Annotated in this window: 86 protein-coding genes (2 of these 86 cut by a window edge); 35 read left to right on the top strand and 51 right to left on the bottom strand. The window is 64.5% G+C overall.

Annotated features, from left to right (window positions below; genetic code table 11):
* Nucleotides 1-340: the 3' end of an AraC family transcriptional regulator gene (locus THIMADRAFT_RS08510; protein ID WP_007192604.1), read on the top strand. The gene continues 743 nt to the left of window position 1, outside the view; only the last 340 of its 1,083 coding nucleotides appear in the window; the start codon falls outside the window, past its left edge; the stop codon is at nucleotides 338-340.
* A gap of 712 nt (nucleotides 341-1,052) precedes the next feature.
* On the opposite strand, the gene THIMADRAFT_RS08505 is transcribed toward THIMADRAFT_RS08510, so the two are convergent.
* On the bottom strand, nucleotides 1,053-1,313 hold the full coding sequence (locus THIMADRAFT_RS08505) for a hypothetical protein (RefSeq protein ID WP_007192603.1): 261 nt from the start codon (nucleotides 1,311-1,313) through the stop codon (nucleotides 1,053-1,055).
* Nucleotides 1,314-1,597: 284 nt separating this feature from the next.
* Between THIMADRAFT_RS08505 and THIMADRAFT_RS08500 the strand changes: the two genes are divergently transcribed.
* Nucleotides 1,598-2,443: a PA4780 family RIO1-like protein kinase gene (locus tag THIMADRAFT_RS08500; protein ID WP_007192602.1), complete on the top strand. Its 846-nt coding sequence runs from the start codon at nucleotides 1,598-1,600 to the stop codon at nucleotides 2,441-2,443.
* A 94-nt stretch (nucleotides 2,444-2,537) separates the two neighbouring features.
* Here the strand turns inward: THIMADRAFT_RS08500 and THIMADRAFT_RS08495 are convergent, their stop codons facing one another.
* The 5 genes from THIMADRAFT_RS08495 to THIMADRAFT_RS08475 all read right to left on the bottom strand — a co-directional run bounded on the left by THIMADRAFT_RS08495 (nucleotide 2,538) and on the right by THIMADRAFT_RS08475 (nucleotide 10,051).
* Nucleotides 2,538-5,687, bottom strand: a complete 3,150-nt coding sequence (locus THIMADRAFT_RS08495) for an efflux RND transporter permease subunit (protein WP_007192601.1) — start codon at nucleotides 5,685-5,687, stop codon at nucleotides 2,538-2,540.
* The gene (locus THIMADRAFT_RS08490) at nucleotides 5,684-6,916 is read right to left on the bottom strand and encodes an efflux RND transporter periplasmic adaptor subunit (RefSeq protein ID WP_040730443.1); all 1,233 of its coding nucleotides are present in this window, start codon (nucleotides 6,914-6,916) and stop codon (nucleotides 5,684-5,686) included. Before THIMADRAFT_RS08490 ends, THIMADRAFT_RS08495 begins: the two co-directional genes overlap by 4 nt.
* 92 nt (nucleotides 6,917-7,008) lie before the next feature.
* Complete coding sequence (locus THIMADRAFT_RS08485; protein ID WP_007192599.1) at nucleotides 7,009-7,344, bottom strand: SET domain-containing protein; 336 nt, start codon at nucleotides 7,342-7,344, stop codon at nucleotides 7,009-7,011.
* Nucleotides 7,345-7,375: 31 nt separating this feature from the next.
* A complete protein-coding gene (locus THIMADRAFT_RS08480; protein ID WP_007192598.1) occupies nucleotides 7,376-9,757 on the bottom strand; it encodes a Tex family protein in 2,382 nt (793 codons plus the stop codon).
* Nucleotides 9,758-9,835: 78 nt separating this feature from the next.
* Nucleotides 9,836-10,051 carry a hypothetical protein gene (locus THIMADRAFT_RS08475; protein WP_007192597.1) on the bottom strand — a complete coding sequence of 72 codons (216 nt, stop codon included), beginning with the start codon at nucleotides 10,049-10,051 and terminating at the stop codon, nucleotides 9,836-9,838.
* Nucleotides 10,052-10,191: 140 nt separating this feature from the next.
* Between THIMADRAFT_RS08475 and THIMADRAFT_RS08470 the strand changes: the two genes are divergently transcribed.
* The 3 genes from THIMADRAFT_RS08470 to THIMADRAFT_RS08460 all read left to right on the top strand — a co-directional run bounded on the left by THIMADRAFT_RS08470 (nucleotide 10,192) and on the right by THIMADRAFT_RS08460 (nucleotide 13,316).
* Nucleotides 10,192-10,923 carry a 4'-phosphopantetheinyl transferase family protein gene (locus THIMADRAFT_RS08470; RefSeq protein WP_007192596.1) on the top strand — a complete coding sequence of 244 codons (732 nt, stop codon included), beginning with the start codon at nucleotides 10,192-10,194 and terminating at the stop codon, nucleotides 10,921-10,923.
* A 307-nt stretch (nucleotides 10,924-11,230) separates the two neighbouring features.
* Nucleotides 11,231-12,043 (top strand): undecaprenyl-diphosphate phosphatase, encoded by an 813-nt coding sequence (locus THIMADRAFT_RS08465; protein ID WP_007192595.1) that lies wholly within the window; start codon nucleotides 11,231-11,233, stop codon nucleotides 12,041-12,043.
* 70 nt (nucleotides 12,044-12,113) lie between these two features.
* Complete coding sequence (locus THIMADRAFT_RS08460) at nucleotides 12,114-13,316, top strand: alkaline phosphatase family protein (protein ID WP_007192594.1); 1,203 nt, start codon at nucleotides 12,114-12,116, stop codon at nucleotides 13,314-13,316.
* A gap of 193 nt (nucleotides 13,317-13,509) precedes the next feature.
* Here THIMADRAFT_RS08460 and THIMADRAFT_RS08455 read toward each other — a convergent pair whose 3' ends face one another.
* From THIMADRAFT_RS08455 to sufB, 4 genes are all read right to left on the bottom strand, one after another.
* The gene (locus THIMADRAFT_RS08455) at nucleotides 13,510-13,914 is read right to left on the bottom strand and encodes an SUF system Fe-S cluster assembly protein (protein WP_007192593.1); all 405 of its coding nucleotides are present in this window, start codon (nucleotides 13,912-13,914) and stop codon (nucleotides 13,510-13,512) included.
* 137 nt (nucleotides 13,915-14,051) lie between these two features.
* Complete coding sequence (sufD, locus tag THIMADRAFT_RS08450) at nucleotides 14,052-15,377, bottom strand: Fe-S cluster assembly protein SufD (RefSeq protein WP_007192592.1); 1,326 nt, start codon at nucleotides 15,375-15,377, stop codon at nucleotides 14,052-14,054.
* A complete protein-coding gene (sufC, locus tag THIMADRAFT_RS08445) occupies nucleotides 15,374-16,129 on the bottom strand; it encodes a Fe-S cluster assembly ATPase SufC (protein WP_040730621.1) in 756 nt (251 codons plus the stop codon). Before sufC ends, sufD begins: the two co-directional genes overlap by 4 nt.
* Nucleotides 16,130-16,345: 216 nt before the next feature.
* Nucleotides 16,346-17,791 (bottom strand): Fe-S cluster assembly protein SufB, encoded by a 1,446-nt coding sequence (gene sufB, locus THIMADRAFT_RS08440; RefSeq protein WP_007192590.1) that lies wholly within the window; start codon nucleotides 17,789-17,791, stop codon nucleotides 16,346-16,348.
* Between the two features lie 320 nt (nucleotides 17,792-18,111).
* Between sufB and THIMADRAFT_RS08435 the strand changes: the two genes are divergently transcribed.
* From THIMADRAFT_RS08435 to cysC, 5 genes are all read left to right on the top strand, one after another.
* Entirely contained in the window at nucleotides 18,112-19,155 is a 1,044-nt protein-coding gene (locus tag THIMADRAFT_RS08435) for a Fe(3+) ABC transporter substrate-binding protein (RefSeq protein ID WP_007192589.1), read from the top strand.
* Nucleotides 19,156-19,253: 98 nt separating this feature from the next.
* Nucleotides 19,254-20,900, top strand: a complete 1,647-nt coding sequence (locus THIMADRAFT_RS08430; protein ID WP_007192588.1) for an ABC transporter permease — start codon at nucleotides 19,254-19,256, stop codon at nucleotides 20,898-20,900.
* Complete coding sequence (locus THIMADRAFT_RS08425) at nucleotides 20,884-21,987, top strand: ABC transporter ATP-binding protein (protein WP_007192587.1); 1,104 nt, start codon at nucleotides 20,884-20,886, stop codon at nucleotides 21,985-21,987. Before THIMADRAFT_RS08430 ends, THIMADRAFT_RS08425 begins: the two co-directional genes overlap by 17 nt.
* Before the next feature lie 302 nt (nucleotides 21,988-22,289).
* The gene (locus THIMADRAFT_RS08420) at nucleotides 22,290-22,595 is read left to right on the top strand and encodes an SCO4225 family membrane protein (protein ID WP_007192585.1); all 306 of its coding nucleotides are present in this window, start codon (nucleotides 22,290-22,292) and stop codon (nucleotides 22,593-22,595) included.
* Nucleotides 22,596-23,242: 647 nt separating this feature from the next.
* Complete coding sequence (gene cysC, locus THIMADRAFT_RS08410; protein ID WP_007192583.1) at nucleotides 23,243-23,902, top strand: adenylyl-sulfate kinase; 660 nt, start codon at nucleotides 23,243-23,245, stop codon at nucleotides 23,900-23,902.
* Nucleotides 23,903-23,955: 53 nt separating this feature from the next.
* Here the strand turns inward: cysC and THIMADRAFT_RS08405 are convergent, their stop codons facing one another.
* A complete protein-coding gene (locus THIMADRAFT_RS08405) occupies nucleotides 23,956-25,008 on the bottom strand; it encodes a DUF2333 family protein (RefSeq protein WP_007192582.1) in 1,053 nt (350 codons plus the stop codon).
* Nucleotides 25,009-25,166: 158 nt separating this feature from the next.
* Entirely contained in the window at nucleotides 25,167-26,669 is a 1,503-nt protein-coding gene (locus tag THIMADRAFT_RS27405; protein WP_007192581.1) for a hypothetical protein, read from the bottom strand.
* Between the two features lie 385 nt (nucleotides 26,670-27,054).
* Between THIMADRAFT_RS27405 and cysZ the strand changes: the two genes are divergently transcribed.
* The 3 genes from cysZ (at nucleotide 27,055) to THIMADRAFT_RS08385 (ending at nucleotide 32,573) form a co-directional block, all read left to right on the top strand.
* A complete protein-coding gene (cysZ, locus tag THIMADRAFT_RS08395; RefSeq protein ID WP_040730436.1) occupies nucleotides 27,055-28,236 on the top strand; it encodes a sulfate transporter CysZ in 1,182 nt (393 codons plus the stop codon).
* A gap of 99 nt (nucleotides 28,237-28,335) precedes the next feature.
* Nucleotides 28,336-29,502, top strand: coding sequence for an efflux RND transporter periplasmic adaptor subunit (locus THIMADRAFT_RS08390; protein ID WP_007192579.1), 1,167 nt, complete (start codon nucleotides 28,336-28,338; stop codon nucleotides 29,500-29,502).
* On the top strand, nucleotides 29,499-32,573 hold the full coding sequence (locus THIMADRAFT_RS08385) for an efflux RND transporter permease subunit (protein WP_007192578.1): 3,075 nt from the start codon (nucleotides 29,499-29,501) through the stop codon (nucleotides 32,571-32,573). The genes THIMADRAFT_RS08390 and THIMADRAFT_RS08385 overlap by 4 nt, the downstream gene beginning before the upstream one ends.
* Nucleotides 32,574-32,826: 253 nt before the next feature.
* On the opposite strand, the gene THIMADRAFT_RS08380 is transcribed toward THIMADRAFT_RS08385, so the two are convergent.
* From THIMADRAFT_RS08380 to THIMADRAFT_RS08335, 10 genes are all read right to left on the bottom strand, one after another.
* Nucleotides 32,827-33,147, bottom strand: coding sequence for a transposase (locus tag THIMADRAFT_RS08380; RefSeq protein WP_267878402.1), 321 nt, complete (start codon nucleotides 33,145-33,147; stop codon nucleotides 32,827-32,829).
* 126 nt (nucleotides 33,148-33,273) lie between these two features.
* On the bottom strand, nucleotides 33,274-35,643 hold the full coding sequence (locus tag THIMADRAFT_RS08375; RefSeq protein ID WP_233490211.1) for a diguanylate cyclase: 2,370 nt from the start codon (nucleotides 35,641-35,643) through the stop codon (nucleotides 33,274-33,276).
* A gap of 318 nt (nucleotides 35,644-35,961) precedes the next feature.
* A complete protein-coding gene (locus THIMADRAFT_RS24610; RefSeq protein WP_007192575.1) occupies nucleotides 35,962-39,828 on the bottom strand; it encodes a PAS domain-containing hybrid sensor histidine kinase/response regulator in 3,867 nt (1,288 codons plus the stop codon).
* Nucleotides 39,821-44,746, bottom strand: coding sequence for a PAS domain S-box protein (locus THIMADRAFT_RS24605; RefSeq protein WP_007192574.1), 4,926 nt, complete (start codon nucleotides 44,744-44,746; stop codon nucleotides 39,821-39,823). Before THIMADRAFT_RS24605 ends, THIMADRAFT_RS24610 begins: the two co-directional genes overlap by 8 nt.
* A 29-nt stretch (nucleotides 44,747-44,775) precedes the next feature.
* Nucleotides 44,776-45,972: a response regulator gene (locus THIMADRAFT_RS08360; protein WP_007192573.1), complete on the bottom strand. Its 1,197-nt coding sequence runs from the start codon at nucleotides 45,970-45,972 to the stop codon at nucleotides 44,776-44,778.
* A gap of 56 nt (nucleotides 45,973-46,028) precedes the next feature.
* Nucleotides 46,029-46,673 carry a protein-methionine-sulfoxide reductase heme-binding subunit MsrQ gene (locus tag THIMADRAFT_RS08355; RefSeq protein ID WP_007192572.1) on the bottom strand — a complete coding sequence of 215 codons (645 nt, stop codon included), beginning with the start codon at nucleotides 46,671-46,673 and terminating at the stop codon, nucleotides 46,029-46,031.
* Nucleotides 46,674-46,812: 139 nt separating this feature from the next.
* Entirely contained in the window at nucleotides 46,813-47,772 is a 960-nt protein-coding gene (gene msrP / locus THIMADRAFT_RS08350) for a protein-methionine-sulfoxide reductase catalytic subunit MsrP (protein WP_007192571.1), read from the bottom strand.
* 234 nt (nucleotides 47,773-48,006) lie between these two features.
* The gene (locus THIMADRAFT_RS08345; protein ID WP_007192570.1) at nucleotides 48,007-48,921 is read right to left on the bottom strand and encodes a restriction endonuclease; all 915 of its coding nucleotides are present in this window, start codon (nucleotides 48,919-48,921) and stop codon (nucleotides 48,007-48,009) included.
* Nucleotides 48,908-49,861, bottom strand: a complete 954-nt coding sequence (locus tag THIMADRAFT_RS08340) for a bile acid:sodium symporter family protein (protein ID WP_007192569.1) — start codon at nucleotides 49,859-49,861, stop codon at nucleotides 48,908-48,910. Before THIMADRAFT_RS08340 ends, THIMADRAFT_RS08345 begins: the two co-directional genes overlap by 14 nt.
* Before the next feature lie 189 nt (nucleotides 49,862-50,050).
* The gene (locus THIMADRAFT_RS08335) at nucleotides 50,051-51,328 is read right to left on the bottom strand and encodes a bifunctional O-acetylhomoserine aminocarboxypropyltransferase/cysteine synthase (protein ID WP_007192568.1); all 1,278 of its coding nucleotides are present in this window, start codon (nucleotides 51,326-51,328) and stop codon (nucleotides 50,051-50,053) included.
* A 315-nt stretch (nucleotides 51,329-51,643) separates the two neighbouring features.
* On the opposite strand from THIMADRAFT_RS08335, the gene THIMADRAFT_RS08330 reads away from it, so the two are divergent.
* On the top strand, nucleotides 51,644-52,498 hold the full coding sequence (locus THIMADRAFT_RS08330; protein WP_007192567.1) for a pentapeptide repeat-containing protein: 855 nt from the start codon (nucleotides 51,644-51,646) through the stop codon (nucleotides 52,496-52,498).
* 232 nt (nucleotides 52,499-52,730) lie between these two features.
* Here the strand turns inward: THIMADRAFT_RS08330 and THIMADRAFT_RS08325 are convergent, their stop codons facing one another.
* Nucleotides 52,731-54,455: a hypothetical protein gene (locus THIMADRAFT_RS08325; protein ID WP_007192566.1), complete on the bottom strand. Its 1,725-nt coding sequence runs from the start codon at nucleotides 54,453-54,455 to the stop codon at nucleotides 52,731-52,733.
* A gap of 156 nt (nucleotides 54,456-54,611) precedes the next feature.
* Nucleotides 54,612-55,799: a sulfate adenylyltransferase gene (gene sat, locus THIMADRAFT_RS08320; protein WP_007192565.1), complete on the bottom strand. Its 1,188-nt coding sequence runs from the start codon at nucleotides 55,797-55,799 to the stop codon at nucleotides 54,612-54,614.
* Between the two features lie 424 nt (nucleotides 55,800-56,223).
* Between sat and THIMADRAFT_RS08315 the strand changes: the two genes are divergently transcribed.
* Complete coding sequence (locus THIMADRAFT_RS08315) at nucleotides 56,224-56,442, top strand: hypothetical protein (RefSeq protein ID WP_040730417.1); 219 nt, start codon at nucleotides 56,224-56,226, stop codon at nucleotides 56,440-56,442.
* A gap of 50 nt (nucleotides 56,443-56,492) precedes the next feature.
* Here the strand turns inward: THIMADRAFT_RS08315 and THIMADRAFT_RS08310 are convergent, their stop codons facing one another.
* Nucleotides 56,493-57,176, bottom strand: a complete 684-nt coding sequence (locus THIMADRAFT_RS08310; protein ID WP_007192563.1) for a lytic transglycosylase domain-containing protein — start codon at nucleotides 57,174-57,176, stop codon at nucleotides 56,493-56,495.
* 603 nt (nucleotides 57,177-57,779) lie between these two features.
* Between THIMADRAFT_RS08310 and THIMADRAFT_RS08305 the strand changes: the two genes are divergently transcribed.
* On the top strand, nucleotides 57,780-58,307 hold the full coding sequence (locus tag THIMADRAFT_RS08305; RefSeq protein WP_040730606.1) for a YcbK family protein: 528 nt from the start codon (nucleotides 57,780-57,782) through the stop codon (nucleotides 58,305-58,307).
* Nucleotides 58,308-58,636: 329 nt separating this feature from the next.
* Here the strand turns inward: THIMADRAFT_RS08305 and THIMADRAFT_RS08300 are convergent, their stop codons facing one another.
* A complete protein-coding gene (locus THIMADRAFT_RS08300; RefSeq protein WP_007192561.1) occupies nucleotides 58,637-60,460 on the bottom strand; it encodes an RNB domain-containing ribonuclease in 1,824 nt (607 codons plus the stop codon).
* 158 nt (nucleotides 60,461-60,618) lie between these two features.
* On the opposite strand from THIMADRAFT_RS08300, the gene ygfZ reads away from it, so the two are divergent.
* Together ygfZ and THIMADRAFT_RS08290 are read left to right on the top strand one after the other, a co-directional pair.
* Nucleotides 60,619-61,656, top strand: a complete 1,038-nt coding sequence (gene ygfZ / locus THIMADRAFT_RS08295) for a CAF17-like 4Fe-4S cluster assembly/insertion protein YgfZ (protein WP_007192560.1) — start codon at nucleotides 60,619-60,621, stop codon at nucleotides 61,654-61,656.
* On the top strand, nucleotides 61,653-62,057 hold the full coding sequence (locus THIMADRAFT_RS08290) for a DUF1622 domain-containing protein (RefSeq protein ID WP_007192559.1): 405 nt from the start codon (nucleotides 61,653-61,655) through the stop codon (nucleotides 62,055-62,057). The genes ygfZ and THIMADRAFT_RS08290 overlap by 4 nt, the downstream gene beginning before the upstream one ends.
* A gap of 195 nt (nucleotides 62,058-62,252) precedes the next feature.
* On the opposite strand, the gene THIMADRAFT_RS08285 is transcribed toward THIMADRAFT_RS08290, so the two are convergent.
* The 6 genes from THIMADRAFT_RS08285 to THIMADRAFT_RS08260 form a co-directional block, all read right to left on the bottom strand.
* A complete protein-coding gene (locus THIMADRAFT_RS08285) occupies nucleotides 62,253-62,789 on the bottom strand; it encodes a hypothetical protein (protein WP_007192558.1) in 537 nt (178 codons plus the stop codon).
* A gap of 6 nt (nucleotides 62,790-62,795) precedes the next feature.
* Nucleotides 62,796-63,530: a YMGG-like glycine zipper-containing protein gene (locus tag THIMADRAFT_RS08280; protein WP_007192557.1), complete on the bottom strand. Its 735-nt coding sequence runs from the start codon at nucleotides 63,528-63,530 to the stop codon at nucleotides 62,796-62,798.
* A 104-nt stretch (nucleotides 63,531-63,634) separates the two neighbouring features.
* Entirely contained in the window at nucleotides 63,635-65,254 is a 1,620-nt protein-coding gene (locus tag THIMADRAFT_RS08275) for a formylglycine-generating enzyme family protein (protein WP_007192556.1), read from the bottom strand.
* 220 nt (nucleotides 65,255-65,474) lie between these two features.
* Nucleotides 65,475-66,791, bottom strand: a complete 1,317-nt coding sequence (locus THIMADRAFT_RS08270) for an ABC transporter permease (RefSeq protein ID WP_007192555.1) — start codon at nucleotides 66,789-66,791, stop codon at nucleotides 65,475-65,477.
* A 133-nt stretch (nucleotides 66,792-66,924) separates the two neighbouring features.
* Nucleotides 66,925-67,710, bottom strand: coding sequence for an ABC transporter ATP-binding protein (locus THIMADRAFT_RS08265; RefSeq protein WP_139052767.1), 786 nt, complete (start codon nucleotides 67,708-67,710; stop codon nucleotides 66,925-66,927).
* Between the two features lie 11 nt (nucleotides 67,711-67,721).
* A complete protein-coding gene (locus THIMADRAFT_RS08260) occupies nucleotides 67,722-69,749 on the bottom strand; it encodes a vWA domain-containing protein (protein WP_040730411.1) in 2,028 nt (675 codons plus the stop codon).
* 330 nt (nucleotides 69,750-70,079) lie between these two features.
* Here THIMADRAFT_RS08260 and THIMADRAFT_RS08255 point away from each other — a divergent pair, with 330 nt between their 5' ends.
* On the top strand, nucleotides 70,080-72,332 hold the full coding sequence (locus tag THIMADRAFT_RS08255; RefSeq protein WP_007192551.1) for a hypothetical protein: 2,253 nt from the start codon (nucleotides 70,080-70,082) through the stop codon (nucleotides 72,330-72,332).
* A gap of 136 nt (nucleotides 72,333-72,468) precedes the next feature.
* Here THIMADRAFT_RS08255 and THIMADRAFT_RS08250 read toward each other — a convergent pair whose 3' ends face one another.
* Nucleotides 72,469-74,856: an NADP-dependent malic enzyme gene (locus THIMADRAFT_RS08250; RefSeq protein WP_007192550.1), complete on the bottom strand. Its 2,388-nt coding sequence runs from the start codon at nucleotides 74,854-74,856 to the stop codon at nucleotides 72,469-72,471.
* Between the two features lie 35 nt (nucleotides 74,857-74,891).
* Nucleotides 74,892-75,326: a DUF29 domain-containing protein gene (locus THIMADRAFT_RS08245; protein WP_007192549.1), complete on the bottom strand. Its 435-nt coding sequence runs from the start codon at nucleotides 75,324-75,326 to the stop codon at nucleotides 74,892-74,894.
* A gap of 77 nt (nucleotides 75,327-75,403) precedes the next feature.
* On the opposite strand from THIMADRAFT_RS08245, the gene THIMADRAFT_RS24600 reads away from it, so the two are divergent.
* The 3 genes from THIMADRAFT_RS24600 to THIMADRAFT_RS08225 all read left to right on the top strand — a co-directional run bounded on the left by THIMADRAFT_RS24600 (nucleotide 75,404) and on the right by THIMADRAFT_RS08225 (nucleotide 78,451).
* Complete coding sequence (locus THIMADRAFT_RS24600; protein ID WP_007192548.1) at nucleotides 75,404-76,318, top strand: phosphate-starvation-inducible PsiE family protein; 915 nt, start codon at nucleotides 75,404-75,406, stop codon at nucleotides 76,316-76,318.
* Between the two features lie 301 nt (nucleotides 76,319-76,619).
* Nucleotides 76,620-78,041: a DUF6056 family protein gene (locus THIMADRAFT_RS08230; protein WP_007192546.1), complete on the top strand. Its 1,422-nt coding sequence runs from the start codon at nucleotides 76,620-76,622 to the stop codon at nucleotides 78,039-78,041.
* A gap of 173 nt (nucleotides 78,042-78,214) precedes the next feature.
* Entirely contained in the window at nucleotides 78,215-78,451 is a 237-nt protein-coding gene (locus THIMADRAFT_RS08225; RefSeq protein WP_007192545.1) for a hypothetical protein, read from the top strand.
* Here the strand turns inward: THIMADRAFT_RS08225 and THIMADRAFT_RS08220 are convergent.
* Both THIMADRAFT_RS08220 and cmoB read right to left on the bottom strand, forming a co-directional pair.
* A complete protein-coding gene (locus THIMADRAFT_RS08220; RefSeq protein ID WP_007192544.1) occupies nucleotides 78,399-79,040 on the bottom strand; it encodes a putative molybdenum carrier protein in 642 nt (213 codons plus the stop codon). The two genes, THIMADRAFT_RS08225 and THIMADRAFT_RS08220, sit on opposite strands and share 53 nt — an antisense overlap.
* A complete protein-coding gene (gene cmoB, locus THIMADRAFT_RS08215; protein WP_007192543.1) occupies nucleotides 79,037-80,029 on the bottom strand; it encodes a tRNA 5-methoxyuridine(34)/uridine 5-oxyacetic acid(34) synthase CmoB in 993 nt (330 codons plus the stop codon). Before cmoB ends, THIMADRAFT_RS08220 begins: the two co-directional genes overlap by 4 nt.
* A gap of 233 nt (nucleotides 80,030-80,262) precedes the next feature.
* On the opposite strand from cmoB, the gene ppk1 reads away from it, so the two are divergent.
* The 6 genes from ppk1 (at nucleotide 80,263) to THIMADRAFT_RS26280 (ending at nucleotide 84,743) form a co-directional block, all read left to right on the top strand.
* Nucleotides 80,263-82,503, top strand: coding sequence for a polyphosphate kinase 1 (ppk1, locus tag THIMADRAFT_RS08210; protein WP_083829256.1), 2,241 nt, complete (start codon nucleotides 80,263-80,265; stop codon nucleotides 82,501-82,503).
* A 116-nt stretch (nucleotides 82,504-82,619) separates the two neighbouring features.
* Nucleotides 82,620-83,435: a phosphodiester glycosidase family protein gene (locus THIMADRAFT_RS08205; RefSeq protein WP_007192541.1), complete on the top strand. Its 816-nt coding sequence runs from the start codon at nucleotides 82,620-82,622 to the stop codon at nucleotides 83,433-83,435.
* Between the two features lie 63 nt (nucleotides 83,436-83,498).
* Nucleotides 83,499-83,645 carry a DUF2237 family protein gene (locus THIMADRAFT_RS27400; RefSeq protein ID WP_007192540.1) on the top strand — a complete coding sequence of 49 codons (147 nt, stop codon included), beginning with the start codon at nucleotides 83,499-83,501 and terminating at the stop codon, nucleotides 83,643-83,645.
* Complete coding sequence (locus THIMADRAFT_RS08200) at nucleotides 83,645-84,037, top strand: VanZ family protein (RefSeq protein ID WP_007192539.1); 393 nt, start codon at nucleotides 83,645-83,647, stop codon at nucleotides 84,035-84,037. The genes THIMADRAFT_RS27400 and THIMADRAFT_RS08200 overlap by 1 nt, the downstream gene beginning before the upstream one ends.
* Nucleotides 84,037-84,264, top strand: coding sequence for a hypothetical protein (locus tag THIMADRAFT_RS28370; protein WP_007192538.1), 228 nt, complete (start codon nucleotides 84,037-84,039; stop codon nucleotides 84,262-84,264). Before THIMADRAFT_RS08200 ends, THIMADRAFT_RS28370 begins: the two co-directional genes overlap by 1 nt.
* A complete protein-coding gene (locus tag THIMADRAFT_RS26280; RefSeq protein ID WP_007192537.1) occupies nucleotides 84,261-84,743 on the top strand; it encodes a hypothetical protein in 483 nt (160 codons plus the stop codon). The genes THIMADRAFT_RS28370 and THIMADRAFT_RS26280 overlap by 4 nt, the downstream gene beginning before the upstream one ends.
* Here the strand turns inward: THIMADRAFT_RS26280 and THIMADRAFT_RS26555 are convergent.
* A complete protein-coding gene (locus THIMADRAFT_RS26555; protein ID WP_007192536.1) occupies nucleotides 84,727-84,855 on the bottom strand; it encodes a DUF427 domain-containing protein in 129 nt (42 codons plus the stop codon). The genes THIMADRAFT_RS26280 and THIMADRAFT_RS26555 overlap by 17 nt on opposite strands.
* A gap of 103 nt (nucleotides 84,856-84,958) precedes the next feature.
* Here THIMADRAFT_RS26555 and THIMADRAFT_RS25560 point away from each other — a divergent pair, with 103 nt between their 5' ends.
* Together THIMADRAFT_RS25560 and THIMADRAFT_RS08180 are read left to right on the top strand one after the other, a co-directional pair.
* Entirely contained in the window at nucleotides 84,959-86,563 is a 1,605-nt protein-coding gene (locus tag THIMADRAFT_RS25560) for a hybrid sensor histidine kinase/response regulator (RefSeq protein WP_007192535.1), read from the top strand.
* Between the two features lie 680 nt (nucleotides 86,564-87,243).
* On the top strand, nucleotides 87,244-88,680 hold the full coding sequence (locus THIMADRAFT_RS08180; protein ID WP_007192533.1) for a dihydrolipoyl dehydrogenase: 1,437 nt from the start codon (nucleotides 87,244-87,246) through the stop codon (nucleotides 88,678-88,680).
* A gap of 17 nt (nucleotides 88,681-88,697) precedes the next feature.
* Here the strand turns inward: THIMADRAFT_RS08180 and blaOXA are convergent, their stop codons facing one another.
* Together blaOXA and THIMADRAFT_RS08170 are read right to left on the bottom strand one after the other, a co-directional pair.
* A complete protein-coding gene (gene blaOXA / locus THIMADRAFT_RS08175; RefSeq protein WP_007192532.1) occupies nucleotides 88,698-89,528 on the bottom strand; it encodes a class D beta-lactamase in 831 nt (276 codons plus the stop codon).
* Nucleotides 89,529-89,847: 319 nt separating this feature from the next.
* On the bottom strand, nucleotides 89,848-90,444 hold the full coding sequence (locus THIMADRAFT_RS08170; protein ID WP_007192531.1) for an SAM-dependent methyltransferase: 597 nt from the start codon (nucleotides 90,442-90,444) through the stop codon (nucleotides 89,848-89,850).
* 706 nt (nucleotides 90,445-91,150) lie between these two features.
* Here THIMADRAFT_RS08170 and THIMADRAFT_RS08165 point away from each other — a divergent pair.
* Entirely contained in the window at nucleotides 91,151-92,479 is a 1,329-nt protein-coding gene (locus THIMADRAFT_RS08165) for a tyrosine-type recombinase/integrase (protein ID WP_007192530.1), read from the top strand.
* A gap of 9 nt (nucleotides 92,480-92,488) precedes the next feature.
* Here the strand turns inward: THIMADRAFT_RS08165 and THIMADRAFT_RS08160 are convergent, their stop codons facing one another.
* The 3 genes from THIMADRAFT_RS08160 to THIMADRAFT_RS08150 form a co-directional block, all read right to left on the bottom strand.
* A complete protein-coding gene (locus THIMADRAFT_RS08160; protein WP_007192529.1) occupies nucleotides 92,489-93,343 on the bottom strand; it encodes a hypothetical protein in 855 nt (284 codons plus the stop codon).
* The gene (locus THIMADRAFT_RS08155) at nucleotides 93,324-94,313 is read right to left on the bottom strand and encodes a type IV toxin-antitoxin system AbiEi family antitoxin (protein ID WP_050799519.1); all 990 of its coding nucleotides are present in this window, start codon (nucleotides 94,311-94,313) and stop codon (nucleotides 93,324-93,326) included. Before THIMADRAFT_RS08155 ends, THIMADRAFT_RS08160 begins: the two co-directional genes overlap by 20 nt.
* A gap of 197 nt (nucleotides 94,314-94,510) precedes the next feature.
* A complete protein-coding gene (locus tag THIMADRAFT_RS08150; RefSeq protein ID WP_007192527.1) occupies nucleotides 94,511-95,128 on the bottom strand; it encodes a hypothetical protein in 618 nt (205 codons plus the stop codon).
* Nucleotides 95,129-95,245: 117 nt separating this feature from the next.
* On the opposite strand from THIMADRAFT_RS08150, the gene THIMADRAFT_RS08145 reads away from it, so the two are divergent.
* From THIMADRAFT_RS08145 to THIMADRAFT_RS08135, 3 genes are all read left to right on the top strand, one after another.
* A complete protein-coding gene (locus THIMADRAFT_RS08145; protein WP_007192526.1) occupies nucleotides 95,246-95,455 on the top strand; it encodes a helix-turn-helix transcriptional regulator in 210 nt (69 codons plus the stop codon).
* Nucleotides 95,456-95,768: 313 nt separating this feature from the next.
* A complete protein-coding gene (locus tag THIMADRAFT_RS08140; protein ID WP_007192525.1) occupies nucleotides 95,769-98,882 on the top strand; it encodes a DUF927 domain-containing protein in 3,114 nt (1,037 codons plus the stop codon).
* Nucleotides 98,875-99,501, top strand: coding sequence for a hypothetical protein (locus THIMADRAFT_RS08135; RefSeq protein WP_007192524.1), 627 nt, complete (start codon nucleotides 98,875-98,877; stop codon nucleotides 99,499-99,501). The genes THIMADRAFT_RS08140 and THIMADRAFT_RS08135 overlap by 8 nt, the downstream gene beginning before the upstream one ends.
* Here THIMADRAFT_RS08135 and drmC read toward each other — a convergent pair.
* The 7 genes from drmC to THIMADRAFT_RS26550 all read right to left on the bottom strand — a co-directional run bounded on the left by drmC (nucleotide 99,480) and on the right by THIMADRAFT_RS26550 (nucleotide 110,000).
* Entirely contained in the window at nucleotides 99,480-100,268 is a 789-nt protein-coding gene (gene drmC / locus THIMADRAFT_RS08130) for a DISARM system phospholipase D-like protein DrmC (protein ID WP_233490208.1), read from the bottom strand. The genes THIMADRAFT_RS08135 and drmC overlap by 22 nt on opposite strands.
* A 5-nt stretch (nucleotides 100,269-100,273) precedes the next feature.
* The gene (drmB, locus tag THIMADRAFT_RS08125) at nucleotides 100,274-101,860 is read right to left on the bottom strand and encodes a DUF1998 domain-containing protein (RefSeq protein WP_233490207.1); all 1,587 of its coding nucleotides are present in this window, start codon (nucleotides 101,858-101,860) and stop codon (nucleotides 100,274-100,276) included.
* Nucleotides 101,782-102,120 (bottom strand): hypothetical protein, encoded by a 339-nt coding sequence (locus THIMADRAFT_RS25555; protein ID WP_007192521.1) that lies wholly within the window; start codon nucleotides 102,118-102,120, stop codon nucleotides 101,782-101,784. The genes drmB and THIMADRAFT_RS25555 overlap by 79 nt, the downstream gene beginning before the upstream one ends.
* A complete protein-coding gene (gene drmA, locus THIMADRAFT_RS08120) occupies nucleotides 102,113-105,622 on the bottom strand; it encodes a DISARM system helicase DrmA (protein ID WP_007192520.1) in 3,510 nt (1,169 codons plus the stop codon). The genes THIMADRAFT_RS25555 and drmA overlap by 8 nt, the downstream gene beginning before the upstream one ends.
* Complete coding sequence (locus THIMADRAFT_RS25550) at nucleotides 105,619-107,286, bottom strand: ArdC family protein (RefSeq protein WP_007192519.1); 1,668 nt, start codon at nucleotides 107,284-107,286, stop codon at nucleotides 105,619-105,621. The genes drmA and THIMADRAFT_RS25550 overlap by 4 nt, the downstream gene beginning before the upstream one ends.
* Nucleotides 107,287-107,508: 222 nt before the next feature.
* The gene (locus THIMADRAFT_RS08110) at nucleotides 107,509-108,594 is read right to left on the bottom strand and encodes a Fic family protein (protein WP_007192518.1); all 1,086 of its coding nucleotides are present in this window, start codon (nucleotides 108,592-108,594) and stop codon (nucleotides 107,509-107,511) included.
* Complete coding sequence (locus THIMADRAFT_RS26550; protein WP_139052757.1) at nucleotides 108,594-110,000, bottom strand: type IIL restriction-modification enzyme MmeI; 1,407 nt, start codon at nucleotides 109,998-110,000, stop codon at nucleotides 108,594-108,596. Before THIMADRAFT_RS26550 ends, THIMADRAFT_RS08110 begins: the two co-directional genes overlap by 1 nt.
* Nucleotides 110,001-110,182: 182 nt before the next feature.
* Here THIMADRAFT_RS26550 and THIMADRAFT_RS08100 point away from each other — a divergent pair, with 182 nt between their 5' ends.
* Entirely contained in the window at nucleotides 110,183-111,685 is a 1,503-nt protein-coding gene (locus THIMADRAFT_RS08100) for an ISNCY-like element ISThma1 family transposase (RefSeq protein ID WP_040729516.1), read from the top strand.
* Nucleotides 111,686-111,772: 87 nt separating this feature from the next.
* On the opposite strand, the gene THIMADRAFT_RS08095 is transcribed toward THIMADRAFT_RS08100, so the two are convergent.
* Complete coding sequence (locus tag THIMADRAFT_RS08095; protein WP_007192516.1) at nucleotides 111,773-114,571, bottom strand: Eco57I restriction-modification methylase domain-containing protein; 2,799 nt, start codon at nucleotides 114,569-114,571, stop codon at nucleotides 111,773-111,775.
* A protein-coding gene (gene drmD / locus THIMADRAFT_RS08090; protein ID WP_007192515.1) for a DISARM system SNF2-like helicase DrmD crosses the window boundary here: on the bottom strand, nucleotides 114,568-115,343 show its final stretch. It continues 2,428 nt past the right edge of the window; 776 of the gene's 3,204 nt are visible here — the last part of the coding sequence; its start codon lies off the right edge, out of view; it ends in the stop codon at nucleotides 114,568-114,570. The genes THIMADRAFT_RS08095 and drmD overlap by 4 nt, the downstream gene beginning before the upstream one ends.

Genomic DNA, 115,343 nt, shown 5'->3' with positions numbered 1-115,343 from the left:
TGGCGGTTTGTGCGCCGCGGCCGGGGTGAGCGCCCGCGCCCTGGAGTACGCCTTTCGCAAGAATCTGGGTGTCTCCCCGGGGGTCTTCATGCGGCAGCTGCGCGTCCATGCCCTGCGCCGAGCCCTGCTCGCCAGCGCCGCGGGGGAATCGACGGTCACCGATCTCGCCTATCATCTGGGGTTCACCCAGCTTGGTCGCCTGGCTGCTCACTACCGCAGTGTCTTTGGTGAACCACCCTCCAGCACCCTCGCCCGCCCCTTCCCGGGCGATCACCCGCCCTTCTGGACGGGGCACTCAGGCGGCGGGACAAGAGCGGCCGTGGGCAACACTTTCCCGTAGCGAGCGCTCCTTTCGGGCTTTTTGTCTCTTCCGCCACTGTCTCCCGGTACGCCTTGACCGCCCGCCGTATTGCTGGGAAGTGCCGGGCAATCGGGCAGCTCTGTGCCAGGCCCCTGGCTGGGCGCGCCTGGTCGGCCTCGGTGAGCCGACCGGCGAACACCAGCTCGGCGCCGCTGGTGGTCCCTCGCACGATCGGTCCGCTGTGAGCAACGTTACAACGGCGCATCGACAAAGCCGACTCCGAGATTGTGCCGACAGGGGCGCCACGCATCTTCGTCGCCGATCGCGCGGAAGCGATCTTGCTTCAGACCATGCATCGCCGGTGCGAGAGACGAGGGTTATGACTTTTGTCCCTGGACTAAAGCGAATTGAGCCGCCGCAGGAGCGCGTCGGCCGGGCGTCAGGTTCAGGTCGATTCCGGGCCGTCGCGATACTTGAGCCACGTGACCGCTGATCGGGCTCGAGGACCACTTCGTGTCATCGCGGGAGAACCTCTTGCTATCCCCAACCCAATCAGCGCGGTGCCGATGCACCGCCGCCGGCCTGCCATGTGCGTAGGTACGGCGCAGTTTTGGGTGCCTTCCGTCTCCGGAGTCCACGATGAGCCAGGCCGCCAAGAAAAACAGCCGCCTGAATATTCGCTACGACGAGCTCAGCCGACAGCTGCCGGACAAGGCGGCCGGCTAGGCACAGGCCAACGCAAGCTTCCCCGCTATCCACGATCAGCCACCCTGGGCAGGATGCCGTTTCGCACCAATACACGATGGATCTTGCGAGCGGTCTTGGCTAGACGCGATAGGTCTGCAAGACTTGGCCGGTCGCCCTCGGCGAGCCGCTGCTGCCAGGCCTCCAGCTCTCCCTCCAGATAGTCCAACAGCTTCTGCGAGCAACCGGCGCAATCACCGCTGCAGACGCGCGCATCATCCGCGTCGAACGGGATCGCTGCGCGCACCTCGTCGATAAGGTGTCGCATGGCGGTTCGGGAGTCCGGTTTCACGATGCTCTTGCGCTTCGAATGCGTAACCTGTCGTGGAGAGACGCCGGCACAGTCAGCCCGGGCCAACGTGTTAATCTTGGCCTTGGCCCTTCCGATCGAGCCCTCCGCCCGCGCCGTCGGGTCGAGCGTCCGTCGCAATTCCCGGTCATCAACTCAACGCGTATCGCTCGAACGCCATCGGCGGTCATTCGGGCGTCGAGAAACTGCTCTTGGGCGGCGCCGATTTCGCCCGGACTTTGCCATTTCACACCAGGATGTCTATGAAGATTCCAAAGCGTCTCGAACCCTTGGTCCGCGACGGTCTCATCGACGAGGTGATCCGTCCGCTCAAGAGCGGCAAGGAGGCCGCCGTCTATGTGGTGCATGCCGATGGCGCGGTGCGCTGCGCCAAGGTCTACAAGGAAGCAAATCAGCGGGGTTTTCACAAGCAGGTCTTATACAGCGAAGGCCGTAAGGTGCGAAACAGCCGGCAGGCGCGGGCGATGGCGAAAGGCTCGCGATACGGACGCCAACAGCAGGAGGACGTTTGGCAGAACACCGAGGTCGACGCACTCTACCGCTTGGCCGCTGCGGGTGTGCGTGTTCCAAAGCCTCACCTCTATGTCGAGGGCGTCTTGTTGATGGAGCTGGTCACCGACGACGAGGGCAATGCAGCGCCGCGGCTCAATGATCTGGACCTGACGGGCGAGGACGCGCTTCGGTACCACGGGATCCTACTCAAGGATGTGGTGCGCATGCTCTGCAGCGGGATCGTGCACGGCGATCTCTCGGAATTCAACATCCTGGTCGATCAGGATGGTCCCGTGATCATCGATCTCCCGCAAGCGGTCGACGCGGCGGCCAACAACAATGCCGCGCGAATGCTGGAGCGCGATGTCGGGAACCTGGCGGCCTACTTCGGTCAATTCGCCCCGGAGCTGCTCTCGACGAGCTACGCGAAGGAGATCTGGTACATCTACGAAACCGGCGCCTTGACGCCGGAGATCACGTTGACCGGGCACTTCAAGGGCGCCAACAAGGAAGCCGATATCGAAGGCATCATGCGTGAAATCAACGATGCACGCGAGGATGCGATCAGGCGTCGCCAAGGGCGCGAGGAGGCATGACCGGCGATTCGTACGGATCGACCTGAACCGGCGCATAGCGCCGGGAGAGGCACGACACCGCCGCAGCGGTGTCGCGTACGCCACCCGAGAAGGGTCACGCCGGTGCCGGGTCCGACCTGAACAACCGGCCCAGACGTCCATGAGCACTGTCGTGGATCGAGAGCAATGCCGGAATCACGAGCAGAACCAAGAGGGTCGCAAACCCGAGTCCGAAGGCGATCGAGGTCGCCATCGGGATCAGGAATTGGGCCTGAACGGATTTCTCGAACAGGAGCGGCGTCAGGCCGGCGATCGTGGTCAGCGAGGTCAAGAGTACGGCCCGCAGGCGCTGGCAGGCGGCCTCGACGAGGGCATCGCGGCTGGCGACCCCTTGGTCGAGCTGCTCCTGATAGAACTTGACCAGGATGATCGAGTCGTTGATGACGATCCCGGACAGACCGAACATCCCGAACAGCGAGAGGATGGTGACATCGATGCCGATCAGCCAATGCCCGAAGAGCGCACCGGTCAAACCAAACGGGATCGCGGCCATGACGACCAACGGCCAGCCGTAGGACGAGAAAACCCACGTCAGGATGATATAGATCAGAACCAAGCCGAGAACTAAACCTTTGCGCATGTCCCCCAGGGTCTCGCGCTGGTCGGCGGATCGCCCCTCGAAGGAGTAGCTGATCCCGTAGTTGGCCTCGAGCTCCGGCAGGGTCGAGGCGATCAGCCCTTCGATGATGGTCCCGGCATTGTTGACGTCGGAGTCGACGTCCGCCGAGACCTCGACCGCCAACTTGCCCTCGGCATGACGCAGGATCTCGAAGCCGCGTTGCGAGCGCCATTGCGCGACCGTCGTCAGCGGCACCGAGGTTCCGTCGGAAAGGCGGATATTCATGCGCTCGAGCGTGCCGAGGCGCTCGCGCTCGGCCCTCGGGAGCTTGACACGAACCTCGACCTCGTCGGCACCGTCTTGGAAGATCTGGACCAGCTGCCCCTCGAAGGCGGTCCGCAGCTGAGTTCCCAACTCGGCGACCGTGAGCCCGAGCGCCTGTCCGGCGGGGGTCAGCGAGTAGATGATCTGCTCGCGCCCGAAGGCCATGTCGTCCTCGACGGCCGTCACGCCCGAGATCCCTTTCAGAACCTCGGAGATGTCGAGCGCCGCGTCCTTGAGCGTCGTAGCATCCGCACCGAAGAGCCGTACCGTCAGGTCTCGTCCGGGCGGACCGGCGCGCCGCGAGGCGATGGTGAAGCCCTCGAGTCCGGCCGGCAGCTCGATACGCTCCTGCCAGGCCCGAATGAACTCCTCGTTGCGCACATCGCGCGCATCGGGCGCCACCAACTCCACCTGCAGGGCGCCGAGCTGATCCGCGGAGGAGCCGCTACTGTCGCCTTTGGAGCCGTGCAGCGCGATCGCCAGGTTGACCAGCTTGCCCTGATCGAAGGCCCGTTCGGTCTCCCACAAGGTCTCGTCGAGGTGCTCCAAGAGTGCATCGACCCGCGCGCGCGGTGTGCCGGCGACAAAGGTCGCGTTTGCCGTGACGATCTGACCTTCCGGCGTCGGGAAGAACACGAAACCCAAGCGCCCGCCGGCCAGGAGGCCGACAGCGATCATCAAGGCCGCTACGGCACCGGCAATGGTCGCGAAACGATGGTGGACGGCGACCGTCACCAGAGGCCGGAACAAGCGGTCGCGAAAGTATTCGAAGCCCCGGTCCAAGCGTGCACGCAGCGAGTCCGGCTTGACCTTGTGCGAGTGCACGAAGGCGCTGCGCAGATGCCCGGGCAGTACCAGCATGCTCTCCAAGAGCGAGGCAAGGATGACGGCGACGATCACCAAGGGAATCACGTTCAGGATGTTGCCGATGACGCCGCCGACCAACATCAGCGGGAGGAACGCCGCGATGGTCGTCAGCGAGGACGCAACCACCGGCGCGAGCATCCGGCGCACCCCGCCCTCGGCCGCGAGGAGCGGATCCTCGCCCATCTGATGATGGGCCATCGCATCCTCCCCGACCACGATGGCATCGTCCACGATGATGCCCAGCGCCATGATGAGCGCGAAGAGGCTCATCATGTTGATGCTGCCGCCGGCGAGATAGAGGATGAAGAGGGTCGCCATAAAGGACACCGGGATCCCCCAGGCGACCCAGAAAGCGACTCGACCGCTCAAGAAAAGAAAGAGGATCGCCACGACCAAGACGAGACCACCGGCCCCGTTGGTCACCAGCAACATGATGCGGTCGCGGATCAACTCCCAGGAGGCATCGTAGACGACCAGCTCGACCCCGGGCGGAAGCAACGGACGCGTCTCGGCGAGCCAGGTGTCGAGCGCCTTGGCCGCGGCGAGCGAGTTGCCCGTCTCGGCGCGCTGCAGGATCATCTCGACCGCGGGGCTTCCGTTCATCGAGAGCCGCAGGGTCGCGTCGCGCGGCACCCGTTCGATCTCGGCGATATCCCCGAGCTGCAGATTCAGGGTTTCCTCGGTCTTGATGGGGATCTGCGCGAACTCGAGCGCGTCACGACGCTTGTCCAGGCTGCGCAGCTCGCGCGTCGCCTCGCCCCGACCGATGGCGCCGGCAGGAAGATCGCGGCTGAATGCACCGACCCGCTCGCCGATCTGCGGCAGCCCCAGGCCCAGCTCTTCGAGCTGCGCCTGGTCGACCTGGATGCTGATCTCCTCCAGCGGCAACCCGCGGATCTCCACCTTGTCGATACCGTTTTCGAGCAGCTCGGACTCGAAGCGGCGTGCCAGATGGCGGAGCTCGTCCGGGCGTTCGAGCCCGGTCAGAACCAGCCGGGCGACCGACTCGTAGCGCGTGACCAACGCCACCTCGGGCTTCTCGGCGTCCTGAGGAAGGTTGCGGAAATCATCGACCAGGCGGCGGACCTGGTCCAGGGCCAGCAAGGGGTCCACTCCCTCGTTGAACTCGAGCGTGATCGACGAAATACCCTGCGTCGACGTGGAGGTCATCTTGCGCAGCTCGTCGACCGAGCGCAGACGCTGTTCGAGTGGATTGGTGATGCCGTCCTCGATGTCCTCCGCACTCGCACCCGTCCAGACCACTCGCACCGTCACCAGGTCCAGGTCGAAGTTCGGGAAGAACTGAACGTTCAGGCGATCCAGCGCGAAGATCCCGCTCAGGATCATGATCGCCATCAAGAGGTTGGCCGCGACCTTGTGGTGGGCAAAGAGGCCGACGATGTCGTTCTGATGCCCCTTGACCACCTTCTCCTTGGCGGGTTTGCTGTTCGTCACTGCACCGTCTCCACCCGCAGCCCGTCCACGGCATTGGGCATATGGGTCACGATGAGGCGATCTCCCGTCGCGAGATCCGGTGCCTGAACCAGAAGACGTTCCTCGCCGCCATCGGTAAACCAACTGCCCAGACTGCGCACGGGTACGCCCTTCATACGGCCGTCGACGAGCTTGTAGACGCGATCGCCGCCGTAGACGGCACCGAAGGGGGCCGGCACCACGTCCTCCTGCGGCGGACGGTCCAGACGCAACGAGATCATCTGCCCGGCGCGGAGAAGACCGGCTTCGTCCTCGACATCGAAGAGTCCGTCGATCCCGCTCGCGCTCGCCTCGCCGGCGAGGCGCTCCAGGGAGAGCTGCACGGGACGATCCCCGACGGTAGCTGTCGCGGGCAGTCGTCCCTCGGCCTGAAGCGAGGCGGCCAACTCCGCTTGGAAGGGCGCCGGGATCCGCGCGCGGACCTCCAGGCTATCGATCGCGTAGAGCGTGAGCAGGACATCGTCCTTGCGCACCTGATCGCCGGCCGTGACCGAGACGTCGGCGATGATCGCATCGTAGGGCGCGACCACCGGTGCGCGCTCGAGCTCCAACGCGACCTCCTCGAGCCGCGCCCTGGCGCTCGCCAGTCTCGCCTCGAGCGCGCGTTCGCGCGCCGCGAAATCCGCGATGCTCATCTCGCGGTTGCTCACGGCCAACATCTGGCGGGCCAATTCCTGCTCGGCGATATCCAGGTCGTTTTGGGAGCCGACCTTCTGCTTGGTCAGCTGCGAGGCCCGCTCGACCCCGTCTTGTGCGATCGCGAGCAGCTTGCGCTCCTGCTCGAGCGCGGCGAGATCGGTCTCGTGCTTGGTGCGCTCGCTCTCGACCTGGGCCTCGAGCTCGTCGATCTGGGCCTGAGCCTGTGCGAGACGGAAGCTGAAGTCACGGGGATCGAGCTCGACCAAGAGCTGTCCCGCCTCGACGCGATCGCCCTCGCGCACCAGCACTCGAGCCACCCGCGCCTGTGCCGAGGCCGCCGCACGCAGAAGGTCCGGCGTCTCGACGCTCCCGTAAAGCTCGAGCCCGGGCGAGAGCCGGCGCGGCTCGACCGTTTCGGCCTCGACTCGCCAAACGCGCTCGACGATCTCCGCGGGCGCACGCTCCGGGCGGGTCTGCTTGAGGTACTGAAAGACTCCGAAACCGACGGCGAGGATCAGGAGGGGCAACAAAAACTTGGTCAGGCGGTTCACGGCGACTCGCGGGGTGACTGCTAGGGTGCGTAGTGTCGGGGCGAGACCCGTCCAAAGCAACTCGATCCGAACAACTCGCCGAGACCGAATGGTCAGCCGCCGCCGTAGTCGAAGGTGATCTCTTCGTCGATCGCGATCGCACGACGGGCATAGAGATCGAATCCGTCGAACTCCGCGTTCGGATCGTCGCTGTGGTTCAGCCAGCGCAGAAGATTGCGACCCTCGCGAGCGGTCAGGACGTTGCCCTCGGTGTCGTAGGCCCACAGCACGTAGGTGCCGTCGCGGTCCACCTCCGTGCCTTCGTACCTCCCGATAAAGTCGCCGCTGCGCAACGCGATCTTGGCGAAGCACCCTTGGCCATGAATCGCGGAGGCCGCGCGGTAGACCCGCGTGCGCAACAGATCGTCGGCGGAGGAGGAGCGGCCCATCGTGGCCGTCGCCTTGTAGCGATGTGGCGACTCAGCTGCGCTTGGCCTTGGCGAAGGCATCCGCCATGGTCCCGCCGCCGGGGGCCGCCGCGGGCGCAGGCGCCTTGGCGCGCGTCGCAGCTCGCCCGCCGGGCGCCGGGCGTGCCTCGGCCGAGCGACCGGTCCGACCATGCGTGTCTTGCGGTCTCGGGCGCGGCTCTCGACCCTGCGAGCGGCTCTCGGATGTCTCGCCGGCCGCACGCTCGGACGCGACATCGCCCAGACGCATGCTGAGCGCGATGCGTTTTCGAGCAAGATCCACCTCCATCACCTTGACCTTGACCAAATCGCCGGACTTGACCACGGCATGTGGATCCTTCACGAAACGATCGGCCAGGGCGGAGATGTGCACCAAACCGTCCTGGTGGACCCCGATGTCCACGAAGGCGCCGAAGTTGGTCACGTTGGTGACGGTGCCCTCCAGGATCATGTCGGGCTTGAGATCCTTGAGTGTCTCCACTCCCTCTTTGAGTTGGGCGGTCTTGAACTCGGGCCGCGGATCGCGGCCGGGTTTTTCCAGCTCGGCGAGGATGTCTTTCACCGTCGGCAGACCGAAACGCTCGTCCGTGAAGCGGGCGGGATCCAGGCGGCGCAGGGTCGCACTGTCGCCGATCAGGGCGGTGATGGGCTTGCCGGTCTCCGCGAGGATGTTGCGCACCAACGGATAGGCCTCCGGGTGAACGGCAGAGGCATCCAGCGGTTCGTCGCCGTCGCGCACCCGCAGGAAGCCTGCACTCTGCTGGAATGCCTTCTCGCCGAAGCGCGGGACCGCCATCAGGCGCTTGCGGTTGGAAAAGGCCCCGTTGGTTTCGCGAAACTGGACGATATTCTCGGCCAGGGTGCGGTTGAGTCCGGAGACCTGCGTCAGGAGCGGCACGGAGGCGGTGTTCAGATCCACCCCGACGGCGTTCACGCAGTCCTCCACCACGGTATCCAGGGCGCGCGCAAGTCTGGGCTGGTTCACGTCGTGCTGGTACTGGCCCACACCGATCGCCTTGGGCTCGATCTTCACCAGCTCGGCAAGCGGATCCTGCAGTCGGCGTGCGATCGAGACCGCGCCGCGCAGCGAAACATCGAGCTCGGGCAGCTCCTTGGAGGCGAATTCGGAGGCCGAATAGACCGAGGCGCCCGCCTCGCTCACGACGAGCGAGCGCAGTCCGAGCTCCGGATGCCTCTGGATCAGCTCGCGCACCAGCCGGTCGGTCTCGCGCGAGCCGGTCCCGTTGCCGATGCTCACGAGCTTCACCCCGTGCTCCTTCGCCAACAGGGCAAGACGCGCGATCGAGGCATCCCATTGGTTCTTCGGCACATGGGGATAGATGGTGTCGGTCGCCGCCACACGCCCGGTGCCGTCGACGATGGCGACCTTCACCCCGGTACGCAATCCGGGATCCAGCCCGAGCGTCGGTAGCCGGCCCGCCGGGGCGGCCAGCAGGAGCGCCTTGAGGTTGAGCCCGAAGACGCGGATCGCCTCCTCTTCGGCCGCCTCGAGCATGCGCCCCTTGAGCTCCAAATCGAGACGCGTGAGCAGCTTGATCCGCCACGTCTTTCGCACCGTCTCGATCAGCCAGTCGTCGGCCGGGCGCCCGGCCTGACGGACCCCGAAGCGCGAGGCGATCAGACCGCGACAGACGGCATCCGGATCATCGCCCTCCCCGGCCAACAGCTCCAGGTGCAGGACGCCTTGGTTGCGCCCGCGAAACAAGGCCAGCGCGCGATGCGACGGAATGCGTGCGAGGGGCTCGCGATAGTCGAAATAATCCGAGAACTTATTGCCCTCTTCTTCCTTGCCCGCCATGACCTTGGAGACCAGGATGCCCTTCTCCCAGAGGTGATCGCGCAGACGTCCGGTCAGCTCGGGATCCTCGGCGAAACGCTCCATCAAGATCTGACGCGCGCCTTCCAGGGCGGCTGCGATATCCTCCACGCCCTTGGCGGAGTCCACATAGGAGGCCGCGTACGAATCGGGCGACAGGCTCGGATCCGCAAGCAACGCGTCGGCCAAGGGCTCGAGCCCCGCCTCGCGCGCGATCTGGGCCTTGGTGCGCCGCTTGGGCTTGAAGGGCAGATAGAGGTCTTCGAGACGCTGCTTGGTCTCGGCGCCGACGATCTCGGCTTGGAGCTCGGGCGTGAGCTTCCCCTGCTCCTCGATGCTCTTGAGCACGGTCGCGCGACGCTCGTTCAAATCGCGCAGATAGACCAGGCGCTCTTCGAGCAAGCGCAGCTGGATATCGTCCAGCCCTCCGGTGGCCTCCTTGCGGTAACGCGCGATGAAGGGCACGGTCGCACCCTCGTCGAGCAGTCGGATGGCGGCCTCGACCTGCTCGGGTCGAGCGGCTAGCTCCTGGCTGAGGGTCCGGGTGATGTCGGTCATGCGCGATGGGTTCCGATGCGGCGGATCAGGATGGATGGCGGCGGGAGCATACACCCCCGGCGCGAAGGGTGCAGACTCTCACGGCGGCGGCAGCCGGCAGGCATCGCCGTAGACGGCCATGATCTGCTTGAGCTCGCGCAGAAGGATGTTTCGCTCCTCTTCAGTCAGATCACGCGTCTCGGGCAATTCTGCCCCGGCCTCCAAGGCGGCGATATCTTGCCTGACCTGCCTGCAACCCTTGCTGCACACGGCCTCGATACGCGCATCGACACGACATTGCTCGAGAGTCTGCAAGACCCTAGCCTCCAGCGGTGAGCGAGTTGATCCGACACGCGCGCCTCGACTCGATCGCCGGCGTCCCGACCGAGATCGACGCACCCTGTTTGCCGGGATTTCGTCGATTATAGGAAGATTGAGGATAGAGGTCACAACGCATGTCGATGCAAAGACTGGATGACGAGGGTGCGATGACGCCCCCCCCGACGCTCGAGTGGACCGACGGGACGATCCGATACGAGATCGGATCGGGTGAGCTGCATCTGTGGCGGATCCGCACCGATGCAGACGGGACCGACCTCTCGTACGGGCTGAGCCTGCTCGGGGATGGTCAGCGCGAACGCGCATCGAGGATCCGTCATGCACCCTATCGCGAACGCTATATCCGCGCCCATGCCGGACTGCGTGAGATCCTCTCGCGCTATCTCGACGCATCGCCGAGGTCGCTCCGGTTCGCCTACGGCCCGGCCGGCAAGCCCGCACTCGCCGACGCAACCGTGCCGATCTCGTTCAACTTGACGACGACCGGCGATCTGGCCTTGGTTGCCATCTGCGCCGGGGCCGGACGGAGCGCCGATGTCGGTGTGGACTGCGAGTGGATCCGCCCGCGTCACAGTATCGAAGCCGTGGCGCAACGCATGTTTGCCCCCGAGGTGTTGCAGACCCTTGCATCGGCTCCGCAGGACGAGCGTCTCGCTTGCTTCTACCGCGCCTGGACCGCACTCGAGGCGGATGCCAAGGCCGACGGTCGAGGACTCTTTCGACCCCGACCCGCCGGCGCGCAACCGCCGGCGGTTTTGCATTGCATCCCGGAGACGGGCTATATCGCCGCGGTCGCGCGCGAGACCCTGCCGCCGGTGAAGGACTGGTCGACATTCGATCTGCTCTAAACCGCACCCGGAGCGATAGGCGTCGTTTGTTGGATTGGCTTGGCCGCGCCGGCTCCGACACGTGTTGGAGCCGGCGCGGTTTAGGCCGGTAGGGTGGACGAGCAAGAGCGAAGTCCACCGAGTCTTGCGTCGGCGCCGGCACTTGGTGGACTGCGCTGCGCTTGTCCACCCTACGGTGCTTGTCCTCCGTGCGCTGCGCTCCGCGCCGTGGCCGGATTGATCAGCAAGCCCGACGTCGTCGATCGGCAGCGAAAGGGCCGGGCCGCCGCGTATAATCCGGGCCTTCAATCCCGAGGAGCGCCGTTCGTTGGAAACCATTCAGATCGTCTTACTTGCGTTCGTTCAGGGCATTACCGAGTTCTTGCCGATCTCGAGCTCGGGACATCTGATTCTGACACCGCTGCTGTTCGGCTACGAGCTGCAGAGTCTCGCCTTCGATGTCGCGTTGCATTTGGGTACACTCGCCGCGGTGATGCTCTATTTCAGGCGCGAGATCGTGACCATGACGATCGCCGTGCTGCAGTCGTTGCGCACACGCCGATTCGACGCACCCGATGCCCGCCTCGGCTGGATGATCATCCTCGCCACCCTGCCTGTGGTCCTGCTTGGCCTGCCGCTGAAGTCCGTGCTCGAGGTCTTGCGCGACGACCCGACCCTCGTCGCCCTGGTGGTTGCGGCCACCAGTATCGGCTTCGGATTGCTGCTGTGGTGGGCGGACTTCAGCGGAAAACGTGCGCGCGACGAGTACAGCCTCGGCTGGAAGGCGGCCCTGTTCGTCGGCGTCATGCAGGCGATCGCGATCATTCCGGGGACCTCGCGCTCGGGCATCACCATCACGGCGGCGCTCATGCTCGGACTGACCCGCAAGGCGGCCTCGCGCTTTTCGTTCCTGCTCGCGATCCCGACCATCATCATGGCGGGCGGGCTGGAAACGCTCGACCTGCTGCAGGCCGGCGAGCCGGTCGACTGGATGTCGTTGTTGCTCGGAGCGGCCCTGTCCTTCGTCTTCGCCTACCTGACCATTCACTACTTCCTAAAATTCATCGAACGCATCAGCATGCTGCCCTTCGTGATCTACCGGATCCTGCTGGGCGCCGTCATCCTGATGCTGGTGTGGTGATCCGCGACGAGGCTCGAAGCCGAGATCGCAACGGCCTTGACCGACCAACACGCAACGGGGGGGTGGAATCATGGTCAATCCCCGGCCAGCGGAAGCGACCGCGACGGCACGACCGGACTACGACGGCGGCGGCATCGTCAATCTGATGAGCAGCATCATCCAGGCCCGCGGCGGGCGATCCGACGCCCCGAGCCTGCGCGATCTGCCGACGGATGAGCTGGCGCAAGCCACCAACCTCATTCTGCTGGTGATCGACGGCCTCGGCGCCGATTGGCTCGCCAGGCAATCACCGGACGGGATCCTGAGCCGAGCCCGACGCGCGATCCTCACCTCGGTCTTTCCCTCGACGACGGCGGCGGCGATCCCGACCTTTCTGACCGGCGAGGCGCCGCTCGCACACGGGCTCACCGGCTGGCATACCTATCTCGGCGAGCTCGGATGCGTGATGACGGTGCTGCCGGGCACGCCACGCTTCGGCGGTGTCCCGTATCGAAAGGCCGGGATCGATCCGGTCAAGCTCTTCGCAAACACACCGATCACCGACCGGATTGCCACCCGCAGCATCCTGGTCTCGCCGGCGCATATCGCCCGGTCGGACTTCAACCGCGCGCACCTCGGACGCGGCGAGCTGGCGACCTTCAAGGGATTGCGCGACATGTTCGTGCGAACCGCGGGGGTTCTCCGCGGCTGGGGGCGGCGTCGACGTGAACCCAAGTACCTCTATCTTTATTGGCCGCGATTGGACGCCATCGGTCACGAGCAGGGCATGGAGAGTCCGGCCGCATTGGCCCATCTTCGCGAGATCGAGCAGGAGATTGCGTCCTTCATGCACGAGATCGCCGGTACGGACACCGTGCTGCTGATCAGCGCGGATCACGGGCAGTTGGATACGCGGCCCGCGGACACGATCGATCTCGCCGATCATCCCGAGCTTGAAACCCATCTCTTACTTCCGCTGTGCGGAGAGCCTAGAGCGGCTTTTTGCTATCTGCGATCTGGACATGCGGACGCCTTTCGCGATCATTGCAGCGACGTCCTGGCGGACCGAGTCGATCTGGTGGCGAGCGCGCAGCTCGTCGAGGAGGGTTTTTTCGGCACCGGAAAGCGACATCCGCGGTTCATGGAGCGCGTCGGGGATGTCTGCCTGCTTCCGAGGGGCAACGGGGTGATCCGACAGTGGCTGCCCTTCGAGCAGCCACATCGGCAGATCGGGGTCCACGGCGGGCTCAGCGACGCCGAGCTTCGGGTGCCCTTGTGTCTATTGCGCACTTAAACCGCGCTTGGCGCAGTGTGTGACAGTTCTGGATGGGATCGGGCCCGCAGACTTGACGAACGTTGGAGTCTGCGTGGTTTAAGATATCGAAAATATTCAATTTTAAACCGCGTTCCCACTACGGAATGCAGGTGCACCGAACGTCGAGCTCACTCGAAAGTAAGCCATTCGCTCCGGACGCGGTTTAGCGCCGTCACATCAACCCGAGCTGGAGACGCGCCTCGTCGCTCATGTTTGTCTGGCTCCAGGGCGGATCCCACACCAGCTCGACCTGAACCAGGCCGACGCCCTCGACCCTCGAAACGGCATCCTTGACCATGATCGGCATCATGCCGGCGACCGGACAGGCCGGCGCGGTCAGCGTCATGTCGATCGACACATCGCCCACCGGGGAGATGTCGACCCGGTAGATTAGGCCCAAGTCATAGATATTGATGGGTATCTCGGGGTCCTGCACCGTGCGAAGCGCTTCGATGATCGGCTCGCGCAGCTCCTCGGCGTTCATCTGCTCGACCGCGACATCCTCCGTCAGCACGGCCGAATTCGCACTTTCCTCGTCGTGCTTCCCGAAGCCGGCGAAGCGGGCCAGTCTGTTCATGCTCGACCTCTTGACTACAATTTCCGGTTAAACCGCGTCCGGTGCGACATGCGATGCTTTCGTTCGACTCGGTCCTCGCGGAGCCTATTGCCTCCATGAACGTCGCCGCGTCCATCGAAGACTACTGCGAACGCGGTTTAGGTTAATGGAGCTGTTTCGAGTCGACGCCCGACCTCCTCCGAAACCACCTCGCGCAGTGCATCGCTCTGCAATGCATCGATGATCTCCTCGGCGAATCCCATGCAAAGCATGCGCCGCGCGAGCGGCGCGGAGATGCCGCGCGAGCGCAGATAGAACAGCTTCTCGGGCTCGATTTGGCCGACCGTCGTGCCGTGGCTGCACTTCACATCGTCGGCGTTGATCTCGAGCTGCGGCTTGGTATCGATCTCCGCATTCTGGGACAGCATGAGATTCTTGTTCGACATGGCCGCGTCGGTCTTTTGCGCATCCTTGGCTACAACGACACGCCCGTCGAACACCGCCCGGCCCTTGCCGTAGAGGATGCCCTTGAAGGTCTCGCGGCTCGAGCACGACGGAACCGCATGATCCACGTCGATGTGGTAGTCCATCAATTGACGGTCGCCCGCCAGATAGAGCCCCTGCAGGTCGCATTCGGCGTGTTCGCCTCTGAAGCGGGTGACCAGATCGGTCCGCGCCCAGGCAGCGCCCAGGCCGACGTTGACGCCGACATAACGGCTGCCGGCGTCCTGGCTCAGATAAAGGCCCGTGATATGGAATGCATTCGGACTCTCGATCTGGATTCGGTCGTGCTTCAGCACCGCGTCCCGCCCGAGCGACAGCTCCAACACCGAGTTGGTGCAGTAGAGCGACTCGCCGAGACTCACGTACCGCTCGATCAGGCTCGCCTGCGCGCCGTCGGCAAGCGCGACCAAATGGCGGGGCTGTGCAACCCGCGGCTCGTCCATGCCGACGGAGAGATGGATCAGCTCGATCGGCCGTTCCAGGACGGCACCGCGGTCGAGCAAGACCACCAGGCCGTCGTCCAGGCCCGCCGTGTTCAGGGCTGCAAATAAAGGCTGACTCTCGCCGGCGACGCCGTTGAGTCGCTCGCGCAGGGCGTCGGGATCGCTTGCGAGCAGGGCCCGTAGACCGGTGACGCGAACCCCCGGGGGGAGGTCGCCGAGTGCCGACAGCGAAGGCGTATAACGTCCGTTCACCATCACCACGCGATGGCTATCCAGCCCCGGTATCAGCAACTCCTCGATGTCGTGCAGCTGCAGCGCGGTGACCTCGTCCTCCACACGCGCAAAACCCTGCTCGATCAGTCGCTTCAGACTGGTATAGCGCCACGCCTCCTGTTTGGTTCCCGGCACGCCTTGCTCGCGCACCTGGTGGAGTGCGCTGCGCCGCTGCGCCTCGAGCCAATCGAGCCCGGCGCCGGCCTCGCCATCCGCACGCGCGGAGAGCCAGGTGTCGAAGCTGGTGGGCGCCGCGCCGTTCATGCCGCCTGCTCCTGCTCGAGGATCCAGCCGTAGCCCTTCTCTTCGAGCTCCAGCGCCAGCTCTTTGCCGCCCGAGCGGATGATTCGTCCTTTCGCCAGGACATGCACTCGATCGGGCTCGATGTAGTCGAGCAGGCGCTGGTAGTGAGTGACGACGATCATCGAGCGCTCGGGGCTGCGCAGTGCATTCACGCCGTCGGCCACCACGCGAAGCGCATCGATGTCCAACCCGGAATCGGTCTCGTCGAGGATAGCAAGCTTGGGCTCGAGCAGGGCCATCTGGAAGATCTCGTTGCGCTTTTTCTCGCCACCCGAGAATCCGGCGTTGACCGCGCGTTTCAGCAGAGAGTCGTTCAGATGCAGGATCTTCAGCTTTTCTTTGATGAGGCGCAGAAACGACACCGCGTCCAGCTCGCTCTCGCCGCGGGACTTGCGGATGCTGTTGAGTGCGGCCTTGAGGAAGTAGGTGTTGTTGACCCCGGGCAGCTCGACCGGGTACTGAAATGCCAGGAAGAGGCCCAGATGCGCGCGCTCCTCGGGCTCGAGCGCGAGCAGGTCTTGCCCTTCGAAGGTGACCGAGCCGGCCGTGACCTCGTAGCCTTCGCGTCCCGACAGCACATGCGAGAAGGTACTCTTTCCCGAGCCGTTCGGGCCCATGATGGCGTGGATCTCGCCTGGACCGACCTCCAGATCCAAGCCCTTCAAGATCTCGTTTTCACCGACATTGGCCCGCAGGCCCTTCACAGACAACATCATTAAGTCTCCTGATCGATCGCGTCCGGCGCAACATGCTCGATCTTTTGATCGGATCGACTAGAGAGCCAGTCGATAAACGTCCGAGCTGACGCGATCGATGTATTTAATTTCGTTTCAAGGTCTTGAACCGCGTCGCGCGAAGGGCGTTGATCGCCGCGAGACCGAACAAATGCACGAAGCGTGCATGATCATCCGAACGCGGCTCAACAAGGTTCAACCGACGGCGCCTTCCAAGCTGATACTCAAGAGCTTCTGTGCCTCGACCGCGAACTCCATCGGCAGCTCGTTGAAGACCTCTTTGCAGAAGCCGTTGACGATCATCGAGACCGCGTCTTCCTCGGTGAGTCCGCGCGAGCGGCAGTAGAACAGCTGATCGTCACTGATCTTCGAGGTGGTTGCCTCATGCTCGAGATTCGCGCTCGGGTGCTTGACCTCGATGTACGGAAAGGTGTTCGCGGTGCACCGGTCCCCGATCAGCAGAGAGTCGCACTGGGTGTGATTGCGCGCACCCTCGGCCCGCTGACTGATCCGCACCAGGCCGCGATAGGTCTGCTGACCCTCGCCGGCGGAGATCCCCTTGGAGACGATGGTCGAGCGGGTGTTGCGCCCGAGGTGGATCATCTTGGTGCCGGTATCGGCTTGCTGACGGCCCTTGGTGACGGCCACCGAGTAGAACTCGCCGATCGAGTCGTCGCCGCGCAGGATGCAGCTGGGATATTTCCAGGTGATCGCGGAGCCGGTCTCGACCTGAGTCCAGGAGATCTTGGAGCGCGCACCGCGACAATCTCCGCGCTTGGTGACGAAGTTGTAGATGCCGCCACGGCCTTCGGCGTCGCCTGGATACCAGTTCTGAACCGTCGAGTACTTGATCTCGGCGTCGTCCATGGCGATCAGCTCGACAACCGCGGCGTGGAGCTGGTTCTCGTCGCGCTGGGGCGCCGTGCAACCTTCGAGGTAGCTGACGTAGCTCCCGGCCTCGGCGACGATCAGGGTTCGCTCGAACTGACCCGTGTTGCGTGCATTGATCCGAAAGTAGGTGCTGAGCTCCATCGGACAGCGCACCCCCTCGGGAACATAGACGAAGGTGCCGTCGCTGAAGACCGCTGCGTTGAGTCCGGCATAGAAGTTATCGGTATGCGGAACAACCGAGCCCAGATATTTCTGAATCAGCTCCGGATGCTCGTGGACCGCCTCCGAGATGGAGCAGAAGATCACGCCCGCATCCGCCAACGCGGAACGGAAGGTCGTGGCGACGGAGACGCTGTCGAACACTGCATCGACGGCAATCCCGGCGAGCGCCTTTTGCTCCTCGATCGGGATGCCGAGCTTCTCGTAGGTCTCGAGCAAGGCGGGGTCGATCTCGTCGAGGCTCTTGGGCATGTCTTCAGGGCGCTTCGGGGCCGAGAAGTACGAGATCGATTGGAAATCGATCGGCGGATAATGGACCGAGGCCCAGTGCGGCGTCGGCATGGTCAACCAATGCCGATAGGCCTTGAGCCGCCACTCGGTCATGAACTCAGGTTCGCCCTTGCGGGCGGAGATGGCACGCACCACCCCTTCGTCCAGACCGGGCGGCAGGGTATCGGACTCGATCTCGGTCACGAAACCATGCTCGTACTCGGATCGGACGATATCGTCGACAGCTTGGGTTGAGGTCATCTCTCCTGGCTCCGTTTTCTTGAGCGTTTTACTGGGTATTTACTATACGCCCTTCGCTGCGGGTTTCAATATCCCGCGGGACTTCCGGAACGCATCGGGATCGGTTTGGCGAGGCTCTCGCCGCCTCTGATGTCCGAGCACCGCGCCCGGGTTTCAAGTGCATCCGCGCGGCCACTAAAACAACAGCGCGATTATATTCGAATTTTCGCAATACATTCAGGGTGGACTTGTTAATGCGAACGGTTCCCATTATTCTGTTCGCGACACGAAAACGCGTCACGACCCCAGACCACAGTCGGCCCGACAGGAGGCCCAACCGCATGAAACCATCAAGCTATCTCATCTCATCGATCACCGGCGGGATCGCCGCGGCGCTCCTCTTCGCCCTCCCGCCGAGCGTTGCCGCGGCCGAAGAAGAGGTCAACCTCTACTCGGCACGCAAGGAAGAGCTGATCAAACCCTTGCTGGACCGTTTCACGGAGCAGACCGGCATCAAGGTCAACATGGTCACGGACAAGGCCGAGACCTTGCTCAAGCGCCTCGAGAGCGAGGGGATCAACTCGCCTGCCGATCTGCTTGTAACGGTCGATGCCGGCAACCTCTATCGCGCCAAAGCGGCCGGGGTGACCCAGCCGATCGACAGCGACGTGTTGATCGAGGCGATCCCGGAGGCCTATCGCGATCCCGAGGGGCACTGGTTCGGTCTGTCCCTGCGCGCGCGCCCCATCCTCTATGTCGAGGGTAAGGTCGATCCGACCAGCCTCACGACCTACGAGGCGCTCGCCGAGCCCCAGTGGAAGGGTCGTATCTGCATCCGCTCTTCCGACAATGTCTATAACCAGTCAATGGTTGCCTCCATGATCGCCGCCGACGGGGTCGAGGCCACCGAGGCGTGGGCGAAGGGCCTGGTCGCCAACATGGCGCGTCCGCCCAAAGGCGGCGATCGTGATCAGATCGCGGCAGCGGCGGCCGGGCAATGCGACATCGCAATCGCCAACACCTACTATCTCGCCGGGATGCTGAGCTCCGGTGATCCGAGCCAGATGTCCGCGGCGGAGGCGGTCCGGGTCTTCTGGCCCAATCAGGACGGGCGCGGAGCCCACGTCAATGTCAGCGGCATCGCCATGACCGGCGCTGCCAAGAACAAGGAGGCGGCGATCAAGCTCGCGGAATTCCTCGTCGGCCCGGAGTCTCAGGCCTGGTATGCGGAGGTCAACGGAGAGTACCCCGTCGTCCCCGACGCTCAGGTCAGCGACCTTCTGCGCTCCTGGGGCGACTTCAAAGCCGACGACATTCAACTCTCCAAACTCGGCGAGCTCGGCCCGGATGCCGTGCGTCTGATGGACCGCGCCGGCTGGAAATAGACGCGCGACCGTCCGAGACGCGATAATGGGGGCTGGCCGGCCTCTCGTGCCGGCTATCCCCAACCCCGGAGGCAGTCCTTTTCCAAGATGAGGCGATCGTGAGCACGCAGGGGCGCCGAGGGTTATGGTCGGCGAACATCGTCGCGATCGCGCTCTTGACCGGCCTGCCGGTGCTCGTGATCGTCGGCTTCGTCCTGATCCCCGCCGGCGATGTCTGGCAGCACCTCGTCGACACGGTTCTCGCCGACTATGTGCTCAATACCCTGCTGTTGATGCTCGGCGTGGCGGTCGGAACCCTGATCGGCGGCGTCGGCACGGCCTGGCTGACGAGCATGTGTCGCTTTCCGGGACGCGGCCTGTTCGAGTGGGCGCTGATCCTGCCCATGGCGATGCCCGCCTACATCATCGCCTACACCTATACCGGCATGCTCGATTTCGCCGGACCGGTTCAGAGCACGCTGCGCGACTGGACCGGCTGGGGTTTCGGAGACTATTGGTTTCCCGAGATCCGTTCACTGGAAGGGGCCGCCACGATGCTCGCCCTGGTCCTGTACCCTTATGTTTATTTGCTCAGCCGAGCCGCCTTTCTCAGCCAGTCGATCTGCGTGCTCGACGTCAGCCGCACGCTCGGGAATGGCCCCTGGCGCACCTTCTTCTCGGTCGCCCTGCCCCTGGCACGCCCCGCCATCGTCGCCGGGCTGACCCTGGCCCTGATGGAGACTCTGGCCGATTACGGTACGGTGCAGTATTTCGGCGTTCAAACCTTCACGACCGGGATCTTCCGCACTTGGTTCGGTCTGAACAACGCGGCAGCCGCGGCCCAGCTCTCGGCGATGCTGCTCGGCTTCGTCCTGGTGTTGATCGCGTTGGAACGGATCTCGCGCAGCCAAGCGCGATACCATGATACCGGTCGGCGGCATCAATCGATCCGCCGTTACCACCTGACCGGCTCGCGTGCCGCCGCAGCCATCGTCTTTTGCTTGATTCCGCTGATGTTCGGGTTCCTGATCCCCGCCGGACAGCTTGCAACCTGGGCACTGACGATCGCCGATGGCGCCTACGACGCCGCCTTCTGGCGCCTCGTGCGCAACAGTCTCGAGCTCGCAGCCATCGCCGCGTTCATCGCCTTGCTGCTCGCGCTGCTGCTGGGCTACGGCAAACGGCTGCATCCGACCCGAACGGTCACGGCGGCCGTGAAGGTCGCGGGTCTCGGTTACGCCATTCCCGGGACGGTGATCGCCATCGGCGTCATCATCCCCTTCGCCTGGTTCGACAATACATTGGACGCCTGGATGCGCCGCACCTTCGACGTCTCCACCGGCCTGTTGCTGAGCGGAACCCTGGCCGCACTGATCTTCGCCTACCTGACGCGCTTTCTGGCCGTTTCACTGCAGACGGTCGAGGCGGGGCTCGGGCGCATCCGCCCGTCCATGGACGAGGCCGGTCGGGCGATGGGCTATCGACCGGACCAGGTCTTGCGGCGCATCCACATCCCGATGCTCAGGGGCAGTCTGCTCACCGCGGTGCTCCTGGTCTTCGTCGACGTGCTCAAGGAGCTTCCGGCGACCCTGATCCTGCGACCCTTCAACTTCAACACCCTCGCGGTACGCGCCTACGAGCTGGCCTCCGACGAGCGCTTGGCCGACACCGCGCCTGCCGCGCTGACCATCGTGCTTGCAGGCTTGGTTCCGGTTATCCTGCTGAGCCGTTCAATCACCAAGTCCCGCAATGCCGACACAGCTTGAGGTCAGAGACGTCAGCGTCGCTTATGGCGACACCAGGATCGTGCACGATGTGTCCTTCGTCCTCGAGCAAGGCATCATCGGGTGTCTGCTCGGGCCGAGCGGCTGCGGCAAGACGACCTTGCTGCGCGCTATCGCCGGGTTCGAGCCGGTCAGCGGCGGCGAGGTCCTGCTGCACGGACGTCGCGTCTCGGTTCCCGGCGACACCCTCCCCCCGGAGCAGCGGCGGGTCGGCATGGTCTTTCAGGACTTCGCCTTGTTCCCGCACCTCACGGTCGCACGCAACGTCGCGTTCGGGCTGCGCGGACTCAAACGGGTCGAGCGGGAGCGTCGTGTCGCGGAGCTCCTGGATCTGGTCGACCTGCGTCAAGCCGCGTCCCTGTATCCACACGAGCTCTCCGGAGGCATGCAGCAGCGGGTCGCCCTCGCCCGCGCCATGGCGCCGCGCCCCGACATCCTGTTGCTCGACGAGCCCTTTTCCAGCATGGACGCGGAGCTGCGCGAGCAGCTCGCGCGCGAGGTCAGGAATCTACTCAGACGCGAGGGCGTCACAGCGATCCTCGTCACCCACGATCAGCTCGAAGCCTTCGCCATGGCCGATCAGATCGGCGTGATCGCCAACGGCGAGATCCGTCAATGGGGAACCGGGTTCGGCCTCTACCACGAGCCTGCCGACCGCTTCGTTGCCGGTTTCATCGGCCAGGGCGTCTTACTCCCGGCGGTCGTCGTGGACGAGACACGCGTGAAGACCGAGCTGGGACGCGTCGCGGGTAGCAAACCGCATGGTCTTTTGCCCGGAACAACGGCGGAGGTATTGATCCGACCGGACGATATGCTCTACGACGAAACGAGCCCGAGGCGCGCTGTCGTCGTGGAACGCTCCTTTCGCGGCGCCGAATACCTCTACCAGCTCAGGTTGGCGAGCGGCACCGAGGTCCTGTGCTTGGTCCCGAGCCATCATCAGCACGCGGTCGGGGATGAGATCGGGATCCGTCTCGAAGCCGATCACCTCGTCGTCTTTCCCTGCACGGGCGGCGAGCCGGATGCGCCGGAAGACGTGGCGACGAGCTGTCCTCCGGCGCGAACCTGACCCGCAAATGGACGCGGATCAAGGCAATCGGGTACAGCTTGCGCTCGGTGCACTCAGCCGCTTCGGCCGCCCTTCTTCGCCTTCTTCTCCGCACGTTTTTCCTTCATGTTCTTCAACGGCTGTTTCTTCGCTTCCTTCTTCTTGTCTTCGCCTTTGCTCATTTGCGTCTCTCCACGGCCCGTCGTCGGCAAACCGGGCGATCGCCCGGGTCGCTCGAATGGTTTGGTCTGATGGGCCCTCAACCGGCCCGACTCTGCCCGATCATCGTCTCTGTCCAATCCCCGAATCGGCAGGAGCTCATCATGCCACAAGCCCCCCGTAAGGCCAGCGCCGCGCAGAGCGAAATCCCGGCGGCGATGCGCAACCTCATTGCCCTTTATCTCGCCGTATCCGTCGGTGCCATCGCGCTCCTGCTGTTCGGCGGCGATCCATCGTCCGGGATCTTTCTCGTCCTCTTTGCGCTACCATGGAGCCTGCTCGTCAGTCAGGTCAACGGTCTACTCGGAATCGACTCGGCCGCACTCAACCTGGCCCTGCTTGCAATCGGCGTCGGCATCAACAGTGCCCTGCTTTATCTGCTCGGTCGCCGCCTGCGCAGACGACAATGACCTTACCGACCCACTCGAGATCATCAATGGCAAACTGGATCTTTTCAGTGCGCACAGCGCGCCTCGCGATCGGCGTCTTTGCGATACTTGCAGCCGCCGGATGCACAAATCACCTGCAGGAAAGAAGCTTGATTCCGCCCACGGACCCGCAAGCACAGGCTTGCGTCGCAAGTTGCGAACTGAGCCGGAGTCAGTGCGAGCAGCGACAACGGACGCGCGAGGACGAGTGTCGAGTTTTTTACGAGCGGCTCTCGGCGGAACACGATGCCTGTCTCGCCACGCCGGGCGCGCTCTGCATCAGGCCCGCACCATGCGAGGCTGCGGACATGACGATCTGCAGGATTCAGCATGAAGAGTGCATCGTCGGCTGCGGCGGCACGGTCGAGACCCAGTTCGCGCTCCCCCGCGCATCGGCGACCTGAACGCCGCCGCTCGGCGCCGCTTCATAACCGCAAACGCGGTGCTCCGGCTCGGGTTTTCTCGGGACGCGTCCGCTTTGGACGTGATGACGAGGTCGCTCGCTCAAAGCGCCGGAGACCGTTCCGCAGGGATCGGTGTCGATTGCGCCAAGGCCCAGGAATCGCGTACGCGGCACTATTATTGCTTGACTTGAGCGCCGACCCATTAAACAGCCTGGAGGATTGACCATGAACGACACCAATGTGACCTGGCACGAACATCAGGTCTCTCGCTTGGATCGCGAAGCGATGAAGGGCCACAAGGGCTGCGTGCTCTGGTTCACCGGACTCAGCGGCTCGGGAAAAAGCACGATCGCCAACACACTGGACCATCGGCTCCACCAGCAGGGCATCCACAGCGCAGTGCTGGACGGCGATAACGTCCGCCACGCCCTCAACGCCGGCCCCGGGATGCTCCGCGAGATCCACGGCGAGGAGTTCGCCCAGCGTTTCGGCCTTGGATTCTCCGCAATGGATCGTGAAGAAAACATTCGTCGCATTGGTGCAGTCGCTCACCTTTTTGCACAGGCCGGGATCATCGCCCTGACCGCATTCATCAGCCCCTACCGGGCGGACCGTGAACGGGTGCGACGCGCCATGCCGGAAGGCGATTTCATCGAGGTCTTCATCGATACCCCGATCGAGATCTGCGAAACCCGCGATCCCAAGGGGCTATATAAGAAGGCCCGCGCCGGCGAGATCAAGGGCTTCACGGGGATCGACGATCCGTACGAGGCCCCGACCGCACCGGAGCTCCAGCTCCATGCCGGCCGAAACCCGCCGGATGTCCTGGCCGACGAGGTGATCGCCTACCTACGCGAAAGCGGGATCATCCTGCCGAGGGCCTGAGATCCCGCGCCTGTCGGACGCCGCGTCTGCGCGCGGCGCTCAGACTCGCTCCCTCAGCCCCGCTCCAGGAGATTGCGGAGATCGATGATCGCCGCGTTCGCACGGGAGATATAGGACGCCATCACGAGCGAATGATTGCCCATCGGGCCGAATCCGGTACCGTTCAGGATCATGGGGCTCCAGATGGGATTCTGCGTATTTCCGAGCTCGCGGATGATCTCGTCGAGCGAACGCTGCGCGGTCTTGTCCTCGAGCACCGCCTCGAAATCGATCGACAGTGCCTGCAAGGTCTGCAACAGAGCCCAGGTGTAGCCGCGCGCCTCGAAAAAGACATCGTCGATGTCCATCCAGGGTGTCTTGTTCCGAATCACCTCGGGTGTCGGGCGGGCCTCCCGCGCACTCGGATCGCCGGCAAGCGAAAGATCCAGCTGGGCCTGCCCGACGGCGTAAGATAGGCGTTGCGCGAGGCTGCCTAAACGCTTCTCCACGACCGCGAGATAAGCGCTCAGATTGTCCGAACGCGCGAAAAACTGCCCGTCGCCTTTGTTGCCGTCGCTGAGTCGAGTGAAGTAGGAATACATTGCCTCGACCCCTTTGCGATACTCCGACTCGGTCGACGGCAGGATCCAAGACTCGGAGTCATAGCTGAACTGAGGCTCGGCCACCTGAAGATCCTTGTCTTCGACCGATTGCGACTGCGAGCGGGAGAAGTCGTTGCGCATCGAGCGGGCCAGATCGCGCAGCTCGGTCAAGGCTCCGAACTCCCAGTTCGGAATATTGTCCAGCAAGAGACCCGGCGGGGTCATGTCGTTGCTGAGATAGCCGCCCGGTTTCTCCAACAGGGTCTCGGCGATGCCGATGGCGACCGCCGTCGTATAGGTGCCTGTCACGAGGCTCGCGGTATCGCCGCCGGCCAAGCTCGCCGCCTTCTCGCGGACGTCGAAGGTCGACGGGGAGCGCGACCAGAAGATCCCGAGTACCGTGATCACGATCAGGTAGGTGACGACAAACAGTCCGGCAGTCCACCAGAGACCCTTTTCGCGCCAGGTCCTCGGATCGTAGAGTTTGACGACCTTGGTGACGGTCTTCGAGAGCGGCTTTTCCATTACATTCTCCATGTTTTCTGAGGCGTGTGCATTCGTGGGCCCGCGATGCCGCTCGGAGACCTCGAAGCGATGTCGAGCTCGCGGCTACGCCGTCGTCACGCACCCGGCGGGCAAGGCCCGCACCGGCCCATCGAGTGGGCCGATGCGGAAACCTCGGTTCAGCGCATGGGCCCGAAGTGATTCATCCAACGCGGCATCGGCTCGACAACGGGAGGAGTCGGAGTGACCTCCGTTGCCGGGACCGGCACCAACGGCGCAACAACAGCCGGCGCCGGGGTCGGGGCAGGCGCCTCGACCGGAGCAGGTGCTTCTGCCGGAGCAGACGCCGCAGCCGGAGCGGGTGTCTCGGCCGGAGCGGGTGCGACTGCCGGAGCAGGCGCCGCAGCCGAGGCGGGTGTCTCGGCCGGAGCGGGTGCGGCTGCCGGAGCAGGCGCCGCAGCCGGGGCGGGTGTCTCGGCCGGAGCGGGCACCGCTGCCGCCGGAGCAGGCACCTCGGCCGGAGCGGGTGCGGCCGCCGGAGCGGGCACCGCTGCCGGAGCAGGTACCTGCGCCGGAGCGGGTGCCGCCGCGACCGGCTGATCGTTCGTTGCCGCGGCCGACTCGGGGGATGCCGAGCCTGCGGCCGGCGGCGCCTCGACGACCTCCGCCTCGATCATATGCGCTTCAGCCGCTGCCGGCTCCGCCGCCGGAGGCTCGGAAACAGGCTCCGGGGTCATCGGCACGATGGCCACCGGCACCTCGATGAGGGCGTCCGGCGCCTCGGGGACACTCTTCGCGCCGACCGGCTCTTCGACGGGCGCGGCAGCCGGCGGGGCCGAGACGGTCGGGGCAGGCGCATCCTGAAGGACAGGACGGGTCGGGTGCGCAAGGGAGGGTGCCGCCGCAGGGCTCGGCGTAGCGGTCGTCGTCGCACCCCGCAGGGGCGCGAAATGCGGCATCCGATACTCTGTCGGCCGTCGGACCGCCGGAGACGCGGGCTTCACCGGAGCCGGCTCCGCGGTGACCTCTGCGGCCGGCTCGGCAACCGGGGCAGAGGCTTCGGCCTCGCTCGCCGGAGCGGTTGCGGGCTCGATCTCCGTGACCGTTGCGGTCTCGGATTCGCCCGCGACATCGGGGACAGCCTCGGACGCGGGCTCGACGGCAGCGGAATCCACCGTCGTTGCGGGTTCGGGCGCCGGCGCGGGGACTGCCGGCAGAGGCGCGAAGTGGCGGGCGCCGGCGACCTCGGAACGAACGGTCTCGGGCTTCGCGGCCGCCTCTTCAGCAGGGGGTTGAGCTGACGGCTCGGGCGCAAGTGCCTGCTGCGCCGGACTCTCTGCGGGCGCTGCCGGCAAAGGCGCGAAGTGAGGCGCGCCGGCGGCTTGCGAGGGAGCTGCCTCGGGCTCCGCGGGTGCCTGCTCGACAGGTGCTTGGGCCACCGGCGCGGGCGTGGGCTCGGCAGGCGCAGGCGGCTGCGTCACCGCCACGGTTCCGATCGGGGCGAGATTCGCCGCGACTTGAATCGGCGAGAGCGGCGCGGGTTCCTCGAAAGGGTCTGCAAGCGTGACGTACAGGGTTCCGACAACAGTCACGACGGCCACGGTCCAGACGGACGTCTTACCGATATCGATAGTCGCCAGTTTTGCCCGCGCTCGTGCGGGCGTGGCCACGACCTCTTTCATCAGGTTGATCCTCGTGTGGGACAGTTAAAAATGGATTTGGTCATAAAACCTGCTTAGGCTGCCTGAATAGGCGCGCGGGTTCAAGGGAGAACCACAATCGAGCTGCAATCGGGTGTGCGTCGAAGCCATCGCGCTCGGCCCAGGCCCCGCAGCACCGGAGGTCCGCCGGGGCGAGCGAGCGCTCGCCGACAGATGCCGCCGCCCTCTCGGCGGTCGGCCGTCACGCGGGATATGCCGACTGCCCCATGGCGGGCGCCCCGGCTATACTGCGGCGGACATCGCCGGCCGGGCAAGACGCGCACCGACGCCCGTGCCGACCTCTGGATCCGGGACCCGGTTCCGCACTCACCCGATTCGATAAAGGCTGCGGCCGCCCGTGATCGCTATGGCAACCAATCCTCTCTCAGGCGCCGGATACCTACTACAAGGTATGCGACTGATCACCCGACCCGGGTTGCGGCGATTCGTCGTGATCCCGCTCGCGGTCAATATTCTCATCTTCTCTGCCGCCATCGCCTTGGGCGTGCGTCTGTTCGGGAACCTCCTCGCGACCCTCGACGCGCGCCTTCCGAGCTGGCTCGGCTGGCTGGACTGGGTGCTTTGGCCTCTTTTCGTGCTGGTCCTGCTCGTCGTGGTCTTCAACCTCTTCGCGCTGGCGGCAAATCTGATCGCGTCGCCCTTCAACAGCCTCTTGGCCGAGAAGGTCGAGCGGATGCTGACCGGGCGACCGCTCGATGAGGGCAGCACCCTTGCCGGCGTCATGTCCGACATTGTGCCGACGCTCGTGGAAGAGATCCGAAAACTTCTTTACGCCGTTGTTCTAGCGATCCCTTTCCTGCTCTTGCTGTTTATACCGGTCATCGGACAAGTCCTCTGGTTTCTTTACATTGCCTGGGTATTGGCCGTTCAGTACTCGGATTATCCGATGGGAAACCACGGGATGAAGTTGCGCGAGATGCGCCGACGTCTCGGTCGGCAACGGGCAATGAGCCTTGGTTTCGGCGCATCGGCGGCCACACTGAGCATGATCCCGGTGGTTAATTTCATACTGATGCCGAGCGCCGTAGCGGGCGCCACCGCCATGTGGGTCCGCGAGCTCAAGGGCGCGACCCACTATCAGAGCTCGACCCGGTCGCGTGTCGCGACGCGCAGCGTTCTGCTCGAGATCGACCATCTTTCGGGGCGCATCGGCGGCGAGGTTCTGGTCGGACCACATGCCGGACGTTCGCTCGATCAGGTGCCGACCGAAGATCTCGTCGAGATGCTCGAGCACTGCTATGCCGGCGACCCCGAGTCGGCCGAGGCGCTCGAGGTCTATCTCGATCGCGAACGCGGCCGCAAGACTGCGGAGGCACCGCGCCGCCGACACGCCGAGACACCGCGCACACCGATCGAGCGCATGCAGCCGGACGAGGCCCGCGCCATCCTCGGTATCGGCCCCGACGCCGGTCCGCCGGAGGTTCGGGGCGCGCACCGGCGACTCATCCAGCGACTGCATCCGGACCGCGGCGGCTCGGACTATCTGGCCGCCAAGATCAACGAGGCGAAACAGGTCCTGTTGGACTAAACCGTGCAGGATCCAGCGGCCGTCAAGTCTGCCGGGGCCGATCCCATCCGATAAACATCGCATACCGCGCCGGGCGCGGTTTAGAGGCACAGCTCGCTCATGTTCGTCCGTATCCTGCTTGTCTTGATGGTGCTGGCCGCCGTGATCGGTGCCCTCGCCTACGTCAAATACACTCAGATTCAGTCCGAGATCGCCATGTTCTCGCAACCCATGCCGGCGCCGACGGTGACCGCCGTCGCGGTCGAGGCGACCGCCTGGGAGCCCGCACTGCAGGCGGTCGGTACCTTGCAGGCGATTCAGGGCGTCGAGGTCAACAACGAGGTCGCCGGACAGGTCACGGCGATCGAGTTCGAATCGGGCGCGATGGTCAAGAAAGGCGACATCCTGGTCAGGCTGGCCGACGAGGTCGACCGAGCCGACTTGGAGGGATTGCAGGCCGCGGAACGCCTCGCGAAGATCAAGGTCGATCGCAACCGCTCGCTGCTCAAGGAGCGTGCCGTCGCGCAAGGGGACTTCGACGAGATCAGCGCACAGCTCGACCAGGCCCGCGCGCAGGTCAAGGCCAAGCAGGCGACGATCGAGAAGAAGACCATCCGAGCTCCGTTCGACGGACAGCTCGGCATCCGTCGGATCGACCTCGGACAGTTCCTAGCAGAAGGATCGTCGATCGTTCCGCTTCAGACACTGGACCCGATTTATGTCGACTACGCTCTGCCCGAGCGCCACCTTGGACTCCTGAAGGTCGGGCAAGCGGTGCAGGTGCGCGTCTCCGCCCATCCGGACCGAACCTTCGACGGGGCGATTCAGGTCATCAGCCCGGGGATCGACCGGGGCACGCGCAATGTCCGTGTCCGTGCGGGCCTGAGCAATCCGGATCTGGCGCTTCGCCCCGGCATGTTTGCGCGGGTCGCGACCCTTTTGCCGCGCGAAGAGGCGGTACTGACCATTCCGCGTGAGGCCATCGCCTTCAACACCTACGGCGACTCGGTCTTCGTCATCCGCGAGGAGGACGGCAAAACGCGCGTCGAACGCACCCAGGTCCGCACCGGCGCGGTGCGCGGGGACGAGATCGCCGTTCTGGAAGGACTTGCCGAGGGCGACCGCGTCGTCTTGTCCGGGCAAGTGAAGCTCAGCAACGGCCAGGAGGTCCGCATCGTGGATGCGCAGGACGCGGCGGGCGCCTCCGATACATCCGAGCCCAAGTCTGCACCCGAATCCGAACCCGAGTCCGAGTCCGAACGGGAACCCGAGGATACGGCGACATGAAGTTCACCGACATCTTCGTCCACCGACCGGTCCTGGCCACCGTCGTCAGCCTGTTGATCTTCATCCTCGGCATCCGCGCCTTCGTCGACCTGGAGATCCGCCAATACCCGGCGACCCAAAATACCGTCGTCACCATCACGACAGCCTACCCCGGCGCCAGCAGCGACCTGGTCCAGGGCTTCATCACGACACCGCTGCAGCAGGCGATCGCCGAGGCCAACGGGATCGAGTATCTGGTCGGCACCAGCACGGCCGGGGTGTCGGTCATCGAGGCGAACATGCGTCTCAACTACGACCCCAACGCCGCCGTCGCCGAGATCCAGGCGAAGGTCGCCAGCCGTCTCAACGTGCTGCCCGAGGCGGCCCAGAATCCGGTCATCGACTCCACGACCGGAGACTCGACCGCCCTCATGTATCTCGCCTTCTACAGCGAGGAGATGACGCTTCCGCAGATCACGGACTACCTGATCCGCGTCGTCCAGCCCCAGCTCCAGGCGCTGGAAGGCATTGCCAAGGCCGAGATCTTCGGCGATCAAACCTTCGCGATGCGGATCTGGCTCGACCCCGCGCGCATGGCCTCGCTCGGCGTCAGCGGCGACGAGGTCGCCCGCGTGCTCGCCGAGAACAACTATCTCGCCGGTATCGGGCGGCTACGCGGCGATCAGGTCCAGATCGATCTGTCGGCGACCACGGACGTCAGTCGGGTCGAGGATTTCCAGCGCCTGGTGGTGCGCACCCAAGACGACACCTTGATTCGTCTCGACGACATCGCCGAGGTGGAGATGGGTGCCAAGACCTATGATTCCGCAACGCTCTACAAAGGCATCCCGGCCATCTTCATCGGCATCGAGCCCGCACCGGGCTCCAATCCGCTCGACGTCGCCGCACGCGTGCGCAACCTGATGCCCGAGCTCGAGACCCAGTTCCCGGAAGGGCTGAAGGCATTCGTGCCCTACGACGCCAGCGAGTTCATCGAGGAGTCCATTACGGAGGTCTTCAAGACACTTGCCGAAGCGGTGCTGATCGTACTGCTCGTCATCTTCCTGTCGCTCGGCTCGATCCGTGCCGCCCTGGTCCCATCCGTCGCCGTCCCGCTCTCGATCGTCGGCGCCGGCTTTATCATGTTGCTCCTAGGTTTCTCGATCAACCTTCTGACATTGCTGGCGATGGTCCTGGCCATTGGTCTTGTCGTCGACGACGCCATCATCGTGGTCGAGAACGTGCACCGACACATCGAGATGGGCAAGAGCGGGACGCAGGCCGCGATCGACGGCGCGCGCGAGCTGGCCATGCCGATCATCGCCATGACCACGACCTTGGTTGCCGTCTATGCCCCCATCGGTTTCATGGGCGGGCTAGTCGGATCACTCTTTACCGAGTTCGCCTTCACCCTCGCCGGGGCCGTGGTGGTTTCGGGTATCGTCGCCCTGACCCTCTCGCCGATGCTGGCAGGACACGTTCTCCGTGCCGGGAGCGAGCAAGGCCGTTTCGAGCGCGGCGTCGAGCACGCCTTCACCGGACTTGCCGAGGGCTATCGGCGCTTGCTGCATGGTTGGCTGAAGTATCCGGGCGTCACCCTCTTGGTCGCCGTCGTCATCCTCGGCGCCATCTACGGGATGTACTCGATGACGAAAAAGGAGCTCGCACCGACCGAGGATCAGAGCATCCTGTTCTTCATGGGCACCACGCCCCAGACCGCGACCGTCGATCTCAATCTTCGGTATATCGACGAGATGCTGCCGTTGTTCGAGTCCTTTCCCGAGTACAAGGAGAGCTTCATCATCGCGGGCATGGGCGGGGACCAAAGCATGACCTTCGGCGGCTTCAAGATGTCGCCGCCGTCGGAGCGCGAGCGCTCCCAGATGGAGATCCAGCCGCAGCTCCAGGGCATGCTCGGGGAGATCACCGGCATGCAGACCGTGGTCTTCCCCCGTCCGAGCCTGCCCACACCGGGCAACGGGATTCCGGTCGAGTTCGTCGTGCTGTCGGATCGCCCCTTCGCCGAGCTCGATGGACTCGCCGACCAGCTGCTCGGCAAGGCCATGGCCAGCGGAAACTTCATGTTCCTGAGCAAGGACATCAAGTACGAGCGGCCGCGCACCGTCCTGGAGGTCGATCGCGATCTCGCCGGCGATCTCGGGATCAGCATGGCCGATCTCGGACGCAGTCTCTCGGCCATGCTCAACGAAGACTACGTCAACTGGTTCAGCCTCGAAGGCCGCAGCTATCAGGTCATCCCTCAGGTCGCACAGCAATTCCGCAACGATATCGGAACGTTACGGGATTTCTATGTCCGCAACGCTGCGGGCGATCTGATCCCGTTGTCGGCCCTGATCGAGGTCCGCGACGAGGTCGAGCCTTCCAAGCGGGTTCAGTTCCAGCAGCTCAACGCCATCACCCTCTCCGGCGTCATGACGCCCGGCGTGCCCTTGGGTGCCGCCCTCGCCTATCTCGAGCAAGAGGCCTCCGCACTCTTCCCGCGCGGCGTACGCTGGGACTACAAGGGCGAGTCGCGTCAGTTCAAGACCGAAGGCGCCGCACTCGAGGTGACCTTCTTCCTCTCGCTCCTGATCATCTATCTGGTGCTGGCCGCCCAGTTCGAGAGCTGGCGGGACCCCTTCGTCGTCCTCATGTCCGTCCCGCTCACCATCGCCGGAGCCCTCGCCTTCCTCTTTCTCGGGTTCGCCAGCGTCAACATCTATACCCAGGTCGGGCTCATCACACTCATCGGTCTGATCGCCAAGAACGGGATCCTGATCGTGGAGTTCGCCAACCAGCTTCGCGAGCGCGAGGGTCTATCCAAACGCGACGCGGTCGAGCAGGCGTCTTCGATCCGGCTGCGCCCCATCCTGATGACGACAGTTTCGATGTTGGTCGCCATGATCCCGCTTCTCACCGCCAGCGGTCCGGGCGCCGTCAGCCGCTTCGACATCGGGTTGGTGATCGTCACCGGGCTGGGTATCGGCACGCTCTTCACGCTCTTCGTGGTGCCCGCGTTCTACATGCTCCTCTCGCCGGAGCGGCACCGCACCATCGGTGTCCAGACCTCCGAACCGGCGCGACAGTCCTGACCGTCGGCTCAACGGGCTCGGCCCGAGGACGTGGCTGATGTCTCTCGACGCGGCCACTACCGAACGCGCGCATCGCGCTGAAGCCGGTGTGCCCGTAGGTCCGGCCGAACCGACCCTTTAAACTAGCCCATCTTTAACACGGGCGGGGCCGATTTCAGGCCCGCGGTCCATCCATACCATTGATTCATATGCATACTCAGCGAATGCGAAATTTTCGACGCTTTTACTCGCCGACAACCGCGACGTTTTCGGTCTACAACGAGCGCATCTGATCACGATAGAGATGCGAGTTGTCGAAGAACCCTTCGCAAGCGTTCCGAAAATCGCCGAACGATTCATAATAACGATTATAGAGCGTCGTTTTCTTGAAGAGCTTCCATAGTCTCTCGATCCGATTGAGATTCGGAGCATACGGAGGAAGAAAAACCAGCTTGATGCGCGAATCCTCGAGGTACGCCTGGACGGCTTTCGATCGGTAATAGCGCGCGTTGTCGCAGATCACATCAATGCACGCGGCGTAGGCATAGGCCAACAGCAGCTGATCGAACAGCGCAATGGTCGAGTCGGCGTTGATGGTGTCGTCCTAGCGCACCACCGGCTCCATCCGCTCCAAGTCGATGGCGCCGTTGATGTTGTGACTTAGCTCGTCAGGCGGCCGGTATCGAGCGGGTAGATTAGGCGCGTCGACCAGGCGGATGGCCTATCCCTTGGTGCTCGCTCCGGATGCGGCGGCTGATGCGATCTCGGTTCGGTTGCGTCCCGATCGCTTCGCGCGATACAGGGCCGTGTCGGCCTGCGCGATGAGTGCGTTCGGGGTTCGGGCATGGTCGGGAAAACTCGCGAGCCCGATCGATAGCGTTGCCTGGATCCGGGCCTCGCCCCACTCCAGCGCGCTGTCGGCGAAATCTCGGCGCAAGCGCTCTGCGCGCTGGAATGCGATCTCCAGGGCGATACGCGGCAGCAACAGCAGGAATTCCTCGCCGCCATAGCGACAGACGATATCGCCCTCGCGGACCCCCACCCGCAGGCACTGGGCCAGCACCTTGAGGATCTCATCGCCGGCCGGGTGTCCCCAGGTGTCGTTGATACGCTTGAAGAAGTCGACGTCGATCATGGCGACGGCCAAGGGATATCCCTCGCGCTCGGCGCGGGCGAATTCGCGTGGGAGGGTCTCGTCGAGATAACGCCGGTTATAGAGGCCGGTCATCGGATCCCGGACCGCCTGTTCGGCGAGGATGTCCTGCAGGCGACCAATCTTGTTCAGGTTCTGTTGAAGCTCCCGGTTCGCGGCCTGCAGGGCGCGTTCCATGGCGCGCTGCCCGCTGATATCGCGCTTGACGGCGACGAAATACTCGATCTTGCCTTGATCGTTCGTGACGGGGGAGATGGTCATTTCCTCCTCGTAAAGCTCACCGTTCTTGCGACGATTGATCAATTCGCCCCGCCAGATCCGGCCGGCCAGTACGGTCTGCCAGAGCTGCGCATAAAACTCCCTGGACTGTTTGCCGCTGTTGAGGATCCGGGTGAAACGACCTTTGACCGATTTCGGATCGTAGCCGGTTTGCCGAGTGAAGGCAGGATTGACATACAGCAGGTGGCCCTGGGTGTCGGTGATGACGATCGCGTCGGCCGCAGCCTCGATGGCGGCGAGGCGGGTACGCAGTTCAGACTCCAGCGCCTTGCGTCGGGAGATGTCGCGCGTGATGCCGAGGAGCTTGACGGGGTGACCGGCCTCGTCCATCAGATAGGTTGTGACGACTTCCGTCGGCACGATGCTGCCGTCGCGGTGTGGTTGGTCGACCTCGGTGGTGACGTAGACCGCCTCGGTATCGCCCGCCAAGAGGCGCTCGATCGTCTCGCGCATGAGGGCCTCGACCTTCTCCGCCGATTCCGGAGTGAGGGCGTCCTCCATGGGTTGCGCGATCACTTCCTCCGGCGTGAAGCCGCGCAGGCGTTCCACCGAGGGACTGACATAATCGAACCGCTGACTGGCCAGGTCGAGCATCCAGATGACATCGCCGCTGTTCTCCGTGAGCAGGCGGTGCAGTGCCTCGCTCTCGGCGAGCTCTTGGTTCAACCTCGCGCGCCGTGCGATCTCCCCGCGCAGACGCAGGTTCAGGCCATACACGCGCCAGGTCAGCAAGGCCAGTGTCAGCGCCGTCGCCAAGGCAAAGGTCAGCGCGGCGACCAAGCCCGGATCGAGTCGGGGCGTCTTGACCTCATAGAGAAACCCATCCAGCGGGAACTGCTCGGGCAGCATGCCCAACGCGGCATAGGTATCGGCGATATGACGCCAGCGGCCGGGGTTGACATGCCCGATCGCGACCAGGTCCGGCTGCATCAGACGCCGACTCTCCTCGGCCTCGAAGCGATAGTGCGCGCGGGTGCGGTCTTGGCTGTTGTATTTCGCCATGATGAGCTCGATGCTTTCATCGATGTGCGCCATGGCGTCATGCCAGCCTTTCAGGCTGGCGGCGAGAAAGGCCCGTGTTCGCTCGGGGTTGGATTTCAGTTCGGACTCGCTGGTAAAGAGGATGTCGCCGTAGAAATCGATACCGCCCGCGCGGGCCGAGAATTCGTTGTAGACAAGACCGGCCTGGCGCAGAAGATAAGGTTCCGTGGTGGAATAGGCCGACATCGCAGCCACCTCGTTATGCAGAAGCGCATCGACCCCCAGACTGTGGGGAGAGATCGTCAGTGCGTCGGGCTCGACACCTTCCTTCAGGAACAGGGCCAGGATCTCGGCCGAGCCGGCCTCCAGCATGATGGGCTGTCCGACCAATTCATGGAGATTGCTCGCGCGATCGGCGCGGACCAGGAGCTCGAACGGCGAGTGCTGGTAGATCGGGGCCAATGCGACGACGGGATGGATCTGTCGCGACAGCAGAAGCTCGCTGCTGCCGATCCCGAACTGCGCAGCGCCCGAAATCACCTCGGCGACGGGATCGGTCTGCGGCTCGGCCTCGAGGATGCGGACATCCAACCCCGCGTCACGGTAATAGCCCTTTTCCAGCGCCGTGTAGTAGCCGGCGAACTGAAACTGATGGCGCCATTTCAGTTGCAGGGTCACGCTGTCCAGGGCAAGGGCCGGGAGTGCGGCACAGATGGCGACGCAAAACAGTGCCAGGCGCGCAGGGGAACCGCTGCGCGTTCTACAGGGCTCGCTATCGGGTCGATCCCTGGCTGCACAGACAACCCTGTTCCTCATGAGGCTCCATTGGCTGCGTCGAAAAAGCGATGATAGCCTCTCATCAGTCGTACGCCGGGTCTCTTGTACGCTGCCGAGGCGAAGGCTGCGGGCGCTTGGACGGATAGGTCGTCTGGCTCAAACGCGTGCTGCTGCCGGCGCAAGTGCCGGCGCCGAGTGAACGAACGCCAACAATCCGACTCACTCCCGACGGGCACGACGCAGGGTCTCGAGCGCCCGGCCATACGATCCACGCTCGATATCGTCCCGGATCTCCTCAAAATCCTCCGCGAGGACAGGAGCATCCAAGCTCGCGAGATCGGCCCAAACCTGGAGAGCTCGAGGGTCACCTTCTGAGAGCAAGAACTCCAACTGGGCCAAGAGGACCTGCGCGATGGCCGGATCCGCGTTCGAGGTCGCGCCATCGACCTGCGTCGGCTCGGCCGTCGCGTCACCGTTCGCACTCGAGGGCTCCGGGGGCACGGCAGGCAACCAGCGCAGCAGGGCGGCGTACAATCGCGCCGGCTCGACGGGTTTGCCGATGAAGTCGTTCATCCCGGCATCCAGGCAACGTGCGCGATCCTCCTCGAAGGTCCCCGCCGTCATCGCCAGGATGGGCAGATCCGTCCGACCCAGGAGCGCGCGTATGGCGCGGGTGGCGGCCAATCCGTCCATCCGCGGCATCTGCACATCCATGACGACCAAGGCATAGTCGCGCTCGCGCACCCGTTCGACGGCGGCTGAACCGTCGTCGGCCAGATCCACGAGGAGTCCCGTCTCTTCCAGCAAATCGAGGGCGACGTCCCGATTGATCGGATCATCCTCGACCAAGAGGATCGGCGTGCCGGAATAACGCCGAGCGATGAGCTGTTCCGGCGCCGTTGTCGACATCGCAGCAGAGGCGGGCGTCGGCTGTGCCGGCCGATCGTCCCGGCGCAAACGCGCGGTCATCCAAAAGAGACTGCCTTGCCCCGGGGTACTGGTCACGCCGACCGCGCCCCCCATGAGGGTGGCCAATCGCTTGACGATCGCGAGACCGAGTCCGGTGCCGCCATGGCGACGCGTGGTCGAGTCGTCGGCTTGGATGAAGGGTTGGAACAGGCGCCCCTGTTGGTCCGGGGTCAATCCAATCCCTTGGTCCTCCACCTCCAGACGCACGAGAACGCTGTCCTCGGTCTCCTCGGCCAGAATCCCGCGCACCTGGATCTCGCCCTGCTCGGAGAACTTGACGGCGTTACCGAGGAAGTTGACCAAGACCTGCTCCAGACGCAGCGGATCCCCGATCACCCGAGCGGGCAGGCACGGATCGATTGTCGCGCGAAGCCGCAGACCCTTCTCGGCTGCACGATCGCCGAGCAGACCGATAACCCGCTCGATCGCCGTCGCCGGCGAGAACCGCGCCTCCTCCAAGACAAGTCGATCGGACTCGATCTTCGACAGGTCGAGGATATCGTCGATGATCAGCAGCAGATGAGACGCGGCCTCGCCGAGCTTGCGCAGCCTGGATCGAGCCTCGGGCGCGGTCACCTCCTTCAGAAGGAGATGATTGAGCCCGAGAATGGCGTTCATCGGGGTGCGAATCTCGTGGGTCATGTTGGCCAGGAACCGCGTCTTGGCCCGGTTTGCGGCCTCCGCGGCCTCCCGGGCCTCCGCAAGCTGCGAGGTCCGCTCCGCAACCAGATCCTCGAGATGATGGCGATACTGATCGAGCTCGGTCTCGGCCGCCTTGCGGAGTGAGATATCGAAGAAGGTGACAATGATTTTCTGCATCCGGCCCTGCTCGTCGTGCAACGGATGCGCCTCGCACTGCACCCACACGGGCGCCGTGCGATCGGGTCTGACGATACCCAGGTTGAGGCTCTGGAAGACCTGTCCGGTCTCGGCGACACGCGTGACCGGATACTCGTCCACCGGCATCGGTGTCCCGTTCTCCCGAATGAAATGCCACCTCGGATCAACGGCTGCAAGGCCCAGCATCTGATCGGTCGTCAGCCCCAAGAGATGGTTCGCCATCGGATTGGCGTAAAGAATCCGGGTGTCGGGGGCATGGGTGACCAAACCGGCGCAGAGATTGTCGACCAAAACTCGATAGTTGCGTTCGCTCTCGCGCAAAGCCGCCTGGGCGGCCAGGCGCACCATGGAATCGGCGGCGGTATCTGCGATGGTCTGCAACATGCCCACCCATTCGGGTGCCTCCGGGCGTCGCCGCATGTCGCCGAGCGAGAGGGTTCCCAGCACCCGCTCCCCGATCTTGAGCGGGATGCAGACGAAGCTGACGACGTCGAGTGCACGCAACGCCGGCAGGGCGTACTCGGGTCGCCGATCGGCATGGAGCTCCACCAATGACTCGCCGCGCGTCGCGACCCATCCGGATAGAGTCTGATCGACCGGAACCCGCAAGGGTCCGTCCAGCGGCCCCGGAATCCCGACGGCACCGACGAAGACCATCTCCTCGGACGCGCGGTCGTAGGTCTCGATCGCGACGATGGGCCAGGCAAGGCGCGTGGACAGCAGCTGTGCGAGTGCTTGGCAAAACTCCGCCGCGTCCTCCGAACAGACCGCCAAGCGTGCCGCGACGCCGAGCGTCTCGCGTGCCTGCTGCTCCCGGAACCGCTCGGTGATGTCTGCGTAGGTGACGACCACGCCATACCCTGCCAATGGCAGACCTGTTGCGACCACGCCGAGCCAGGTCACCCGACCATCCGGCTTGCGGATCCCCATCTCCGCGCAATTCAATCCCGATCGGGCCTGCAAAGCCAGAATGGCGGGATATTCGGATGACGGCATCGGTGTCCCGTCCGGACGGATCAGATCCCACTCGGCACCGCCGAGCGTGCGGCGCAGCTGCTCTTCGCGCGAGATCCCGAGCAGCCTCTCGGCGATGGGATTGGCCTCGACGATGGCGCCGTCCGCGTCGGCGACCGTGATGCCGAGCGGAAAGCTGTCGAACAGGGTTCGGTACTTGGTCAAAGCAACATCGAGCGAGCGCTCCGTGCGTCTGTGTGCATCGAGCTCCACGGTCAAACGCGCGGCCTGCGCGCGCGACCTGGCGACTGCATGAACGAGGCCCGCGAGGAGAAGGCTGAACAGTATTCCGATCGCAGCCGTCGACCAGATCTTTGCGCCCCCGCCTGAAAGCCACCCGGTCGCCTGGCTCGAAAACACCAGGGTCCAACGATGGCCGTTGAACTCGAGCGGAATCGTGGCGACGCCTGTCCCACCCGTCGACGCGACAATCGGTGCGGCGGGCTGAGTGTCGTAGAGCAAGGTTTCGGGCGAAACGGTGTCCCCGTCGTAGACGGCGAGACGGATCCGCGTGCCGTCCCTCTGCTCCCAGCCGCCCAGAATGCCGCGCATCAGGTCGCTCATGCGGTAAGGGCTGTAAACCCATCCCGCCAGCGCATCGCGACGCTCCTCGAGGGTCTCCACCGGCATCCCGTCGCGATAGACAGGTACATACATCAGCGCGCCGGCCTGGACGTCCTCGTCGGTCTCTTGGACGAGACGGACCCGTCCCGAGAGCGCCGCGATGTCCCGATCGCGGGCGTCTTTCATCGCGGCCCGTCGCACCGGCTCGGAGAACATGTCGTACCCGAACGCGCGCAGATTGCGGCTGCTGAAAGGCTCCAGATAGACGATCGAGGAGTAGAGGGAGCGCTCGCCCTCGGGCCAGACACGGTAGTCGGGAAACCCCTCTCGACGCACAGCGTCGACATGCGCCTGCAACTGCTCGGGCGCGATCAGCCGGGCGAAACCGACGCCCTGTACGCCGGGTAGCTGGTCGTCGAGCCGCAGACCGGCGACAAAGGTCCGCCATTCTTCGCGTGCGACATCCTCGGATGCATTGAACAGGGCCGCACCGCTGCGCAGGATCTGCGCATGCGCGGCGAGTCGGGTCTGAATCCGCTCGGCGATCTCCCCCGCCACGAAGGACAGCTCGTACCTGGCGAGCGTCTCCACCTCGCCTCGGACCACGAGGGTCAGCAGCGCAGTACAGAGCAGCCCCGCGACCAGTGTCGCCCACACCGGCCAGGTCGAGCGGCGCGGAATCTGTTTCGGATCATCCATCGCGCGTGTCGAGGACCAGACGCAGCGTCTTCAGCGCCTGCTCGAAGTCGAAATGCTCGACCTGGCTCCGAAATCGCGTGGCATGTGTCCCCAAAACCGCCTCGATCAGCGGCGCGGACTCGAGCAAGAGGTCTTTGGCACGCGTGTTGTCCTCGGCCAAGAGCGTCTCGAGACGGGCAAGGACGAGCGGTGCCTGTGACCAATCCAGATCGGAGGGCGCACTCGGTCGCGGGCTCGACACCGAGCGGATGCCCTCGAGAAGAGGAATCAGGACAGATTCCAAGTCGGCAATGTCGGCCTCCAGGTCCGACGACGACGCACCGGTCTGGACACGCTCCGCCAGCGCGCCCGCGCGAGTACCCAAGGCTGTCGCGCCCAGCGTCCCCGAGAGTCGCCTCAGCGTGCATGCCAGCCGCTCCACCTCGGCAAGCTCGCCCGCCTCCAAGCGTCGGCGCAGCACCGCCGCGACGTCGCCGTGCGCCCGGGCAAACAGGTCGAGCACCCGCCGATAACCGGCGTCGTCGGAGCCGACGGCACGCAGACCGGCAGCGACGTCGAGACCGGGAATCCTCGCCAATGCGCCGGTCAATGCGACGTCTTCGACGCGGCTCGCGGTGGAGTGCTCGCCTGCCCCGGGCTCTCCCGGCATCGGAGGAAGCCAGCGCAGAAGCGCGCTGTAGAGACGTTCCGGCTGCACCGGTTTACCGATGTGGTCGTTCATCCCGGCGTCCAGGCACGCCTGACGATCCTCCTCGAAGGCGTTGGCGGTCATCGCCAGGATCGGCAGGGTCTCGCGGCCGGGCAGGCGACGAATCGTCTTGGTTGCGAGCAGCCCGTCCATGACCGGCATCTGCACATCCATCAGAACCAGTGCGTAGTCGCGCTCGCGGACCATGTCCACCGCCTCCTGTCCGTTCACGGCAACCTCCATGACCAGCCCGAGCCTGCGCAAGAGCTCGCAGGCGACCTCGGCGTTGAGCGGATCATCCTCGACCACGAGCAGCCGAGCCCCGCGGAAGCGGCGCGCCAGACGTCTCTCCAAGTCGCCGGACGGAGTCGGGGGTAAAGGATCCACGTCCCCATGGATCGCGCCCTTGTCGAAGGGCAGAGGCACCTCGACCCGAAATCGGCTGCCCTGCCCCGGCGTGCTCTCGACGCCGACCTCGCCGCCCATGAGCTCGGCCAACCGTTTACAGATAACCAGACCGAGACCCGTGCCGCCGTAACGACGCGTCGTGGAATCGTCGCCTTGCGTGAATGGCTTGAAGAGTCGCTCGCACTGACTCGGGGTCAGACCGATACCCTCGTCGGCAACCTCGAGGCAGAGCAGGAGCCGACGCCCGTCCACTTCGCGCGCTTGGGCGCTGACCCGGATCGTCCCCCGCTCGGAAAACTTGATCGCATTGCCGAGATAGTTCAGCAGGATCTGCCCGAGCCGATGGGCATCGCCGTAGAGCATGGCCGGGATGCGCGGATCGATCGACTGCTCGAGGGTCAGTCCCTTCGCCGTCGCACGCTCGCCGAGGATGCTGAACGCGTGTTGAATCAGCCCAGCGGGCGAAAAGTTGGTCTCCTCGAGCGTGAGCTGACCGGCCTCGATCTTGGAAAGATCGAGGATGTCGTTGATGATCGACAGGAGATGCCGGGCTGCATCCATCATCTTCCCGACCTGTGCGCGCGGCTTGGGGTCGGTCACCTCGCGCTCGAGCAGGTGGCCGAGACCGATGATGGCGTTCATCGGGGTGCGAATCTCGTGACTCATGTTGGCCAGGAAGGCGCTCTTGGAACGGTTGGCCGATTCGGCGCTCTCCTTGGCCTCGGCCAGCGCAAGTTCGGTGCGCCGGCGCATGACGATCCGCCACAGATCGTCCCCGACCAGCTGAAGCTGCAGGCGGTCCGATTCGTCGTAGTCGATCGGCTTGTTGCCCACGCCGATGAGCATCCGCACGCGGTCGCCCTCCTTGACGGGCACGCCGAGATGACGCGCGAGCGGGGGATGCCCTTCCGGGTAGCCACGGCGTCCGGGCGCGACCTGAAAATCGTTGTGGATGACGGCTTGCCCGGTGCGCAGAGCGTCCGCCCAGACCCCGGCCTTGGAGATCGCATAGTGCGTCTCATGCTCCGCCGTGCAGTAGGCAAACGTCCCGCGGGACCAGGTGCAGAGTTGGATCGCCTCCTGGTCGTCGTCGACGAAATGCAGGTAGCCGATAAGGCTGTCGGTCAGGGTGACCGCGGTATCGATGCCCGCCTGCAGAAGCTCGGGCTCGCTCAAGGTCGGTGCAGCCTGACTCAAGTCGAACAGCGTCTTCAGACGCCGGTCGCTGCGCACGAGATCGCGATTGGCGGCATCCAGCTCGGCGGTCCTGGCATCGACGAGCGCACGCAGGTGATTCCGGTGCAGATCCAGCTCCGCTTTGGCGAGTGTCCGCTCGGTCATATCCGTCACGATCGCGACAACATAGGGATGTCCCTTGATCTCGATCGCGCGATTGCCCACTCGGACATGCCGGATGCTGCCGTCTTTGTGACGATGCAGCGTGTCGAAATCACCCCGGCCTTCTCTGACGATCATGCGCAGGCCATCCCTCACGCCGGCTCGATCACGCTCGGCCTCGATATCCGCGATCCCGAGCCGGGCGAACTCCTCGCGGCTGTAGCCGAGCGCCTCGCAGGCGGCATCGTTGAACTCGACGAAACGGGCTGTCTCGGCACCGACGAGAATGATGCCGTCGCTCGCCTGAGCGAAGATGGCGCGATAGACCTCCTCGCGCTCGCGCAATGCATCTTGGGCCTCGCGCAGCTTGGTGATGTCACGTGCGACCCCGAGGACGCCGATCGAGCTACCCGTCGCATCGCGCACCGGCGTCTTGATGGTCTCGAAGAGTCCGTGATAGCCGTCGGACGCGAAGGTCAGCCATTCCTCGTTGAAACTCGGACCTCCGGATTCCAAGGCGTGGATGTCGTTTGCGCGGAAGGCTTCCGCGAGGGCCGGGTCAACGAAATCAGCGTCCAGCTGTCCGGCGATCGCGTGCCGGGATGCGCCGAAGAACCGCTCGAATGCCGGATTGCAGGTCAGATAACGCCCGTCCATATCCTTGAGCCAGAGGAGATCCGGAATGGCGTCCATGATGGTCTGCAGTCGCTCCGTCGCCGCGAGCGTCTCAGCGGATTGTCGCCTGTGCTCGGCCTCGAGTGCCGCGTGGTCGAGGGCGTGCGAGATGTCCGCGGCCATCGCCTCGAGGAGGTGACGAACGTCCTCGTCGAAGAACCCGGGCACTTGCGCGGCAACGCAGAGGACGCCGACGACGCCACCGTCCCGACGCAGAGGCAGTGCCGCCGTGCAGCCCCATCCGAACAGGGCACCGAGGTGATGCCAAGGTGCGGCGTCCGGATCCTCGGCCAGGTCCTGCGACCAAAAGGGGGCTTCGGCGCGGATCGCAAGGCCGACCGGGTTTCGCCCGAGCGGCGCATCGGCATCGATCTCGATCGGGATATCGCCCGGACCCTCGGCCCCGCGGCCCTTGCCGGCGACCCAGCGCAACTGACTGCTCGCCGGGTCGATGAGTCCGATCCAGGCGACTGCCAGGCCACCGAGCTCGACGATCGCGCTGCAGATCTCACCCAACAGGTCGGCCTCCAGGCCGCTACGCATGATCGCCTGGCTACAATGAGCAAGGGCCGCGTGGAGCTGGCTCAGGCGTTGGACGCGTTGCTCGGATTGTCGGCGCCCGGTGATGTCCATTGCGGTTCCGACCGCGAGAACGGCGCGTCCGGCGGTATCCCGGCGGACAACACGCCCGCGGGTCTGGAGCCACACCCAACCGCCCTCCCGGCGGCGGCTCCGGTACTCGCATTCGATCGGTGGATCGCCGGGTGCCAAGGCCGCACGGAAGGCATCAAGCGCGGTGTCCCGGTCGTCCGGATGCACGGACTCCAGCCAAGCCGCCCGATCGAGCGGGATCTCGGACTCCCGGAAGCCGAGCAGATTCAGCAGCGTCTCGTCGCGATAGAGCCGATCCGCTGCCAGATCGAATTCCCAGAAACCGATACCGGACGCTTCAACGGCCATCCGCAGCCGCTGCTCGGCGTGGGCTTGCGCCCCCAACAATCGCTCGGTTCGCCGCTTGGTGTCGTCTTGCAGGAGGTTGAACCCGATTCGCTCCATCAGGTTATGGAGCGTCAACATCCCCGTCACCAGTCCGTCGGCATCGACAACCGCGAGATGCCGCAGACCCTCGTCCTGCATCAGACAAGCGGCATCCGACACGGGGCTGTCGTCGCGGATCACCCGCACGGGGGATCGCATCACATCGCGCACGATCAAGCCCCGCGCCTGTTTGCCCTGCCCCAAAAGAAGGGGAATGTCGCGCTCGGTGAGGATGCCCAGCGGGCGACGTCCCTCCGCGATGAGCACGTAAGAGGCGCGGTACCGCAGCATAAGCCGGCGCGCCTGGGCGACGGACCCATCGGGCGGCAGGAGCGGCAGGTCGCGATCCATCACGGCGGTCAGGTCGTCGAGCTGGCTAAGTAGACGCAGGGTCAAATAACGGCGGAAGTCGGTCTCGCTCGCGACCCCGATCGCCTTGCCGCTCGCGTCGACCGCCACCAAGTGGCGAACACGGTGATCGAGGGCCGTGAGGTAGGCGGAGGAGAACTCGGTCTCCCCCGGGATGGCGAGCACCGGGGTACTCATTACCTCGGCAACAGGACGGTCGAGATCGACCTCCTCGTCAAGCAGTCGCAGGAGGTCACGCTCGGTCAAGATGCCCAGGGGCCGACCATCCTCGAGCACGAGAATGCACGAGAGTCGTTCCCGGGCCATGGTCCGAACGGCATCCCCGAGCGCACTGTACGGCGCAACACACCGCAGCGCCCGTGACATGATATCCGCGAGGGTCAACTCGATGGCATCCGACATCGAAGGACTCCTTGAACGATGCGTGTGTGTCAGGCCGACACCGGGCCGGGAGGCATGAGCGCGGGTGATTCGCGCAATGGCTCGACTCCGTCGAGACGGTTCGAGTCACGGTCCGCGAAGCGCTCGGCAATGCTTCTGAACGCCTCGCGCCGCATCAGGAAGGCGTCGACCACATCCGGGTCGAAATGGGTGCCGCGTCCTTTCTCGATGATGGTCACGGTCTCTGCAAATGGACAGGGCAGCTTGTAGACACGCTGGCACATCAGGGCGTCGAAGACGTCCGCAAGCGCCATGAGCCGGGCGGCGATCGGGATCGCGTCGCCCTCGAGCCCCTCCGGATACCCCGAGCCGTCCCATTTCTCGTGATGATAGTGCGCGATATCCTTCGCGATCGCCAAAAAGGGGAGCGGACACTCGGCATCGCGCTCGGCCAGCTCGATCGCCTCGCGTCCCAGACGGCTATGCGTCTTCATGATCTCCCACTCGTCGGGCGTCAGCTTGCCCGGCTTGAGCAGGATGTAGTCCGGCACGCCGACCTTGCCGATGTCGTGCAAAGGCGCGGACTTGACCAGAAGATCGATGGTTTGAGCGGTCAGAAAAGGCGCAAAACGCGGGTGCGTCCGCAAGGCGTCGGCGAGCAGCCCGACATAGCCTTGGGTGCGGCGCAGATGGTTGCCGGTCTCGGGATCGCGGATCTCGGCCAGGTGCGCAAGGGCGCGAATACTGGCGTCCTGGATGAGGAGGTTCTCCTGCATGCGACGCGACACCTCGGCCTCGAGCAGCAGATTCTCGTTGCGCAGACGATCGCGAGCGGACTTCAGCTCCAGTTGTGTCTTGATTCTGGCAAGCGCGATCGCCGGCTTGATCGGCTTGGTGATGTAGTCCACCGCGCCCAGCGCCAGACCGCGCTCCTCGTCCATCGCCGCGTCCAATGCCGTGACGAAGATCACCGGAATGTCCGCGGTGCCGGGGTCGGCACGCAACCGCCTCATCACCTCGTAGCCATCCATCTCGGGCATCATGACGTCGAGCAGGATCAAATCGGGACGCGGCTCGGCAAGCGCCTGCAGCGCTCTGCGACCGGAGCGAACGGCGCGGACACAATAGAGAGGACTCAGGAGATCGGCCAGAACGGCCAGATTCTCGACCGTGTCGTCGACAACGAGAATCGTCGGCAACGCCGAGCGGGTATCATCAGTAAACACAAGGGCCGACTCCTTCGGCATGGCAATCTTTCCATTGTAGTGCTTTCCGAATGTTTCGCCGACAGCAGCGCCGCATCTTAGCGACGTTCCGGCGCCACCCGGGGACGCCGACGCCTTCTCGCCGCCAGGCGCCTGGAGAGGTCGCCCCAGGGGACGCGCAGGCCGAGCAGAACCGCGAGAATGACCCCGTAAATCGCGGGCTCCAGGAGATCCGCCTTCACCAGCCAGAGATAGTGCAGCACGCCGAGCACGCCGATGGCGTAGACGGCCCGATGCAGCGTCTTCCAGCGCCGCCCGAGACGCCGCACCCAGCCCTGTGTGGAGGTGATCGCCAAGGGCACCATCAGGACGAAGGCCGCGAAGCCGACCGTAATGTAGGGCCGTTTCAGCACATCCTCGGCGATCGCCCCCAAGTCGAAGAACCGATCCAGCCAAAGATAGGTCGTGAAGTGCAGGACCGCGTAGAAGAAGGTGAACAGGCCCAGCATGCGTCGATACCGGACAAGCCAAACGTGCCCGGTCAGACGCCGCAAAGGTGTGACCGCAAGTGTCGCCAGCAGAAGACGCAAGGTCCAATCACCCGTGAAATGCGTGATCGCCTCGACCGGATTGGGTCCGAGTGCACCGCTCGCCCCGCGGGCGATCAAGAGACCGAAGGGCATCAGACAGAGCATGAACACCAACGGCTTGACGTAACGCACACGCATCTCAACTCGGGTCATTGTTGAAAGCCTCGCCGGCCTCGCGCATTCAAACGGCCACCCAATGTATCAGTCGCTCGTGACACCCGCTCTGCGGTGTCACGCATCCCCGTGGCGCTCTGCGCCATGTGCCACGGCGGATTCCGGAGCAAATCGAACATCAGAAGAACCGCTTCAGGTCCATCCCGGCATAGAGCCCGGCCACCTGATCGCCGTAGCCGTTGAACGGCAGTGTCTCGCGCTTCTTCGCCAGCCAGCCGTCGCCGATCATGCGATGGGTCTTCTGGCTCCAGCGCGGATGATCCACGGCCGGGTTGACGTTGGCATAGAAGCCGTACTCGTTCGCCTGCATGCGGTTCCAGGTCGCCGGCGGCTCCTTCTCGGTGAAGCTGATCCGCACGATCGACTTGATGCTCTTGAACCCGTACTTCCAAGGGACGACCAAGCGCAATGGCGCGCCGTTCTGGTTCGGCAGCAGCTCGCCGTAGAGACCCGTGGAGAGGATCGTCAGCGGGTGCATCGCCTCGTCCATCCGCAGCCCTTCGCGATAGGGCCAGTCGAGCACGCGACGCTTCTGTCCCGGCATCTGCTCCGGATCATAGAGTGTCTCGAACGCGACATACTTGGCCTTGGAGGTTGGCTCGAAGCGCTTGAGCAGGTCGCCGAGCGGGAATCCGACCCAGGGCACCACCATGGCCCACGCCTCGACACAGCGCAGACGATAGATGCGTTCTTCCTGCGTGAAGGACGCGAGGATGTCCTCGATCCCGATCTCGCCCGGTGCGGCACATTCGCCGTCGACCGTCACCGTCCAGGGGCGCGGCTTGAGAAACCTGGCGTTGGCCTTCGGATCGCCCTTGTCCGTGCCGAGCTCGTAGAAATTGTTGTAGCTGGTGATGTCGTCGAGGCTCGTCGGCGGCTCGTTCGTGCTCAATGGACTCGGCTGAATATTCGGGATCGCATCCCCCGCCAGCACCCGAGACGGCGCGGTGCCGGCCAACCCCAGCGCCGCGAGTCCGATCCCGGATGCCGACGCCTTCAAGAACTCACGTCGGCGCTGCCACACCTGCTCTGGCGTGATCTCGGAGGGTAGAATGTCTGCGGGCTTCTTGATCAGCATGTCGTCTCCGGTATTCGGGAATTGGTGCCCACGCCCGTCGGCGCGGGATCGCACATCAGAGAGACCCGGCACCGTGCCGGATCCTTTCATGCCGATTAGATGGGGACGGAACCGGACGGTTCGCGAGGGCTCAGCGTTCGGGATGGATTCCGAGGCCCGAGACTTGGCGCAGATCGGGGCGATGCCGCATCCGATTTGACGAGGCGTTCCGTCCGGCGCGGGGCTGCGCCGCTTTCAAGTGTCGCTGAAATAATCCGAGTCTAGCCGCTTGAGCTCGTAAACGGCGTCGGTCGCGACGCCGACCCCGAAGTCGATCATGAACTGCGCAAGCTGCTGCCCATCGATCAGGATGATCTTGTTCTCGATATTCGCGGCAAATTCCTTCGCCGTTTCACAAAATCGCGAAGTCGTGATGAAAACGCCCTTACGAGCGCGCTTACCTTGGAGTGCGCCCGCAAACTTCTGGATCTCCGGTCGGGAAATGGGGTCTTCCCATTTCTTCGCTTGGATGTAGATGATGTCCAACCCGAGACGGTCTTCCTTGATGATGCCGTCAATTCCTTCGTCTCCGCTTCGCCCGATGGCTTCTCCAGCGTCCTTGCGTGATCCACCGTATCCCATCTTGACGAGCACCTCGACCACAACACGCTCGAAGAACATCGCGGAGCCACCCTTGAGCTGAGCAAGGATTTCGGCTGCAAGATTCTCGCGCAACGTTTGGTAGGCTGCCTCGAGCTGCTCTGCAGGCGTCTTGCCCTCCCGCTCCTCAAAGTCCGAACAGTCCTGATCACCGGGGTTCTCCTTACGCTTATCACGCGCGGCCACATACTCCGGAAACTGCCGAAGAAGGCGGAGGTTGATCTCCGAAGGCATTCCTTTCAAGACATCCTGGCCCCGATCCGTGATGCGGAAAACACCCCGCCGCGTGTTTTCCAGCAGCTCCGCCATCTTCATGTGCGCTCGCGCCCAAGCAACTCTGTTGTCGATCACCCGTTGCTGACCGCTTGGCAGAAGCTCTTTCTGCTCATCCTCGTTCAGTTGGAACTCCTGTACGAGTGCTTCCAGTGCCTTCTGATTCGTGTGCTCGTTGCCGTCCGCGCAGAATCGCAGTAGAGGAAGCATAATGCTTTGAAAATCAGGTATCGCCATGTCCATGTATTCCTTGTTGCGGGACGTAATCGCGCGGGGCTCGACGCGCCCACCAAGACGCCAGCGCGGCACCCGAGAGGTTGTGCCAGATCGAGAAGACAGCGCCGGGCAAGGCCGCCGCCGGTCCGAAGAACTTGACCGCGAGGGCGACGGCGAGTCCGGAGTTCTGCATCCCGACCTCGATCGCCAGCGTGCGCGCGGTGGTCTCGTCCCGACCGAGCAGACGTGCCGACCAATAGCCGGCGGCGAGCCCGATCCCGTTGTGCAGCGCGACCGCGATCACCACGGCAAGGCCGACCTGCGCGAGATTGCCGGCGTTGAGTGCGACGATGATGGCGATGATGAGGACGATCGCGGCGACCGAGATGAGCGGGAAGACCGCCTTGACCGGTTCGATCCGGGCGCCGAGCACGCGGTTGACGAGAAGGCCCAAGGCCACGGGGGCCAGGACGACCTGCGCGATGGAGATCAGCATCTCCAGGGCGGGAACCGGGACCGTCTCGCCGAGATAGAGCCAAGTCAAGGCCGGCGTCAGCAGGACGGCGGCGAGCGTCGAGGCGGTGGTGAGCGTGATGGAGAGTGCAACATCGCCCTTGGCGAGATAGCAGACGACATTCGAGGCCGTCCCGCCAGGGGCCGTCCCGACCAGGATCAGGCCCGCGAGCAGCTCGGGCGAGAAACCCATCGCCATGCCGATCGACCAAGCCGCGAGCGGCATCACGCCGAACTGAAGCGCCATCCCGAGCCCGACGAGACCGGGGCGGCGCAGGACGGCCGCGAACTGATCCAGCGTCAGGGTGACGCCCATCCCGAACATCACCAGGCCGAGCAAGGGCAGGATCGCCGGCTTGAGCCCGACGAGCGCTTCCGGGAAGAGATAGGCGAAGAGCGCGCCCGAGAGTGCCCAGAGCGGGAACCATGCCGTGATACGCGTCATCATTAAACCACGTCAGGGGTCATTTGGATGGTGGTCGAACTCCATCGGCCTTAAGGGAATCCACCAGCGTCGGAGCTGACGCGGTTTAAGATGATAAATTTTTCAATATCTTAAACCGCGCCGACTCCAGCGGTCGCAAGGTCTGCCGGGGCCGATCCCATCCAAAACATCACATACCGCACCGGGCGCGGTTTAACCCGCCGCCGCCAGTGCCTGCTCGAGATCGGCGATGATGTCGTCGATATGCTCGATGCCGATCGACAGGCGAATCAGGTCCTCGGAGACGCCTGCGCGGGCTAGCTCCTCGGGGGACAACTGACGGTGTGTGGTGGTCGCCGGATGACAGGCCAGTGTCTTGGCATCGCCGATGTTGACCAGACGCACGGTGAGCTTGAGTGCGTCGATGAAGCGCGCACCGGCCTCGCGTCCGCCCTTGATGCCGAAGGAGAGGATGGAGCTGGCCTTCCCGCCGTCCATGTACTTCTGAACCAGCGGATAATCCGGGCTGTCCGGCAGACCGGCGTAGCGGACCCACTCGACCTGCGGCTGCGCCTTGAGGTACTCGGCCACCGCGACCGCGTTCTCGCAGTGCCGGTCCATGCGCACGTGCAGCGTCTCGATACCCTGCAAAATCAGGAAGCTGTTAAAGGGCGAGATGGCCGCGCCCATGTTGCGCAGCGGCACGACACGGGCGCGGGCGATGTAAGCCGCAGCACCCAGCGCCTCGGTGTAGACCACGCCGTGATAGGAGATGTCCGGCTCGTTGAGCATCGGGAAGCGGCTCGCGTGCTCGGCCCAGGGGAATTTGCCCGAGTCGACCAGGACGCCGCCGATCGTGGTGCCGTGTCCGCCCATATATTTGGTCGCGGCGTGGACGACGATGTCGCAACCGTGCTCGAACGGGCGGCAGAGATAGGGTGTGGGCACCGTGTTGTCGACGATGACGGGCACCCCATGGGCATGGGCCATGTCCGAGATCGCGCGCAGGTCCGCGACATTGCCGGCGGGGTTGCCGATGGATTCGCAGAAGACCGCCTTGGTCTTCTCGTCGATCAGCGCGGCCATGCCCTCGATGTCGTTGGGCGCGGCGAAACGCACCTGGATGCCGAGCCGAGGCAAGGTGTGCGCGAAGAGGTTGTAGCTGCCGCCGTAGAGGGTCGAGACCGCGACGATGTTGTCCCCGGCCTGGGCGATGGTGAAGATAGCGTCGGTCACGGCGGCCATCCCCGAGGCCAGCGCCAAGGCGCCGACCCCGCCTTCCATCGCGGCGACGCGCTGCTCGAGCACGTCGCTGGTGGGGTTCATGATGCGGGTGTAGATGTTGCCGGCGACCTTCAGGTCGAAGAGATCGGCGCCGTGCTGGGTATCGTCGAAGGCGTAGCTGGTGGTCTGATAGATGGGGGTGGCGACCGCCTTGGTGGTCGGGTCGGGCGCAAAACCGGCGTGAATCGCAAGGGTCTCGATCTTCAATGGTGTCTCCTGATGGTGGTGTCGTTCTAGTGGCCAAGGCGATCGCATGACCCCGAGCCCTGGCTTTCGTTGTGGTCTTTTCGCCTTTGCAATCCCGTTTCCCGGATTCGGACACAAGGGTTGTCGCGGCGCCCTATCCTCCCGGCCGAGCAACATTCGCGGCAAGGTCAACGATGGTATCCATCAACTCCGAAGCTGTCGATCGATGCAGAAGCGCAAAGGTCATCCCTCGATTCAGCGGCTTCTGTTAGATTTAGCGGGTCGGCTGCGGCGATTCGGTCAACGAAAACACAACAACGACGGAGGATGGGCAAGATGTTCGAGATCAAGCATCGCGAGACTGGACAGGTCCTCGAAAGGATCGACGCGGACACCCTTGCAGGCGCGGACCTGCGTGACATGCACTTGAACGGCGCAGATCTGCGCGGCGCCGACCTCTCGAGCGCCAACCTCGAGTCGAGCGATCTGGTCGGCGCCTTGCTGAGCGGCGCACGGCTGATCGACGCCATTCTGGTCGCGACCGATCTCACCGACGCCGACCTCGGCGGCGCCGATCTGACGCAGGCCCACCTGGGCGCGGAGCGGCCCTCGCGTGCGGCGACACTGAACGGCGCGAACCTCTCGAAGGCCAACCTCGAGCGCGCCGATCTGCGACATGCCGACGTCAGACGCGCCGACCTGCGAGGCGCCAACCTGGCCCATGCGGATATGCGCGATACGGACTTTCAGGGCAGCGATCTGTGTCACGTGGTCGCTCCCAAGGCGCTCTTTATCCGCGCCAACCTGCGCGAGGCCAATCTCTGCGGTGCGGACCTGCGCGACTGTCACCTCAACGACGCGAATCTTGCGGGCGCCAGCATGCACGAGGCCGACCTGACCAGCGCCCTGCCCGGCGGATTCACGGTCATCAATCTGGCCAACTTCGAGGGTGCCGATCTGCGCGGATCCAAGCTGCGCAGCGTGTCGGCTCAAGAGACCAATTTCCGCAACGCCAACCTCACCGACGTCGACCTGACCAACGCGGTGCTGGGGGGTGCAATCCTGCGCCGCGCCGACGTCACCAACGCCGATTTCTCGGGCGTCGAGCTGGCGAGCGTGACGATGGAGTTCGCCAATTTTTCCAAGGCACGCAACGCAGTTTATCCTTCTTATAAGAAGAATCTGCGATAACCTGCTGTACTTGATTGAATCCCGGCGTCCGCTCGGATTGCCGGCCTGGACGATCGCGCCTGAGTCTCCGCCGCGTTCGCGTTCCGGCGGTCGGGCTCGTTCATAAATCCGGCCAGAGCGGCACGTGGCGCGGAGCGCCAAGAGAAGCGTGACACCGCCGGAGCGGTGTCACGAGGGCTCCAATGGGTTGGGTGGCCGGGCTCGTGAACAAGGCCCGGCAGTCGAAGCAGGACTAGCGACGAATGGGGCAGCGCGCGGAGGGAGTCTGCTCCGCCGATGTCGTTCCGCTTTGGGACGCGGCATCCTCCGGTTCCGGCGGGAGACGGATCAACTGCACGGACGCAACCCCGAGCGCCGATTTCAATGCCTCCAGCTGCGCCGCGAGCCCTGCGTCGGGGTCCGCGGGCAAGGTCCAGCGCCGACGGTCTCTGATCAGGATGCGATCGGAACCGCAATCGTCCTTCATCGTGAAGACGTCCCAATCCCGCGGATGGATCAAGCCGTTGAACCAGCCCGTTGCGTAGGGCACCTCGACGGGGACGCCGTCTTGCTCGGTCAGGGTGTTGCGGAATGCGATCCCCTTGGCATGGGCCGCGGCATAAAGTGGGTAGAACACCTGCCCTTCGATGTAGACGGCCGGTTGACCTGAATCGCACGCAAAGGCGGCCGCGATCTCGGGACGCATTCCCCCGGTGTGGGCCTCGCCGACGGGATCGGTCGCGTGGGCACGGAAGAGCCCGAACAGGGCGAATCCGACCACCGCGAGGCTGAACACCTGCTGCAGGCGAGGGGAGCGCAGACGCGACCAGACGAGATCGAGCGCCAAGACGATGATCACCAGATAGAGCGGCAACAGCATCGCTTGATGCCGCATGAGTCCACCGAACGGATAGGCACCGACGACCCCCGCCGCAAAGACCAGGAGGGTCGCAATCACGGCCGTCAGCACCATCAGCACCCGCGCGCCCTGTCGCCGCCATAGGGCGGCAACCAGCACGACGGCAGCAGCCGTCCAGAACAATGCCACGGCGACTATCTGCCCCGGATCGGTCGCGGGAAACTGCGGGGTCAGCCAGGCGGCGTTGCCGACCAGACCGCACCAGGCGAACTGCAGAATCGAATCGCCTTCGCACAGGGTGAAGGACTCCAGATGCATCGGCGCCACGGCCCCGCGACCGCGTCCGTACCCGAGTGCAAACCACAAGAGCACCGAGACTGCGCCGATGACGAGGACAATGAAGGCGGTCCAATCCAGAAAGCGCCAAGTCCGAATCCATTCAAGCGGGCGAAAAAAGCGACGTCCGGCCCGCACGGCCCACAGCGACGCCAGTGCCAAGATCAAACCGAGCGTGACGAAGAGTGCCGAGTAGATGAAGGCAAAAGCGATGGTCAGCGCCAACGCGGCCATCAGCGGCTGCGGTTCGGGCGTGACCCCGAGACCGTTCGCGCCCGAGGCGTTTCGCGGGACGAGCGTCGTCGCCGCGAGCAGACCGATGACCAAAAACAGCAGTCCGAAGCTGTAGGAGCGCACCGAGACGGCAAGCTCGAGGAAGGCGAAGCTCGTGATCAGCAAGACCACCCCGAGCAAGGCCATCTCCGGGACGACACGCAGACGCCGCAGCAGCAGGTACCAGAGCGGAACGGTCGCGACGGCGGACAAGACCGACGGCAGCCTGAACCAGAAGGGATCCGAGCCGAAACGTGCCATCGGCATGAGCAGGAGATGGTGCAGCGGCGGATGGGCATCGACGATGCCCTCCTCCAGTGCCTTGGTCCAAGGCGCGAGCGTGCTCAGGTAGAGGTGCCAAGCCTCGTCGTAGCCCCAGCGTGGATCGAGCGCAAAGAGCAGCCCGATCCCGAGTGTCGCAAGGGTCAAGAGGACGAGCGTGAGGGTGGACTCGCGCCCCGACATCACATCCGGGGGCCTGGTCGCGTGCGAAAGCTTGGAGGTGGACATTGATCTCTCGGCCGCGCAGGAATCAACCACACCTGCGCCGGCACCCTTTGGTTATCGTTTAGGAATCCGCTGCCTGAATCCTCTCGGCGCGCAACGGAGCTGTCCGCGCGAGTGCGTCGGCACCCTGCGGACAACGCGGCTCGTCCGCAAGTCGGCTCAATCGAGCGAGCGATAATAATCCATCAGGATCTGCGCGACCTCCGGTCGCGAGAACTCGGGCGGCGGAGCGATCCCGTTGCCGAGCATCTCTCGCACCTTGGTTCCGGACAGCAGGACGAAGTCTTCCTTGCTGTGATCCGGCGCCTCGGACATCATCACAACCCGGTTAAGCTTTTTCGAGTAAGCGGTATGATCTGCCTTGAAGATCTCGATCTGCAGGGCGTCTGCGGGAACCTCTTCGTCGAAGATCGTCTGGGCATCGAAGGCGCCGTAGTAATCGCCGACACCGGCATGATCACGGCCGATGATGAAGTGGGTCGCACCCATGTTCTGCCTGAAGTAGGCATGCAGCACCGCCTCGCGCGGCCCGGCATAGAGCATATCGAATCCGTATCCCGTGACCATGGCGCTGTTGGGCGGGAAATAGAGCTCGACCATCTTGCGGATCGCCGCATCCCGGACGGGTGCCGGGATGTCGCCGGGCTTGAGCTTACCGAGCAGCATGTGGATCACCAGGCCGTCGCAGTCGAGCCGCTTCATGGCCATGTGACACAGCTCCTCGTGGGCGAGGTGCATGGGGTTGCGGGTCTGGAAGGCGACGACGCGCTTCCAACCACGCTCGGCGATCTCGTTGCGGATCTCCACGGCGGTGCGGAAGGTGTCCGGGAAGTCGTCCTGAAAGTAGGAGAAATGCAGAACCTGGATGGGTCCCGAAACCGCAAACCGGCCCTGGCTGTTGAAGGTCTGTACACCCGGGTGCTCCGGATCCGCAGTGCGGTAGACCTTTTCCGTCATGAGCGCCATCTGCGCGTCGCTCACCTGCTCGATCGCCTCGACATCCATCACGGCGAGGACCGGATTGCCCTCGACATTGGGGTCACGCAAGGCGATCCGACCGGCACCGGCGATGCCGTTGGCGCTCTCGAGCAGGCAGAGTACGGGGACCGGGAAGAAGAGACCGTCGGTCGTGCGCATCCCCTCCGCCACGGCAATGGCGTCTGCGACGCTCATAAAGCCGGGCAGCGGACTGAAATACCCGCCACCCAACATCACGGCATTGGCGGCCGCCTGCGAGCTGATGATGACCGAGGGCAGCGTCTCGGCCTCGCGCATCAATGCGTGGTGGGCATCCGGATCGTAGACGAACAAGGGCTTCAAAGCTTCGGAACCGACTGGGTTGATCATCTTCTCTTGCCTCTCATGGTGGGGCCCATCGCGCGCCTGTCGATGTTCGACCGAGGAGGACGATGAGACGACTGAGGGAACTGCGTTCTTGTCGGGCGTCGTCGGGGTTCGTGTGCGAGGCCGGCTCGCATCTTACCGGACGCGACCGTATTTCGGCCGGCAGTCATGGCGCGGAAACCCGATCCGCTCGCGGCGCGCGTACCGGGACGACCGACCCGCTCCACCGATCGCTAAAACCATACCACGGACCTTGAAACCCCTTGCCCAGAGGATCTTTATGCAACGAACAAATTCTCTTGCACTCGAGTCGACGCCGGTAGGCGTCGATTGCGCTAGACTTGCGCCCCGCGCGGACGGGCCCATTTTCCGCCACGAGCAATCGACCGAAACCCGGAAAACAGACATCGCGAAGGATACCCCGACCATGCCCTACTTCGTTTACAAGATCTCGCCGCCGCTGCAGCTGGAATACGTCGACACCATCGAATGCTATCAAGACGCGCGCACACTGGTGCGCCGCCGCCGCGAGGAAGAAGGTACGGGGAGCGGGGTCCAGTACCGACTCGTCTTCGCACGCCAACAAGGCGAGGCGGAAAAACTGCTCTCGACGCCGCGCGACGATCGCGTCATCGGCGAGGACTAGCCCGCACCGGACGCCGACTCGGACCTGCGGCCGGCAGTCTCGCCCGGATCTCAGCGAACCGACATGACCACGCCGGTGCCGACGTCCTTCTCCGCCCAGAGAAACTGACGCACCTTGCGCACGTAAGCCTGTGTTTCCGCATAAGGCGGGATCTTGCGCCCGTGCTTGATCACGGCACCCTCGCCCGCGTTGTAGCCGGCCAGGGCAAGCTCGAGATCCCAATCGAACATGTCCATCAGATCGCGCAGATAAGCCGTCCCGCCGCGGATATTCTCGACCGGATTGAAGCTGTCGGTGACCCCGTATCGGGCCGCCGTCCCGGGCATCAACTGCATTAAGCCTTGCGCCCCGGCCCGCGACACGGCGTTGGGATTGTAGGCCGATTCGGCCCGCACGACGGCATGGATCAATGCAGGGGACAGGCCGTAGCGGCGCGCGTTTGCAGCGATCAGCGTCTCGTAGGTCGCGCGGCGCGTCGCAAGCGATCCGGTGATGGGCGCCGCCTTCTTCAATGGCGTTTTGCGCTGGTCGAGGCCGGCCGACTTCGCCTTGTTCTCGCGAACCAGCTTCTTGGAGGCGCGTTGCCACTCGAGCCGATACTGACTCCCCTTCATGGGAGCGTCGGTGAAGTACACCTTCCCCGCGGCATCGACGTACTTGTAGACATCGGCCCGAGCGGCGCTCGCCGCGCAGCAGGCCAAAAGGACCACGAAGGTCAGCACGTATCCTCGCATCTCTTCCCCCCGTCGAATGACCGGACACGACAGCACACCGGCTCGCTGCCTCCGACGAATCGACCTCGATCCTTGTTCTGGAACCAATCCGATCCGATGCGTGCGAGCATGGCGCCCCGCATCGGGATCCCCCAGCTGTCGCGGCAAAGGTCTCGGCCAGACCGTCACGCAGCCAAGCGCGGCCCGACCGCCGTCATCCTAGTGCAGGATGGCCGTGCACGTCAGCCCCGCCCCGCTCGACGGCAGAAGAACACGCCGGCGATTCGCCGCACCGATGCACCCGAAACAACACGTCGCAGCATGAGCATAGACCAATTGAAGGCCAATGCACACGAGCACGGAGAGTCGATGGCGCGAGCCCGGAACACGGCTCGAAAAGTCCGCGAATCCGGTCAAAAGACGCCTTTCGTGCCGAATCAGGTGATCTGTTAACTCATAAAAAAATAAATATTTTCAACAGACTCTTATCATTGTTATCTTTTGCAAAGACTTAAGTTACGATTCGCATCGACAACCATGACAAATTTCTATTGCTTTTCCCCGATCACTTCCTATACTCTCGCCTTGCCGAAAGGCGAAAACGTCCAATGTACCGGGGGGAACATGAATCGACGTTATTTTTTAGGCGCTGCCTTGTCTGCCGTCGCCGCACCTGCTTTCGCGAAGAAACCGTCTGAACGCCCGCGCGTTCTTGCATTCAACCACCTGCATACCGACGAGAAGATCGCGGTCACGTATCGCGTCGGGGATCGCTACCAGCGCAGTGCGCTGCAGGAAGTCAATCACTTCTTCCGTGACTTCCGCACCGGCGATCAGGTCGCGATCGATCCTCAACTGCTCGACCTGCTCTACGATGTCAAGATCCACCTCGGCGATGTCGATGCCCGCTTCGACGTCCTCAGCGGATATCGCTCGCCGCGCACGAACAAGATGCTCCGGGAGACCTCCGGCGGCGTCGCAAAAAACAGCCTGCACCTGACCGGTCAGGCCATCGATGTTCGCTTCCCCGACCTTCCGACCCGATACATCCGAGATGCGGCCATCGCGCTCGGTCGTGGCGGCGTCGGCTACTACCGTCGTTCCGACTTCGTCCACCTCGACACAGGTGCCGTCCGGCGCTGGGGCGCCTGACGGGAGCCGTGCATCGCCTGTCCGCGAGCAGCGATACGTTGCTCGCGGACAGGCGATGTCGGACCCTGCGAACCGAACACCCGCCAGTCCCTGGCGAAACCGGTCCCTGGCGAGATACGGATCGGCCCCGAGCTAAACCACGCCCAGAGCAAAGTGCTCACTGTCGCATGGGCTCGACCTTGGGTGCATACACGGCTCTTGGCGGAGACGCGGTTTAGAATCTTATATTTTCTAATACCTTAAACCGCGCCGGATCCGACGATGATCGGAGCCGGCGCGGCCAAGCCCATTCAACAAACTGCGCATACCACACTGGGCGCGGTTTAAGATCACCCGAGCACACGAAACCCGGACGCGAGTCCGGGGACATCGACCTCGGTAACCGCAAGGCGCACTCGATCGTTCAAAGACGGGGTATCGCGCGTGCGTACCCGGGCCTCGAGCGCCAACTCCGGGATCAGCAGCGTCGTGCGTCGCTCGTCGAGATCGACGACGACACCGTCGCCTCGCCACGCCTGATTTTCGCGCAGAAAGACGTGTTTCCAGTGCTGATTGGAAAGCCGCTCGCCGCGTCGAACGGACGCTGCGGCAAGCTCCGCCTGCGCCACGCGTGCGGTGACCTCCTCTTCCGAGAGGCCGGATCGTCCGGTCAGCTCGGCCCTGATCTGCTGGTGCACCAAGAGATCCGAGTAACGGCGCAGCGGGCTCGTCGCGCGGGTATAGATCGGAAGCCCGAGCCCGGCATGCAGATCGGGCACACCCGTCAGGCGGGTCGGCTTGAAGCGTCGGCGACGTGCGTACATGGATGCGAGATCGGTGGCGGTATCGAGTCCCTCGGGTAGCGCCTGAGTCGCGTAGGGGATCGGGATCCCGCGCTCCAGACAAAACCGCCCCGCGGCCACCCCCGCCATGAGCATGGCATCCGTCACCATGGCTCGGCTACCGAGCCGCAGGAGCTGTCGAATCCGCACCTGGCCGTCTTCGACCCGGATGCTCACCTCGGGCAGATCCAACCCGGTCGCACCGTCGGCATGACGACGGGCACGGAAGGGCTCGACCAATGCCCGAATAGCCGCAAAGGGGCCTTCGTCGAGGCGCTCCTCGACCCAGTCATAGCTCAAACGCTCTACGCGAACCCAGGTGCGATGCACCTGGATGTCCCGGATCTCGCCCTGAGCGTCGCACAGCATGCCGAAGGAGAGCGCCGGGGAGATCGGCTTCAGCCCGAGCCCGAGCTCATCCGTGACCTGCGCCGGCAGCATGTTGACCACGCCCTCGGGAAGATACAGGTTCGCCCCGCGCGCCCTCGCCTCGCGCTCGATCTCGGATTCGGCATCGATCAGTGCGGCGACGTCCGCGACATGGACCCAGAGTCGATCGCCGTCCACGCTGATGGCGTCGTCCGGATCTTGATTGCCTTCGTCGTCGATGGCGTAGGCCGCGAGGTGCGTCAGGTCGAGCCGATCCTCCTCGATCAGCGACGGTACAGGCAGGTCGGGATCCCGGGTCGGGACCGCGCAGCGCGCCGGATACGGGTTGTGATTGGTAGGCCAGTAGCCGACCTGCACGAGTGCGCGATGGGCGTTCTCGGGGGTCGGCTGATGACCCAGCGCGGCGAGGATACGGCTGTGCTCGGACTGCCCGTGCGCCAGGCGCTCGATCTCGCCGAGTCGGTCCCGATCCTCGGGGGCCGGCGCAGCGGCGGCCATGCGCTCGAGGAATGCCTGCCAATCGCGCTCCTCCGCCGCCTTGGCCTCGCGCTCCGCACGATCCCGCTCGACGGCCTCGCGGGGCCGCGCCTGGATTTGCTCGGGGGTCCCGCTGAAGGTCAGCCCTTCGGAGACCAACTGCCAGGCTGCCCACGCCGTCGCCGGCGTGAAGGCATCGAACGCCAGCTCGGCAAGATCCTTGAGGTTGGTCTCTGACCCCTCGAGCAGCTCCCAGGCCGCGTGCAGCTCGCCCTCTTGCGGCGCGAGATCGGCCAAGCGATGCAGCGGACCCGGGTGCAGAAGCGCGACATCCTTCGGTCGAACGCGTTTGTGCCCGCCGTCGAGCTCGATCTCGATCTTCTCCCCCACGCTGACGACGCGTGCGGGGCGAACCTTGTAAAGCACCAGGCTATTGACCGGCGGACTGCATTGATATGTCGACAAGCTGCTGTGATCTCCCGTGCATCCATCTCATTCGGCCTTGCGCGGTCGATCCCTGTCGAGCGCGGTTTTCGCGGCACCTTTGGTTATGATACCGGAACCGGCCGCCTCTCGACGCAGCATCGTGCGGCCTCACGGAATTCAGCCCGAGGTAATTCAGCATGCATCCAGTCTGGCGAGACCATCTCACCGCAAGCTCCGCTCGGATCGACGAGGACGGCATCCCCCGTTTCCCTGCCACGGGCGCGGACACGGCCGACGGCTGTCGCCTCTTCGATCTCTCGCATTTCGGGCTCCTCGCCGTAAGGGGCGAGGACGCCTTCGGCTTCCTCCAGGGTCAGCTCAGCAACGATCTGCGCGAACTCTCGGAGAGCCATGTGCAGTGGAGCAGTCACTGCAGCCAGAAGGGTCGCATGCTGGCCAACTTCCTGGTCGCGCGGATCGGCGACACCTTTTATCTCCAACTGCCGACGGAACGCGTCCCGGACCTCCTCAAACGCCTGCGCATGTTCGTGCTGCGCAGCCGCGTGAGCATCGAGGATGCGAGCGACGACCTGGTCCGCATCGCGATCGCCGGCGATTGTGCAGCCGGGGCGGTGAGCGCCTGCGGACTCCCGGTGCCCGAGTCCGAGAACGGTCTCGCCATCGGCGACGGGATCGCCGTGATTCGCCTGCCGGGACCCACGCCGCGCATCGAGATCATCGGCCCGCCCGAGCCGCTGCGCGCGCACTGGGACACACTGCGCGCCCAAGCGACGCCGGCAAACAGCGATGCCTGGACACTCCTCGACATCCGCGCCGGCATCCCGAGCGTCTACAACGAAACGGCCGACACCTTCGTCCCCCAGATGGCCAACATGCAGCTCATCGACGGCGTCAGCTTCCACAAGGGCTGCTACACCGGCCAGGAGGTCGTGGCTCGGATGCAATATCTCGGCAAGCTCAAACGTCGGATGTACATCGGCGAGGTCGAGAGCGATAGCCCCCCGCGACCGGGCGACGCGCTCTTCTCGCCCGAGAGCACCTCGCAGCAAGGCAGCGGAACAGTGGTCGCCGCCAGCGCGGTCGACAAAGGCCGTTATGCGCTGCTCGCGGTCGTGGAGATCAAGGCGGCCGAATCAGGCGAGGTCAAGCTCAGCGAAGACGGCCCGCCGGTGCGGCTCGAGGCCCCGCCCTACGGTTTTCCGGTCGAGGAATGAGCGAGGGCCTCGAGGGTCTTCCGGGGTCGGGGTCGGGCATCTGGCTTCCCGATCCGGCTGCGCTCGGCGTCGAGGAGTGGGTGCTGACCGGGGTCTTATGGCTGAAGCTCGGTGTGGAGGCGATGGGGGCACTGATCATCGGCATCGGCGTGCTCGTCGCGACCTACCAGTTCATCCGCGCCCTGTTCTCGTCCGGCATCAGGGATTACAACCCGATCCGGCTCACGCTGGCGCGCTACCTGGCCTTGGCGCTCGAGTTTCAGGTCGGCGCCGACATCCTGTCCACCGCGGTCGCGCCGAGTTGGGATCAGATCGGCAAGCTCGGCGCCATCGTGGTCATCCGCACGGCACTGAACTATTTCCTGATGCGCGAGATGCAGGAAGAGCACCGGGGGCGGTAGGCTGGACGCGCGAGAGCGACGTCCACCGAGTCTCGCGCCGGCACTGGCGCTGGTGGACTGCGCTGCGCTTGTCCACCCTACGGCGCTTGTCCACCCTACGGCGTTTGTCCACCCTACGGCGCCTGTCCACCCGGCGCCGCTTGTCCACGCTCCCGCGCCGACGCCCCGATCGCCCGACACCGGCGCGGATCGTCGCTATTCGTAAACCCCCGCGGCCAACTCCTTCTCGAGCATGGAGACCTTGAGCTTGAGGTCGTCCCGGGCCGCCTGTTTCGCGGCTACATCGGTGCCGGCGTCGGCGGCCTTGCGGGACTGCACGCTGCTGTCGATCGCGGACACCCGGTCGGCGAGCGCGCGGTTGGCCTTGGTCTCGGCGGCGAGGCTCCGCTTCAGATCGCCCCACGCGGCATCGAGCCGGGCATAGTCGGCTTGCCGGCTGCTCAGCTCGCCCTTCACCTTGGACTGCTCGGCCTGAAGCTCGGAGAGCACCGAGCGGAAGGAGGCGTTCAGACGCTGCTCTTGGTCGAGCGTCGCCTGCATGGCGCGCTGACGCTCGCCGTAGGCGCCGGACGCCAGACATCCGGTGTTCTTGAAGAAATCGCGTGCGGTCGGGTCACACTCGCCCGGCGTCGTGGCACAGCCGGCGATACTTGCCGCCAAAGCGACGGCGCAGGCGACGAGGACGGGGCGCGCGAGCGACACGCCGGCGATTCGAATCGTCTCGATACCCATGATCACTTACCCGGCCACCGGGGATGCGTTGATCTGTTTGTCCATGAGCGCGACCTCCTGCTCCAGTCCCGAAATGCGCTTCTTCAGGACACCGATCTCCTGATCCAGTTGCGCGGTATTGGTCCCCGACTGCCGCTCGAGGTTGGAGATGTCCACCCAGTCCTGCTGCTTGGTCTTGAGCGAATTGATCGTGCTCTGCATCTGATCGCGATTGGCCTTGACCCCGGCGAGATCACGCCGCGCCTGCTCGCTCGAGATGGCCTTGCTGCGATAGGCCGCGTTGACCTGCGCGAGCCGTTTGCGATCGGCCGCGATCACCTCCTCGCTGGTCGCAATCAGGCTCGAGATACGCGCGTTCTCCGCGCGAACGTCCGCGGTCATGGCGGCGATACGCTGCTCGTCGTTCTGATATTGCTGCCGCTTGGATTGCACATAGGCGTTGGCCGCCAGTCCGACGGCACAGCCCGCGGCGGCACCGATCATCATGTTGTTGCTGCGTTTGCCGTCCGACAACATCCCGAGCAAGGCGCCGGCGACCGCGCCGGCCGCGCAGCCTTGGAGCGAGGTCTTGGCGTCGAGCTGGGAGGATTGCTGGCGCATGCGCTGCTCGGCGGGCGTTAATGGTGCGCCTGCGCCGTACCCTCCGCTGCTCGTCGAGGTGGTGGCGCAGCCTGTCTGGACGAGCGCCAGAGCCAGGGTGAAATAGAGAAGGTTCCGACCCGTGCGACTCTCGATCGGCATCTGCGTACTCCGTTGTGTGGTTCCGATGGGTTGCGACCTTGCATGTCCGGGGGTGAGTGTAGACCGAAACGAGGCCCTCCGCGTGCCGGCGTGGCATTCCCGAATCAGCGCAGTGCGCGACACCCTTGAAACCAATCCACGCGTGCGACCGCACCCGAGCGCGCATAGTCGACGACCTGCGCATGGAATCGCTCGGGATAAACCGCCAGCTCCCCGTAGCCCCGCGTCGCGAGCTCGTCGGTCAAACCACCGAGCTCGGCGGCGAGCACGGCCAGATCGTCCGGATAGGTCTGCGCGGTGCGCACGATCGAGTCGGCATAGACACCGATGTTCGCATCCAGCACCGCATCGTCGCGCGCCAGATCCTCGGCGAGGCGACGACAGCGCGGATGCTCGGCGTCCTCGTTCTCTTTGCAGAGGTCGAAGCGCCGGCGAAGCAGGTCGATGTTGTAACCCTCGACCGAGAGCTTCTCGCACAGCAGTCCACCGAAGCGCAGGGCCTCGCGGGCACTGCGCGCGCGCTGCTCGTAGAGCCGCTGGTTCGTCCCGGCGACGACACTGCGCAGCCGCTCCAGGCGCTGCTTCATCTCGGGCTCGCCGCTCGCCCGGGCGAGTGCGGTCAGCTCCAACACCGGGTCCTCGAAGGGACGATCCGACAGCACCGGACGCGGCGGCGGTGGCGTCTCTTGCGGGCGTGCGACATCGCTGCCGAGCCGCTCCCAGGCGACGCGCACGGCGTCGATGCGCTCGTTGGAGGTCAACACAGGGGCCGCGAGCAGGAGGCGGAAACCCGTGTCGGCCGTCCCCACGGCACCGCGATCGTCGTAAAAGGGGACCTCGCGCCGCAGCGAGCTGCGCAGATCCTCCGCGCTGGAATGGAGACTGCCGCCGCGCACCACCGCCGCGCCGGCCTGACCGTGGCGACGCTCCACCCGGTGCAGCCGAAAGGGGTCGAGGACATACTCCTCGAGGTTTCCGATGATATCGTGCAGGCCGAGCGGGTTCGCGCCGAGCACGCCGATCGGACGCACCTGCCCCTGTGCGTTCTCGTTGAACCAGGCATGCCGCGCAGGCCCGTCCGGCATCGGATAAAGCATCTCGCGGAACACGGCCGGGCTGACCCGATCGCCCCCCCTCGCCGAATACTCCCACTCCGCCTCGGTCGGCAGGCGCACGAAGGCAGGCACGCCGTCGGCGCGCGGCAGACAAGGCGTCGCGGTCGCGTCGCACTCCGCGATCGCCTCGGCCTGCGCACGCAGCCAGAGCGAATACCGATGCGCAAAGTCGAGCGCATCGTGCCAACCGACACCGCCCTTGGGGAGTCGCGCCGTCGCGCCCTTGCCCGGCTCTGGACAGGCGGCACCGGACGCGGCCGCAAGGACCGTGTCGTATTGCAGCGCGGTCACCTCGTATTTGCCGATCAGGAAACGGCGCCGCTCGCCGTCCGGTGCCTCGAAGCTGCCGGCGAGATGATCGAGATAGCGATGCTCGGCATAGCCCTGGCTTTCGGTCTCGCTGCCGAGCTCCACCTCGGTATCGGCGAGCGGGCCGGTGCCCGCCGTGCCGACCGGGCGGAAGGCCATGGCGCCGCCGCACGGCAGCGGGACGACGACGTCCTCCGGCGCGGGCTTGGGGTTGTAGAGGGGCTCGGGCCAGGTCACCGCGACCTCGGCAACGCCGTGTGCAGCAAAGCTACACAGCATGACCGCGACCGGTAGAACCATGCCGGACTTGCGGCCTCGACATCGACCGGAGCTGTCTTGCCCCTGGCATAGAAGGGCTCTCACGGAGACACGGAGATCACGGAGGAGCAGCAAGGACAGGGCTACAAGGCGGTCGCGTATCGAATCTCCGTGATCTCCGTGTCTCCGTGAGAGATTCGAAAGCACCGATCGGCCCTGCCCCGTCTGCCCGACACGTCCGCTCCGACCCTTTCGCCCCGCCTCATCGTATGGCTTCACGCAAACCCTCCGCCGGACTCACGCGCCCGGCCCGTATTGCCCCGGCCGTCGATGCGACCAGGGCCACCAGCATGAGCAACCCGGCTGCAAGACCCAGGTCCGCGATGCCGAGTCGGGTCAAATAACCCCCGCCGGCCAGATTCTCGCCCATGACGGCATCGAACGCATGTGCGCCGATCAGATAGCCGGCACCGGCGAAGAGCAGACCGAGCCCGGCGATGAGCGATCCTTGGATCACCGGCAGCGCCGCGACCGCACCGGGTCCGAACCCGAACAAGCGCAGCAACGCCAACTGACGACGCTTGCGCTCCACGCCCACCCAGAGCGCACCGCCCAGGGCCAGCGCACAGCCCGCCCCGCCGATCAGCGCGATGACGCGAAACAGGAACGACAGGGTGCGATCCACGGCCTGCACCGATGCAATGCGCTCGGCTTGGGTGCGGACCTCGATCCCCTCGGCGCTCACCGCCGCGGCGAGCGGGCCGACCTGCTCCAGCCCGGTCGCATAGAGCCGGGCGTTGGCGAAGCGCGTCTGGCGCTCCGCGTAACCGCTCGGGACGACGCCGTCGGGCGGCACATCCAGTGTGCCGTCGCGGTAGTCCTCGGCGGCGACCAGAAGGTCCAGGCTGGTGAAGAGTGCGTCGCGCGAGAAGCGCGCCTCCGGCACGATGCCGATCACCGAGAGCGGCAGACGCAGGTGCTCGGAGACGCCGTCGCGGGTACGCTTGACGACGGCAACCACGGTCGCGGGATCGGCCTGTGTCGGCGCGCCCTCCTCCGCCCCGGATACAGGTGCGCCCGACACCGGCTCGGCGGACATCAGGCCCAGCCGACGCGCCAGGGTTGCGGTCGCCAGGACCTCGCCGGGATGGCTCGGCAGCGCGGTACCCGGCGGCAGCAGCGGATCGCCGAGCGCGGTCGGGATCACCTCGACCGCCGGCAGAAGACGCCGCGCCGGATCGAGCAGATCGACGCTTGCGTTGATGGTTCGGGTCTTGGGGATCAGGAAGGCGACGTCGGGCCGCGCCGCGATCTCGGCGAGCCAGTCGCGATCCAGCCGGGCGCTGCCGTAGATGACCACCTCCAGGTTGCGCGGGTCGCGGAGCAGGGTCTCGCGCAGGGTCTCGACAACACCGTTTTTGAGTCCGAGCAACAGGAGCAACGGGGCCAGGATCGCGGCGACCGTCAGCACGAAGACCAACGTGGTATGGCGGTCGTGGCGCAGATCCTTCCAGGCCAGAGTCCAGACCTCCGCTGCGGCAGGGCCGAAGGACGAACGCGCTTTGGTCAATGCAGTCATTGGACGATGATCGAAACGCACTGTGGGTCGGGCTTCAGCCCGACAAACGCCCCGAGGTGGGAAGGCTCGGCCTTGTCGGACTGAAGTCCGACCCACACCACGTCGGACTGAAGTCCGACCCACATCGCCCCGTTCATGGTGCGTCCTCGAAGCAGGAGCCGAGCCGGTCGGGCGCCTCGAGCGGACGCGCCCGGATCTCCCGCAGCCCGAGGGCACGCACACGCCCCTGCTCGTGTGTCGCGATCACCACCGAGGCACCGCTCTCGATAGCCAGATCGCGCAGCAGACCCAGCACCCGGTCCGCAAGTCGCGGGTCGAGCGCCGAGGAAGGCTCGTCGGCCAACACCAGGGCGGGACCGTGGGCCAACGCACGCCCGATCGAGACGCGCTGCTGCTGACCGACCGAGAGCTGCGCCGGCCGCCGGTCCAACAACGCACCGATCTCGAGCGCCTTCACCAGGTGTGCGATGCGGTCGTCTTCGGTCGGCAACCCGAGCAGACGGCGATTGATGCCGATGTTCTCGCGCACGGTGAGGAAGGGCAGGAGTCCGCCGGTCTGCATCACGAATCCGATCGACCGGGCACGCATTCGCGCCAGTGCGCCCTCGGCGCGAGCGCGCCACAACGCAGCCACATCCACCGGCGCCGCCGCGTGCCAGCAAAAGTGCGCGCCCTCGAGCGGCGGCGCTGCAAGTCCGAGCAGCTCGAGCACCGTGCTCTTACCACTGCCGCTCTCGCCGGTGATGGCCAGGGTCTCGCCGCGGCTAATCCTCAAGCTCGGCACACTGACCTCGAACGCCCCCCGACCGTGTCCGTAGCGGAAGCCCAGTCCAGTCGCCTCGATCAGCGGGTGTGCGTTCGGCGCATCGAGCACGGCGGGCGGCAACGCCCGGTCGGGCCGTTTCTCCAATGGCGCCATCCGCGGACCCATCAGGGCAGATCGCGCAGCGGCACCGGATAGACCCACTCACCGGCCGGGCTGCCCTCGGCGAGGCTCACCCAGCGATCCGTGTCGGCGTTGTAGCGCTCGTAGAGCTTGATCTTGCCCTTGAGCCGGCTGACGAACTCGAACTGACGCTGCGTGCCCCAGCGCGACCAGGTGTCTTGATCCAGCGTCATGACGTCGCTCTTGTACGGCAAGCCTTCCAGATACTCCCCGAGCAGGCCGAGGTCCGCCAGCTTGGTCGCCTGCGGGCTGGCTGCAAGCGCCGGGTCACGTCCGTACTGGGCCGCGATGGAGCGCAGGCTGTCGAAAAAGGCGTCGGGTTTCAACATCCCGGCATCGGCGGCATCGACGATCTGTTTCAAGATCCCGTGCAGGTCGCTCAATTGGTCCTTGGTGATCAGCACACGCTCGTCGACCGTCCGCACCGTGGGGTCGGCAAGATCGCTGTCGCTGATCCAGCCCTCGAAGACCGACGGGGCGCGAGTGCCCTCCTCCCGGCCCAAATAAGCGAGCTGCATGGCATGGCCGAGCGCACGCGTTGCCTCGCGCAGCGCGGCGGTCTGCGGATCCTCCGCGACGGCAGAGCTCGCCGGCGCGGTCTCGGGGCGGGCGATGGCGGTAGCGGTACGCGCGCTGCCCGCCGCGAGCTCGCCGCGTGCAGACGCCTCGATGCTCTCGATCACCGTATCGGACAGTGCGGAGACCGCCTTGCCGAGTGCCGCGGCAGAGCCGTCCTGTACCGAGAAGTAGAGGCTGCGCTGGATCGCGGCGTTGTTCGCCAGGGTCCGATACTGGGCCTCGGCCGCAGCGTGATTGGCCTTGCCGAGCGCGGTCTTCAGATGCAGCACCATCAGCGCAACGCCCTTCTCGGCCGCCTCGGAACGCACCTGTTCGGCATGCAGCCCCGTGCTGGAGGCGTCGCCTTCGAGTGCGCCGGCATCCGTGATCAGCACGGCATAGCGGGCACCGAAGCGATTCCAGGGGATCTCTTCCAACGCCGTGATCACGCCCGCGTAAGGGTCCTCGTCGAAGCGGTCGGTCGAGACCTTCGCCTCGGTGACCTTGGCGGCGCGGGTGAGGAACTCGAGCCCGGAGGAGACCTCCGCCGGGTCGACGAACATCCGCGCGACATACTCGAGTGATTTGGCCTTAGCTGGATCGGCGGTCGGTGCGCGGAAGGCGACGAGACCGAATGCGACCTTATCGAGAAGCCCGGAGCCTTCGATGCGCTTGTAGACCTGCTCCGCCGCCGCACGCGCCTCGTCGATGTAGCGCTGCATCGAGACCGTCGAGTCGATGATGAAGACCACCGCGGCGCGGAAGCTGCCGAGCTGGGTCACCGGCTCGGCGCGCTCGTCCGGGGGCGGCGTGCTCGTCGGTGCCGCCGTCTCCGTGACCGAGGCCACCTTCAGGCCGCGCATCAGATGACCCGAGTCGCTGAAGACCTCCTCGAAGTCCAGGATGGGCAGTAGATAAAAGCGCGAGTTGATGTCGACGAAGCGATCCGGCTCGATCGCGACCACACGCGGATCACGCCCGCCCTCGGCGATCTCGCGGGTCAGCGGCCCGACCTCGGCGGCCGGATCCGGCAACGCCAGCAGCCCGTTCAGCGAATCCCAGGAATCATAGAAGAGGGCGCGCTCCCGCGCGGCGCCGGGATTCGTAAACGCCAGCGCCATCTGCTGGAGCCAGGGCACCGTGTCGTCGGCACGCAGCCAGCCGCTGACCTTGCCCTTGGTGTCGACCCCCACCTCGAGCCAGCGCTGCCCGTCGCGCTCGGTCTCGGCATAGACGTAGAAGCGCGAAAAGGCATCGACGAGACGCCCGGCATCGCTGCCCGGCTGCTCGGCGAGCATCGCCCCCGGACGGGTCAGTACCCGCTGAAAGAGCGTCTTCTTCCCGGCCTGCAGCAAGGGGGCGCGATCGGTCGGCGGCTCGGCAAAGACCGGCACCGTAGCCAGGACCACCGCGCCCAGCAGCAGCCAAACAACCAACCATCTCTTCAGGTGCATTCCAGTCATCCCGGCTCCTGTCGTTGCCATGCTCGGAGAGCTCATTCCGCGACGCGGAAACGTCGATGAACCGATTCGTGTCGATAGAGTGCGCAGCATATCCAGCATCGGCCTTGATCGGAACTCCGCTTATGAAACCCGGGACTCGCGACATCCGCTCCGCGGTGTCACGCATGCGCCGTGCAGCCTTGAAAGCGACGGGTAAGACCCGCCGTGGTTCTGCCGTCGAGACGACCCATCCGCCGATACCGGAAACCTCCGTCGGAAACACATCGGCTCACCCGGAACCCGGTTTAGAATCAGCACCAATCGACAGCACGGGAGCCCGCGATGACCCCCTCGGTTCGTATCCTGACATTGGTCTACGAGACGCCACCCGCGGAGGCCTTGCCGCCGGATCATCCCTGGCAGCGATTCGACGCACTCGGCCGGACCCTGAGACGTCATCTTCCGGGCGCAACGGCCGCCGTCTTCGCCCGTCCCGAGATCGCCCTCGACGGCTCGGGTACGGTCACCTGGACCAGCGCGCTGGCCGGACAACCGCGGCCTTTGCTGGACCTACCCGACGAGGCGCAGGCGGCGGCGCGTCGTGTCCTCGCCGATCACCTGAACGCGATCTCACATCTCGCCGAGGAGCTGGCGCGCCGCGAGCCGGACGATCCCGAGCCCGCGCAGCTCCTGAAGCGCGCCATCGTCTACCCGGGCGACGAGGCGGTCTATGTGATCGGCGGCGCCCCGGTCCTGATCTCCTGGGGCGGCACCGACCCCGGCCGCCCGCCGCGCGGGGCCGGTGCGCCCGATCCCGCGACCGTACCGGCCCCGCGGCGCCGACCGGCGTGGATCCTGCCGGTCCTGGGGCTGATCGCACTCGCAACCCTGGGACTCGGGCTCGGCCTGGGCGTCTGGCTTTGGCAGTTGCAGGAGACCGAGCAGGGCTTGCGCGAGGATCTCGCCGTCGCCTTGGCCAACCACTGCGATCCGGTCGCGCCGCTCGTGGAGCTGGCCTCCCGCCTGGACCGGATCGATCGGGAGGACGCGCGCTACGCAGACATCCGCATGGCGGTCCTCACCGAGATCGGGATCTGCGAGGAGGCCGCGCTCTTTACCGAACGACTCGCAACCGAGCCGCCCTGCGATCATCTGCCCGCCTTGAACGCCGAGCTTGGCTTCTACGACCTCGAGCGCGAACCCTTCCGCGCCCTGAAGACCGATCTGGACCGGCGGATCTCGGCCTGCACGCGGGTCGATGGACTCGCGCAACGCCTTGATGCGGTCGCCGGCGACTGCCTCGCCGTCGTCGCGTTGGAACGGGAGATCGCGACGCTCGATGAACCCACGCGCGAGCTCACCGTGCTGCGTCTCGGACTCGATCGCGCGATTGCCGCCTGCCGTCTCGCCGAGACACTCGACCCGCGGCTCGCCGAGGCGTCCGAGGACTGCACGGCACTGCGCACCCTGGCGCGCGAGACCGCGTCCGCCTTCGTCGAGCTGGACGCCGGCCGGCTACCCTTGAGCGCGATCCGGGACGCGCTCCAAGACGCACTCGCGCGCTGCGACCTTGCCGATCATCTGGAGGGCGAGCTGGCACGCTCGCAAGACGATTGCCTTGCCCTCGCCGGCCTCGACGAGACCCTGTCGCGCCATAACCGGGAGCGCGAGCCACTCGCTGCCGTGGCCGAGAGGCTCGCCGTCGCGTTGCGCCAGTGCGCCGACCTGAATGACCTGGAGCAGCGCTTCGCCGAGGCCAACGGCGACTGTGACCGGCTACAAGCCCTAGCCGACGGGCTGGAGGGCTACCGAAACAACCTCCGCTTCCTCGACATCCGCACCCGCCTGACACCCGAGCTCCAGGTCTGCAGCGAGGCCGACGCGCTGGAGGAGCAGATCGCGGCCATCGGCGGCGACTGCACCAAGGCCCGCGCGCTGGCCGCACGTCTCGTCGACCAAGGCGACCCGCGCTTCGTCAAGGCGCGCAAGTCACTTGAGGCACCGATCGCCGACTGCGATCGGATCGACCGCTACACCCGACGCCTCGCCGAGGCCGGCGCGGACTGCACCCGCCTCGTCGCCCTGGAACGCGACCTCAAGCGCGAGTCCGCCATGACGCTGCAACCGATCCGGCAAGCACTCGGCGAGCGGATCGGCCCGTGCCGCCCGCCGCCGCCGAAACCCGTCGTCGTCCAAGCGCCGCCGAAGGCCACACCACCAGAGATCAAGATCGGCACCAAACCGACCACCCCACCCCCGCCCCCCCAAGGAAGCGGCTCCTTCGCCATGCGCGGCGACTGCACGGGACGCCTGACCATCGATCCGACCTCAGGTTGGGACGGCGACCGCGTCCGACACATCGTGACCATCGATCCGCCGGCCAGCGAGCGCGTCGCCCGCGTGACCTCCACCAATCCCGGATGCCGCAACTGCGCCCTGCGCAAGATCGGCCGCAACACCTGGCGCGGCGATCTCTTCTACGGGTGCAGCGGTCGCGGCATCGTCCAGGTCTCCTATGCCGCATACGATGCGAGCGGCCGGATGATCTGCAGCGGGAACGGCAGCGACCTGTGTCTCGGGCGACGGCGTCGATAGGGCTCGACGGCGCGATCCGCTAGACCGGCAAGCGCATCAAGAACCGACGACGATGGTGAACCGTCGGCCGATTTCCGCGACCTGAGCGCGTCGCGAGGGTCCTGCCCATCACGCCGAACATCGCATTTCCCGACGGTTATGCCAAGGCGTGCCGGGGTTGCCCGCGCGACGCTGCCGGCAGGTCATCGACCAGGGTCGCATGAGACCCGTCGGGCACGTCCCGAGCGGCGGCCGCGCTCGCGACGGCCAGTGTGGTCATGTTCAGGGTGCGCCGCACGGTGGCCGCGGGGGTCAGGATGCAGGCGGTCGCGGCCGCTCCCATCAGGATCGGACCCACGGTCACACCGCCGCTGGTGGTGGTCTTGAGCACGGTGTAGAGGATGTTGGCGGCATCGAGGTTCGGACAGATCAACAGGTTCGCCGAGCCGGCGAGGGTCGAGTCGGCGAGGTAACGGCTGCGGATGTCTTCTTCCAACGCGGCGTCGCCGTGCAGCTCACCGTCGCATTCGATCTCGGGGTGGCTGGCCACGAACAGGTCACGCGCCAGACGCATCTTCCTGGCCGAGGCACGCTTGGATGAGCCGAAGCTCGAGTGCGAGAGAAAGGCCACCTTCGCAGGCAAGCCGAAGCGCTGGATCTCCTGTACGGCCATCCATGCAATATCGGCCAGCTGTTCCGCGCCGGGGTCTTCGTTCACGTAGGTGTCGGCAATGAAGAGCGGCCCGCCGCGCTCCGTCATCAGCGCGTTGAGGGCCGCGTAATTGCTCACGCCGGGTCGCAGCCCGATGATGCTGTGGATACGCTCGAGGTGGGTCTCGTAGCTACCCGCCAGGCCGCAGATCATGGCATCGGCGTGGCCCAGCGCGACCATCAGCGAGCCGATGATGGTGTTGGAGCGACGCACTGCCGCCGCGGCGACCTCGGGCGTAACCCCGTTGCGGCCCATGAGCCGGTGGTAGTGATCCCGATACTGGTTGAAGCGCGGATCCTGCTCGGGATTGACGTTCTCGACGTCCTCCCCGAGCCGCATACGTAGGCCGGCCTTCTCGATATGGGCCTGGATCACGGCGGGGCGTCCGATCAGGATGGGCCGAGCGAGGCGATCGTCGAGCGCGATCTGGGCGGCCCGCAGGGCACGTTCGTCCTCGCCGTCGGCAAAGGCCACGCGCTTTCTGTCCTCGGGCAGGGCCTTGGCGGCATTGATGACCGGGCGCATCAGGATGCCGGTCTGGTACACGAAGAGCGTCAGGCTGTCTCTGTAGGCCTGCATGTCGGCAATGGGGCGCGTGGCGACCCCCGAGTCGGCGGCGGCTTGGGCCACGGCGGGCGCGATGCGCAGGATCAGGCGCGTGTCGAAGGGCTTGGGGATCAGATAGTCGGGGCCGAAGCTCAGATCCTGTCCGGCGTATGCCGTCGCCACCTCGGCGCTGGTCTCGCTCTTGGCCAGATCGGCGATCTGGCGAACGCAGGCAAGCTTCATCTCCGCGGTGATCTTGGTCGCGCCGCAGTCGAGTGCGCCGCGAAAGATATAGGGAAAGCACAGGACGTTGTTGACCTGATTAGGGTAATCCGAGCGGCCGGTGGCGATGATGCAGTCGGGCCGCGCGAGCTTGGCCAGCTCGGGGCGGATCTCCGGCTCCGGGTTGGCCAGGGCGAGGATGATGGGCCGATCGGCCATGCTCTTCACCATCTCCACGGTCAGCACGCCCGGCGCGGAGCAGCCGAGGAAGACGTCTGCGCCTTCGACCACGTCGGCAAGGGTGCGCGCGTCGGTCTGCTGCGCATAGCGCGCCTTGGAGGCGTCGAATCCGCCCGGACGGCCCTCGTAGATCACGCCCTTGGAATCGACCATGAAGACGTGCTCGCGCCGCATGCCCAAACCGACCATCACGTCGACGCAGGCGAGTGCTGCCGCGCCGGCACCCGAGACGGCGAGTTTCACGGTATCGATGGCCTTGCCGACCAGCTCCAAGGCGTTCAACAGCGCGGCACTCGAGATGATGGCGGTGCCGTGCTGATCGTCATGGAACACCGGAATGTTCATGCGCTTGCTGAGCTCGCGCTCGATGTAGAAGCACTCCGGAGCCTTGATGTCCTCCAGATTGATACCGCCCAGCGTCGGTTCGAGCGCAGCGATTATTTCAACCAATTTGTCCGGGTCACGCTCGGCAAGCTCGATGTCGAAGACATCGATGCCCGCGAACTTCTTGAACAGGCAACCCTTTCCCTCCATAACGGGCTTGCCGGCCAACGGACCGATGTCCCCTAAACCGAGCACGGCCGTGCCGTTGGTCACCACACCCACCAGATTCCCGCGCGCGGTGTACTCCGCAGCCAGCGCAGGGTCGGCCTGGATATCGAGGCAGGGATAGGCGACTCCCGGCGAGTAGGCCAGCGAGAGATCGCGCTGATTCGACAGTGGCTTGGAGGGCGTGACGGCGATCTTGCCGCGACTTGGGCTGCGGTGATATTCCCGAGCGGCCTCGCGTAATGCCTGCTCGGCAGTGGACAGAGTCGATGTCATTGGAGTGCAAAGGTTCCGTGGTTGATGGGCGCGGTTTAAGCCGGCAGGAAGTCGTCCGCGAGGATCTGCTCGATGGTCCATGGGCAGTCGTCCGGGAAGGCACCCATTCCCGTTTCGTCGATCGCGAGCGTGACCGCATCGGCCCAGATCGCCCCCTGCCACTCGGTGTCGGCGAGTCTCGGCTTCAAGCTCGGCACCTGTTTGAGATGAAACGCCAGGGCTTTGCGCTGCTCCTTGAGCGTTCTCCGCCAACTGTTGCTTTGGCGCTCGGGCCGATACTGCCATTTGATGAGATGCGCAAGCAGCACGGCCATGCGGCTCGCCAACTCACGTTGTTCGCTCTTTCCCACGTCTTCGATTTCCTCGGCGATGTGCTCCAGATCAAGCTGATCAAGCCGACCCGCGCGGATCAGGCGCGCCTGCTCGTTCGCCCAAGCAACAACGTCTGCGTCATAGCTGATGGTTGTCATCGTTCTTCCCACTCGAAGCCCCACTCGATGTCCTGTCGCCCAGTATAGACGAGGCATTCACCCGTCCCGAACACACCATGGGAACCGACCGATCGGGCATCGGATCGCGCTCGGCGAAAGGGTGCGAGGCGGGATTCTACCGAACCTATGGCCGGAAAACGGGGCGGGATCTACTCGCCGATGCCGCGATCGCCTATCCTTGCGCGCTCGGCAGGCGCCTCGGGGAGATGCACGGCATGGACACAAACCGATTCGACATCCAATTCAGCGGAGACCTCGTTCCGGGGACCGACGCGCTCGCGGCTCGGCAGCGGATTCAGCATGCGTTCAACCTGTCCGAGGCCGCTGCCGGACAACTCTTCGGCGGCACGCCGGTGACGGTCAGGCGGGGGGTCGACAGCGAGACCGCGGCGCGGTACCAGAGCGCCTTCCGCGAGGCCGGCGCACTGATTCGGATCGTCCCGGCTTCGAGCGAGCGAGCGTCGCAGCCCCTCACTCTGGATCCATTCGGCTGGTCGGGACAGGGGCCGAGCGGGGGGCAGAAACAGGCTCGGCCAAAAACCGCGGTCGACCGCGTGTTTCACTATTTCGAGAAGGCGCTGGCTGCCGTCCTGCTGCTCTTGATCTCGGTTGTCGCCGTGATCGCCGTCATCGAGCTTTGCTTCGTGCTGTACAAGGACATCGTCAGCCAGAAAGGCCTGTTTCTTCTTGACCTGAGCGAGCTGTTCGAGATCTTCGGCATGTTCTTGATCGTGCTGATCGCGATCGAGCTGATGGCGAGCGTCTACATGTACATGATGGACAAGTCCGTGCATGTCGAGATCATGCTGTTGATCGCCATCACGGCGCTGACCCGCAAGGTCGTCGTCTTGGATCTGGAGAGCAAGGGCGACCCGGCACTGTACATGCTGGGTCTGGCCGCGCTCCTGGGCACGCTGGTCGGGGGTTATTACCTGGTGAAGCGGCTCGCCGGACCCGGCGACGGTCATTGACCGAGACCCGATGCCGGCTGCGCGGATCGCGCCGAACACGGCGATGGTCTTCGGGTTGCTCACGGTGGTGACCTCGATGAATCGACAAAAAGCCCTCGGGCCGAAGCACTCCGAGCTCGGGTGTTTTGCCGCCCGGCAAGTATACTGCGGAGCCGGCACCTCGCTGGACCCTGATCCGACCACTCAACCGCCGGTATCCCGTCTTGCCCAGTCCGCAGAGCACCCGCGATACCGAAAGCGCCATGCGTTCCCTTGATCCGCTGCGCAGTCATCGGGTCGGCGACCTTCCGGCGGTCGACCTTTGAACGCGCAGTCCGAGACGCAGGCCCGGCGGATCGGGGTCGGCGTGGTCCTCTCCTGCCTCGCACTGCTTCTCCTGCTGCTTGCTTTGGGTTTCTACGCCCACCCGACAAGCGACGATTTCGACTATGCCTATGTTGCCCGCGAACAGGGCATCCTCGGCGGGGTCGTCCATTTCTATCAGAACTGGAGCGGTCGCTATGCGAGCGCGGCCATCACCCTGGCGTTCGGCCGGTGGGTGGACCTCACGCAGTCCTATTGGATGGTCACCGCGGCGAGCCTCTTAACCCTTTACGCGGCTTTTCTCTATTCCTTCCGAGCACTCTGCCGGTTGCTCGGGATCGGCCGAGCGCTGGTGCTCGGTCATCTCGCCGTCCTGTTCTACATGCTGTTCGTCCCGAGACTCGACACCGCCTTTTACTGGCTGGCCGGGGCCGCGACCTATCAACCGGGTAACGCCTTGTTTCTCGTCTTCGCCGGGGTCTGGGCCGATTATTTCCGCGGACCCGCGTCCCGAGCTCGCGATCTGCGTTTCGGCCTGATCCTGGCCGCGCTCGCGGCGCTGATCGCCGGGATGAACGAAACCATCATGCTGGTGACGGTCGGGCTGTCGGCAGCAATGGCCCTGGTCGTGCTGCGTTTGCGTGGGCCTCGGGTCGGCGTCTGGCTGCCTCCGTTGATCGTCATTACGGTGCTGGGGGCAATGGCTGCATTCGCTCCCGGTCATGACGTGCGCTTGGGGATCATCGGCGAGGTCGGGAACGAATCGCTGTGGCGCAGCCTGCTGATCTCGGTCTTTCACGCACTCGTGACCACGCTGAAGATGGTCCTGTTTGCCCTGGTTTTCCTTCAGATCGGATTCGTTCGTACCCTTCTTGCCGAAGGTCTCGCGCGCTTCGACGGCATCCTCGGGCGCCTCTCCACGGCGGAGCGGAGCCTGCTCGCGCTGGCCTTTATCGGACTGCTCGTCCTGCTCTTCTTCCCGGCCGCCTGGGCGAAAGGGGCCGAGGCACCCGGACGGGTGCAGAGCGTCAGCGTCCTGCTCGGCACGCTTGCCTTGATCCCGACGATGGCTGCCCTGCAACGGGCGTTCGGTGATCACCTCTATCCGAGCAGGATAGGGATGCGCCGGCTGATCTCGGCCGGCAGTCTGATCGCACTGCTCGCGGTCTCCAATCTGCCCAAGCTCGCGCGCGACATCCCGCGCGCCCAGACCTTTCATGCCGAAAAGCTGGCCCGCTACGCGCTGATCCGCGAGGCGCAATCGCGCGGATTGACGGAATTGGGCCTGCCGCCGTTGCGCACGCGGATGAAGGTGCTCTATTCGAAGGATCTGAAGCCCTACGAGCGCCGCGAGGAAAATCGGTTATTCGGGGCCTACTTCGGCTGGCATCATCCGATCTGGGCCGAAAGCCTGCCTTAAACCTCGGCGAGCGCCCTAAAATGCGATACCGCCCCGACGCATGGACAGGCGGTGGCGGGCGTACTCATGTCTGCTCGGCAACCACGCGGGTCGACGACCGCTGAGCCGCCCTCGCCTACTCTTTCGACCGCGCCGGAATCGCTTTGCCTCGGCGCACACACAGGACCGATCCGATGCTCAGCTGGACCGACCGCTTTCCGCTCTATCTCTTCGTTGTCGCTGCGCTGACCCTGGGGTTATCGCCGTTCGTCCCGGAGCCGCATCTTTGGGAAAAGCTGAAGATGCTCGCCGACGGGACATTGGTGAAACCGATCGACATCTTCGACCTGGTCCTGCATGCGACACCGTGGATCCTGCTCACTTTGAAGCTTTCGCGCCTGCTGACGCATCGGGTGGACACCCCTCGCTGAGAGGAACCCAAACGCGAAAGAGCGCCGCGAAGATCCTCCGCGACTCCTCGCCGATCCCGGGCGCACCGGATTCGCGAGGCCCGGCACAGTTGAGGATCCGCACGTGATTCGCGACCAGCCAGTCGGCTATCGCACGGACATCGATGCGCTCCCGCAGGTCACGCGCCAGCAGGGGTTTGCCGAGTCGGCGCGCCAGCTCCGCGGTCAGGCGCGTGCCGCCGCGCATAGGGCCGCGATGCAGGATCAGGGTCGCATCGCTGTCGCGGACGTTCCATTCGGTGCGTTCCGCGTAGTCGGCATTCGGGCTCTCGCGCAACCCATAGCGCTCCGGAATGGGGCCGTCCTCGGCGCGACGCCCGCGCGGGCACCAACCGCCGATCGGCAGAGCCAGTGCCGAGGCGGCTTCCAACGCGGCGCGATCAACCCCGGTCTGGCCTCCCGAGACCACCCGTATCCCCGCCTCGGCCGGGGGCGGATCACGCCCCTCGGCCGACCGACGTGCCGCCAAGAGGTCGGCGTCGCGTCGGGCGAAATAGAGATCCTCCTCGGCCTTTTCCTTGAGCTTGAGCTTGTCGGCGAATCCGGTCATGGGCTGGCCTCCGGTCGGTTCGCAATCAGGACAGCGCGCACGGGCGCCGGATGTCCCTCGACGGTGCGGCTCGAATCGATCGGATCCAAATGATCGGGCAAAGACTGGAAACGCATCCAGGCGGTCGAGCACTGCTCGTCCTGGCCAGTGGGAGTGACATCGACGACACGGATCCCGGTGAACCCGCAACGACCGAGCCAGACCGCGAGCGCATCGACCGTCGGGATGAACCAGACGTTGCGCATGGCGGCATAGCGCCCGGGCGGAACCAGCAATCGTTCGCCCTCGCCTTCCAAGACCAGGGTTTCCAGGACCAGCTCGCCGCCGGGCCGCAGCAGTCGTTGCAGCTCCATCAGGTGGTCGATCGGCGAGCGCCTGTGATAGAGCACGCCCATCGAGAAGACCGTGTCGAAGCCGGTGAGATCGCCGGGCAGATCCTCGATGCCGAGCGGAAGCACCGCCAAGTCGTCCCGCTCGAGATAGCGGTTGATCGCCAACCACTGAAGTACGAACAAGAGCGTCGGATCGATCCCCATCACCAACCGTGCACCGGCCCCGAGCATGCGCCAGCCGTGATAGCCGTTGCCGCAACCCACATCGAGCACCAGACGATCGGCGAGCGGCGCGATGGCCTGCGCCACGCGATCCCATTTGAGATCCGAGCGCCACTCGGTGTCGATGTGCACGCCCTGGATGCAGAAGGGGCCTTTTCGCCACGGATGCAGAACCATCAAAGCCTCGCTCAGAGACCGCCCCAGATCGGCGTCGAGCGCCCCGGCACCTTGGAGCCCGACACAGGCACGGTCCAGACGCGATCGAGCGCTCGGCAGATCCGGCAGCTGCGCCAACGCCCGCTCCCAGCGCGGCAGATCACCGTGCGCGCGCGCCCCGAGCCGAAGAGCGATGCTCGCGGCGAGCGTGCTCCGCCAGGCGCCCAGACCGCTCCGCCCGAGCCGATCGAGAAAGGGCTCGAAGGGCGTCAGGTCCATGCAACCTCGGCCTGGATATCGAGGTCCGGGGCGTGTGGCCGGCCGAAAAGATCAGCCCTTTTCTGCTTCGTCAGACTCTGCATTGTCGATCGGATTCCTGAATGGGCTTGCAGCAACCTTGCAGGCAAGGCAGAGTCGCGTCATGAAACCGCCATCGTCGACTCGTGGGCGGTTGCTAGAATACCCGTCCCGCCACTCCTATGCCGACCTGCCTTCGAAGGGAACGCAACATGATGAACAAGAACGAGATCCAGAGAGCCATCGACGAGGATTCCGATATCGTGCAGGACGTCGAGTCGGCCCCGACCGCCGCCCCGAGCGTCCCGGACGAGATCGACTTAGGCGACCCGTCACTCTATTTGAATCGCGAGCTGACCTGGCTTGGGTTCAACCGCCGCGTCCTCCACGAGGCGGACGACATCCGCACCCCGTTGCTGGAGCGGGTGAAGTTCTTGGCGATCGTCAGCAACAACCTCGACGAGTTCTTCATGAAACGCATCGGGGGGCTCAAACAGCAGATCGCCGCCGGCGTGCATACCCCGAGTGTGGACGGCCGCACTCCATCGCAGCAGCTCAAGGAATGCCAGGCTGCGGTGCGGGAATTTCAGACCGAGATGCAGCGCATCTACTCGATCCTGATGTCCGAGCTCGCACGGCACGACATCCGCATCGTCCTGCATGACGATCTGCCGCCCGATGCACGCGAGCGGCTGCGCGAGCATTTCCGGGCCAACATCTTCCCGATGTTGACACCGCTCGCGATGGATCCCGCCCATCCCTTTCCCTTCATCTCCAACCTAACGCTGAACCTGCTCGTCACCCTGCGCTTCCCGGGCGGCAGCGAGGTCTACATGGCCCGCGTGAAGGTTCCGGTCAGCAAGGACGTCTCCAAGCGCCTGATCCCCGTCGACGGCGGCACCACCTTCGTGACGCTCGAAGACCTGATGGTGAAGAACCTCGACATGCTCTTCCCGGGCATGGAGATCGATTCCTGCGCCCTCTTCCGGATTACCCGCAACGCCATCGTCGAGCCCGAGGCCGAGGCGGCGAACGATCTGCTCGAGATGATCGAAACCGAGCTGCGCGAGCGCCATTTCGCGCCCATCGTGCGCTTGGAGGTTCAGCCGGGCATGGAACGGATCCATCGCGGCATGCTCGCCGCGGAGCTGGGTCTGAACGAGGACGAGGATGTCTTCGAGGTCGAGGGCATGATGGCCCTGCGCGACCTCTTCGAGGTCGCCGGGATCGAGAATCCCGAGCTGCACGACAAGACCCATCGGGCGGTCGACCATCCCCTGCTCGCCAACGATCGACGCAACATCTTCCATATCATTCGCGAGAACGGACCGCTCCTGCTCCAGCACCCCTACCAGGCCTTCAGCACATCGGTCGAGCGTTTTCTGCGCACCGCCGCCGAAGACCCCAAGGTGCTCGCGATCAAGATGACGCTCTATCGCACCTCGGCCGGACCGATCCTCGATTCGCTCATGCAGGCCGCGCGCAACGGCAAGCAGGTCGCAGTCCTGGTCGAGCTCAAGGCACGCTTCGACGAGGCCGCGAACATCGTCTGGGCACGGCGTCTGGAGGCCGAGGGCATCCATGTCAACTACGGTGTCATGGGGCTCAAAACCCACAGCAAGCTCATCTTCGTCGTGCGGCGCGACTACTCGCAACTGCGCCGCTACTACCACATCGGCACCGGCAACTATCACTCGGGCACGGCCAAGCTCTATACGGATCTGGGCATGCTCGGCTGCGACGAGGATATCGGCCAGGACCTCACCGAGCTTTTTAACTATCTCACCGGCTATTCACCGCCCCCGAGCTACCGCAAGATCCTCGCTGCACCCTACACGCTCAAGCGCGGGATCATCGAGAAGATCAACCGCGAGATCGAGCATCACAAGCGCCAAGGCGACGGCCTCATCCAGATGAAGATGAACGCGCTGGAAGACGCCGAGATCACGCGCGCACTCTACAAGGCCAGCCGCGCCGGCGTGAAGGTCGACCTCATCATCCGCGACACCTGCCGCTACCGGCCCGGACTGCCCGGGATCAGCGAGACCGGCCGCGTCGTCAGCATCGTCGGGCGCTTCCTCGAGCACGCACGCATCATCTACTTCCGAAACGGCGGCGCGGAAGAGTACTACATCGGCTCGGCCGACATGATGGGCCGCAACCTCGACAGCCGCGTCGAGGTCCACGCGCCGGTCGAGAACCCGGAGCTGCGCCAAGAGCTGCGACTCATCCTGGACGTGCAGTTCGCCGACACCCGCTCCGCTTGGGACATGGATTCCGACGGCAATTACACCCAACGCATCCCGGAAGACGAGAACGCCAAGGGTGCCCAGGAGACCCTGATCGGTGTCGCCGAAAAGCGTCTCGCCGCGGCCGCCAAGCACAAGGAGAAGAAGGTACGCTCAAAGCTCCTGAGCCATTTCCAGTGGCGGTTGCGGGAGAAAAACCTCTCCTAGCCGAGGTCCGTCCCGACGCCGTCAGCAGCAGCTCGGCGCTATGAGGCATGATCATTGAGGGGATTCCGACAGCCGTGTCGATCATGAGGCCGACCCAACGAAGCGGAGCCGGCCGCGTGCGCGGCTCGTTCACCGCCCGTGAAGCGTGGCCGGGTGTTTTCCTCCTTGGCCATCTGCTGCTGGCTTCGACCACACTCGCCGCGGACTGGACGCCCGGCGGCGAATCGGAGCGGCAGGACATCAGCGCGGACCTCGCCTATGCCAAGCGCACCGCGGTGCGCCCGTCCGACAGCAAGCAGGTCACCGCGCACCTCGTGTTCTTCACATCGCGGGCGTTTCGCCTGGAGGTGATCGACCTCGGGGCCGGCCCCGAACCGACGTACCCGACGCTCGGAGCGGCCTTTCTCGCCGAGGGCTGCGTGGCCGGCGTCAACGGCGGCTTCTTTCACCCGGATTGGCAGCCGGCCGGGCTCATGATTTCCAAAGGGCGACGGATCAACCGTTTCGAGACGGCGAAACTCCTGAGCGGCCTGGTCTACAGCGACGACCGGGGGATCCATCTAGTCCGGCGTAGCCGATTCCAGGATCACCCGGGCATCGCGGCCCTACTGCAGACCGGACCCTATCTCGTTGAAAACGGGCGCACGGTGCGAGGCCTGTCGACGTCTGATCCGCGGCGTCGCACCTTCATCGCCACGGACTGGCGCGGAAACTGGGTCATCGGCGCCACCACGAGCAGTCTCACCCTCGCCGAACTCGGGGAGAGCCTCGCCTCTCCGGATGCCCTGACGCCGTGGCGGATCGATCGCGCCATCAACCTCGACGGCGGATCTTCGACCGGGTTCTTCTTCGACCCTGGAACCGGCCGGGTTCCGGTGAGCCTGCAACCCTGGAAACGTGTGAGGAATCTGCTCGGAATCTGCACGCGTTGAAGCCACTGTAGAGACCATCGGACCTGGAAACCACACAACAGCCACTCCAGCCGGAGCGACTTCATGCCCGAACCCATAAATGTACTCGGAGAGCCCGTGCAAACCTGTTCGCCGGAGTCGCCCGTCGGCTTCGCCCGCTGCGGTACCGCCGAGACAGCACTGCAGGCGATCGGCTCGCACACCCGTTGCGACCGGGCGGACCTCTCCTAATGTTGGTCTTCATGCCGGAGGGCGTATTTCGGCGAGGCTTTCGGCTCGTGCTCTGGGGTTGCGTCCTGGTGGTGGCCTGGCTTGCGTTCGCGCCGTTCGCCGAGCCCGCGGGCTTCACCTGGGACAAGGCCAACCATGTACTGGCCTTCTTCGTCATGGCGGCCTTGGCGGACGGCGGCTATCCGGGTCGCAACCGAGAGTTGCCGCGCTGGGGGCTGCTGCTGGGCTATGGGCTCGTTATCGAGTTGGTGCAGTGGCAACTGCCCTATCGTGAGCTCTCCTGGCTCGACCTCGTCGCAAACGTCGTCGGCGTCTTGCTCTATGTCGGCCTGCGCGCGTGGGTCGGCTGGCGCATTCGGCGTCCGTACGGGGCGGTTCGCAGTCGGTCGTGATGACCGGGCGCAGGCTTGCCGACGAGAGCTTCAACCTCATCGTGGTCGAGAACGGCTGTGCCGCCGGCACCGATGGGCTGCGCCGGCGCGAGCTGGAGATCCTCGACATGATCTACTGTCAGGTGATCGGCAGCGTGGAGCCGGAGGGGTCATGGGGCTCCGAGAACATGCGGTCATGTGCTCGCGCGCGTCTCGTCATCTCCATTGTAGCGAGGACACGAGGATGAATCCGACACGCGTCCGAATCGGCTGCGCCCTGATCCTGTCGGGGTGCTGCATGGCGAGTCACACGGCGGCGCCGGCGCACGGTGCGCCGGACGCGAGCGAGGCGATCACCACGCCGCCGCCCGGCAGTCGGGAGCGGGGCGCGATCCTGGAAGCATTGCGCGCGGAGCTGACGCACCTGACCGGGCCGGATCTGGTCTTCGTCGTCGCGGTGCTGCGGGTGCGCACGGACTGGGCCTGGATCGAGGCCGCCCCGCAGTCGCGCGACGGGGCGAACCATTACGAGGAGGTCAACGCGCTCCTGCAGCGCCGGGACGGGCGCTGGACGGTGCGGGTTCTGGGGCCCTGCGATGCAGAGGATGACCCGGCTGCATGCGCCGAGGATACCGATCCTGCGCGGCTTCTGGAGCGGTTCCCGACGCTGTCGCCGGGCCTGGTGCCGCGCGTGGGCGCATCGGGCTCGCTCAGTGCTCCACCATGACCCCACGCCGGAAGGCGATATGCTCGGCGATGCGCAAGGCCGACGGCTTCGGGTCGCGATAGCGCCAAGCGGCGTCGACGTTGCGGTCGTTGCCGCGATGGCCGCGGCGCATACCGTATCCCGGTGTTGAACACGGCCCCCCGGCGCGCAAGAACTCCGGTTGCCGAACAGGCGCCGCCTCGGTAGGGTCGTGGTATTCGGCGGAGGGCTTGTGAATGGATGATCTCAAGCGGATCGAGACCTGTAGGCGCGTCATCGCGGATCCCGAAACCTCCTGGGTGTTGTTCGAGCAGGGGACGTGCGTCCTGCTCGCCCGACCGACGGCCGACCCGGCGGCCGAAGCGAAGGCGCTGCTCCGTGCGAGCGGACCGGTGCTCGCCGGATCGGTCGCCGGTGATTTCAGCGTGTTGGCGCTTGATGGCGGTCGCGGGTGGGTGGTCAGCAGCCACCATCCGGATATCGTCACCTTGGTGTTTCCGCAGGAGATCGACGCGGACGCCCCTGAGGTGGCGGTCGGGTTGCTCGGGCGCTCCAAGCGAGCGCAGGACGCCGCACGGTTGCGCGTGCGGCATGTCGAGGTCCGGCGCGGCACGGCGGAGGCAGGCCCGACGGATGGCTTGGCCGCGGCGGGGCACGGGTCCGACGACACGCTGCAGGATGAGGCCACGTGGCGGATGCTGACCGCGATGGCGCGGGAGCAACGGGTCCGACTCCACGGCCTTTCGGGGCTCCTTGATCTGCTGGAGGACCGGGATTTCGACGAATCCGAGGAGCGCCGCAAGTTCCTGAGTACGGGTAGCGGGGCTGTCGGAGACATGCTCGGATCCCTCGACACCCTGCTCGACGGCACGCGCCTGCGGCACGGGCGTGTCGAGCCCTGGCTCGAGCCGGTCTCGCCCGCGCGGCTCCTCGAGGATGTGGTCGCGTGGCTGGAACCCGCGGCGGAGCGCCGTGGCGGCGTGCTGCGGTCGCGCCATTCGCCTGCGGCGGAGCAGTGGTTTGCGCTGGACCGGAGGCGCTTGTTCATGGTGTTGAGGGAGCTCTGCCTGAGCGCATCGGGGTTCTGGTTCGGGGCCGCGTCCGGCGCCGAGGTGGTGCTCGCGGCGACGGTCGAGGCGCCGCCGGCAGGACCGCGCGGGCCGGTGTTCGAGGTCGTGGCGACGGGCGGGGCGGACCTGCAGGATCTCGCGGAGCAGCTCGCACGGCCCCCGACGCCGGAGGGGCTGGTGGCGGACGCCTTCAACAGCGGCAGGATCGGCCTCTACCTGTGCCGGCGGCTCATCGACTGTCTCGGCGCTACCCTCGACCTCGAGGCCATCGACGGCGGTTGCCGTTTCGTGCTCCGGATGCCCGCCGATGCCGTGCCGGCGCCGACGGATCGGCCGGACGGCCGGTCCGTCTCCGAGCCGCACTTGGCGGGCCATGTGCTGGTGGTCGAGGACAATCCGGTCAACCAAGCGGTCCTCACCAGGATTCTGCAGCGCTATGGAGCGTCGTGCACCTGTGTCGCCGGCGGTGCCGAGGCCATCGCTCGGTGCGCCGAGGGGGGCATCGATGCCGTCTTGATGGACGACACGCTCCCGGATATGGACGGCTGCACGGTCACCGAACACATCCGTGCGCAACGGCTCGGCGACGCCGGCCATCTGCCGATCGTCGGACTGCGTGTCCCGGTGTCCTCCGCCGAGGGACACGAGACCTGCGCGGGGCAGGATGCGGTGCTGATGAAGCCGGTGGAGCACAGGGCGTTGTGCGATGCACTGCAGCCGTGGCTCGGGATCGCGCCGGACAGTGCGGTATCGACGCCCGACGTGGGTTGAACCGAAGCCATGATGGGTGCGTGGAGGCCGCCGCAGTCGCGGTCTGCGACGACCTTGCCGAGCGCTTCGCCTCATGTCTTCGCGGGAAGCTGGTTCGGCGCGGCCCCTTAGGGACCGTCGGGCTCGGATTCATCCTGTGTGTCCTCGCCTCCTCCCTCGTTGACCGAGACCGCAAGACCCTGGACCGGCGTGCTTCGGCCGGCCCCGGCGGAGTGCGGGCAGATTGCGTATTCCACGCTCATTCGGCCACTCATTCCACAGTCATTCTGCCAGCGATTCCACGCTGATTCGGCCACCCGTTCCATGGCGATCCGGCCACCGATTCCACCGCCATTCGTCCACCGGCAGTGAACGACGCAGGACCGAGCGCGATTAGGATCGACCCCTTTTTCGAATCAAGGGGTCGAGATGGTGCGGTTACCGAAGAGTCAAGATTCGTGAAGACGCGTGGGCAGCAGCCGATTGTGAAAAATTACCGCATAATCCTGCGCGCACGTCGGTATGATCATCGGCAATCAACACTCTCAACCCCTGAATACGCTCAACCCCTGAATACGTTCAATCCCTGTGCTCCATCTCGCCAGAAGAGCACCCGGTATTGACGTCCGTGCGCGGCAGGGCTCTCGTTGTGGTGCAACGCAGGGCAAGCTGCGCAACCGCCACTCAGAGGAATACAAGCCATGAAACAGGTATTTGATGTCGCGATCATCGGTGCCGGGCACGCCGGTCTCAATGCCGTCAAAGAGGTCCGTAAACTGACCGACAATTGGGTCTTGATCAATGGCGGGCCATTGGGCACCACTTGCGCTCGTATCGGCTGTATGCCGTCGAAGGTCGCCATTCACCTGGCGGATAATTTTCAGTCGCGCCGACGTTTCGAACGCTACGGCATCCATGGCGCGGATGCCCTGGCGTTGGATCAGACCTCGGCGCTGGAACACGTGCGCGACTTGCGCGACACCTTCGTTGACCTGGTTCTCGCCAACACCACCGACGAGATGGACGACGAGCACCTGTTGGAGGGCTACGCGGAATTCATCGACGCAGGCCGCCTGCGGGTGGGCGACCGCGAGATCCGGGCCGATTCCGTCATCATTGCCACCGGCGCCAAGTCCATGGTGCCGTCGCCGTGGCAGGAACGGTTCGGTGACGGCATCCTCACCGTCGACACACTGTTCGAACAGGAAAGCCTGCCCAAATCCGTCGCCGTCATCGGTCTCGGGCCGATCGGTGTGGAGATCGGCCAAGCCATGCATCGACTCGGTGTCGACGTGACGGGGATCGATCACGGCAAACAGCTCTCGCGTATCCCCGACCCGGAAGTCAATCGCGCGGCCATCGACATCCTGCAACGCGAGTTTCCGGTTTGGCTGGGACACGAGTCGCGCATCGAACGCTGCGACGCGGGGTTTCGCGTGTATTCCGGCGAGCGCGTCGCGGAGGTCGAAAAGCTGTTCCTTGCCGTCGGTCGCCATCCGCATCTCGGGCCCTTGCGTCTCGAGCGGCTGAATGTGCCGCTGGATCCTCACGGTGTGCCGATGCATGACCCGGAGACGTTGCGCATCGGTCGACTGCCCGTCTACCTCGCCGGTGACTCCGCCGGCGGTATCGCCAGCTTGCAAATGGCAGCGGAACAGGGCCGTATCGCGGGTTACAACGCCGTACACCGCAGGCCTCGCCGCCTGGCGCGCAAGACGCCGATGGCCATCCTGTTCACCGATCCGAATATCGCCTTGGTAGGGCAGCGTTGGGACACGCTGGACCACGACCGGACCGCGGTCGCCCTGCAACGCTTCGGCCCGGTCGGCCGCGCGCTGATCATGGGGCAGAACCGCGGCGTGCTGCGGGTCTATGCCGACCGTCGCAGCCATCGCATTCTGGGTGCAGCCATGATCGGCCCGCGCTGCGAACATCTGGCGCATCTGCTTGCCTGGGCCATCGAGTGTCGACTGACCGTGGAGCGCACGCTGGAGATGCCCTTCTATCACCCGGTCATCGAAGAGGCTTTGCAGGATGCGCTGCTGGAACTCGACAAGGAGCTCTCGACTCGGCGCCAACCCAAGCGCTTCGCGCTCTTCGGTCGGCGCACCGCGACACCGACGCCGGCCGGTGCCTGAGCGGACTCGGCGCCCGCCTACTCAAGCGCATCGCTTTCGTCGACGCGGTTGCTTCTTGGCACGGCCTCGGGCGGGTCGATGATCCCCTTCGCCTGCAATCCGGCGCGGACAAGCTGCAAACGCAACGGCAGATCCTCGGCACTGCGGGTGTCCATGTTCAAGGCGAAGATCCAGGTGGCCTCGGGCGTCTCGACATACCCGACGTACCAGCCGATCTGCGGCGTGGCACGCGTGGCCCAACCGGTCTTCGCGAACAGACGGTGCTGCTCGGTCGTCTCGGCGAGCATGACCCGGCGTAGGCCCGCGTAGCTGGAGTCTCGATACGGCAGGGTGCGCAGAATCACCCGACGCAGGAATTCGACCTGCTCCAGGGCACTGATGGTGAGAGTACCGTCGAGCCAGAAGGCCACGGGGTCGAACGGCTCCGCCAGCTCGCCGTAGCCCGCGCGCTCGAGGTGGCTGCGGTAGCGTTCGGCGCCGATCTCTCGGGCCAAGGTCTGGTAACACCAGACGCATGAGGTCGCAAAGGCCGTGGCGAGGGTGTGATCGCGATTCCAGTCGGACATGTCATGCACGCGCCCGTCCCACGGGATCAGGGCATCGGGTCCGGCAACGACTCCCTCCTCCAGTGCGACGAGGGTGTTGAGGATCTTGAAGGTCGATGCGGCCGGGAACCGTTGCGCGGCACGCGTGACGTTGTGCACATAGACCGAATCGCCGTCGAGGTCCGCAATGACGAGGGTACCCTCGACATCGTCCACGGCGAACAAGGCGGCGAGATCGGCGTCTTCGGCATAGCCGGGTGCCGCAGCGAACAGTGCCACGATCAGCACAAGGAGGAAAGGCATTCGGTGATCCGGGTTCAGGTGCGTAGCGGCGCGAGCTTACACCGGATGGTCCGCATCCACGTGGTTAGTGGTTACACGTGGTTAAGGGATGACCGGGGCGCGTCGGGGCCGTTGCGACCGAAGCCCTGATGTCCAGCTTTCTCGCGCCGACGACCGGCCCTTTCCCAAGGGCTTTTCATACCCTGTCGATATCCCTGGCACAGCAGTCGGCTCCTCAGCGCCCGCAGCACTGCATCTGGCGGGGTGCGAGAACAGATTCAACAGGGTCGGGTAAGCTGCGCACTCCCGAAACGGCGCCACCAGCTTCGGACCGCTACGATCAGTCACCCTCCGACTTTCGTCCGACGATTTGGACGACATGACCGAGTCCCTGATGATAGCGCCCTTCGAAGACATCGCGCTCTCGCTCGCGCGCGACCTCGAACACCAGGCCGGCGAGCTCGTCTTCCAGGGTTGCGAGGTCCATGGTCAGCTCGACCACGGGCGGACCGCCGGTGCCGAAGCGCAGTTGCTCCGGGGTGTAGGCCTCCAGGATGAGCACACCGCCCGGTCGCAGCCCACCCACCACACGTCGGTGCACCCTGCGGCGCAGATCGGGCGGCACATGGGCGAAGATCGAGACGATTCCCGACCAGGTGTTCGGCGCGATCTCGAAGTGCGCGAGATCGCTGCAACGGGTCTCGATCCGCACCCCGCGCTCGGCGGCCAGACGATGGGCCTTCTCCAGCCCGACCGCCGAGCCGTCCATCGCGGTCACCGTATGGCCTCGCGCAGCCAACCAGACCGCGTTTCGCCCCTCGCCCTCGGCCAAGCACAGCACCTGCCCTTCCGGCAGCCGACCCGCCTGCTCGACCAGAAAGTCGTTCGGCGCGGTGCCGTAGGCAAAGTCGTCCTCGGCGTAGCGTTCGTTCCACATCTGCTCTGTGCTCCTCGTGTGATGTCTTGCGAACTCGGCATATGCCGGTTCCCGCAAACACGCGGCGGTACTGTGCGATCCGGACCATCCGCCGCCGTGTCCCTCGTATCGACAGGTCTCCGGACGGCACCCGGCCTGACGTCATACTACCCTTCGAGGTCGCGATGCGGGATCGGCCGTGCGCCGCCTCGGCACCTGCACAGTGGGGGCAGAAGATCGACCGACGCACGACACGGGTTCAAAATCCGTTTCGAGCACATCAAGAACCGGAATTGCACCTTCGCAGGCGCATCGCTCGCCGGGATCTTCATGACTGCTGAGATTGATGTGGATGAGGGGCGACTGGTGCTGTCAAATGACCGTCGATCGCGGAGATCGCAGAGAAGCAACCTGGAAGGCGGGAAGGACTTCCACCGAATCGGTACGCAACAAAAAAAAGGCCCAGCGCCGATCGGCACTGAGCCTTTGCTCTATGTGGCGCGCCCGGAAGGATTCGAACCTCCGACCACCTGGTTCGTAGTCAGGGTTTTTAGCGTTTTTTGCCGTTCTTTACTGTCTCGCGAAATCCAAAATAATATATATTTAACAATATATTATAGAATATTACTTGCGCATGGCGTCTCATGGTGTTTCACTGAAGCGCAGGTTTTACGCGACTACAGACGCGACTACAAAAATCGCTTTTGACGGGACGGATGAGAACGACATGCTGACAGATCGTCAGATCAAGAACCTCGTTGCCACGGGAAAACCGTACCGGATACGTGACAAGTCGACAGATCAGAGTACGCGAGGATTTGGGATACAGGTATCGGCGGCCGGTGCCAAGACCTTCTACGTCGAATACAGCTTTGGCGGTCAGCGGGGGCACTTCTATCGCTTAGGCACCTATCCCGGCCTGCCACTGGCGCAAGCGCGGGAGCGCTGCCGGGAGATCCGCAACCTGATCGACCAGGGGATCGATCCGAAAGCGGATCTGGAACGCCGGCGCGCCGCCGAGATCGCAGAGCGCAAGATCCAGGAACACCAGGCACTGCAAGCACGGGCGACCGCCAATTACGAGGATCTTGTGCGGCTCTACCTGGCCTCGGTCGACAATGAGACGACCCGCCGCGAGATCAGCCGACTGCTCGACAAGGATGCGCGACCGCTCTTGAAGGGTAAGCGGGTGACGGACATCGATTCCGCCGATATCCGAGCGATCCTGACCAGCGCCAGAAAACGCGGGGCCAAGCGTGTGGTCTCGATGTTATATGTCTACCTGCATGCGGCATTCGCCTTTGCGATGGGCGAAGAGGAGATCGATGGTCTGCTGTTTCCGCTGATCGGCAATCCGGTTGCCGCCGTGAAAAAGCCCGAATCCGGCATGACGCCTTGTAGCCGCGTCCTGTCCAAAGAAGAAATCCAGGGACTCTGGTTCGCCTTGGATCAAGATGTCGATCGCCTGAGTCCAATGACGATCGGGGCGATCCGACTCATGCTGCTCACCGGTCAGCGGCTCCAGGAGATCCTGCGTGCGCGCTGGGATCAACTGGATTTCGACGAGGCGACCTGGTCTTTTTCGCGGGAACAGACCAAGACGAAGCGCCCGCACCTGCTTCCCCTGACCCCGATGATCACGGACGTGCTGAGGACGATCCCCCGTCTCGGTCTTCTGGTCTTTCCGCATTCACGGCAAGCAGACGGGACGCCCGAGCGGGAGATGCCCTTTCGCACGATCACGCAAGCCATCGATCGTATCGGCGCCCGCCATGGACTGGACCCCTTCACGCCCCGGGATCTGCGTCGAACCTGTACGACCCATTGGGCGCGCATCGGGATCCAGCCCAGCGTGCGTTTTCTGCTGCAGAACCGGGCGGTGAACGATATCGAGGAGACGCACTACAACCTCTATGACGGGCTCCCCGAGAAGCGGCGCGCGCTGGAAGTTTGGGAACACGAATTGCGCGGTCTTCTAACGCCGTCAACGGAGGATGAGCGCGTTGAGTTGACCCAAACCGCAAGCATGCGCGGTTCCCCGCGCTTGGCGACCTGATCAATGGATCTAAAGTGCCCGAACGCCTGTCAGCCCGTTGCCGAAGGCGCCAAGCTTGCGTCTCGCCCGTTCCGGATCCCTCGCCTCGACCTCTCCGATCAAGCCGAGCGAGCCGTTCGGATCGGTTTCGCGCGCGACGATCATGCTGGCCCTGGTGACGATCGCCTGAGCACGTTGACTGTGCCGATCGATGACCGCACGCGCCTGGAATCCGATCGACCAGGCACCCGCCAATTCGGGATCGAAGTTATCCAGATCGAATAGCTCCGGCGCGACGTCGTGTAAGCGTTCCAGTCCAGCCACCCGAAACGCGTGCTCGAGCACGAACAACAGATCGCCGGCATCTTTCCGCGGCTGCGCCAAATGACGATCTTCCCACGCGAACAGCTTGAGTAGCGCGAACATGGGGATCGTGATGACAGCAAGCGGCACCGTCCCCGGCAGCATGACGCTCTCCGTTGCCGCGTTGGCTTCGGCATAGCCGATCACGGACATCAGGGCTTCGCCCGGTGGCGGCCAGACGATCTGGGCCTCGGGCGACTCGACACCACCGAACGGCAGGAGATCGACCACGGTTCCGATCCGATTTCGGAGACGGTGTTGAATCCGATCGTCCGGCTTGAAGCCTCCGGTGTCGATCATCCTCTTGGTCAAGGCGATATAGGCCGGCCAATCGGGCACGGCGAAGGCGAAATCCACATCCGTTGTCTTGCGCAGGGGCTCGACGCCATGATGGTGTTGAAGAAGCAGATCCCTTGCCGCTGCACCGACCAGCATGAAATCGGCCCCGGCGGATTGGTCGCGGATATCTCGGACGAGGTCGCCGAGGGCACGTAGATCCTCCTTATCCTGCAAATCGATCAAGCAGTCGTCCCTCCATCGCCCGGGCTGCTTCGAGACAGCGCGCGTCGCCGGTCGCCAAGAGATCGGCGTAGATCAGTAACGGGGGAGCTAACTCCGGCGGGGTCGGCTCGAAATCCCAGAACCGGCTGAGGATCTCGACATTGCCATCCGGGGCGGATCGCATGGGTTGCTTGGTCATGAACAACAATGAGGCCGCCTTGGTCCCGTAGAGCGTCACCGTTTGCGGCTGGATGAGGCCGGTGATTCTCGCTGCGGCGGCCTCTCCGCCGAGAACCAGTCCGTAGTGCGCGAAATCGAGCTCGTGCCACCAATGGATCGTTGGGGCCTGGAATGTGCGCAACAGCTGTTTCGGCCTCAGGGTCCGGGCATACGCCTCCACCCACTGGCGCAGCAGACGCTCGGGTTGGAGCAGCCGGCGCTGGCCGCCGATCTCGGCGAGGAAACCGAGCCGGGGCAGCTCGGCCATCACCCAGCCCACCGTGCCGTGCGCGACGCCGGCTTGCTCGGCAATGGCTCGGTAGGACTGGCCCACCAATCCCGGTACCGCCAGCAAGGCGAACAACACCCGCAGCCCGCTGGCCTTGAACGCCCGACTGGGAGCCGATGGGTGAAGGCGGTCCGGCGGACGCTCACCCTTGACCCAAATCAGCAAGGCAGGATGGATCAGGAAGGCGTTGCCGGCACTGTCGATGAATTGGATACCGAGCTCCCTCAGTCGCTCGGCCAAGGGCGGGGACACATGATCGGTAACCAGCAGGGTGTCGGGGCCGAACTCCTTGAGCCGCAGCGCGACCGCTCCAAGCGTCGCCGGCCGCAATCCGCGTTTCACCGCAACGCGGTACAGCGCCTTACCGCCGCTCCAGTGCAGGCGCAAGCGGGCGTCCGCGCGGTCCAGCCGCTCAATGGCGTCGAGGTTCGCCGTGATGTTTAACCGAGCGAGTTGCGCCACCGCCTCCTCGATCAGTTCCAAGTCTAATGATGCCGGTGTGTCCACGGATATGTCGTGTCCATGTTTCATGGATTGTGCGAAAAGTTAGACGCAATGAGGCCGGCATGCAAGGCTTCGCGTCCACGAATCAAGCTCGTCCGTGATTCGTGGGTCAAGGGCGTCGGTGCGACTTGGAGTCCCGGAACGCATCCCGAGTACCCTTGACACGCAGGCAACCATCACCGGGACACGCCTTTCTCGGGCGCCTGAACTCGCCCCTGATCCGCATCGTTTCGGGCGATCCACTCTCGCACGGCCTGCGCCAGCGCATCGGGTGAATCCAACACCGCATCGACCCGCTCGGTATCGAAAGGCGCAAAAGAGTTCAGAATCCGCAACCGTGGGCGAGGCCCCAAGCAGGCGCGACCGGCCCGCACGTTGGAGATGGTATTGCGAGCCACGCCGAGGAAGTCCGCCAGCTCCGTATCCGTTCTGAATCCACAGGCGAGCTGGACCAGGTCGATGAGTTCGCCGTCCGGTGTGGGAGTCGGTTGCGGGCGCTGACGGGCATTCGCCTGTCGCTGCGCCAGCGCATGGCTGGAACGGCGAATGCGCTCGCTCAGTTGCTCGGGCAGGATGCTTTCCAGCCATTGGCGGCTGTGCAGAAAGCCGATGTGATCCATGATCTTCAGGCGCTGCATGATCCCCAGTCGCGCCTTGCCGTGGCGAACACTATGAATGGTCGTGCGGGTGATCCCGAGAAAATCCGCGATCCGGGCATCCGAGCCCAGGCCGAATCCCTCTTTCAGGATATCCAGAAGCGCCGCATCACGATGCTCGTCGGATGATGGGGGCATTGCATTTCTCATGTTGTCTGTTATTGTAGCAAACCGTGACATCGGCGATCAGGATGTCCGATCCGGATTGTAGCAAACGATCCGCCAAATGTTATCGTTTTAAACGGGCACATCACCATGCAGACCTTGCACGTTCCCCGTCGGTACATCCGCGAGCGCGCGCTGACCGCACAACTGTCCGTCCATCGCTCGACGCTGCGGCGATGGGTGGAACAGGGCCTGCTCCCGGCACCCATCCAAATCGGACCCCGCATCGTAGCCTGGGATGCCGACGAGATTGAGCAGTGGCAAGCCGACCGCGCCGCCGCGTCACGCAAACCCGGCTGAAGCAGGAATGAGCCCCCTGCCAGCATTCGATGCATCCTTGCATGTCGGCGCGACTCACCGGCACACCATCCGGAGAAACACAAACGGCCCGCCGGGCAAGGGCGAGCCGCTTGATGGTGATTCCGCGCGCCGACCGCGCGTCGAGTGTTGCCGTCCCCGAGTGCATCGGCACCCCGGGACCAAGCTCCGACCGTCGAAGGGTCCGAGCACCGGTGCGAGTCGGTCTATCGGGGGAGCCGTGCGTCCGCACGTTCCCTTGCTCGCGCTGGCGCCCGCTTCGCAGTCGGTCCCTCGTCGATATGAGGACCGATTTATGCCGGACACGGCACCTTCTCTTTTCGCCTCGCCGGAACGTCAAGCACCGGCCAGCGATGACCATGACCAGCGGCGTGCCGTCGCATCGCCGCTTGCGTTGGCGCCACGGCTCGACATCAAGACCACCGCCGCCGCAGCCATCCCGCACCTGGAGCGCATCTGCGCCCGCTGGCTGCCGGACGGCAAGCGCCAAGGTCACGATTGGATCGCACGCAATCCGACCCGCGACGACCGGCATGCCGGTTCGTTTGCGGTCTCGTTGCACACCGGTGGTTGCATCGATCACGCCACCGGCGAGCAATGCCACGACATTGTCTCCACGATTCGCTATCTGGACGGACTCGCCACCCAGGGCGAGGCGGCGCAACGGGTCGCCGCCTTTATCGGCGCCGACCCCGTCCCGGTGCCGACCGCGACGCCGATCGCCAAAGCGGCGCCCAAACCCATGCCGATCCGACCGCGGACGCATCCGAAACTCGGGGCGCCCAGCCGGGAATGGGAATACCGCGCCGGCGACGGGACGCTGTTGGCGGTCGTCTGTCGGTTCGAGACGGCGCAGGGCAAAGACTATCGACCGCTGACGGTCACGCCGGAGGGCTGGTTCTGGCGTGCGCCACCCTCACCGCGTCCGCTCTACGGACTGGACCAACTCGCCGCCCGCCCGGAGGCCGACGTGCTCCTGTGCGAAGGCGAAAAGGCCGCCGATGCCGCCGCGCTCTTGCTGCCCGCGACGGTCGCCATCACCACCATGAACGGCGCGCGTGCGCTGGCGAAAAGCGACTGGGCACCGCTGTCCGGGCGGCGCGTCCGCATTTGGCCGGATCGCGATGGGCCGGGCCATCGGTACGCCGCGACTGCCGCCGCGCTCGCCTATGCGGCGGGTGCCGAGTCGGTGGCCATGCTCGACCTGTCGGCGCTGGCCGACGACCTGCCGGACGGATGGGATGCCGCCGATGCGCTGGCCGAGGGCTGGACGCCGGAGCGCATCTCACGGATGGCAACGTGGATCGAGGTCGCCAAGCCGAGCGATCCGCCCGTCGAAACCGCGCCGCTGCACGTCCCGGAGGGCTGGAAGCTCACGTCCCGGATGGTGTTCGAGATCAATCCGAAGTCGGAAACCACCGAGCTCCTCCCCGTCTGCGGTCCGCTCCGGGTCATCGGCCGGACCAACGGCCCCCACGGCGAATGGGGTTTGGTCCTGGTCTTTCGCGACCACGACGCGAACGAGCGACGCCTGTCGATTCCCGCGGCACGCCTGCACGAAGACGCGGGCATCCTGGCGCGCGAATTGGCAACCCTTGGCCTGTTTATTGTCCCCGGCAGGGAGAAACGTCTGCTTGCCTATCTGGCGTCCTGGGAGGTGCGGACCCGCATTCTTTCCTCCAAACGTCTCGGCTGGCTCGCCGATCCGGACGGTGCCCTGTCGTTTGTGATGCCCGATCGCGTGATCGCCAAGGACGGCCGGCGGCAGGTGGTCTTTCAACCGGAACGCTACTCGCCCACCGTGCGCAGCGTACATGCCAGCGGCACCTTGACGGATTGGCAGGCGCAGGTGGCGGCGACGGTGTGTCGGCATCCGCCGATGCTCTTCGCGCTCTGCGCGGGATTGGCCCCCTGCTTTTTGACGTTCGCCGAAGCGGGCGACTCCTTCGTCATCCATTTCTGGGGGAGAACCTCGCGCGGGAAGACCACCGTCGGGCAGATTGCCGCCTCGCCCTGGGGCTGCGGGGCCGATCCGAACGACGCGCCGGAGCGGACCTTCATTCGACGCTGGAATCTCACGGGCAACGGTCTGGAGGGGTTGGCCGAGGCGCATTCCGATCTGCCGTTGGTGCTCGACGAGCTCGGCAGCTCGACCATCGGCGACATCCGACCCTTGATCTATCAATTGGCGGGCGGTCAAGGCAAGACGGCGCTCAACTCCGCACGGGACATGAAGGAGCCGCGCAGTTGGCGAACCATCGCCATCTCCACGGGCGAGTTGTCGCTCCATGCAAAAATGTCGGACCCGGACGGTGACGGCACCAAGAGTCGTACCGTCAAAGGCGGACTGACGCACCGCGCGCTGGACATCGAGATTGCCGACATCGCGGGTGCCTCGCCCGCGTCCGAACGCGAGGGCATCGTGTCGAACCTCAAGATCGCCTGCGCGCGACAGTATGGGACGGCGGGTCCGGAACTGGTCCGGTGCCTCGCGGCCCGCTTCGAGACCGCCGCGCAGGTGCGCGCCTGGGTGCGCGAGCAGATCGCCGTCGTCATGGGCGACCTTGCCCCGCCCGGTCTCCCGGCGGAAACCGCGCGCGGCGTTCGGCGCTTCGCCTTGATCGCGGTCGCGGGCGAGTTCGCGGTTCGGACCGGCTTGATTCCGGCCACCGCGTCGCAGGTGCGCGCGTGCGTGAACATGGCGGTCACCGCTTGGTTGAACACCTCCGCCGAGACCGATGAAGAGCGGATGGTCGCCAGCGTACGCGCGTTCATCCTGCGTCATGCGGCGCGGTTTCAGCCGGACGAGGAACCGGTCGCGGCGCCGCTCACCGGTCGACGGGGTGATCCATGTCCCGCGAAGATGCCGGAGCCGGTGCGTGACCGCGTGGGTTTCGTCAATCACGCGAAACAGCTTTGGATGTTCACCGATGCCGGCTTGGTGGAGGCCGCGCCGGGCAACGACAAGACCACCATTGCGCGCACATTGCGACGGACCGGGTATCTGTTCACCAACGAGACCGGAAAGCTGAAGGCTCGCATCAAGGTCGGCGAGAGCCGGCCTTGGCTGTATGTCGTGAAAGGGTCGATTCTCGACAGCGAAAGCGACCGACCCTGTCTCGCGCCGGGACGGCCGGGACAACCGGGACCGGACCAACAGCCGAGCGGGCAGGAGTCTGTCCCGACCCCCGAGGCGCAACCGGGACAGCCGGGACAGATCGATGGTGCGGCGCGGCACGACCTTGCCGATCTCGGCTCTGCTGTCCCGGTTGTCCCGGTTGGAGCAGGCCACCGGGACAGCCCGGAACGCCAGCCCGCGCATGGCACTGTCCCGCCTGTCCCGGCTGTCCCGTCGCAAAACGGAGAAGGTCGGTTGGTCGGCGAAGACGCAGGGGTGGACTATGTTTGATGCGAGCACCTTCTTCGCCGAACTGGCCTTGTCCGGCGTCGATCTACGTCTCGAGGAACCGGGACGGATCAAGGTGACGGGGAATCGGGCCGCCCGCGAACGCTGGTTGCCCGAAATCCATCAACACAAGACGGCGATCCTGGCCTGGCTCGGCGCTCGCGATCGCGCGTCGGTCGACTGCCACCAGCGGTTCGTTGTCATCCGGGCGGATGGTGCCGAGCTGTCCGTGTCGCGCTGTCCGCCCTGCACCCTGGCCGAGGTGCAAGCGGATTATCCCGATGGCGTGTGCACGGTTGAGCAGGTGCCCGAGACCGCCGTCGCACTGGCGCCAGCCGATCTCGCGCTCGCCCGGGCCATTTTGCACGCTTGGGGCGAGGACGATCCGGTCACGATGCAGGAGTGGATGGACGGTCTGGCGCGGGATCCTGCGCGGCTCCGGCAGATGCGTGCGCAAGCCGTGGCGTTGGGCTTGGCCGGTCGGGACGCATCGCGTTTGTGGCCGTGCGGAGTTTCCCCTGAATTTCGGGGAACACAGTCGGTCCCTATCTTGCGGTACCCACGCGGCGTCGCCGGTCATGGCCGGGGCGTCAGTCCGAATCAGCGCAGCTCGACAAGCTGACCAGAGCGGACGAGCCCAAGGATATGCCCGGTCAGGGGACCGCGCAGCCGATCACTCCCGATCATCACACCGATCTCGAGGTTGCGGTTGAAGGCGTCGTCCGTCAGATTCGCGCTGGAGATGAGCGCCATGTCATCGACGATGGCCACCTTGGCGTGCAGCTTTCCCGGGCGCCCGGCCAGATTGCGTTCACGCTTTTCGAGGGGCCAGTGATACACCGTTGCCGCGGCAACCAAGGCCGTGGGAAACGCCTTCAAGGCATCGAAACTCAACTGCCCTTCCGATGAGCGCTCGAATTCCAGGATAAGCTTCACATGCACCCCACGGCTGACGGCCTTCAACAACACATCGGCAAGGCGGTTGATCTTCACCGCGGCGAATGTCATCAGCAGGATGTCGCGCTTGGCGTCGCCGATCAGGTCGTAGAGGGCTTGGTCAATCCGTCGTGCAGGGACCTGATTGGCAGGGGTTGGGCCCGACCAGAGAAGCTCGACCTCCTCATCGGCCTGCCAACGGCGATAGGCGGCATGTGTCGTCCGGAGAGACCAGCTCAGCGCTTCCCAAGACATCTGCGTCGAAGCCAGATCGAGGACCCGGTCCATGCGGTAGGCGAGATCCGAGTTATAGGTTCCCGGCAGTCGCTGCCGCACAAGATCCAGGGTCGCCGAGGCGGGCAACGCGCGAAGCGTGTCGCACGTCGCGGTCAGCCACCCCTCTGGCGCCTTTCGCACCAAGTTTTCGACGGCAATGCAGAGGTCGTCGGACATGGCCATCAATCGAAGAACGCGGTTCCGCGGGACGAGAAGGTGTTGACGAGCACCGAGCGATCGAGGTAACGGTTGCCGCGCTCGCAGGAGGTCTCCGGAGCGAACTGACAGGCATGGCAGCACGCACCCTGGATGCCCCGACCCAGCGTGTCCGGGCGATGGTCGGCGCACAGTGGGTCGGACGCGCACAGCCGCATGCTTTCCAGAGCCTGTTGCAGGTGGCGGCCAAGCGTTAGCGGGTCACCCAGCTCGACCAGGCCACCGAGGGTGCCTTCGCTGTCGGGGGCGGCGGTGTAGAGCAGGATGCCGGCCATGGGACCGCCGTCCTCGTTCGGTTGGCGGGAATAAAGACGTTCACGGATGCTCGCCGCGCTGTAGCCGCAATCCAGCACGATCTGGCGCATCAGGGCGTGGGCAAGCGAGTGCAGCAGCACCAGCCGGATGCCGGGAAAACCCTCTTCCGGCGGCTTGAGTCGTCTCAGCGTGCGCCAAGCCTTATGCGAGTCGAGAAACTCCTTCCGGAGCTGCTGCACGGCGGACTTCGCCTGCCAGGCTTGGAGCACATCTTCGCGGACCCGCAGGAAAATCCCCTCGCCTCGCACCTCCGATCCCGGCAACCAGGTCGGGCTGGCGCGACACAATCGGGTCAGGCGACCGTCCTCCAGGAGCGTGGCCTCGGCAAAATCGGCATTGGATTCGATGCGCGTAAACCCGAGCAACGCCCGCACTTCCCGGAGGCGTTCCACCAGCACCGTGTCCTCGAAAAAGGTCTCGAAACCCTGCGGGGGCGCGACACGCTTGAGCTTGAAGTCACGGCCCTCGGCTGCGGTGTCCGGAGCGGCGAAGACCTGCCATTCGGGTAATTTGAGATCTTCGGGTGGCGGCTTGCCGTGCTGCGCACCGGCGCGCCGTGCTTCGATCGCGGTCCAGATGGCGTAGTCGTCGAACTGCGTGAACAGTGGAATCAGCGCTTGGAACTTCTGAAGCTTCTTGCGCAGCAGGCGGACTTCATCCCGGTCGTCCGTGTCCTTCAACTCGGACCATTGCTCCTCGATCAGCTTGCCGAGCGTGTCCGTCGCGCTGGGAATCGACAGCGCCGACAGCGCCGTCGGAAACCAACTGTTGGAGGCCCCGAGCAGGATCGCCTTGGCCGTCTCCTCGCAGGCGGGCTCGACCAAACGCAGGTGCGGGTGATGCCCCGGGCAGGCGAAGCCCTCATTCGGATCCAGATCGAAGGCATCGGACATGCGGCGCTCGGCCCCGCAGCTCTCGCACTTGACGATGATGTCCGAGGCATCGCCGGAGACTCCGAACTCACGCAGGGTCATGGTCGCCGGCCGGCAAGGGATTTTGCCTTGATGCACGAAATCGAGCCAGGGGAAGTCCGTCAAGTGCCCCTCGCGACAGGCCAGCAGGAAGCGGACCGGCAAGACCGAGGGCGCCCGACTGCCGACGCTCTTCAGACAGCCCTGATGGACGTATTGGGTGCGATCCGGTCGATAGGGATCCTGGATCAACTTGAACACCCCGGACTCGACCGTCGCCAGGGTATTGCAGAGCGGGCAGCGCATCCAGCGCGGGAAGGGCGCCACCGGCACCCCGACGGCGGGTGCGCGGGGTCCTTGTCCATGCTGTCCAGCTTGATCGGCGGCAGGTACAGCCGGCCCATCTGGGCGCCGAGTCGCTTCTGCACCGCGGCCACTAAACGGTCCTCCTCGATCTCCTTGCAGTAGCGGATATCCCAATCGTCGAGGCCCAGCACGATCACCGACAGATTCGGCAGGTCGACCAAGGCCCCGACGCCGAAGGTAAAGATCAACTGGCTGGGGCGCAGCTCGCCAACCTCATTCATCCGTTGTTCCTCGATCGACCCGCAGTCCGGTGGAGCGCTGGTCCAAGACCAGATCGACGGTCCCTTCCACGTCACGCAGCGAATTCAGGCAGGTGAACAGCCCCCAATCCTGCTCGCCGGGATACTCCAGCAACCCGACCGTGGCACCTCCCTTGGACTTGTAAGCCAACTGATGATCCTCCTGGTTGTGCACCCGGCCCAGCCAGACGTCCCGGCGACGGTCCAGCATGTCTTTGATGCGGGTCGCGACCGCAGGATCATGCGTCGCCTTTGCCCCGCGCTCGCTCAGCAGGTCGAAAACCGCGGTCCAGACCCTGTCGGTGTCGGCGACTTCACCGGCTTTCAGGTTCGCGTTCAGGTGGGCGTCCAGCAGACGCATCAAGCCGACCATCACCCCCGAGAGGCCGCGGTCGAGCGCACGCGCCGAGAACGGGGTCACCGACAGCGCCTCGACATGCTTGTAGAAGGTCTCGTGGTAATGCTCGAAGCGCTCGTAGTGGGAGAGATCCCGCGGACGTGCCCAGTTGAAGAGGGTGCAGACCAGGCCGGGGCCTTCCGCCGAACGGCCGACGCGGCTGGTGGCCTGGATGTACTCCGAGGTGTTCTTGGGCTGCCCAGCGACCACCATCAGTCCGAGCCGGTCGATGTCCACGCCGACCGAGATCATGTTGGTCGCCAGGATCACGTCGTAAGGCACGGCCGAGGTGACCGGCTGCCCCGCCTTGCGGTCCACCATCCGTTGGGCCTCCAGCTCCTTGTCGAAGACCGCCTCCAACCGCTCCAGGATCCTCGGGATGTCGGTCCCGGATTTACGCGAAGTCAGCTCCTCCAGCGCGCGCACGCGGCGCTTGGCCAGACCACGTTGATCGACGTCGCGCAGGCGAGCCCGGATATCGTCCTCCACCAGACGGCGGGTACCGGCCAATTCCCGGATCGAGTTGAAGTAGCCCGCCAGCGTCATCCAAGGGTCGGCCAGCCGGTCGTACTTGTCGTAGAGCACTTGGGCCGCGGCCATGTGGGCGACGTAACCGCGGATCATGGCCACCGGATAGCGGCGGCCGAAGGCACTGATGCCGAGATAGCGCCGCCCCGGGGACGCGGGTCCGACGGGGCGTTGGATGGCGAAGAAGCTGTCGCGAATCCCGGTGCCCTGGGGCGGGAACACCTCCAGCTTGCGCACGAAGAGCTTCTGCACCTGGTCTGGCGCGCGGCGAATGGTCGCGGTGGAGGCGACCACTTTGGGGCGCACCGGCTTGCCCTCGACATCCCAGGTACAGAGGGCGTCCACCGCGGACTCGTAAAGACCGACCATCGAGCCCAACGGGCCGCTGATCAGATGCAGCTCGTCCTGGATGATCAGGTCGGGCGGACGCAGAAACCCGTGAGGGCGGTTCTTCGCCGCCGGCAAACCATGACGGGCCGGGTGAGATTGCCCGTCCTGGACCTCCGGCGACAGGAAGCCGTGCCGGTCGCACACCTCCGTGACCTTGCCGAAGAGCATCTGGGTTTCGCCCTTCCAGGGCATCTGCGCGAACTTGTCGACCGTGGCGATCAGCAGGGCCGGCGGACGGCGGTAGATCTCCTCGTCCACCACCATCACCGGCAGCCCCTCTTTGGGCGCCTTGGCTTCACTGAAGTCGCAGCGCCCCAGGTTGTCGCCGCAGTAGGTGACACAGCGGCCGATGTCGCTCGGGGCCTCGTAGACGCGCAGATGCTGCTCGCGAATCTCGCTGCCGCACCAGGGACAGGAGGTGATTTGACGCGGGCTCCCGGTCGCCGATGGCCGACCGCCCACACTGCGTTGGCGCAGGGCATTGGCCGCCGCGCTCAAGGTGTTGGGTGTCGTTTTGTTCCCGACCCAGAGCCCCAGGCGAAACGGCTCGTCGCCCCACCTGGCCACATCGTCGCGACGGATGGTCTCGCAGGCGCACATCAAGGCGGCGGCGCGCTGGAACTGCTGGAGCGTCAGCAGCCGCAGCGTGTAGCGCATCAACACGGCGATTCCCACGTCCCCGCGGCGTCCTTCGATCTCGCCCTGGAGTCGGCGCAAGGCGAGGATGTAGGCAGTCAAGCCCAGATAGGCTTCAGTCTTGCCGCCGCCCGTGGCGAACCAGAGCAGGTCGGCGACCGCGTCGGTCTCGTGGCTGCGATCCGGGTGATGCAGATCGGTCAGGCTCGGCAGGTTCAGCAGCACGAAGGCCATCTGGAACAGGCGCCAGCTGCGGTTCCCGGGGACATCGACCGCAGCGACGCCCTCCTCCACCGACATCTCCTTCTTGCGCACCTTGCGGGCGAAGGTCGAATGGATGCGCTGCAGCCACATGGCGCGGTTGGCGAAGCGGAAGGCGTCCTCGGCAAGAGCATCGGTCTCGATCAGGTCGATGCCGGCCTTGATGCGTTCCAGCGCTCTCCGGCAGCTCGCCACGGCGCGGCGTGCCGCCGCTTCGTGGCCTGCCAGCTTCTCCTCGGGCAGCGTGAGCTTGGCCTCTTCAATCCTGATCCAGACACGGTAGGCGGTCTCGATATGGCGCAGGCTCGCGATCAGGCCCGCCTTGGGCAGCTCGGCCAGCGCCTGCATGTCGAGGGTCAGCCCGGAGAGATTCTGATCGTCCGCCACGGAGCGCGGCGTCTGTTGGGGCACCTCGAAGCGCGGTACCCACTCGGTTTCAACCTGCATCGCCCGTTCCCCGGGAACCTCGCCGGAGGCTTCGGGCACGGTTGCATGCACCGATATGCCGTGACCGACGGCAAACTCGCGCTGGTGGCGATAGAGCATCTCCAGGGTCTCGGTCTCCTCCCGCGTCAGGGGGTCCATCAGCGACAGATCCGCTTTGGCGCCCTTGCGTTGGACGAAAATCGGTGCCGAGCTGCTGCCACGCACCCGCAGCTTGGGCTGAAACAGCCAGACCGTGTCCTTGGGCTCACTCCGGCGCTGGCGCTCCTCCTGCTGGTTCACCAGAAACAGCGTCACGACCCAACCGTCCGGCGTCAGACGCATCCGGCCCTGCAACGCGACCGATGGATGATCCGGATGCAGCGGCTCCGGCGTGATGTTGCCGTCCTGCAACGGCAAGACCAGATGTGGCGCGATTACGGGGTTGCGCTTCCAGACATTGGCCGGGTTGCCGTCGCGGTGTTGTTGGGTGGGGCTCTTGATCCGCAGGTACTGCCCCCATTCGACCTCGACCAGGATCTCTCGGGCCTCGGCTGCCACCACGAAGCTCAGACCCATCGAGGACGGGAAATAGGCATTGCCCGCCGGCACGCCAGATTCGGGCGCCCCTTCCTCGCCCTCGTCCCCGTCGCTGGCCGCCAGCTCGTCCAGCTCACCGCCGGCGATCTCGCTGGCTTTCGGGGCCAGCATGCCGACGAGGTAACGCTGATAGACGTGGTCTTCGTACTGATTCAGCTCCTCGTCGGGGCCACCGGCGGGGCCGAGCAGGTCGCGGACAACCATCTCGGTGAGTTCATCGCGCAGGTCGGAGGGGCTAGGTGTGCTCATGCTGCCTGCAGCCCCTCCAAATAATCCACAGCCTTTTCTGAAAGGCCTGCGGCTCTGACGATATATTTGACTGGATCACCCTTCATGGCTTTGACCCAAGAATCAATGTACGCAGCATGGTTGATAATGCTTCCGCCTTCAGAGCCGACAGTCGATACAACGCCAAATTGATTATCGATTGCCTCACGCGGAACATTTAAGATGCCTAAGTCAGCGCATAGAAATGCAGTACCAAGTTCGGCAATGAGTTCTTCGAAAGCATAGGCCGGAGTGCCAAACTTGTTTTTTAAGTTTCTTTTTTGACGAGATTCGTGTCCAGACCAATGCGTTAGTTCATGCAGTAGCGTCGCATAATAGCCTTGTGTTGCAGTTGCTTGCGATGTATCTGTAAATTGTTGGACGTTCGGAATCTTGATGTAATCTTCACTGACCCGGTAGTAAGCTGTATTACCTCCAAATCTGATGTCGGCTTTAGTTTTATTGATAAAGCCATCGACCAGCTTACTTTCAGAAACCTTTCCGATAGGAGTTTTTCGGCCATTAGGTTTGAAAAAATGTTTATTCTGATCGTAATCGCATAGCTGGCAAGCATTAAATACGTTCCATGAACGATAATGCCATTTCTGAATACTTCCTTGCTCTTTCTCTTCATCCTCTTCGTTTCTGTCTCTTTTTGCCGGAAAGGCAACGAAGACTTTTGTCGGCACTGCGCCATCTTGAACCTTGAGACTCCTTATTTCCCATTGCTTTTCAGTAGCCCAATAATGGCTTTCATAGTTATTTTCTGACGCCGCAACCCATAGATTAATTGTGTTAATCCCTTTGTATTTATTTTTTGTGTGGTAGTTTATAGGTCGCATTAATATTGAATCTTTGATCCACGGCCTGATCCAGATTCCCGCTTGGTTTTTTTGAATCAGGCCTATAATTCCATCAACTATAATAGCGAAATCTGTTTTTGGTTTTGATGGTGGCTCAGGTGAAGCAGCAGGAAAAGAATTAACGTGCTTCGCAGAAAAAGACAATAGCTTGCGGAAACCAGATAGCTTAATCCTGGCTTCCAGAAATTCAAATTCTTTTAGTTGTTCTATGATAGATGATGATTGGTTTTTCTGTCTTACCCGGTGAATGGTCAAGAGCACGCTATCTAAATCAAGGCTCTTGACCGGGGTTGATGAAACGAAGTCATAGGCAACAGGAAAGTCATCTAGCTCAGCGATTGATTCTCCGCTATTATTTAAAATCCCATTATCCCCAAGATACTTAATAAGATCTTGGATTCTTTCCAAAATCATCTTTGTTAACCTTGCATTAATATCACGCATTTCATCAGCACCATTCCATTTGCCCGCCAGATTCCTAAGATATGTGCCGCCATGTGCGTTTGCGCTTTTCACTGCAATATCTGCGATATTGCATTGCGCCGCAATTTCGATGCGTCGGGCAAAATCCACCAAATCACAAATGGCCGAAACCTTCAGGCATTCGATAGACCAGAAATCGCCATCGCCCGGATATTCGGCATACAAGACATCATCAATATGCTTCTTGCCATGAAAAGAGGCGATTCGATCAAGAAGAGTCTTGATCGAGAGCCCAGTCATCATTGACTCTTCGATTTGAATCAGTTGATTTGATCTGAAAGTGGCGGCAGTAATGGCCATCTCGCAAGATTCCTACAATCTAGTGTGGGTGAGGGAAAACCATGCCATCTACGAGATCCGGATCAATCAAAAAAGCGAAATCGACTCTCGCGCAGGCCGTAAGGCCTCGTTGTGTTCGTCGATTAACCCCGGAAAGGATCGCCGATAACCTGTCGATACGATCGACAGATGGCTCGAATAGGTCGATTTTTTCGGATTTTATCGACATGTCGTCCGATCCCGTCAAGCGGTCAGTAGCCGAAACAAGGGGTCGTTGATGTAGTACAGCTCCCGTCCGATCCGTTGGGCGCGTAGCAGACCCAGAGATTCGAGGGTCTGGAGGTAGAGCGAGGCGGTCTGGCGCTTGGCGATGCCGTGCTCTTCCAGGAAGCGGATCTTGCAGTAGGGGTGCATGAAAATGACCTCGATCAGATCCTTGCTGTAGATCTTCGGGGCCTGTTCGGACACCCGCGCCTGGGCCTGGGTCATCAGGTCCAGGATGCCCAGCACCCGCTCCTGGGTCTGGCGGGCGGTGGTCTCCACGGCGTCGAGCACGTAGGTCACCCAGGTCTGCCAGTCGCCGGCCTCGGTCACCCGGCGCAGGCCCGCGTAATAGGCACTTTTGTGATGGATGATGTAGTGGGAGAGATAGAGCACCGGCAGCTCCAGCAGACCCTGGTCCACCAGATAGAGGATGTTGAGGATGCGTCCGGTGCGGCCGTTGCCGTCGATGAAGGGGTGGATGGCCTCGAACTGATAATGCAGCACCGCCAGCTTGATCAGCGGGTCGGTCCCGTCCTGCGCGTGCAGGTAGCGCTCCAGATTCGCCAGCTTGTCGCGGATTACCGCTTCGCCCTCGGGCGGGGTATAGATCACCTCGCCCCGGCTGTTGGCGATCTTGGTCCCCGGCACCCGGCGGATACCGAGGTCGGATTCCTTGATGATGCCCGCGATCTCGATGAAGAGATTGGTGGCGAGCGGCCGCTGCCCGAGGGCGTGAAAGCCGTGCCACAGGGCCTCGCGATAGCGCAGCACCTCCTTCGTATGTGGATCGGTCGCCGGCCGATCGTCCGCCGCGGCCCGGTAGAGGGCATCGTTGGTGGTCAGGACGTTCTCGATCTCGGAGGACAGCCGCGCCTCCTGCAGGACGAGACCGTCGACCAGCATCGCCTGGTTGGGAATCAGCTTCGCCAGACCCTTCAACTCCGCCAGCACCCGGTGCGCGGCGATGGCCTGCTTCAGAATCCGCGGCGTCTCCAGGTCCACCGCAGGTGGCAAAGGGGGCAGATCGTTGAAGGGGCGGTTGCGATCGAAGGGGACGGCCGACATCAGAAGAGTTCCGTCTGGACAGGTGTCCCCGGCTCGGCTCCTGCGGCTTTGCGCTTGCGGCCCCGCTTGGCGCCAGTTGGCTTCTTGGCCTTCTTGTCATGCAGTCCGGCGGCGACCTCCTCGGCGTAGCGTTGGTGGTTCAGTTCGAGCAGGCGGTCGAGGACTTCGCGGCGGGCGGTCTCGGAGATGGTGAAGCGCGCGCCTTGTTTGGTGCCGTGGAAGTCGTGGCCGAGGTCGAGATCGTCCCAGCCATAGGCCGCAGCGACCGCCCGGTCCAGTTCAATATGCAGACTGCGCAGTTCAGCGATGTCGGCACTCAATTCGGCGTAGTTATGGAAGCGGTTGTAGGTCTTCGTAAGGCCCTCGGCGTTTTGCTGCATTAAATCAGAGCGATAGGCATGATACCTCTCGCCGGACTTCCCTAATCGCTCACCGGTGTGCGAATCCAGATTTGATGGAAACCCTTCTGGAGGTGCGAAGGTATTGAAATTTGTGCTAACAGTGTAGGAAGGCGTTGGGCCGATATTTAAGCCACCTTCGCGACGCGCCCACGCTTCATGGATGTTGCTCTGGTATATACAAAAACATTGATACGTATTTTCGGCGAAAACGACAACTTTTTGGTCATAAACGTAACCATTCGCGACGAAAGCCAGTGCCCAGTGTTTACTAATTAGTGAAGTTACAAGAACATCACCCTTTGGGAGAGATGAAAGAAAAGCTGTTCGTCGATCCCAATGCTTCCAAAAACATGATTCGTGGATTTGTCGGTGCAACCGCTCCCTGACCGGGCGTACCAACTCCTCAACTCTTGCGAAGGGAAGCCGATAACTTCTTGCCTCATCTTCCGACATATCACCAAAGTCAATAAGGAAGCGGCTTGGCCTTTGCAGAACATCAGTATTGAAATCCTGACCAATCAGATACGGCTTAATGACAGTGTGATTCCGCTCGTCGTCAAGACACAATTCACGTGCTAACGATGGGGACAGCACAAATCCGTCGCCCAGCGGTGTAACCCCCTTCGCCGCCATTCTTTTTCTGGTACTAAGTTGCACCACATCCATATGCCCAGGATCTTCCGAGAGCAAGGCGCTTATAGACTTCACCGGCTTATTGTTAATAAAACATCCGCCGGCCCAATCCCCCTTGTAGGCATGAACAACACATACATTAACAGCCGCTGCGCCAGGCCATTTCAGGCTGGTAATAGCCCGTGCAAAAGAAGCCCCGCTATTCAAGAGGTGATCTGGGCCACATCTCTGTGTGTCTCCTTCAATGAAAGTGTCAGTTGCTATTAACCCTGAGACGCCTCCTTCTTTCATCAGTATCAATGCTCGCTTAAAGAAATATACAGACAGGTCTCCAGCACCCTTAGTATTAATTAGTGCCTGAACAGAAACCACGTTTTCTATTTCCGAACAGTGGGTTATAATATGTCCCCATGATCGAAGATCATGCCGATTTTCGATCGAGAGGGGCAGAGAAAACGCTAACCTATTGATTTCCTGATGACTCGAAGGCGATTTCGGCCGATTTTCGCCGGGGCATGCCATGAGTCTTCATGAACGTCGTGATTCGAGCCACTATGCGCAACGTGATCGATCCGCAATTGAAACTCGGCGAAGAGGATATCGCCGCCATCGCTCTGGATCCGCGCTCGCGCGACGATATCCCGCAGCTCTTGCGTGGACTGCAGCACATCTACACCACCCCGCAGGTGCGTGAGCCGGTGTTCGCGATCCTCGCCGAGCTGCGCCCGCCGGGCAGCGGCGAGGACGGCAAGGCGAGCCCCGAGACCGGCCGGCCCGGTCTGTCGCAGTGGGCGATCCTGGTGCTCGGCGTGCTGCGCTTGGGACTGAACGCCGATTACGACCGCATTCTCGAGCTGGCCAATCAGCACACCACTCTGCGCAAGATGCTCGGCCATGCCGACTGGGCCGACGACACGACCTACAATCTGCAGACGCTCAAGGACAACCTGAGCCTGTTCACGCCCGAGCTGCTCGAGCGCATCAACCAAGCGCTGGTGGGTGCCGGCCATGCCTTGGTAAAAAAAAGTCCGGACGATTCCCTCGCGGTGCGCTGTGACTCCTTCGTGGTCGAGACCCACGTGCATTATCCGACCGACATCAACCTGCTCTTCGATGCGGTGCGCAAGGCCATCGAGACCAGCGCCGGATTGTGCGAGGACGCCGGCCTGAGCGATTGGCGGCAAAGCGCCTACAACGTGCGCTGCCTGAAGAAAGCCTATCGGCGGGCGCAAACCCTCAAGCACTCCACGGCGCAGGATCCGGAGAAACGGGCCGCACGGCGTATCGAGATCGAAGCGGCCCATGCCGCCTACCTGGACCTGGCCGGGGGCTTTCTGATGCGGGCGCGCGAGACGCGCATCCGCCTGCACCTGATCGCCGCGTTGCCGGACGTCCAGCTCGCGCCGCTCGATGCCTTCATCGCCCACGGCGAGCGGCAGATCGACCAGATCCGCCGCCGCGTGCTGTGCGGTCAGACCATCCCGCATGCCGAGAAGGTCTTCTCGATCTTCCAACCCCATACCGAGTGGATCAGCAAAGGCAAGGCCGGCGTGCCGGTGGAGCTGGGTCTGCGCGTGGCGATCGGCGAAGATCAGCACGGCTTCATCCTGCACCATCGGGTCATGGAGCGCATCACCGACGATCAGGTCGCCGTTCCCTTGGTGGAAGAGATCGTGGCGCGCTTCCCGGCGGTCGGGAGCGTCAGCATGGACAAGGGCTTTCACAGCCCCGCCAACCAACGCGCCCTGGCCGAGGTGATCGACTTTCCGGTGCTGCCGAAGAAGGGCAAGTGCTCGGCCGCGGAGCGCGAACGCGAAGGCGATCCGCGCTTCATCCAGCTGCGCCGCAAACACTCCGCCGTGGAGTCCGCCATCAACGCGCTGGAGGTCCACGGGCTCGACCGCTGTCGCGATCACGGGATCGACGGCTTCAAGCGCTATGTCGCCTTGGCGGTGGTGGCGCGCAACCTCCAGCGCATCGGTACGCTGCTGCTGGCGCAGGAGGCCGAGGAGGCGCGGCGCGAGCGGGAACGACAGCGCCGCCGACGCGCTGCTTGACCCTTTCGATCGGATCCGGTGCCGACCCCCACGGGAGTGGTGCGCCTGCGGAATGCCGGTGATGCGAGTCATTCGCATTAATCCGGTTTAATTCCACGAATCCGCATCGAATGCGGCTCGATTGAATACGCTGGCCCCGGCCCGCCATTCAGGGCGAGGTGCCGGGGCGGGAAAAAACGGGGTTTTCGGTCGAGCACTAATTATAACCTCTTTAAGCAACCCGAAATAATCGTCACCAAGGGTCTGGCCGATCCTCTTTCCCCCAAGAAATGGTGGATTACCGACAAAGGCGTCGAACCCTTTGTTTCCTATAATTTCAGGAAACACCAAGGCCCATTGGAGGGTACTTCGCCCAACGAGCAACTGACTGGAAAAGTCCTGCAATTCTGGCAGTCCATCAGCCCAATATGCCATCACGTTATCTGCCGAATGCTCCCGCTCGGCGTCGTACGCGTGCCCTTTTAAGCCTTTCAGTTCTACCGCCACCAGAACATCCGCCGCCGCATTAAGCTTAGCCACCGCCTCCTCCGCCTCGACATAGAGCGCCGCCTTGGCCACGATCTGCTCTCGAGTATCGGACGGCATGGCCTCCAGCGCCTCACGTTTCCTCTTGGCCTCCTCGATATGCCGCCACAGGTTCAGGGTGGAGAACGCCATCTGCTTGCCGCCACCGGGACGCAGGCTAAAGTTCTCCAGCTGTTCCAGCGAGGTAATGCCCAGCAACGAATCCCCGCACTTGAACGCATGATCCAGAAAGGTAAACGGCCGGTTCTTGTCCATCGTGATGAGCCACAACGAGAGCTTGGCCATCTCCACTGCCATCGGGTTGATGTCGACGCCGTAAAGGCAGCGGTCGGCCACCACGCGGCGGGCGATGGCGATGCGCTCGGCCGCATCCGCCGGCACCAGGCGCTCGCTCGGAGCACCCTCTGAGAACTGACCATCCGGGCTGACGAGGATCTGGCCGGGATGTTGGCGCTCTGCGTTCTCCCAGGCTTCCACCAAGCGTTCAGCCAGATAACGGCAGGCTTGCACCAGGAAGGCACCGGAGCCCATCGCCATGTCGCAGATCTTGAGCGCCAGGATCTCCTTGGGTGACTTGAGCCGCCACTGATCGCGGGGCCAGCCCTCGGCGGGGCCTTCGTAGACCAGCGGCTCCAGGGTGTGCTGGACGATGGGCTCGGTGAGCGAGGGCGGGGTGTAGTGGGTGCCGGTACTGCGGCGGTTGGTGCCCGCAGTGACATAAACGCTGCCGGGCAGCACCACGAACGGGCGCTCGAAGGAGTCGTCGCGGATCAGGCCGACAAAGGGCTGCAGGCGGGCGACCAGGGTCTCGTCCTGATCGCAGGCCAGGTGCAGCCGATGGGCGTCGAGCAGGCCGCCTTCGCCCAGCTCACGACGCAGGGCCGCAACGGAGCGGCCGGTCTCGTCTTTGAGAAAGTCGATGAGCTTGTCTTCGCCCCGGGCCAGCCGGGACTCCAGCTCGGCCAGCGCGATCTCCGGTTCCTTCTTGCGCGTCCCTTTGATACCCAGAACGGGCTCGGCGGCGCGTACTGCGGCGTGGTCGAGCAGGCCCTCGTAGACATGGCCGATCTGCTCCACGCCGAGCGCCCGGAAGGAGACGCGCCGGGTCTCGTAGCCGCCCTGGCCCGCGCCGCCGGCCTTGGTGCGCAGCCGTTGCAGCGAGTTCAGCAGATGCAGCACGACCCGGTTGTTGATCGCCAGGGGGTCGGCGGTGGTATGGCGCCAGCGGGTGCCCGCGGCGCGTCCTTCGAGGAAAGGGTAGCGGTCGGGATCGAACAGGGAACCGCCGTAGGCCGGCATCAGCAGATCCTGGTGCTGGAGACCGCCATGCACGGCGCGGAAGGTGGCGAGCAGCCGTACCCAGGCATCGGTGCGGCGCTCCAGCACCTCCTCCCCGGAACGGTCTGCGACCTCCTGCAACTGTTCCTGCAGAGTGGAGACGGCGTAGTTGTCGTCGTACAGCGGCTTGCCCAAATGGAGCAGCCCGCGCTCTTCGGCGGAGAAGAGGAAGACCATCCGCATCATGATGGTCAGGGCGGCGTCGTATTGGTCGCCGGGGTCGACACCTTTGAGCAGGGTCCGGCCGCTGTCCTTGTCCAGTGCATCGAAGGACTGCACCAGCACCTCGACCGCCTCGCGCACCTGATAGCCGAGTTGGTCGGTGACCTCCTGCTGATCCTCCGCGCTCGCCTTGAGCAGGGCCGACAGGGTGCTGTCCGCGGCCACCCCGAGCAGGCGGCGCACGCCGAGCAGGGAATGGAAAGCACACAGCGTCAGCGGCTCGTCCAACCAGAGGGCAGCGTACCAGGAGGCGTAGCCGCTGGTCTCGCCGCGCGGGGCATAGACCAGCATCCACTGCTCGCCGTTGGTGACCAGCCCCACGGACACGTTGGCCCCGTGGAGCAACTCCATCATCCGGGTAGCGGGGGTGGCCTTCCAGTGCCTGCCGATGACGGGGCGATCCAGGGCCTGTTCGGCGGGGTAGCTGGCGATGAGGATCTGCGCCTGACCGGCCGTGTCGCTGCCCGCGGAACCGAGGAGCGCGAAGTCCGGACGCAGAGTCTCGCCCAACTCAGGCATGTTGGCTTCCAGACCCGCAGGCAGGGTCTGGCCCTCCGCGAGTTGTCCAGCCGGATAGCCGAGTAGCTGGGTAAGGACGTGCAGCACCCAGGCGCGTTGCTGACCGGGCGCGCTCGGGTGGTCCTGCCAGGTCTCGTAGGCGGCGCGCAGGGCCTTGGCCTGGACCGGGTCGCGCGGCTCCAGCCCCTGCGGGAAGGTGCGCAGCAGCACCGGCAGGGAGACGAAGGGGCCGGAGACCTCAACCAGGGACAGCCATTCGGCGTGGTGGCGGGTGACGCTCATGGCCGACCTCCGGTGATGGCAAGCACTGCCTTGCGCGGGATGAGCCAGGTGACGGCGACCGGAAAGAGGCGGGCACTAGGGTTCGCGAAGCGGGCGCGGATATGGTCGGATTCGCGCTGGATCTCGTCCGGGATCTCTTTGAGACGGCGGCGCAGCGCTGCCAGATCGCGCTCGCGCTGCTGCTGGCCGGGCTCGTCGCCGCCCAGATCGAGCAGGAGCTGGGGGCCGTCCTTGCGGTCCAGCTCGGCCTGGATGGCACGGTGCAGCTCGGTCATCACGGCCTTGAGCTTGTTCGCTTCCTTCTCGGCCAGATCGTCGAGGTTCTTTTCCAGGTTCTTGGTGCGCTCGACCCGGCGAGCTTCCAGCGCGGCCAGCAGGGCGTCGCGGTGTTTGGGCCAAAGGGCCTGGAAGCGTTCCTCGATGGCCGGCGACGCGGGGGTGTCGGTCGCTGCGGCGAGCGCTGCCTTGGTGTCACCGACGTTGAGACGGCTCAAGCGCCCCTCGATGAGCGCGCCGCCGGCATGGATGATCTCCTCGTGCAGCCTGTGGTTGTCGCCGCCCAGCACGATGATGCGCCCGTGGGCGATGACCACGGGGTGAGTCAGCGCCGAATCGTCCACCACGCACGCCGAGACGCGGGACAGGCGCTTGGCGCGCGCGTCCCCTTGACCTCCCAAAGACCAAATCTCGGCACGCAGTAGACGCAGGCACATCTGGACCAGACGGTGGTTGAGATGCGCCAGGACGACATCGTCGCGGCCCGTGGCCAGTG

The organism is Thiocapsa marina 5811, from assembly GCF_000223985.1.
In the GTDB taxonomy this organism is placed as follows: Bacteria; Pseudomonadota; Gammaproteobacteria; order Chromatiales; family Chromatiaceae; genus Thiocapsa; species Thiocapsa marina.
This window is presented reverse-complemented; position numbering and strand designations above follow the sequence as displayed.

What these genes read in the sequence shown, in the direction of transcription:
- THIMADRAFT_RS08390 (WP_007192579.1), top strand. Translation starts at nt 28,336, where the DNA reads ATGTTCGTCCGTATCCTGCTTGTCTTGATGGTGCTGGCCGCCGTGATC.
- cmoB (WP_007192543.1), bottom strand. Translation starts at nt 80,029, where the DNA reads ATGGACCTGACGCCCTTCGAGCCCTTTCTCGATCGGCTCGGGCGGAGC.
- THIMADRAFT_RS08305 (WP_040730606.1), top strand. Translation starts at nt 57,780, where the DNA reads ATGAATCGACGTTATTTTTTAGGCGCTGCCTTGTCTGCCGTCGCCGCA.
- msrP (WP_007192571.1), bottom strand. Translation starts at nt 47,772, where the DNA reads ATGCTGATCAAGAAGCCCGCAGACATTCTACCCTCCGAGATCACGCCA.
- blaOXA (WP_007192532.1), bottom strand. Translation starts at nt 89,528, where the DNA reads ATGCCTTTCCTCCTTGTGCTGATCGTGGCACTGTTCGCTGCGGCACCC.
- THIMADRAFT_RS08325 (WP_007192566.1), bottom strand. Translation starts at nt 54,455, where the DNA reads ATGTCCACCTCCAAGCTTTCGCACGCGACCAGGCCCCCGGATGTGATG.
- THIMADRAFT_RS08180 (WP_007192533.1), top strand. Translation starts at nt 87,244, where the DNA reads ATGAAACAGGTATTTGATGTCGCGATCATCGGTGCCGGGCACGCCGGT.
- THIMADRAFT_RS08135 (WP_007192524.1), top strand. Translation starts at nt 98,875, where the DNA reads ATGTTTGATGCGAGCACCTTCTTCGCCGAACTGGCCTTGTCCGGCGTC.
- sufB (WP_007192590.1), bottom strand. Translation starts at nt 17,791, where the DNA reads ATGACCTCAACCCAAGCTGTCGACGATATCGTCCGATCCGAGTACGAG.
- THIMADRAFT_RS08150 (WP_007192527.1), bottom strand. Translation starts at nt 95,128, where the DNA reads ATGCCCCCATCATCCGACGAGCATCGTGATGCGGCGCTTCTGGATATC.
- THIMADRAFT_RS25560 (WP_007192535.1), top strand. Translation starts at nt 84,959, where the DNA reads ATGGATGATCTCAAGCGGATCGAGACCTGTAGGCGCGTCATCGCGGAT.
- THIMADRAFT_RS25550 (WP_007192519.1), bottom strand. Translation starts at nt 107,286, where the DNA reads ATGGCCATTACTGCCGCCACTTTCAGATCAAATCAACTGATTCAAATC.
- THIMADRAFT_RS27405 (WP_007192581.1), bottom strand. Translation starts at nt 26,669, where the DNA reads ATGAAAGAGGTCGTGGCCACGCCCGCACGAGCGCGGGCAAAACTGGCG.
- THIMADRAFT_RS08165 (WP_007192530.1), top strand. Translation starts at nt 91,151, where the DNA reads ATGCTGACAGATCGTCAGATCAAGAACCTCGTTGCCACGGGAAAACCG.
- THIMADRAFT_RS08345 (WP_007192570.1), bottom strand. Translation starts at nt 48,921, where the DNA reads ATGGCGATACCTGATTTTCAAAGCATTATGCTTCCTCTACTGCGATTC.
- THIMADRAFT_RS08200 (WP_007192539.1), top strand. Translation starts at nt 83,645, where the DNA reads ATGTTGGTCTTCATGCCGGAGGGCGTATTTCGGCGAGGCTTTCGGCTC.
- THIMADRAFT_RS24610 (WP_007192575.1), bottom strand. Translation starts at nt 39,828, where the DNA reads ATGGATGATCCGAAACAGATTCCGCGCCGCTCGACCTGGCCGGTGTGG.
- THIMADRAFT_RS08275 (WP_007192556.1), bottom strand. Translation starts at nt 65,254, where the DNA reads ATGGTTCTACCGGTCGCGGTCATGCTGTGTAGCTTTGCTGCACACGGC.
- THIMADRAFT_RS08270 (WP_007192555.1), bottom strand. Translation starts at nt 66,791, where the DNA reads ATGACTGCATTGACCAAAGCGCGTTCGTCCTTCGGCCCTGCCGCAGCG.
- THIMADRAFT_RS27400 (WP_007192540.1), top strand. Translation starts at nt 83,499, where the DNA reads ATGCCCGAACCCATAAATGTACTCGGAGAGCCCGTGCAAACCTGTTCG.
- THIMADRAFT_RS08455 (WP_007192593.1), bottom strand. Translation starts at nt 13,914, where the DNA reads ATGAACAGACTGGCCCGCTTCGCCGGCTTCGGGAAGCACGACGAGGAA.
- ppk1 (WP_083829256.1), top strand. Translation starts at nt 80,263, where the DNA reads ATGAACAAGAACGAGATCCAGAGAGCCATCGACGAGGATTCCGATATC.
- THIMADRAFT_RS08485 (WP_007192599.1), bottom strand. Translation starts at nt 7,344, where the DNA reads ATGGGCCGCTCCTCCTCCGCCGACGATCTGTTGCGCACGCGGGTCTAC.
- THIMADRAFT_RS08405 (WP_007192582.1), bottom strand. Translation starts at nt 25,008, where the DNA reads ATGGAAAAGCCGCTCTCGAAGACCGTCACCAAGGTCGTCAAACTCTAC.
- THIMADRAFT_RS08260 (WP_040730411.1), bottom strand. Translation starts at nt 69,749, where the DNA reads ATGCACCTGAAGAGATGGTTGGTTGTTTGGCTGCTGCTGGGCGCGGTG.
- THIMADRAFT_RS08280 (WP_007192557.1), bottom strand. Translation starts at nt 63,530, where the DNA reads ATGCCGATCGAGAGTCGCACGGGTCGGAACCTTCTCTATTTCACCCTG.
- THIMADRAFT_RS08500 (WP_007192602.1), top strand. Translation starts at nt 1,598, where the DNA reads ATGAAGATTCCAAAGCGTCTCGAACCCTTGGTCCGCGACGGTCTCATC.
- THIMADRAFT_RS25555 (WP_007192521.1), bottom strand. Translation starts at nt 102,120, where the DNA reads ATGAATGAGGTTGGCGAGCTGCGCCCCAGCCAGTTGATCTTTACCTTC.
- THIMADRAFT_RS08480 (WP_007192598.1), bottom strand. Translation starts at nt 9,757, where the DNA reads ATGACCGACATCACCCGGACCCTCAGCCAGGAGCTAGCCGCTCGACCC.
- THIMADRAFT_RS08340 (WP_007192569.1), bottom strand. Translation starts at nt 49,861, where the DNA reads ATGATGACGCGTATCACGGCATGGTTCCCGCTCTGGGCACTCTCGGGC.
- THIMADRAFT_RS08170 (WP_007192531.1), bottom strand. Translation starts at nt 90,444, where the DNA reads ATGTGGAACGAACGCTACGCCGAGGACGACTTTGCCTACGGCACCGCG.
- THIMADRAFT_RS26555 (WP_007192536.1), bottom strand. Translation starts at nt 84,855, where the DNA reads ATGCGCCGCGGCCATCGCGGCAACGACCGCAACGTCGACGCCGCTTGG.
- THIMADRAFT_RS08285 (WP_007192558.1), bottom strand. Translation starts at nt 62,789, where the DNA reads ATGGGTATCGAGACGATTCGAATCGCCGGCGTGTCGCTCGCGCGCCCC.
- cysZ (WP_040730436.1), top strand. Translation starts at nt 27,055, where the DNA reads ATGGCAACCAATCCTCTCTCAGGCGCCGGATACCTACTACAAGGTATG.
- THIMADRAFT_RS08355 (WP_007192572.1), bottom strand. Translation starts at nt 46,673, where the DNA reads ATGACCCGAGTTGAGATGCGTGTGCGTTACGTCAAGCCGTTGGTGTTC.
- sufD (WP_007192592.1), bottom strand. Translation starts at nt 15,377, where the DNA reads ATGAACGGCGCGGCGCCCACCAGCTTCGACACCTGGCTCTCCGCGCGT.
- THIMADRAFT_RS08255 (WP_007192551.1), top strand. Translation starts at nt 70,080, where the DNA reads ATGACCCCCTCGGTTCGTATCCTGACATTGGTCTACGAGACGCCACCC.
- THIMADRAFT_RS08360 (WP_007192573.1), bottom strand. Translation starts at nt 45,972, where the DNA reads ATGCCGAAGGAGTCGGCCCTTGTGTTTACTGATGATACCCGCTCGGCG.
- sufC (WP_040730621.1), bottom strand. Translation starts at nt 16,129, where the DNA reads ATGTTGTCTGTGAAGGGCCTGCGGGCCAATGTCGGTGAAAACGAGATC.
- THIMADRAFT_RS08110 (WP_007192518.1), bottom strand. Translation starts at nt 108,594, where the DNA reads ATGTCGGCCGTCCCCTTCGATCGCAACCGCCCCTTCAACGATCTGCCC.
- drmC (WP_233490208.1), bottom strand. Translation starts at nt 100,268, where the DNA reads ATGTCCGACGACCTCTGCATTGCCGTCGAAAACTTGGTGCGAAAGGCG.
- THIMADRAFT_RS24605 (WP_007192574.1), bottom strand. Translation starts at nt 44,746, where the DNA reads ATGTCGGATGCCATCGAGTTGACCCTCGCGGATATCATGTCACGGGCG.
- THIMADRAFT_RS08420 (WP_007192585.1), top strand. Translation starts at nt 22,290, where the DNA reads ATGCCACAAGCCCCCCGTAAGGCCAGCGCCGCGCAGAGCGAAATCCCG.
- THIMADRAFT_RS08265 (WP_139052767.1), bottom strand. Translation starts at nt 67,710, where the DNA reads ATGGCGCCATTGGAGAAACGGCCCGACCGGGCGTTGCCGCCCGCCGTG.
- THIMADRAFT_RS08470 (WP_007192596.1), top strand. Translation starts at nt 10,192, where the DNA reads ATGTCGATGCAAAGACTGGATGACGAGGGTGCGATGACGCCCCCCCCG.
- THIMADRAFT_RS08140 (WP_007192525.1), top strand. Translation starts at nt 95,769, where the DNA reads ATGCCGGACACGGCACCTTCTCTTTTCGCCTCGCCGGAACGTCAAGCA.
- THIMADRAFT_RS08435 (WP_007192589.1), top strand. Translation starts at nt 18,112, where the DNA reads ATGAAACCATCAAGCTATCTCATCTCATCGATCACCGGCGGGATCGCC.
- THIMADRAFT_RS08250 (WP_007192550.1), bottom strand. Translation starts at nt 74,856, where the DNA reads ATGACATCGACTCTGTCCACTGCCGAGCAGGCATTACGCGAGGCCGCT.
- THIMADRAFT_RS28370 (WP_007192538.1), top strand. Translation starts at nt 84,037, where the DNA reads ATGACCGGGCGCAGGCTTGCCGACGAGAGCTTCAACCTCATCGTGGTC.
- THIMADRAFT_RS08460 (WP_007192594.1), top strand. Translation starts at nt 12,114, where the DNA reads ATGGTCAATCCCCGGCCAGCGGAAGCGACCGCGACGGCACGACCGGAC.
- THIMADRAFT_RS08100 (WP_040729516.1), top strand. Translation starts at nt 110,183, where the DNA reads ATGCGCAACGTGATCGATCCGCAATTGAAACTCGGCGAAGAGGATATC.
- THIMADRAFT_RS08310 (WP_007192563.1), bottom strand. Translation starts at nt 57,176, where the DNA reads ATGCGAGGATACGTGCTGACCTTCGTGGTCCTTTTGGCCTGCTGCGCG.
- THIMADRAFT_RS08385 (WP_007192578.1), top strand. Translation starts at nt 29,499, where the DNA reads ATGAAGTTCACCGACATCTTCGTCCACCGACCGGTCCTGGCCACCGTC.
- THIMADRAFT_RS08095 (WP_007192516.1), bottom strand. Translation starts at nt 114,571, where the DNA reads ATGAGCGTCACCCGCCACCACGCCGAATGGCTGTCCCTGGTTGAGGTC.
- THIMADRAFT_RS26280 (WP_007192537.1), top strand. Translation starts at nt 84,261, where the DNA reads ATGAATCCGACACGCGTCCGAATCGGCTGCGCCCTGATCCTGTCGGGG.
- THIMADRAFT_RS08425 (WP_007192587.1), top strand. Translation starts at nt 20,884, where the DNA reads ATGCCGACACAGCTTGAGGTCAGAGACGTCAGCGTCGCTTATGGCGAC.
- THIMADRAFT_RS08315 (WP_040730417.1), top strand. Translation starts at nt 56,224, where the DNA reads ATGCCCTACTTCGTTTACAAGATCTCGCCGCCGCTGCAGCTGGAATAC.
- drmA (WP_007192520.1), bottom strand. Translation starts at nt 105,622, where the DNA reads ATGAGCACACCTAGCCCCTCCGACCTGCGCGATGAACTCACCGAGATG.
- THIMADRAFT_RS08330 (WP_007192567.1), top strand. Translation starts at nt 51,644, where the DNA reads ATGTTCGAGATCAAGCATCGCGAGACTGGACAGGTCCTCGAAAGGATC.
- THIMADRAFT_RS08290 (WP_007192559.1), top strand. Translation starts at nt 61,653, where the DNA reads ATGAGCGAGGGCCTCGAGGGTCTTCCGGGGTCGGGGTCGGGCATCTGG.
- sat (WP_007192565.1), bottom strand. Translation starts at nt 55,799, where the DNA reads ATGATCAACCCAGTCGGTTCCGAAGCTTTGAAGCCCTTGTTCGTCTAC.
- THIMADRAFT_RS24600 (WP_007192548.1), top strand. Translation starts at nt 75,404, where the DNA reads ATGGGAACCGACCGATCGGGCATCGGATCGCGCTCGGCGAAAGGGTGC.
- cysC (WP_007192583.1), top strand. Translation starts at nt 23,243, where the DNA reads ATGAACGACACCAATGTGACCTGGCACGAACATCAGGTCTCTCGCTTG.
- THIMADRAFT_RS08505 (WP_007192603.1), bottom strand. Translation starts at nt 1,313, where the DNA reads ATGCGACACCTTATCGACGAGGTGCGCGCAGCGATCCCGTTCGACGCG.
- THIMADRAFT_RS08225 (WP_007192545.1), top strand. Translation starts at nt 78,215, where the DNA reads ATGCTCAGCTGGACCGACCGCTTTCCGCTCTATCTCTTCGTTGTCGCT.
- THIMADRAFT_RS08145 (WP_007192526.1), top strand. Translation starts at nt 95,246, where the DNA reads ATGCAGACCTTGCACGTTCCCCGTCGGTACATCCGCGAGCGCGCGCTG.
- THIMADRAFT_RS08245 (WP_007192549.1), bottom strand. Translation starts at nt 75,326, where the DNA reads ATGACAACCATCAGCTATGACGCAGACGTTGTTGCTTGGGCGAACGAG.
- THIMADRAFT_RS08220 (WP_007192544.1), bottom strand. Translation starts at nt 79,040, where the DNA reads ATGACCGGATTCGCCGACAAGCTCAAGCTCAAGGAAAAGGCCGAGGAG.
- ygfZ (WP_007192560.1), top strand. Translation starts at nt 60,619, where the DNA reads ATGCATCCAGTCTGGCGAGACCATCTCACCGCAAGCTCCGCTCGGATC.